This window comes from Streptomyces sp. NPDC088785 (assembly GCF_044750685.1).
Classification (GTDB): Bacteria; Actinomycetota; Actinomycetes; order Streptomycetales; family Streptomycetaceae; genus Streptomyces.
Genome location: NZ_JBIVKH010000016.1, coordinates 1 through 112,628, shown reverse-complemented (window position 1 = coordinate 112,628; position 112,628 = coordinate 1). Strand labels below are relative to the sequence as shown.

General features: G+C 73.0%; 100 protein-coding genes and 2 pseudogenes (1 of these 102 running past the window's edge). 39 read left to right on the top strand and 63 right to left on the bottom strand.

The window, feature by feature from the left end; translation table 11 throughout:
• On the bottom strand, positions 1-213 hold the 5' portion of the coding sequence (locus ACIP5K_RS31415; protein WP_401414994.1) for a hypothetical protein. Its footprint begins 207 nt before the window's first position; the window shows 213 of its 420 coding nt (coding positions 1-213); it begins with the start codon at positions 211-213; its stop codon lies beyond the left edge, outside the window.
• An 83-nt stretch (positions 214-296) separates the two neighbouring features.
• On the opposite strand from ACIP5K_RS31415, the gene ACIP5K_RS31410 reads away from it, so the two are divergent.
• Together ACIP5K_RS31410 and ACIP5K_RS31405 are read left to right on the top strand one after the other, a co-directional pair.
• Positions 297-1,073 carry an MBL fold metallo-hydrolase gene (locus tag ACIP5K_RS31410; RefSeq protein ID WP_401414993.1) on the top strand — a complete coding sequence of 259 codons (777 nt, stop codon included), beginning with the start codon at positions 297-299 and terminating at the stop codon, positions 1,071-1,073.
• Positions 1,070-1,702 carry a DedA family protein gene (locus ACIP5K_RS31405; RefSeq protein WP_401414991.1) on the top strand — a complete coding sequence of 211 codons (633 nt, stop codon included), beginning with the start codon at positions 1,070-1,072 and terminating at the stop codon, positions 1,700-1,702. Before ACIP5K_RS31410 ends, ACIP5K_RS31405 begins: the two co-directional genes overlap by 4 nt.
• Here ACIP5K_RS31405 and ACIP5K_RS31400 read toward each other — a convergent pair.
• The 3 genes from ACIP5K_RS31400 to ACIP5K_RS31390 form a co-directional block, all read right to left on the bottom strand.
• The gene (locus ACIP5K_RS31400; protein WP_401414990.1) at positions 1,682-2,737 is read right to left on the bottom strand and encodes an MBL fold metallo-hydrolase; all 1,056 of its coding nucleotides are present in this window, start codon (positions 2,735-2,737) and stop codon (positions 1,682-1,684) included. The genes ACIP5K_RS31405 and ACIP5K_RS31400 overlap by 21 nt on opposite strands.
• Positions 2,734-4,020, bottom strand: coding sequence for an aminotransferase class I/II-fold pyridoxal phosphate-dependent enzyme (locus ACIP5K_RS31395; protein WP_401414989.1), 1,287 nt, complete (start codon positions 4,018-4,020; stop codon positions 2,734-2,736). The genes ACIP5K_RS31400 and ACIP5K_RS31395 overlap by 4 nt, the downstream gene beginning before the upstream one ends.
• A gap of 197 nt (positions 4,021-4,217) precedes the next feature.
• Positions 4,218-5,036, bottom strand: coding sequence for an RNA polymerase sigma factor SigF (locus ACIP5K_RS31390; RefSeq protein ID WP_401414987.1), 819 nt, complete (start codon positions 5,034-5,036; stop codon positions 4,218-4,220).
• Positions 5,037-5,377: 341 nt separating this feature from the next.
• Between ACIP5K_RS31390 and ACIP5K_RS31385 the strand changes: the two genes are divergently transcribed.
• From ACIP5K_RS31385 to ACIP5K_RS31375, 3 genes are read left to right on the top strand one after another with little or no spacing between them, the layout of a single operon-like run.
• The gene (locus ACIP5K_RS31385; RefSeq protein ID WP_401414985.1) at positions 5,378-5,752 is read left to right on the top strand and encodes a hypothetical protein; all 375 of its coding nucleotides are present in this window, start codon (positions 5,378-5,380) and stop codon (positions 5,750-5,752) included.
• A complete protein-coding gene (locus tag ACIP5K_RS31380; RefSeq protein WP_401414984.1) occupies positions 5,749-6,093 on the top strand; it encodes a hypothetical protein in 345 nt (114 codons plus the stop codon). Before ACIP5K_RS31385 ends, ACIP5K_RS31380 begins: the two co-directional genes overlap by 4 nt.
• Positions 6,093-6,638 carry a type 1 glutamine amidotransferase domain-containing protein gene (locus tag ACIP5K_RS31375; protein ID WP_401414983.1) on the top strand — a complete coding sequence of 182 codons (546 nt, stop codon included), beginning with the start codon at positions 6,093-6,095 and terminating at the stop codon, positions 6,636-6,638. Before ACIP5K_RS31380 ends, ACIP5K_RS31375 begins: the two co-directional genes overlap by 1 nt.
• A 27-nt stretch (positions 6,639-6,665) precedes the next feature.
• Here ACIP5K_RS31375 and ACIP5K_RS31370 read toward each other — a convergent pair whose 3' ends face one another.
• Positions 6,666-7,646 (bottom strand): AraC family transcriptional regulator, encoded by a 981-nt coding sequence (locus ACIP5K_RS31370; RefSeq protein ID WP_401414981.1) that lies wholly within the window; start codon positions 7,644-7,646, stop codon positions 6,666-6,668.
• Positions 7,647-7,926: 280 nt separating this feature from the next.
• On the opposite strand from ACIP5K_RS31370, the gene ACIP5K_RS31365 reads away from it, so the two are divergent.
• Positions 7,927-8,895: a hypothetical protein gene (locus ACIP5K_RS31365; protein WP_401414980.1), complete on the top strand. Its 969-nt coding sequence runs from the start codon at positions 7,927-7,929 to the stop codon at positions 8,893-8,895.
• Between the two features lie 53 nt (positions 8,896-8,948).
• On the opposite strand, the gene ACIP5K_RS31360 is transcribed toward ACIP5K_RS31365, so the two are convergent.
• Positions 8,949-10,571: an ABC-F family ATP-binding cassette domain-containing protein gene (locus ACIP5K_RS31360; protein ID WP_401414978.1), complete on the bottom strand. Its 1,623-nt coding sequence runs from the start codon at positions 10,569-10,571 to the stop codon at positions 8,949-8,951.
• A 94-nt stretch (positions 10,572-10,665) separates the two neighbouring features.
• Between ACIP5K_RS31360 and ACIP5K_RS31355 the strand changes: the two genes are divergently transcribed.
• Entirely contained in the window at positions 10,666-12,177 is a 1,512-nt protein-coding gene (locus tag ACIP5K_RS31355) for a bifunctional phosphatase PAP2/diacylglycerol kinase family protein (RefSeq protein WP_401414976.1), read from the top strand.
• 109 nt (positions 12,178-12,286) lie between these two features.
• Entirely contained in the window at positions 12,287-13,108 is an 822-nt protein-coding gene (locus ACIP5K_RS31350; protein WP_401414974.1) for a class I SAM-dependent methyltransferase, read from the top strand.
• A gap of 70 nt (positions 13,109-13,178) precedes the next feature.
• Here the strand turns inward: ACIP5K_RS31350 and ACIP5K_RS31345 are convergent, their stop codons facing one another.
• From ACIP5K_RS31345 to ACIP5K_RS31320, 6 genes are all read right to left on the bottom strand, one after another.
• Positions 13,179-14,372: an SRPBCC family protein gene (locus ACIP5K_RS31345; RefSeq protein WP_401414973.1), complete on the bottom strand. Its 1,194-nt coding sequence runs from the start codon at positions 14,370-14,372 to the stop codon at positions 13,179-13,181.
• Positions 14,365-15,111 (bottom strand): DNA primase, encoded by a 747-nt coding sequence (locus ACIP5K_RS31340; RefSeq protein ID WP_401414972.1) that lies wholly within the window; start codon positions 15,109-15,111, stop codon positions 14,365-14,367. The genes ACIP5K_RS31345 and ACIP5K_RS31340 overlap by 8 nt, the downstream gene beginning before the upstream one ends.
• Before the next feature lie 134 nt (positions 15,112-15,245).
• Complete coding sequence (locus ACIP5K_RS31335; protein WP_401414971.1) at positions 15,246-15,998, bottom strand: GvpL/GvpF family gas vesicle protein; 753 nt, start codon at positions 15,996-15,998, stop codon at positions 15,246-15,248.
• On the bottom strand, positions 15,995-16,411 hold the full coding sequence (locus tag ACIP5K_RS31330; protein ID WP_401414969.1) for a gas vesicle structural protein GvpA: 417 nt from the start codon (positions 16,409-16,411) through the stop codon (positions 15,995-15,997). The genes ACIP5K_RS31335 and ACIP5K_RS31330 overlap by 4 nt, the downstream gene beginning before the upstream one ends.
• A gap of 318 nt (positions 16,412-16,729) precedes the next feature.
• Positions 16,730-18,604: a transketolase gene (locus ACIP5K_RS31325; RefSeq protein ID WP_401414968.1), complete on the bottom strand. Its 1,875-nt coding sequence runs from the start codon at positions 18,602-18,604 to the stop codon at positions 16,730-16,732.
• Positions 18,605-18,944: 340 nt separating this feature from the next.
• Complete coding sequence (locus ACIP5K_RS31320) at positions 18,945-19,265, bottom strand: phage holin family protein (RefSeq protein ID WP_401414967.1); 321 nt, start codon at positions 19,263-19,265, stop codon at positions 18,945-18,947.
• Between the two features lie 86 nt (positions 19,266-19,351).
• On the opposite strand from ACIP5K_RS31320, the gene ACIP5K_RS31315 reads away from it, so the two are divergent.
• The 3 genes from ACIP5K_RS31315 to ACIP5K_RS31305 all read left to right on the top strand — a co-directional run bounded on the left by ACIP5K_RS31315 (position 19,352) and on the right by ACIP5K_RS31305 (position 21,139).
• Complete coding sequence (locus ACIP5K_RS31315; protein ID WP_401414965.1) at positions 19,352-19,810, top strand: carboxymuconolactone decarboxylase family protein; 459 nt, start codon at positions 19,352-19,354, stop codon at positions 19,808-19,810.
• Positions 19,811-19,918: 108 nt separating this feature from the next.
• Positions 19,919-20,287: a VOC family protein gene (locus tag ACIP5K_RS31310; protein ID WP_401414963.1), complete on the top strand. Its 369-nt coding sequence runs from the start codon at positions 19,919-19,921 to the stop codon at positions 20,285-20,287.
• 201 nt (positions 20,288-20,488) lie between these two features.
• A complete protein-coding gene (locus ACIP5K_RS31305) occupies positions 20,489-21,139 on the top strand; it encodes a GntR family transcriptional regulator (protein ID WP_401415063.1) in 651 nt (216 codons plus the stop codon).
• Between the two features lie 10 nt (positions 21,140-21,149).
• On the opposite strand, the gene ACIP5K_RS31300 is transcribed toward ACIP5K_RS31305, so the two are convergent.
• Entirely contained in the window at positions 21,150-23,123 is a 1,974-nt protein-coding gene (locus tag ACIP5K_RS31300) for a DUF5107 domain-containing protein (RefSeq protein WP_401414962.1), read from the bottom strand.
• Between the two features lie 238 nt (positions 23,124-23,361).
• Between ACIP5K_RS31300 and ACIP5K_RS31295 the strand changes: the two genes are divergently transcribed.
• Positions 23,362-23,718: a DUF6204 family protein gene (locus ACIP5K_RS31295; protein WP_401414960.1), complete on the top strand. Its 357-nt coding sequence runs from the start codon at positions 23,362-23,364 to the stop codon at positions 23,716-23,718.
• Here the strand turns inward: ACIP5K_RS31295 and ACIP5K_RS31290 are convergent.
• The 10 genes from ACIP5K_RS31290 to ACIP5K_RS31245 all read right to left on the bottom strand — a co-directional run bounded on the left by ACIP5K_RS31290 (position 23,681) and on the right by ACIP5K_RS31245 (position 34,682).
• A complete protein-coding gene (locus ACIP5K_RS31290; protein WP_401414958.1) occupies positions 23,681-24,253 on the bottom strand; it encodes a GNAT family N-acetyltransferase in 573 nt (190 codons plus the stop codon). The two genes, ACIP5K_RS31295 and ACIP5K_RS31290, sit on opposite strands and share 38 nt — an antisense overlap.
• 20 nt (positions 24,254-24,273) lie before the next feature.
• Positions 24,274-24,618, bottom strand: a complete 345-nt coding sequence (locus tag ACIP5K_RS31285) for a hypothetical protein (protein WP_401414957.1) — start codon at positions 24,616-24,618, stop codon at positions 24,274-24,276.
• On the bottom strand, positions 24,615-24,857 hold the full coding sequence (locus tag ACIP5K_RS31280; RefSeq protein WP_401414956.1) for a LapA family protein: 243 nt from the start codon (positions 24,855-24,857) through the stop codon (positions 24,615-24,617). Before ACIP5K_RS31280 ends, ACIP5K_RS31285 begins: the two co-directional genes overlap by 4 nt.
• A gap of 398 nt (positions 24,858-25,255) precedes the next feature.
• Positions 25,256-26,137 (bottom strand): trypsin-like serine peptidase, encoded by an 882-nt coding sequence (locus ACIP5K_RS31275; protein WP_401414955.1) that lies wholly within the window; start codon positions 26,135-26,137, stop codon positions 25,256-25,258.
• An 83-nt stretch (positions 26,138-26,220) separates the two neighbouring features.
• Entirely contained in the window at positions 26,221-27,150 is a 930-nt protein-coding gene (locus ACIP5K_RS31270; RefSeq protein ID WP_401414953.1) for an LD-carboxypeptidase, read from the bottom strand.
• Entirely contained in the window at positions 27,147-29,180 is a 2,034-nt protein-coding gene (locus tag ACIP5K_RS31265) for a prolyl oligopeptidase family serine peptidase (RefSeq protein WP_401414952.1), read from the bottom strand. Before ACIP5K_RS31265 ends, ACIP5K_RS31270 begins: the two co-directional genes overlap by 4 nt.
• Before the next feature lie 85 nt (positions 29,181-29,265).
• Positions 29,266-30,612 carry a M20/M25/M40 family metallo-hydrolase gene (locus ACIP5K_RS31260; protein ID WP_401414951.1) on the bottom strand — a complete coding sequence of 449 codons (1,347 nt, stop codon included), beginning with the start codon at positions 30,610-30,612 and terminating at the stop codon, positions 29,266-29,268.
• Positions 30,605-31,438 carry a M55 family metallopeptidase gene (locus ACIP5K_RS31255; protein WP_401414950.1) on the bottom strand — a complete coding sequence of 278 codons (834 nt, stop codon included), beginning with the start codon at positions 31,436-31,438 and terminating at the stop codon, positions 30,605-30,607. The genes ACIP5K_RS31260 and ACIP5K_RS31255 overlap by 8 nt, the downstream gene beginning before the upstream one ends.
• Before the next feature lie 179 nt (positions 31,439-31,617).
• Positions 31,618-34,035: an MFS transporter gene (locus tag ACIP5K_RS31250; protein ID WP_401414948.1), complete on the bottom strand. Its 2,418-nt coding sequence runs from the start codon at positions 34,033-34,035 to the stop codon at positions 31,618-31,620.
• A gap of 203 nt (positions 34,036-34,238) precedes the next feature.
• Complete coding sequence (locus ACIP5K_RS31245) at positions 34,239-34,682, bottom strand: SRPBCC family protein (protein ID WP_401414946.1); 444 nt, start codon at positions 34,680-34,682, stop codon at positions 34,239-34,241.
• A 146-nt stretch (positions 34,683-34,828) separates the two neighbouring features.
• Here ACIP5K_RS31245 and ACIP5K_RS31240 point away from each other — a divergent pair, with 146 nt between their 5' ends.
• Positions 34,829-35,881, top strand: a complete 1,053-nt coding sequence (locus ACIP5K_RS31240; protein WP_401414944.1) for an Rv2578c family radical SAM protein — start codon at positions 34,829-34,831, stop codon at positions 35,879-35,881.
• A 144-nt stretch (positions 35,882-36,025) separates the two neighbouring features.
• Positions 36,026-37,621, top strand: a complete 1,596-nt coding sequence (locus ACIP5K_RS31235) for an alpha/beta hydrolase (RefSeq protein WP_401414942.1) — start codon at positions 36,026-36,028, stop codon at positions 37,619-37,621.
• Here the strand turns inward: ACIP5K_RS31235 and ACIP5K_RS31230 are convergent.
• Complete coding sequence (locus ACIP5K_RS31230) at positions 37,618-38,190, bottom strand: adenylosuccinate lyase (RefSeq protein WP_401414940.1); 573 nt, start codon at positions 38,188-38,190, stop codon at positions 37,618-37,620. The two genes, ACIP5K_RS31235 and ACIP5K_RS31230, sit on opposite strands and share 4 nt — an antisense overlap.
• Positions 38,191-38,549: 359 nt before the next feature.
• Here ACIP5K_RS31230 and ACIP5K_RS31225 point away from each other — a divergent pair, with 359 nt between their 5' ends.
• From ACIP5K_RS31225 to pssA, 9 genes are all read left to right on the top strand, one after another.
• Positions 38,550-40,349 carry a 3-hydroxyacyl-CoA dehydrogenase family protein gene (locus ACIP5K_RS31225; RefSeq protein ID WP_401414938.1) on the top strand — a complete coding sequence of 600 codons (1,800 nt, stop codon included), beginning with the start codon at positions 38,550-38,552 and terminating at the stop codon, positions 40,347-40,349.
• An 85-nt stretch (positions 40,350-40,434) separates the two neighbouring features.
• Positions 40,435-41,283, top strand: coding sequence for a TetR family transcriptional regulator (locus ACIP5K_RS31220; RefSeq protein WP_401414937.1), 849 nt, complete (start codon positions 40,435-40,437; stop codon positions 41,281-41,283).
• Between the two features lie 744 nt (positions 41,284-42,027).
• Positions 42,028-43,365 carry a crotonyl-CoA carboxylase/reductase gene (gene ccrA / locus ACIP5K_RS31215; protein ID WP_401414936.1) on the top strand — a complete coding sequence of 446 codons (1,338 nt, stop codon included), beginning with the start codon at positions 42,028-42,030 and terminating at the stop codon, positions 43,363-43,365.
• A gap of 22 nt (positions 43,366-43,387) precedes the next feature.
• The gene (locus tag ACIP5K_RS31210; RefSeq protein ID WP_401414934.1) at positions 43,388-45,436 is read left to right on the top strand and encodes a protein meaA; all 2,049 of its coding nucleotides are present in this window, start codon (positions 43,388-43,390) and stop codon (positions 45,434-45,436) included.
• Positions 45,433-46,398, top strand: a complete 966-nt coding sequence (locus tag ACIP5K_RS31205) for an HpcH/HpaI aldolase/citrate lyase family protein (RefSeq protein ID WP_401414932.1) — start codon at positions 45,433-45,435, stop codon at positions 46,396-46,398. The genes ACIP5K_RS31210 and ACIP5K_RS31205 overlap by 4 nt, the downstream gene beginning before the upstream one ends.
• Positions 46,399-46,405: 7 nt before the next feature.
• Positions 46,406-46,915, top strand: a complete 510-nt coding sequence (locus ACIP5K_RS31200) for a MaoC family dehydratase (RefSeq protein WP_401414930.1) — start codon at positions 46,406-46,408, stop codon at positions 46,913-46,915.
• A gap of 2 nt (positions 46,916-46,917) precedes the next feature.
• A complete protein-coding gene (locus tag ACIP5K_RS31195) occupies positions 46,918-48,123 on the top strand; it encodes an acyl-CoA dehydrogenase family protein (RefSeq protein WP_401414929.1) in 1,206 nt (401 codons plus the stop codon).
• A 195-nt stretch (positions 48,124-48,318) separates the two neighbouring features.
• Positions 48,319-48,975, top strand: coding sequence for a phosphatidylserine decarboxylase (locus ACIP5K_RS31190; protein ID WP_401414927.1), 657 nt, complete (start codon positions 48,319-48,321; stop codon positions 48,973-48,975).
• 55 nt (positions 48,976-49,030) lie between these two features.
• Positions 49,031-49,813 (top strand): CDP-diacylglycerol--serine O-phosphatidyltransferase, encoded by a 783-nt coding sequence (gene pssA, locus ACIP5K_RS31185; protein ID WP_351445425.1) that lies wholly within the window; start codon positions 49,031-49,033, stop codon positions 49,811-49,813.
• A 91-nt stretch (positions 49,814-49,904) separates the two neighbouring features.
• On the opposite strand, the gene ACIP5K_RS31180 is transcribed toward pssA, so the two are convergent.
• From ACIP5K_RS31180 to ACIP5K_RS31160, 5 genes are read right to left on the bottom strand one after another with little or no spacing between them, the layout of a single operon-like run.
• Positions 49,905-51,173, bottom strand: coding sequence for an ABC transporter substrate-binding protein (locus ACIP5K_RS31180; RefSeq protein WP_401414926.1), 1,269 nt, complete (start codon positions 51,171-51,173; stop codon positions 49,905-49,907).
• Complete coding sequence (locus ACIP5K_RS31175; RefSeq protein WP_401414924.1) at positions 51,170-52,276, bottom strand: branched-chain amino acid ABC transporter permease; 1,107 nt, start codon at positions 52,274-52,276, stop codon at positions 51,170-51,172. Before ACIP5K_RS31175 ends, ACIP5K_RS31180 begins: the two co-directional genes overlap by 4 nt.
• Entirely contained in the window at positions 52,269-53,159 is an 891-nt protein-coding gene (locus tag ACIP5K_RS31170; protein ID WP_401414922.1) for a branched-chain amino acid ABC transporter permease, read from the bottom strand. Before ACIP5K_RS31170 ends, ACIP5K_RS31175 begins: the two co-directional genes overlap by 8 nt.
• On the bottom strand, positions 53,156-53,947 hold the full coding sequence (locus ACIP5K_RS31165; protein ID WP_401414921.1) for an ABC transporter ATP-binding protein: 792 nt from the start codon (positions 53,945-53,947) through the stop codon (positions 53,156-53,158). Before ACIP5K_RS31165 ends, ACIP5K_RS31170 begins: the two co-directional genes overlap by 4 nt.
• On the bottom strand, positions 53,944-54,780 hold the full coding sequence (locus ACIP5K_RS31160; RefSeq protein ID WP_401414919.1) for an ABC transporter ATP-binding protein: 837 nt from the start codon (positions 54,778-54,780) through the stop codon (positions 53,944-53,946). The genes ACIP5K_RS31165 and ACIP5K_RS31160 overlap by 4 nt, the downstream gene beginning before the upstream one ends.
• A gap of 238 nt (positions 54,781-55,018) precedes the next feature.
• On the opposite strand from ACIP5K_RS31160, the gene ACIP5K_RS31155 reads away from it, so the two are divergent.
• Positions 55,019-56,227 (top strand): PucR family transcriptional regulator, encoded by a 1,209-nt coding sequence (locus ACIP5K_RS31155; RefSeq protein ID WP_401414917.1) that lies wholly within the window; start codon positions 55,019-55,021, stop codon positions 56,225-56,227.
• 95 nt (positions 56,228-56,322) lie between these two features.
• Here the strand turns inward: ACIP5K_RS31155 and ACIP5K_RS31150 are convergent, their stop codons facing one another.
• Positions 56,323-57,474 (bottom strand): glycerate kinase, encoded by a 1,152-nt coding sequence (locus ACIP5K_RS31150; RefSeq protein WP_401414915.1) that lies wholly within the window; start codon positions 57,472-57,474, stop codon positions 56,323-56,325.
• A 155-nt stretch (positions 57,475-57,629) separates the two neighbouring features.
• Between ACIP5K_RS31150 and ACIP5K_RS31145 the strand changes: the two genes are divergently transcribed.
• From ACIP5K_RS31145 to ACIP5K_RS31125, 5 genes are all read left to right on the top strand, one after another.
• Entirely contained in the window at positions 57,630-59,324 is a 1,695-nt protein-coding gene (locus tag ACIP5K_RS31145; protein ID WP_401414913.1) for a BCCT family transporter, read from the top strand.
• 141 nt (positions 59,325-59,465) lie between these two features.
• Positions 59,466-59,960, top strand: coding sequence for an NUDIX domain-containing protein (locus tag ACIP5K_RS31140; RefSeq protein ID WP_401414911.1), 495 nt, complete (start codon positions 59,466-59,468; stop codon positions 59,958-59,960).
• A 137-nt stretch (positions 59,961-60,097) separates the two neighbouring features.
• A complete protein-coding gene (locus ACIP5K_RS31135; RefSeq protein ID WP_401414910.1) occupies positions 60,098-61,066 on the top strand; it encodes a nucleoside hydrolase in 969 nt (322 codons plus the stop codon).
• Entirely contained in the window at positions 61,063-62,505 is a 1,443-nt protein-coding gene (locus ACIP5K_RS31130; protein WP_401414909.1) for an MFS transporter, read from the top strand. The genes ACIP5K_RS31135 and ACIP5K_RS31130 overlap by 4 nt, the downstream gene beginning before the upstream one ends.
• A 15-nt stretch (positions 62,506-62,520) precedes the next feature.
• Positions 62,521-63,264 carry an SIR2 family NAD-dependent protein deacylase gene (locus ACIP5K_RS31125; protein WP_401414907.1) on the top strand — a complete coding sequence of 248 codons (744 nt, stop codon included), beginning with the start codon at positions 62,521-62,523 and terminating at the stop codon, positions 63,262-63,264.
• Here the strand turns inward: ACIP5K_RS31125 and ACIP5K_RS31120 are convergent.
• The 8 genes from ACIP5K_RS31120 to ACIP5K_RS31085 form a co-directional block, all read right to left on the bottom strand.
• Positions 63,261-63,752 carry a methylated-DNA--[protein]-cysteine S-methyltransferase gene (locus ACIP5K_RS31120; protein ID WP_401414906.1) on the bottom strand — a complete coding sequence of 164 codons (492 nt, stop codon included), beginning with the start codon at positions 63,750-63,752 and terminating at the stop codon, positions 63,261-63,263. The genes ACIP5K_RS31125 and ACIP5K_RS31120 overlap by 4 nt on opposite strands.
• Before the next feature lie 12 nt (positions 63,753-63,764).
• Positions 63,765-65,231: an AlkA N-terminal domain-containing protein gene (locus ACIP5K_RS31115; RefSeq protein ID WP_401415061.1), complete on the bottom strand. Its 1,467-nt coding sequence runs from the start codon at positions 65,229-65,231 to the stop codon at positions 63,765-63,767.
• A 94-nt stretch (positions 65,232-65,325) separates the two neighbouring features.
• Positions 65,326-65,853, bottom strand: coding sequence for an O-acetyl-ADP-ribose deacetylase (locus ACIP5K_RS31110; protein ID WP_401414904.1), 528 nt, complete (start codon positions 65,851-65,853; stop codon positions 65,326-65,328).
• A complete protein-coding gene (locus ACIP5K_RS31105) occupies positions 65,850-67,259 on the bottom strand; it encodes a phytoene desaturase family protein (protein WP_401414902.1) in 1,410 nt (469 codons plus the stop codon). Before ACIP5K_RS31105 ends, ACIP5K_RS31110 begins: the two co-directional genes overlap by 4 nt.
• 110 nt (positions 67,260-67,369) lie before the next feature.
• A complete protein-coding gene (locus ACIP5K_RS31100) occupies positions 67,370-68,233 on the bottom strand; it encodes an inositol monophosphatase family protein (protein ID WP_401414901.1) in 864 nt (287 codons plus the stop codon).
• 104 nt (positions 68,234-68,337) lie between these two features.
• Positions 68,338-70,140: a gamma-glutamyltransferase family protein gene (locus ACIP5K_RS31095; protein WP_401414899.1), complete on the bottom strand. Its 1,803-nt coding sequence runs from the start codon at positions 70,138-70,140 to the stop codon at positions 68,338-68,340.
• A 123-nt stretch (positions 70,141-70,263) separates the two neighbouring features.
• Positions 70,264-70,671, bottom strand: a complete 408-nt coding sequence (locus tag ACIP5K_RS31090) for a cold-shock protein (RefSeq protein ID WP_401414898.1) — start codon at positions 70,669-70,671, stop codon at positions 70,264-70,266.
• A 75-nt stretch (positions 70,672-70,746) separates the two neighbouring features.
• Positions 70,747-71,409, bottom strand: a complete 663-nt coding sequence (locus tag ACIP5K_RS31085) for a DUF4232 domain-containing protein (protein WP_401414896.1) — start codon at positions 71,407-71,409, stop codon at positions 70,747-70,749.
• A 186-nt stretch (positions 71,410-71,595) separates the two neighbouring features.
• Between ACIP5K_RS31085 and ACIP5K_RS31080 the strand changes: the two genes are divergently transcribed.
• The 3 genes from ACIP5K_RS31080 to ACIP5K_RS31070 all read left to right on the top strand — a co-directional run bounded on the left by ACIP5K_RS31080 (position 71,596) and on the right by ACIP5K_RS31070 (position 77,511).
• Positions 71,596-72,252, top strand: a complete 657-nt coding sequence (locus ACIP5K_RS31080; RefSeq protein ID WP_401414895.1) for a hypothetical protein — start codon at positions 71,596-71,598, stop codon at positions 72,250-72,252.
• A 203-nt stretch (positions 72,253-72,455) separates the two neighbouring features.
• On the top strand, positions 72,456-76,592 hold the full coding sequence (locus tag ACIP5K_RS31075) for a molybdopterin-dependent oxidoreductase (RefSeq protein WP_401414893.1): 4,137 nt from the start codon (positions 72,456-72,458) through the stop codon (positions 76,590-76,592).
• Between the two features lie 100 nt (positions 76,593-76,692).
• Complete coding sequence (locus ACIP5K_RS31070; protein ID WP_401414892.1) at positions 76,693-77,511, top strand: SAM-dependent methyltransferase; 819 nt, start codon at positions 76,693-76,695, stop codon at positions 77,509-77,511.
• Between the two features lie 71 nt (positions 77,512-77,582).
• Here ACIP5K_RS31070 and ACIP5K_RS31065 read toward each other — a convergent pair whose 3' ends face one another.
• The 12 genes from ACIP5K_RS31065 to ggt all read right to left on the bottom strand — a co-directional run bounded on the left by ACIP5K_RS31065 (position 77,583) and on the right by ggt (position 92,752).
• Positions 77,583-79,094 carry an NCS1 family nucleobase:cation symporter-1 gene (locus ACIP5K_RS31065; protein WP_401414891.1) on the bottom strand — a complete coding sequence of 504 codons (1,512 nt, stop codon included), beginning with the start codon at positions 79,092-79,094 and terminating at the stop codon, positions 77,583-77,585.
• Positions 79,095-79,256: 162 nt separating this feature from the next.
• On the bottom strand, positions 79,257-80,279 hold the full coding sequence (locus ACIP5K_RS31060; RefSeq protein ID WP_401414889.1) for a TIGR03842 family LLM class F420-dependent oxidoreductase: 1,023 nt from the start codon (positions 80,277-80,279) through the stop codon (positions 79,257-79,259).
• Positions 80,280-80,322: 43 nt separating this feature from the next.
• Complete coding sequence (gene hydA / locus ACIP5K_RS31055; protein WP_401414888.1) at positions 80,323-81,729, bottom strand: dihydropyrimidinase; 1,407 nt, start codon at positions 81,727-81,729, stop codon at positions 80,323-80,325.
• A gap of 29 nt (positions 81,730-81,758) precedes the next feature.
• Complete coding sequence (locus tag ACIP5K_RS31050; RefSeq protein WP_401414886.1) at positions 81,759-82,601, bottom strand: nitrilase-related carbon-nitrogen hydrolase; 843 nt, start codon at positions 82,599-82,601, stop codon at positions 81,759-81,761.
• A gap of 111 nt (positions 82,602-82,712) precedes the next feature.
• Positions 82,713-84,278, bottom strand: a complete 1,566-nt coding sequence (locus tag ACIP5K_RS31045; protein WP_401414884.1) for a PucR family transcriptional regulator — start codon at positions 84,276-84,278, stop codon at positions 82,713-82,715.
• A 101-nt stretch (positions 84,279-84,379) separates the two neighbouring features.
• Complete coding sequence (locus tag ACIP5K_RS31040) at positions 84,380-85,672, bottom strand: aspartate aminotransferase family protein (protein ID WP_401414883.1); 1,293 nt, start codon at positions 85,670-85,672, stop codon at positions 84,380-84,382.
• 80 nt (positions 85,673-85,752) lie between these two features.
• Complete coding sequence (locus tag ACIP5K_RS31035) at positions 85,753-86,595, bottom strand: nitrilase-related carbon-nitrogen hydrolase (RefSeq protein ID WP_401414881.1); 843 nt, start codon at positions 86,593-86,595, stop codon at positions 85,753-85,755.
• 157 nt (positions 86,596-86,752) lie between these two features.
• Entirely contained in the window at positions 86,753-88,372 is a 1,620-nt protein-coding gene (locus ACIP5K_RS31030) for a hypothetical protein (protein WP_401414879.1), read from the bottom strand.
• 159 nt (positions 88,373-88,531) lie between these two features.
• Positions 88,532-88,783: a helix-turn-helix domain-containing protein gene (locus tag ACIP5K_RS31025; RefSeq protein ID WP_401414877.1), complete on the bottom strand. Its 252-nt coding sequence runs from the start codon at positions 88,781-88,783 to the stop codon at positions 88,532-88,534.
• Positions 88,784-89,056: 273 nt separating this feature from the next.
• A complete protein-coding gene (locus ACIP5K_RS31020; RefSeq protein WP_401414875.1) occupies positions 89,057-89,719 on the bottom strand; it encodes a response regulator in 663 nt (220 codons plus the stop codon).
• Positions 89,716-90,855: a sensor histidine kinase gene (locus ACIP5K_RS31015; RefSeq protein ID WP_401414874.1), complete on the bottom strand. Its 1,140-nt coding sequence runs from the start codon at positions 90,853-90,855 to the stop codon at positions 89,716-89,718. The genes ACIP5K_RS31020 and ACIP5K_RS31015 overlap by 4 nt, the downstream gene beginning before the upstream one ends.
• Before the next feature lie 88 nt (positions 90,856-90,943).
• Positions 90,944-92,752, bottom strand: coding sequence for a gamma-glutamyltransferase (ggt, locus tag ACIP5K_RS31010; protein WP_401414873.1), 1,809 nt, complete (start codon positions 92,750-92,752; stop codon positions 90,944-90,946).
• A gap of 102 nt (positions 92,753-92,854) precedes the next feature.
• Between ggt and ACIP5K_RS31005 the strand changes: the two genes are divergently transcribed.
• Positions 92,855-93,628, top strand: a complete 774-nt coding sequence (locus ACIP5K_RS31005; RefSeq protein WP_401414871.1) for a hypothetical protein — start codon at positions 92,855-92,857, stop codon at positions 93,626-93,628.
• Between the two features lie 224 nt (positions 93,629-93,852).
• Here the strand turns inward: ACIP5K_RS31005 and ACIP5K_RS31000 are convergent, their stop codons facing one another.
• The 5 genes from ACIP5K_RS31000 to ACIP5K_RS30980 form a co-directional block, all read right to left on the bottom strand.
• Positions 93,853-94,740 carry an amino acid ABC transporter permease gene (locus tag ACIP5K_RS31000; RefSeq protein WP_401414870.1) on the bottom strand — a complete coding sequence of 296 codons (888 nt, stop codon included), beginning with the start codon at positions 94,738-94,740 and terminating at the stop codon, positions 93,853-93,855.
• Positions 94,737-95,381: an amino acid ABC transporter permease gene (locus tag ACIP5K_RS30995; RefSeq protein WP_401414868.1), complete on the bottom strand. Its 645-nt coding sequence runs from the start codon at positions 95,379-95,381 to the stop codon at positions 94,737-94,739. The genes ACIP5K_RS31000 and ACIP5K_RS30995 overlap by 4 nt, the downstream gene beginning before the upstream one ends.
• Positions 95,382-95,392: 11 nt before the next feature.
• Complete coding sequence (locus ACIP5K_RS30990) at positions 95,393-96,304, bottom strand: glutamate ABC transporter substrate-binding protein (RefSeq protein ID WP_401414867.1); 912 nt, start codon at positions 96,302-96,304, stop codon at positions 95,393-95,395.
• 19 nt (positions 96,305-96,323) lie between these two features.
• Positions 96,324-97,067, bottom strand: a complete 744-nt coding sequence (locus ACIP5K_RS30985) for an amino acid ABC transporter ATP-binding protein (RefSeq protein ID WP_401415059.1) — start codon at positions 97,065-97,067, stop codon at positions 96,324-96,326.
• Positions 97,068-97,186: 119 nt separating this feature from the next.
• Positions 97,187-97,624 (bottom strand): DUF6278 family protein, encoded by a 438-nt coding sequence (locus ACIP5K_RS30980; RefSeq protein ID WP_401414866.1) that lies wholly within the window; start codon positions 97,622-97,624, stop codon positions 97,187-97,189.
• A gap of 132 nt (positions 97,625-97,756) precedes the next feature.
• On the opposite strand from ACIP5K_RS30980, the gene ACIP5K_RS30975 reads away from it, so the two are divergent.
• Complete coding sequence (locus ACIP5K_RS30975; protein WP_401414864.1) at positions 97,757-99,565, top strand: SGNH/GDSL hydrolase family protein; 1,809 nt, start codon at positions 97,757-97,759, stop codon at positions 99,563-99,565.
• Positions 99,566-99,712: 147 nt separating this feature from the next.
• Here the strand turns inward: ACIP5K_RS30975 and ACIP5K_RS30970 are convergent, their stop codons facing one another.
• Together ACIP5K_RS30970 and ACIP5K_RS30965 are read right to left on the bottom strand one after the other, a co-directional pair.
• Entirely contained in the window at positions 99,713-100,456 is a 744-nt protein-coding gene (locus ACIP5K_RS30970; protein WP_401414863.1) for a class I SAM-dependent DNA methyltransferase, read from the bottom strand.
• A gap of 88 nt (positions 100,457-100,544) precedes the next feature.
• Positions 100,545-101,324 (bottom strand): exodeoxyribonuclease III, encoded by a 780-nt coding sequence (locus ACIP5K_RS30965; RefSeq protein ID WP_401414862.1) that lies wholly within the window; start codon positions 101,322-101,324, stop codon positions 100,545-100,547.
• A 130-nt stretch (positions 101,325-101,454) separates the two neighbouring features.
• Between ACIP5K_RS30965 and ACIP5K_RS30960 the strand changes: the two genes are divergently transcribed.
• Positions 101,455-102,042, top strand: coding sequence for an isochorismatase family protein (locus ACIP5K_RS30960; protein ID WP_401414860.1), 588 nt, complete (start codon positions 101,455-101,457; stop codon positions 102,040-102,042).
• Between the two features lie 34 nt (positions 102,043-102,076).
• Here ACIP5K_RS30960 and ACIP5K_RS30955 read toward each other — a convergent pair whose 3' ends face one another.
• Complete coding sequence (locus ACIP5K_RS30955) at positions 102,077-102,712, bottom strand: MBL fold metallo-hydrolase (RefSeq protein WP_401414858.1); 636 nt, start codon at positions 102,710-102,712, stop codon at positions 102,077-102,079.
• A gap of 75 nt (positions 102,713-102,787) precedes the next feature.
• On the bottom strand, positions 102,788-104,080 hold the full coding sequence (pcaC, locus tag ACIP5K_RS30950) for a 4-carboxymuconolactone decarboxylase (protein WP_401414856.1): 1,293 nt from the start codon (positions 104,078-104,080) through the stop codon (positions 102,788-102,790).
• Between the two features lie 664 nt (positions 104,081-104,744).
• Here pcaC and ACIP5K_RS30945 point away from each other — a divergent pair.
• Together ACIP5K_RS30945 and ACIP5K_RS30940 are read left to right on the top strand one after the other, a co-directional pair.
• Complete coding sequence (locus ACIP5K_RS30945; RefSeq protein WP_401414854.1) at positions 104,745-104,957, top strand: helix-turn-helix domain-containing protein; 213 nt, start codon at positions 104,745-104,747, stop codon at positions 104,955-104,957.
• Positions 104,957-106,229 (top strand): annotated as a pseudogene (locus ACIP5K_RS30940) (tyrosine-type recombinase/integrase). The gene ACIP5K_RS30945 and the pseudogene ACIP5K_RS30940 overlap by 1 nt, the downstream one beginning before the upstream one ends.
• An 85-nt stretch (positions 106,230-106,314) precedes the next feature.
• On the opposite strand, the gene ACIP5K_RS30935 reads toward ACIP5K_RS30940, so the two are convergent.
• Entirely contained in the window at positions 106,315-106,899 is a 585-nt protein-coding gene (locus ACIP5K_RS30935; protein WP_401414853.1) for a suppressor of fused domain protein, read from the bottom strand.
• Between the two features lie 67 nt (positions 106,900-106,966).
• On the opposite strand from ACIP5K_RS30935, the gene ACIP5K_RS30930 reads away from it, so the two are divergent.
• Positions 106,967-107,194: a hypothetical protein gene (locus ACIP5K_RS30930; protein ID WP_401415067.1), complete on the top strand. Its 228-nt coding sequence runs from the start codon at positions 106,967-106,969 to the stop codon at positions 107,192-107,194.
• A gap of 63 nt (positions 107,195-107,257) precedes the next feature.
• On the opposite strand, the pseudogene ACIP5K_RS30925 reads toward ACIP5K_RS30930, so the two are convergent.
• The 3 genes and pseudogenes from ACIP5K_RS30925 to ACIP5K_RS30915 form a co-directional block, all read right to left on the bottom strand.
• Positions 107,258-108,624, bottom strand: a pseudogene (locus tag ACIP5K_RS30925) (RHS repeat-associated core domain-containing protein); the annotation flags it as partial.
• Positions 108,625-108,829: 205 nt separating this feature from the next.
• A complete protein-coding gene (locus tag ACIP5K_RS30920; protein WP_401415058.1) occupies positions 108,830-109,810 on the bottom strand; it encodes a polyprenyl synthetase family protein in 981 nt (326 codons plus the stop codon).
• A 267-nt stretch (positions 109,811-110,077) separates the two neighbouring features.
• Positions 110,078-111,343: an MFS transporter gene (locus ACIP5K_RS30915; protein WP_401414851.1), complete on the bottom strand. Its 1,266-nt coding sequence runs from the start codon at positions 111,341-111,343 to the stop codon at positions 110,078-110,080.
• 593 nt (positions 111,344-111,936) lie between these two features.
• Here ACIP5K_RS30915 and ACIP5K_RS30910 point away from each other — a divergent pair.
• Positions 111,937-112,628: condensation domain-containing protein (locus tag ACIP5K_RS30910; protein ID WP_401414850.1), on the top strand; the 692-nt coding region annotated here is incomplete at its 3' end.

Genomic DNA, 112,628 nt, shown 5'->3' with positions numbered 1-112,628 from the left:
GTCGACGTCGGCCCACAGTGCCTCGTGGTCGGCGCGCAGCGCGTGCACCAGGAGCTGGCGCGTGACGACGTGGCCGCGCTCGGCGGCCCAGCGGGAGCACATCGCGTACTGGCTGCGCGAGTCCACCAGGAAGGGGTCCGCGTCGAGCTGCTCCAGCGGGGTCAGTGCGGCGATGGCCGTGACCCGTGCCCCGGCCCCCTGTGCTGTGCCCATGGTGTCCCCCTCACCTCCCGCTTTCGCCGCCGACCCTACTCCTGCACGTAGGCTCGGGGCAGTCGCACGAAGGAGGCAGAGGGGTGCCGGTGGAGATCACCTGGTGGGGTCATGCCACCTGCACGGTCGAGGACAGGGGTACGCGGGTCCTTACCGATCCGCTCTTCACGCGCCGCCTCGCGCATCTGCGCCGGCGCCGCGGCGCTCCCCCGCCGCCCGGCGCGGCCGTCGCCGATCTGGTGCTCGTCTCGCATCTGCACGCCGATCACCTGCACCTTCCCTCGCTGGCCCGGCTCGCGCCGGGTACCCGCGTCGTCGTGCCGCGGGACGCGGTCCGCTCCGTGCCGGGGCTGCGGCGGCTGCGCACGCTGGACATCACCGAGGTGGCCGCGGGCGACCGGATCGAGGCGGGGAACGTCGTCGTACGGGCGGTGCCCGCCGACCACGACGGGCGGCGGCTGCCCGTCGGCCCGCAGCGCTCCCCCGCGCTCGGGTTCGTCGTGGACGGCGACGCCCGGACGTACTTCGCGGGCGACACCGGGCTCTTCGCGGGCATGGAGGACGCCGTGGGCGACGTGGACGTGGCGCTGCTGCCGGTCGGCGGCTGGGGCCCCTACCTGGGTGAGCACCACCTGGATCCGGCGCGGGCCGCCGAGGCGCTGGCCCGGATCGCGCCGCGCGCCGCGGTGCCGGTGCACTACGGCACGTTCTGGCCGATCGGGATGGACGCGGTGCGCCCGCACGAGTTCCACACGCCCGGCGACGAGTTCGTCCGCCAGGCCGCGCTGCGCGCCCCCGGTGTGGCGGTGCACCGGCTCGGGCACGGGGAGAGCGTGCGCCCGGAGGTGGCGGACCGGTGATCCTGGCCGTGACGACCATCGTCACACCGGAGTCGACGCAGCAGGCGGTGGGCTATCCCACGCTGTTCCTGCTGGTCGCCGTCGGCGCGCTGGTGCCGGTGGTGCCGACGGGCGCGCTGGTGAGCTCGGCGGCGGTGGTGGCCTTCCACCGGACGCTGCCGTTCGGGCTCCTGATGGTGTTCGGGGTGGCCGCGTTCGCCGCGTTCCTCGGGGACCTCGCCCTGTACTGGCTGGGGCGGCGCGGCATGCACTCGAAGAACGGGTCGAAGTGGCTGGAGGCCATCCGCTCGCGGGCGCCGGAGGAGCGGCTCGCGCAGGCGCAGGACAAGCTCGCCGACCACGGGGTGATGGTGCTCGTGCTGTCCCGGCTGGTGCCGGCCGGCCGGATCCCGGTGATGCTGGCCTGCCTGCTGGCGAAGATGCCGCTGCGCCAGTTCGCGCGCGGTGACGTCCCGGCGTGCCTGGCCTGGGCGGCGACGTATCAGGTGATCGGGATTCTCGGCGGTTCGCTGTTCGCCGAGCCGTGGCAGGGCGTGGCCGCGGCGATCGCGCTGACGGTGCTGGTCAGCGCGGCCCCGGTGGTGTGGCGGAAGGTGCGCAGGCCGTCCTCAGACGGCCAGCACGCGTGATCCGCCGACGGGGAGGTCCCACAGGGCGGCGCGCGGCAGCCCGGCCTTCTCCCAGGCGGCGCGCAGCCGGGTGAGCGGTTCCAGGACGGGCTCGGCCGACAGCAGGAACGTCGCCCAGTGCATGGGCGCCATGAAGCGGGCGCCGACGTCCCGCGCCGCCTGCACCGCGTCCTCGGGCGAGCAGTGCACGTCCTCCAGCCACCAGCGCGGGTCGTACGCGCCGATGGGCAGGAGGGCGAGGTCGATGCCGGGGTAGCGCCTGCCGATCTCGGCGAACCAGTGGCCGTAGCCGGTGTCGCCCGCGAAGTAGAGGCGCTGTCCTTCGCGGTCGGTGAGGACCCAGCCGCCCCACAGGGTGCGACAGGTGTCGGTGAGGGTCCGCTTGGACCAGTGGTGGGCCGGTACGAAGTCGAAGCGGACGCCCCGCAGCTCGGCGGCCTCCCACCAGTCCAGCTCGGTGACGCGGGTGAAGCGGCGGCGGGTGAACCAGCGGCCCAGGCCGGCGGGGACCAGCACGGGTGTGTCGCGCGGCAGCCGGCGCAGGGTGGGCCAGTCCAGGTGGTCGTAGTGGTTGTGGCTGATGACGACCGCGTCGACGGGCGGCAGTGCGGTCCAGGCGACGCCGACGGGGGTGATCCGGGCGGGGGTGCCGAGGATCCTGCGCGACCAGACCGGGTCGGTGAGGACGGTCAGGCCCCCGATGCGCACCACCCAGCTGGCGTGGCCGGCCCAGGTGACGGCGAGGGTGCGGAGGCCGGCGTCCGGCAGCGGGCCGGGGGCGAACGGCAGGTTCGGGATGTCGGCGCGGCCCTCGGCGGACGGCCGCACCTTGCCCTCGCGGGCGAACCGGGCGAAGGCCCGCAGGCCGGGCAGCGGCGCGGTGAGACGGTCCGCGAAGGACTTGGGCCAGCGGCGCGGCACGTCCGGCGCGCCCGCGCCGCCGATGGGCCGTGGCTCGACGGGGGGCCGGGCGGGCGCGGTCCTCCGGCGCCGCCCCGGGCTGTCGTCTGTCGTCGCTCCGGACGCCTGCGTCATCGCTCGGACTCCCATCCTTCGCCGGCCGCACCCGTGCCGTCCGGGCCCGCGCGGTCACCGAGGTCGCCCAGCTCGGCGAGCACCGACTCCACCATGGTCAACGCCCGTGCCACGTGCGGCAATTCCAGGGGGTCCGGTGAGGTGAGGGCCGCCCCGCGCTCGTCGGGGGTCGCGCCGAGCAGCGGCGCCGTGCCGAGCCGGCAGCGCAGCGCCCCCTGGTCGTCGCCGAAGCGGTGCCCGCCGGGCGCCGGCAGGCCGAGCCGGGCGCCGAGGTGGTCCTCCAGGTCCTGGGCGTCGGTGACTCCCAGCGCCGAGAGCCGGGGGCGCAGCGGCTCCAGGTCGACGTACAGGTGGCGGCCCGCGCGCGGCGGCCTGGACAGGCAGCCGGCCTTGAGCACGACGTGGTGCAGGGCGGTGGCCACCCGGCCGTGCAGGGCCGCCGCGGCGGCGCGGCGGGCGGTGACCGCGTCGCCGTCGTCCAGGGCGTACGCCGCCGCGGCCGCGACCGGGGCGGACAGCGTCGCGCCGGTCGCGGTGAGGACGTCGAGGACGCGGGCGGCGAGCCGGTCGCCCTCGGGGGTCGGCGGGAACCGGGCGCAGGCCGCGGGCAGGGACGGCGGGAGGTGGGCGCCGGTCAGATCGGTGAGGACGGTGACGTCGGCCGGGAACATCTCGGCGGGGCTGAACAGCGGGGTGTCCCGGCCCGGGTGCAGGGTGTCGCGCCAGGTCTCGTCGCTGACGACGTGCAGGCCCTCCCCCACCGCGGCCTCGACGGCCTCGTGGAGCACTTCGGGCGGCGGCACGGTCGCCGTCGGGTCGTCGGCGGGGGCGACGACGAGCAGCCGGGGGCGACCGCCCTCGGCCCTGACCCGGTGCACGGTCTCCAGCAGGGCGTACGGGTCGGGGACGCCGCCGCACTCGGCGGGCGTCGGCACGGAGAACACCTCGTGGCCCAGGAGCCGGGTCTGCGGGGACCACCAGGCCGCGCAGGGGCGGGGCACCAGGACGTCCCCGCCGAGTGCGGCGGTGAGGGCGAGCAGCAGCGGGGCGCCGCCGGGGGCCGCGGTGACCCGGGCGCGGCCGGGGGCCAGGCCCCGGCGCTCGCCGTGGCCCCGGACGGCCTCCAGCAGGGCGGGCGGGCCGCCGGGCGGTTCGGGGCGGGTGCGGCCCGCGGCGCCCGCGACGACCGCGGCCAGCTCGGGCAGCACGGGCAGCCCCGGCTCGGGCAGCGGCGGCCCGTACCGCACGGGCCCGCGTCCCTCGCCGGTGTCCGGGTGGCGCATGGTGCCTCCGTGCCGTGTCCGTCGCGGTGGGGTTGCTCGGACCCAGCCTCACATCCGCGACCGCCTTCGCGCGCGCCGGACGGACGCGAGCGGGGACCCCGGTCGCGGCACTTCGGGGCCTGCCTTCGCCCTCCCGTCCGCCTCAGGGCGACGACGGGAGGGTCGGGAGGGTCGGGAGGGTCGGGAGAGGGCAGGCCCTAGGCGGCGTCGGCGAGGACCTGGTCGCGCAGCCGGTCGCAGCAGCGGCTGATGAGCCGGGACACGTGCATCTGCGAGATGCCCAGCTGCTCGGCGATGCGGCTCTGCGTCATGTCGCCGAAGAACCGCATGTACAGGATCCGCTGCTCGCGCTCGGGCAGCTCGGCGAGGCGCGGTTTGACGGCCTCCCGGTCGACGACGGTGTCGAGGGCGGGGTCGGCGGCGCCGAGCACGTCGGCGAGCGAGTAGCCGTCGTCGCTGCCCGGCAGCTCGGCGTCGAGGGAGAGCGCGGTGAAGCTCTCCAGAGCCTCGAGGCCGGCCTTGGCCTCGTCCTCGGTCATGCCGGCGTGGGCGGCGATCTCGCTCAGCGTCGGCGCCCGGCCGGAGGCGGTCTGGGCGAGCTCGTGCTGGGCGAACCGCACCCGGTTGCGCAGGTCCTGGACGCGACGCGGCACGTGCAGGGTCCACATGTGGTCGCGGAAGTGGCGCTTGATCTCACCGGTGACCGTGGGGACGGCGTAGCTCTCGAAGGCGTTGCCGAGCTCGGGGTCGTACCGGTCGACGGCCTTGACCAGGCCGAGCGCGGCCACCTGCCGCAGGTCGTCGAGGGATTCGCCGCGGTTGCGGAAGCGGCCGGCGAGCCGGTCGGCCATCGGCAGCCAGGCCTCGACGACCGCGCGGCGCAGCTCCGTGCGCTCGGGTCCTTCGGGCAGGTCGCAGAGCCGGACGAAGGCCTCGGCGGTGTCGGGTGCGTCGTCGTGCGGGTGGCGTTGCCCCGGTGTGACCGGGCGCAGAGATGCGTCGGTGTGCGTACGCATGGTCGCAACTCCCTGGGTGATGCGTGGTGGTGCTCGGCAGTGGTCACCGTGGGAGTCGCGCCCCGGAGCGGAGTCGGACACACCCGGGGCGGAGGCCGGCGCTGCGCCGGCCCGTCGACCGGTACGCCGTGCGTACCGTCCGTCCCACGGACGTGCCTCCTGTCCGAAGCACTCTCTTCCGGCTGCCCCCGGCCTGTCCGGACAAACGCCGCCGCGCGCAAGGATCTTGCCGCGGCGCCGGGCACCGGTCCGGCGGGGCGGTCGCGGCGGCATGTGTCAGGGGTGGGCGCTCGGGTACGCGACCGGGCACCGCTCAGACAGTCCAGACACAGGAGGGACAGATGCAGCGAGGCAGTGACCGGCTCAGCGCGCACCGCGACGACGAGATGAAGCACGAGTTGCAGGGCCTGTTGCGGTCCGGGCACCCCACGCGGACCGCCGAGTGGCACGATCCGGAGCCGGTGGCCGACGACGATCCCGAAGTGGCGGGCGGCCCGGTGCTGCCCGGCCCGGGCCGGGCGGAGGCGCTCCGGCTGGAGCTCGGGCGGCTGTTGGGCCGTACCGCGTTCCCGTCGGGGCCGGAGCCGCTCGCGCGGACGCTGCGTGAGCGGTCCGCGGCGGACGGGCTCGTCGACCGGGTCGCGGCCCTGCCGCCGGACGCGACGTTCGCCACGGCGTCGGAGCTGGCCAGGGCCCTCATCGGCGACCGGGAGTGACCGGCCCCCGCACGGCCGGCGTCGTCCGGGACACCACGGCACCGCAGGTGGCGGCGGTGCGTCCGGACGCCTCGCCCGCCGGGGCCGCGCAGCTGATGCGCGCGCAGGACATCGGTGATGTCCTGGTGCCGGAGGACCGGGACGTCATGATGCGGGCCGTGGGCGGGGTGGGCCCCGGTGACCTCGCGGTCGCCCACGGCCCGGGGCCGGCGGAGGCCGGCGGCCCGGCCCCGGACGGCCCGTGCGGGGCCCGGCCCGAACCCGTGCGCCGCGTCCCTGCGGACCAGGGATCCGGCGCACCTCAGCACACGTACGTCAGGACAAGGGAGTTGAGCGACTGATGCGCATCGCGTTCCTGGTGGCGCCCGAGGGCGTCGAGCAGGTGGAACTGACCGACCCGTGGCAGGCCGTGCGGGACGCGGGCGGCGAGCCCGTGCTCGTGTCGACGCGCCACGGCGAGGTGCAGGCGTTCCACCACCTCGACAAGGCGGACACCTTCCCGGTCGAGAAGACGGTCGCGGACTTCGCGGCCACCGGCGCCGAGGGCTTCGACGCCCTGGTGCTGCCGGGCGGGGTGGCCAACCCCGACCAGCTGCGCACCGACCCGGACGCGGTGGCGTTCGTCCGGGACTTCTTCACGCGCGGCCTGCCGGTCGCGGCGATCTGTCACGCGGCGTGGACGCTGGTCGAGGCGGACGCGGTGCGCGGCCGCACCCTGACGTCGTGGCCGAGTCTGGCGACCGACATCCGCAACGCGGGCGGCACCTGGGTCGACGAACCGGTCAAGATCTGCACCGCCGGGCCGAACGTGCTGGTCACCAGCCGTCGCCCGGACGACCTCAAGGCGTTCGACGCGGCGCTCCTGGAGCAGGTCAGCGGCGTGTGACGCACGGCCCGCCGGAGCCCCCCGCCCTCAGCAGGGCCGGGGGCCGCGGACGGTGTCGCCGTCGGGGCCGCGCAGCGTGCTGGACGGCACCTGGCCGTACTTGGCCCGGTACTGCTCGGCGAACCGCCCGAGGTGGCCGAAGCCCCACCGGCGGGCGATGTCGCTGACGGACGCCGAGCGCGGGTCCGCGCCGAGCAGGTCGGCGTGGGCCCGCTCCAGCCGGACCGAGCGCAGGTACGCCATCGGCGGCATACCCACGTAGCGGGCGAACGCCTCCTGGAGCCAGCGCACGCCGACCCGTGCCTGACCGGCGAGTTCGGCGGTGGTGAAGGGGTGTTCGGGGCGCTCGTGCATCGCGTCCATGGCGCGCTTGACCGGGGTGGGGCGCAGCCCGCCGGGCGGCTGTTCCAGGGCGTCCCGCCAGGGGTGGCCGGCGCTCAGCAGCAGGCCGTTGACGACGGCGTCCCGCAACGGAGCCGCGACGAGCGGGTGCTGGAGCAGCTGGACGTCCTCGCGCAGCCCTTCGACGAGGGTGCCGACGAGCCGGGCCCAGGACCTGCCGCGGCCGTGGGTCAGGTCCAGTTCGGGTTCGAGGACGAGCGGCCCGCGCAGCGGGCGGCCGGTCAGCTCCTCCACCCGGGTCTCCAGCAGCTCCCGTTCGATCTTCAGGGCGACGATCCGGCCCTCGCCGGTCCAGTGGTCCACGGACGTGTCGCCGATTGGCTGGAACACGGCAGCCGCGCCGGGCGGCGTGATCTGCACGGGCCGGTCCGCCTGGTGCCAGGCCAGCGCGGCGCCGACCGGGATGTTGACGTGATAGCAGCCCAACTCGCCGCAGCGCACCCGGACGTCGGCCCCGCAGCTGAGGTCCCCGACGGTGATCCCGCCGAGTTCGAGCATCTCGAACTCGGCGCCGAACCGCTCGGGGCGCGCAAGTACGTCCAGCCGGTTGGTGTAGAAAGCGTCCTTGATCGCTTCCATGGCCCGGTCGACGTCTTCCGTCCGCAAGGACGTTCTCGCCACCCTGACTCCTCGTGATGCCCCGTCATGACGCTCTGTGCGCGCGGGCGTCCCGCGCGCCTGTCGGTCCGCCGGCCCAGCAGCGTACGGCTGCCGCCCGGCTCCGGCGACGACTCCCGTACCGGGCGCGGGTCCCCGCCGCCCCTCGCGTCGTCGCGTGCTCCGGGTGCCGCGCGGGACACACTCCTTTCACTCGTGTGTGTCACCTGGCGTCTGCCCGACGGCCCGCAGGGTACCCGCTGTCGAAGACGACCTCCGGGAGACAGACATGGACCTCGCGTTCCTCACTCCGCTGTGCGACCGGCCCGGGCCCTGGGCCTCGGTGTACGTCGACGCGGCCCGCCTGCGCGACTCCACCGCGGACGAGCGTACGCAGGAGTCGCTGGGGATGCAGCGGGCCCTGGTGGCGGCCGGTGCCGATCAGGCCACCTGCCACGCGGTGCGGATGGCCGTCGACGAGCTGCGGCACGCCGACGAGCCGGTCGGCCGGGCGTTCTTCGCCACCGGCGGTGAGGTCGTGCTCGACCCGGTGTTGAGCGCGCCTCCACCGGGTACGTCGGTGCGCTGGGCGGCGCTGCCGCACACCGCTCCCCTGCTGGACCTGGCCGGGGAGGAGCCGCTGTGCCTGGTGGCGCGGGTGGACCACGCGTGCGCGGACCTCACCCTGTGGCCGGACGGACCGCAGGGCGCGGAGCAGCACGTTCCGCTGGGTGCGGCGGACGGGCTGGATCTGGGCGCCGCCGAGATCGCGGAGGTGCTCGCGCGCTGTCAGGCCGAGACGCGGGCGGATCTGGTCCTGCTGGTCGGTGACGACGACACGGAGTGCGCCGCCGTGCGCGAGCGGCTGGCCCGGGCGCGCGCCGAGCACGTCGCCCTGCGGGCCGCGCACGAGGCGGATCTGTTCGCGGCCGCGCGCGGGCGCGGCGAGGAGGCCGCGGAGGGCGTGCCGGCGCTGCTGGACGCCGCGCGCGAGCACCGGATCGCGCAGTTGCTGATCCGGGCCGACGGCCCCGACGCGCACCGGTCGGTGTGGGTCGGCGCCGAACCCGACCAGGTCGGGGTGGGCCCGCACGAGCCCGCGGTGCTCGGGGCGCGGGAGGCGGTGCCCGCGCGGGCCGACGACGCGCTGATGCGCTGTGCGGCCGCCGCCGGGGCCGACGCGGTGTCGGTGGCCGGCGCGGACCCGGCCGCCGGACCCGCGGGCGGCCTCGGGGCGCTGCTGCGCTGGACCGGCTGAGCCGCGCCCCGGGGCCGCCCGCAGGTCCGGCGGCGACAGGTCGGGGACAGGCCCTAGCGGGCCCGCTCCACCCGGCGCTCGTCCCAGACGGGTTCCGTGGTCTCGCGGACCCTGCCGTCCGAGCCGAAGACCAGGAAGCGGTCGAAGGCGCGGGCGAACCAGCGGTCGTGGGTGACCGAGAGGACGGTGCCGTCGAAGGACTCCAGGCCCTCCTGGAGGGCTTCGGCCGACTCCAGGTCCAGGTTGTCCGTGGGCTCGTCCAGGAGCAGGGCGGTGGCGCCCTCCAGCTCCAGCAGCAGGATCTGGAAGCGGGCCTGCTGGCCGCCGGAGAGCCGCTCGAAGTTCTGCTCGGCCTGGGCCGTCAGCTCGTAGCGGCGCAGCAGCGACATGGCCGCCCCGCGGTCCTTGGCGTGATCGCGCCAGAGGATGTCGAGCAGCGGGCGGCGCTGGAGCTCGGGGTGGGCGTGGGTCTGGGCGAAGTGGCCCGGGACCACGCGCGCGCCCAGCTTCCAGGCGCCGGTGTGCGCCACCGAGTCGTCCCCGGCCAGCAGCCGCAGGAAGTGGGACTTGCCCGAGCCGTTCGAGCCGAGGACCGCGACGCGCTCGCCGTAGAAGACCTCCAGGTCGAAGGGCTGCATCAGGCCGGTCAGCTCCAGGCCCTGGCAGGTGACGGCGCGCACGCCGGTGCGGCCGCCCTTCAGGCGCATGGTGATGTCCTGGTCGCGCGGCGGCTCCGGCGGCGGGCCGGCCTCCTCGAACTTGCGCAGCCGGGTCTGCGCGGCGGCGTAGCGGGACGCCATCTCGTGGCTGACCGCGGCGGCCTGCCGCAGATTGACCACCAGCTTCTTCAGCTGGGCGTGCTTCTCGTCCCAGCGGCGGCGCAGCTCCTCGAAGCGGGCGAAGCGCTCGCGGCGGGCGTCGTGGTACGTGGCGAAGCCGCCGCCGTGCACCCAGGCGTCGGCCCCGCCGGGGCCCGGCTCGACGCTGACGATCTTCTCGGCGGAGCGGGCGAGCAGCTCGCGGTCGTGGGAGACGAAGAGGACCGTCTTGCGGGTCTCGCGGAGCTTCTCCTCCAGCCAGCGCTTGCCGGGGACGTCGAGGTAGTTGTCCGGCTCGTCGAGGAGCAGCACCTCGTCCTGGCCGCGCAGCAGCGCCTCCAGGACCAGCCGCTTCTGCTCGCCGCCGGAGAGCGTGCTCACGGCGCGGAACTGCGCCTTGTCGTAGGGGACGCCGAGCGCGGCCATGGTGCACATGTCCCAGAGCGTCTCGGCCTCGTAGCCCTGGACCTCGGCCCAGTCGGCCAGCGCCTGCGCGTAGCCCATCTGCGCGGCCTCGTCGTCGACCGTCATGATCGCGTGCTCGGCCGCGTCGACCGCCCTCGCCGCTTCGCGCAGGCGCGGCTGGGCGACGGAGACGAGCAGGTCGCGGACGGTCGTCTCGTCGCGGACGGAGCCGACGAACTGGCGCATCACGCCGAGGCCGCCGCCGACCGTGACCGACCCGCCGTGCGGCTGGAGCTCGCCGGAGATCAGGCGCAGCAGGGTGGTCTTGCCCGCGCCGTTCGGTCCGACCAGGGCGACGACCGCGCCCTCGCCCACCCGGAACGAGACGTCACCGAGCAGCGCCCGCCCGTCCGGCAAGTAGTACTCGAGGTGCGCGGCTTCCAGATGTCCCATGATTGCGCATTGTGGTCGCCCGTGCGGGTGACGGGCAAATGAATTGGCAGGCCGGGGCCGGGTGCGGGCCACGGCACGGGGTAACCGTCGTGTCATGTGTGCCGACTTCTTCGCCGACCTCACCAAGCCCCGGCCGGGCGTGACCCGCCCCGGCCCGTCCCTGCGGGGCCGGCTCGCCGCCCTCGACCGGCGCGTCTTCGAGTTCGCCGCCGACGCGAACTGGCCCGGCGCGGAGCGGGTCCTGCCCCGGCTCAGCCGGACCGCCAACCACGGCGTCATCTGGTTCGCGATCGGCGGCGCCCTGGCCGTGAGCGGGTCGCCGCGGGCCCGCCGGGCCGCCGTGCGCGGGATCGCCTCGCTGGCGGTGGCGTCGGCGACGATCAACACCCTCGGCAAGCGGTCGGTGCGCCGCGCCCGGCCCGCCCTCGACCCGGTGCCCCTGTCGAGGCGGCTGAAGCGGCAGCCGTTCACCACGTCGTTCCCCTCGGGGCACTCGGCGTCGGCGGCGGCCTTCGCGACCGGGGTGGCCCTGGAGTCGCGGGGCTGGGGCGCGGCCATCGCGCCGGTGGCGTTCTCGGTGGCCGCCTCCCGCGTCTACACCGGTGCCCACTTCCCGGGCGACGTCCTGGCGGGCGCCGCGCTCGGGGTGGGTGCCGCGTACGCCGTACGGGGTCTGGTGCCGACGCGCGACCAGATGCCGTCACCGGGGCGACCCCTGGTGGACGACGTGCCGGCGCTGCCGGGCGGCGAGGGCCTGGTGATGGTGGTGAACGTGAAGGCGGGCACGCCGGAGAAGGTGAAGGGGCTGCGGGACGCGCTGCCCGCGGCGGAGTTCATCGAGTTCGCGGGCGGGGACCTCACGCAGGTCCTCCAGAAGGCGGCGCCGCGCGCCCGCGCGCTCGGCATCTCGGGCGGCGACGGCTCGGTGAACACGGCGGCGCGGGTGGCGCTGGAGTACGGGCTGCCGCTGGCGGTGCTGCCCGGCGGCACCCTCAACCACTTCGCGTACGACCTGGGTGTGGAGGACGCGGGCGATCTGGTCCGGGCGGTGCAGGGCGGTGACGCGGTCGCCGTCGACGTGGGCCGCTTCCACTCGAAGGAGACGTCCGGGATCTTCCTCAACACCTTCAGCCTGGGCGCCTACCCGGAGCTGGTGCACGAGCGCGAGCGCTGGTCGGCGCGGGTCGGCGGGCGGCTCGCCGATGTGCTGGCGGCCGTGCACGTGCTGCGCCGCGACCACCCGCTGAACGTCCGCATCGGCGGCAGCGACCGCAAGCTGTGGCTGCTGTTCGCGGGCAACTGCACCTATCGCCGGATGGGGCTGACGGCGGGCCGCCGCGCGGATCTCGCCGACGGCCTGCTGGACGTGCGCACGGTCGGCGGCGGCCGGCTGCCCAGCTTCCGGCTGCTCGCGGCGGCGCTGTCGGGACCGCTGTCCCGCTCCCCGTTCCACACGGCGACCCGGATGACGCGGCTGCGCGTGGACGGGATCGCGCCGGGCACCCCGCTCGCCTACGACGGCGAGGTGAGCCCGTGCGGTCCGGTGCTGAGCATCGAGAAGGAGCACGAGGCGCTGCGCGTGTACCGCCCGCTGACCATACTGTGAGACGCCTATCTCATCATCCGGTTGCCGGGCGTACGGTGAACGCATCGCCCGGGGCCTTCGCCCCGGGCGCCGGCCACACCGTGTCGCCCCACCGTGAAGGGATCGGGTCATGCCGCAGGAGACCGCCGTGTACACCCACGGCCACCACGAGTCCGTGCTGCGCTCGCACACCTGGCGCACCGCCGCGAACTCGGCGGCCCACCTCCTGGACTCGGGCCTGCTCCGGCCGGACACCGCCCTCCTCGACATCGGCTGCGGTCCGGGCACCATCACCGCGGACCTCGCCGCACTGGTCCCCGAGGGGCGGGTGGTCGGCGCCGACCGGTCCGAGGACGTCCTGCGGCAGGCACGGGACACGGCGGCCGGACGGGGCCTGACGAACACCGAGTTCACCACCGCGGACGTGCACGCGCTGCCGTGGGACGACGACACCTTCGACGTGGTGCACGCGCACCAGGTGTTGCAGCACGTCGGCGACCCGGTGCAGGCGCTGCGCGAGATGCGGCGCGTCACGAAGCCGGGCGGGGTCGTCGCCGCCCGGGAGTCCGACTACGCGGTGTTCTCCTGGTCCCCGCAGCTGCCCGGCATGGACGACTGGCTGGACCTGTACCGCCGGGTCGCGCGGGCCAACGGCGGGGAGCCGGACGCCGGCCGCTACCTCAAGTCGTGGGCCCTGCGCGCCGGCTTCGCCCAGGCGGACCTCACGTGCTCGGCGGGCGCCTGGTGCTACGCGACACCCGACGAGATCGCCTGGTGGAGCGGCCTGTGGGCGGACCGGACCGTCGCCCCCGCCTACGCCGACCGGGCCACGGAGGGCGGGCACGCGAGCCCCGAGCAGCTGGCGGCCGTCTCCGCCGCGTGGCGGGAGTGGGGCACGCACCCGGACGCCTGGTTCGCGGTGCCGCACGGGGAGATCCTGGCCCGCAAGTAGACCGCACGCGCCCGGGCGCCTGTTCCCCGAGCACATGGCTCGGGCAACAGGCGCCCGGGGCGGCTCCGCGTCAGCGGCGGGCTCCCGCCCGCTCCCTGCCGCGCGGCTTCTCGTCCTCCTCGGCGCGCTCGTCGCCCTCGGGCTCCTCGTAGCCCTCCTCGGCGTCCTCGTACTCGGCGTCGTCCTCGTACTCCTCGGCCTCGGCCCGCGGCTCGTCCTCCTCCGCGTCGGCGTCCTCGGCGTCCTCGGCGTCCTCGTACTCGGCGTCCGCCTCCTCGTCGTAGGCCTCGGGGTCGGCGTCCTCCTCGGACTCCTCCGGCTCCTCGCCGTCCTCCGCCTCCTCGTCGTACTCGTCGGCGGGCTTGCCCTCCTCCTGCTCCTGTTCCTCCTGCTCGCGCGCCTTCTCCTGTTCCTCCTGCTCCTCCTGCTCGACGGCGTCGTCGTGGGTGGTGACCACCTCGCCGTCGCGGATCTCACCGCGCCAGCCGTCGCTCGCCTCGCCGCGGATCGTCACGAACCGCGAGAAGTGCTTGAGGTCCAGGCGGGCCCGGCGGCCCTGGGCGCGCCAGATGTTGCCGGTCTTCTCGAACAGACCCTTGGGGTAGTACTCGATGACCAGCAGCACGCGGGTCAGCCGGTCGGCGAGCCTGTGGAAGGTGATGACACCCTTCGTGGTGCCCTTCGCGCCCTCCGACGTCCACTGGATGCGCTCGTCGGGCACCTGCTCGGTGGTGTGCGCCTTCCAGCTGCGCGACGACCAGAAGACCTTCATCTGCCAGTCGGAGGTGACGTCGTCGGCGCGGTTGGCGTTCTTGACGCCGCGGGCGAAGGTGGAGAACTCCTGGTACTGCGTCCACTGGTCGTACGCGGTGCGCAGATCGACGCCGACATCGATGAACTCCATGATGACGGTCGGCTTCTGGCCCGCGCCGCCCTTCTTCTTGCCCCCCTTGCCGAAGAGGCCCTTGACCCCGCCGACGACCTTGTCCTTCAGGTGGCCCGCGCCGACCTCGACGGCCGTGCGCATCGGGCTCTTGCCCTCGGCGAGCTTGCGGCCGCCGTCGAGCGCGAGCTTGGCGAAGCCGGGGCTCGACCCGTCGGCGATGTCGTTCAGCTTCGACGTCGTCTGGCCGAGCTTGCGGCCCGCGCCCACCAGCGCCCGCTGGACCTGGGCCGCCAGGAAGTCCTGGACCTCCGATTTGAGATGGTCGGCCGCCTCGCTCTTCGCGAGACCGCCCAACGCCTTGGTGGGGGATTCAGCCACGGTCCCGCCCGCCCTTCGCGGTGCGGGCCGAACTGCCCGCGGTCGTCTTGGCGGTCTTCTTCGCCGCCGTCTTCTTGGCGGCCGTCGTCCTGCCGGCCGTCGTCTTCTTCGCGGTGGTCTTCTTCGCCGCCGCCTTCTTCGCCGGGACCCGCTTCGCCGTCGACGCGCCCGTCCGGCCGCGCTCGGCGGCCTGGGTGCGGCTCGCGCGCCGCGGACGCTCCTCGGTCTCCTCGTCGCGCTCGTCGTCGTCCCGGGAGTCGGCGTCGGCGTCGGCCTCCACGGTGTCCCGCGCGTCGTCCTGGGCGTCCTGGTCCGCGTCCTCGGAGTCCTCGGGCTTCTCGTCCCGGCGGCGCACCGTCTTGCCCGGCACCACGCGCGTGACCCGCTTACCGGCGTCGCGCACGTCGTCCGTGTCCGGAGCGATGCCCGAGAGCTGGTCACGCACTCCCTGCGTACGGTCGTGCAGACGGCCCGCGAGCCCCTCGATCTGCCGCTCCACGAGCGCCCCCGTCGCCGCCTTGCCGACGCCGCGGAAGTCCTGCCGGAGCTGGTCCCCTATCTCCTTGAACTGCGGATTGTTCTCCAGTTGCTTGCTCACCAGCTGCCCGAGGGCGCGCGGGCTGAGTTTCAGCCGCTTGCCCGCGACCATCGTGCCGACGGCGAACGCCAGCTTCATCTTCTTGGTCCGTCCGAGGACGTAACCGGCCCCTACCGCGAGGCCGAGCGCTGCTCGGTTCACGCTTCACTTCCCTTCAAGCCGGTCGAGGAAATGGTCCTCGATCAGGTCGAACGTCTCCTGGTCAATGCCGCCGCGCGCGCACGGGCGCGGACGGCGGCCGCACCGCGCCGACCGGTCCGGTCAGCCCCACGGCCTCACTGCGTACCGTCCGCCGGAGCGGACGGGCCCGGCTCCACGAAGCTGTACGGGGGCAGCGGGCCGTTGACGGTGAGCTGGATGTGGGAGCGGTCGCCGCGGATCTCCTCGACGGCGGCGAGGAAGCGCCCGGCCGACTCCCGGTCCACGAGGAACGAGAGGTTGGCCAGCCAGCCGGTGCTCTCCGGTCCCGTCGACACCGCGTCGGCGGCCTCTTCGAGCAACTGCCGCAGTTCGGCGGCGTCCTGGGCCTCGCGCGCCTGCACGGCGCCGACCACCGTCTCGCCGAGTCGCAGCCGCTCCTCGTAGGTGCCGCCGCCCGCCTTCCGGTTGGCGTCGGTCAGCGCGCGGACGTCGGGGTTCTCGGCCAGCACGCGGTGCAGGACGGCCTCTTCGTCGTGCTGCGCCTTGACGTTGTACTCGACCTTGCCGTCCAGCGCGCGCAGCCGCTCCCGGTAGTGGTCGACCCGCTCGGCGAGCGCGTCGGCCACGGCCTTCTCGTCGGGGGCCAGGCTGCCGAACCGCATGGGGAGCACCGAGCCGCCGGCGCCCGCCTCGGCGAGCACGTTCTGGTGGGCGAGCAGATCGCGCCGCTTGGGCCGCAGGTCGTCGGGGGCCTCGCTGACGATCGCGGCGAGCGGGCCCTCCTTCACGATGCGCACCGGGCGGGCGGGCTTGCCGATGCCGTCCATGCCGTCGGGCAGCGAGGGGTGCTCGGCGGCCGCGATGCCGTAGACGTACGTACTGCTCACTGCTCCTCCTTGCGGCGGCTCGGAGCGCGGCGGGTGCGGCGGGGCTCGGTCTCCTTCTCCTCCCGGGCCTGGCTGAAGGCGTCCGAGACGGTCTGCGCGGCGCCGGAGAGGGCGCCCTTGGACTTGCCGCGCGCGCCGGACTCGGCGGTGTCGCCCATGAGGTCCGTGAGGCCGGACGGCTTCTTGCTGCCGGTCTCCAGGTCGAGCCGGTTGCAGGCCTCGGCGAACCGCAGGTAGGTGTCGACGCTGGCGACGACGACCCGGACGTCGATCTTCAGGATCTCGATGCCGACCAGCGAGACGCGGACGAACGCGTCGATGACGAGCCCGCGGTCCAGGACGAGTTCGAGGACGTCGTACAGGCCGCTGGTGCCGCCACCGCCGCCTGCCTGTTGTGTGGGGACAACGGTCATGGGACCGGGCCTCCTTCTCTCGTCGTTCGGGGAACACGTACGGGTGGTGCGCGTACGGATGGTGCGCGTACGGGTGGTGCCGGATGATGCGCGTCGCGCGGCGGGGCGCTCGGGCGGGCGGCGGCCGGCCCTGGGCGGTCAGTGCGCCCCGTCGACGCGGGCCGCCTCCGGGACACTTCCGTGCGACGTTCGCGTCTTCTTCGTATGCGTCATGAAAACCTCACACTCCGAGTCACCTCCCGAGCCGTGGCCAAACATTCAACTCAGGGACGGCACACGGCCCTTGCGGCGTGGTAGTGGTTCCCCGGCCGGCTCCCCTCAGGGCGCCACCTGCCGCTCCACCAGCAGCGTCACCGCCGCGGAGAGCGAACCGGCGTCGATCCCGGCGGCCTTCAACTGCTCCTGAGGAGAGGCGGATCCGGGCATCACGCGGACGCCGAGGCGCACGAGGCGCGGGACCGGGCGCCCGTCCGAGAAGGCTTCGGCGACGGCGTCCCCGAGTCCGCCCTCCTCGTGGTGGTCCTCGACGGTGACCAGGCAGCCGGTGACCCGCGCGGCCTCCCGCAGCACCTCCCGGTCGATCGGCTTCACCGAGTACGCGTCGATCACCCGCACGGAGATCCCGGCCGCCGCCAGGTCGTCGGCCGCGGCCAGCGCCTCGTGCACGGTGCCCCCGGCGGCGACGAGCGTGATCCGGTCGTGCTCGCCGGAGCGCAGCACCTTGGCGCCGCCGACCGGGAACTCCTCGTCCGGCGGGTAGATGACGGGGGCGGCGCCGCGCGAGGTCCGCAGGTAGCGCACGCCGCCCAGCTCGGCCATGCGCGCGACGAGTTGGGCGGTCTGGTTGGCGTCGCACGGGGCCAGCACCGTCGACCCGTGCACGGCGCGGAACATCGCCAGGTCCTCCAGGCCCATCTGGGAGGGGCCGTCCTGCCCGACGGCGACGCCCGCGTGCGAGCCGACGAGGTTGATCCCGGCGCCGCTGACCGCCGCCATCCGCACGAAGTCGTGGGCCCGGGTGAGGAACGCGCCGAAGGTGACCGCGTACGGCACCCAGCCGCGCGCCGCGAGTCCGACGCTCGCGCCGACGAGCTGCTGTTCGGCGATGTAGCACTCGAAGTACCGCTCGGGGTGTTCCTTGGCGAAGTACTCGGTGCGGGTCGAGTCGCCGACCTCGCCGTCGAGCGCGACGACGTCGCCGCGGGCGGAGCCGAGCGCGGCGAGCGCGTCCCCGAAGGCGTCCCGGGTGGCGACCTCGTCGCCGACCTCGTAGCGCGGCAGCCGCAGCGGGCCGCTGCGCACGGAGTGCAGCGCCCGTGCGGTGGGCGGTGCCTGCACGCTGACGCGTGTGCCCCGGTCCCCGCCCAGCTCGTCGACGGCCGCGGCGGCGTCCTCCAGCGGCTTGCCGTGCAGGCCCTCCCGGTCCTCGGCGGCGCGCACCCCCTTGCCCTTGACGGTGCGGGCGAGGATCGCGGTGGGCCGGCCGGTGGTGGCCGCGGCCTCGGTGTAGGCGCGGTCGATCCGGGCGCTGTCGTGCCCGTCGATCTCGATGGTGTGCCAGCCGAACGCCCGGAACCGGCGCGCGTACACCTCCAGGTCGTGGCCGTAGCGGGTGGGGCCGCGCTGGCCGAGCCGGTTGACGTCGACGATCAGGGTCAGGTTGTCGAGCTGTTCGTAGCCGGCCTGGTCGGCGGCCTCCCACACCGATCCCTCGGCGAGTTCGCTGTCGCCGCACAGCACGAACACGCGGTAGTCGACGCGGTCGAGCCGCTTGCCGGACAGGGCGATGCCGACGCCGACGGGCAGGCCCTGCCCGAGCGAGCCGGTGGCGGTCTCCACCCAGGGCAGCCGCTGCGGCGTCGGATGCCCTTCGAGGCGACTGCCGAGGCTGCGGAAGGTGAGCAGTTCGGCGTCGTCGATGACCCCGGCCGCCTTGTAGGCCGCGTACAGCAGCGGGGAGGCGTGGCCCTTGGAGAGGATGAAGCGGTCGTTGCCCGGGTGCGCGGGGCGTTCGAAGTCGTAGTGGAAGTGGCCGGCCAGCAGGACGGCCATCAGGTCGGCGGCGGACATCGACGACGTGGGGTGCCCGGAGCCGGCGGCGTCGGCCGCGCGGATCGAGTCGACCCGCAACTGCCGTGCCAGGTCCTGCATCTCGGTGGCGGTGCGGGCGGGTACGGACGGGGACGTGGTCACGTGGTTCCTCCAGGGGGCGGGTGGGCGGCCGGGGCGGCGGGGCCGGCCGGCGAGGGGGGTGCGGGTGCGTCTCGGGCCCGTGGGCCGGTTGCCGGGGACGCGGTGCGGCCGGGCCCGCACCAGGACCGGCGGAGCCCGGCCCGACGGCGCGGCGGGGCAGGTCCAGCGGGGCGCGCGGGGTGGTGGCGCCGGTCTCCCCGGGCGGGCGGCGGACGACCCGGTGCCCGGCGGGCACGGCGGCCACGGGCCTGCCGCGTCCCCGGCCCGGCGGGCGCCGGACGCGGTCCACGGAGCGGCGCGCGCCGGGCCCGCCCGGTCCGGCGCCGGGAGGCGGGCGGGGCTACGCTCCGGGCGGCGGCCCGGGCGGCATGGGCGGGATCTCGGGCCCCTTGGGCCGGGCGGCCTGCCGCAGCGCGAACGCGGCGACGGCCAGCAGTGCGGCGACGATCAGCGCGGCGGCCCAGTTCGGCAGGGCGAGTCCCAGGGCGAGCCCGAGCGCCACGGCGGCCGCCGCGCCCGCGTACAGGGCGAGCGTCGCCGACCCGGCGTACAGGGCGGCGGTGCGGCGGCGCCGCTCCACGACGTGCCGCATCTCGTCGCGGACGGCGTCGCGTACAGCTCCCGACACTTCCTCGGTGAGTCGCTGATCCAAGCGTTCCATGGCGCGCGGGTACCCTGCCCGCGCACCTCGTAACGGCTACCGAGCCGCCCCACCCCGGGCGACGGCTGAGCTACGGAAGAGGCCTCATGAACACCGGACCCGACAGCACCGCACCCGACTCCACCGCACCCGACCCCACCGGCGCCGAGACCCGCCAGGACCGCTTCGACCGCGGCCTCGCGGTCCTGAACGGGGTCAACGCCGACGCCGCCCGGCGCGTCCTGGACTCCCTCGCCGACGTCAGTCCCGAACTCGCCCACCAGATCGTCGCCTGGGGCTTCGGCGAGATCTACGGGCGTCCCGCACTGGGGCCCCGCGACCGCCAACTGCTCACCCTGGGCATCCTCACGGCCCTCGGCGGCTGCGAACCGCAGCTGGAGGTGCACCTCGGCACCGCCCTCAACGTCGGGCTGACCCCGCAGGAGATCACCGAGGCGCTGCTGCACGCGGCGGGCTACGCGGGCTTCCCCCGGGCCCTCAACGCCACGCTCGTCGCCAAGAAGGTCTTCGCCGAGCGCGGCCTGCTGCCGGTGGAGCAGGAGTAGCCCGCCAAGCCCGGCGCAGGTCACCGGAGTTGGTGGCGTGGACGCGGCAATCATGAAATCGTGGCAGGCCCGAAGTGAGCCGGTCAGAGAGGTGGCACGGGCCAAGCCATGGAGATCCTGGGCACCACGCTGCGCGTCTGCGTGGCCGATCCGGCGATGCTGGATCCGACGATCACGTTCTACGAGCGCCTGACGGGCAGCAGAGCGATGCGTTTCGAGCGGGGCGGCGTCTCGGTGGCCGCGGTCGGCTGCTTCCTGCTGATGAGCGGCCCCGCGACAGAGCTGGACGTGCTGCGCAAGGTGGCCGCCACGATCGCGGTCCCGGACGTCGACGAGGCGTACGCGCTGCTCACCGCGTCCGGCGCGAAGGTCCTCGCGGGCCCGGTGCCGAGCCCCGGCGGCCGCAACCTCATCGCGCTGCACCCGGACGGCTCCGTCTTCGAGTACGTCGACCGGCAGGCGCCCGCCGCCGGGTGAGCCGCGCCCGTCCCACGTATCCTCGGCCGGAGCACGACGGGTGCGGACGCGGGGACGGTGGAACGGGTGCGGGCGACGGCGAGCGGTGACAGTACACCGACGGGTCAGGCGGGTCAGGACGGTCCGGCGGATCGGGCGGTCCGGCCGGACCAGGCAGGTGCGGCGGGTCAGGCAGGTCAGGCGGGTCAGGGGCGCACGTCGCTGAGCGCCCGGGCGCGCGAGGCGCTGCGGCAGCGCATCGTCGACCGCCGCTATCCGATGGGCGCGCGCCTCGTCGAGCGCGAGGTCGCCCAGGAACTGGAGATGTCCCGCGTCCCCGTGCGCGAGGCGCTGCGCGCGCTCGTCGCGGAGGGTCTGCTCGAACTGCTGCCGCACAGCGGTGTCCGGGTCCGCAGCCTGGAGCGGGACGACGTACGGCATCTGTACGAGGTGTGGGAACCCCTCGCCGTCCAGGCGTCGCGGCTCGCGGCCCGCGCGGTGGCGGACGCCGCGCCCGCCCGGCCGCCGGGCCTCGACACGCTCCTGGACTGCCTGGAGCGGGCCGAGCGGGCGGCGCCCGACGCGGAGGGCACCCACGAGGTGGCCGCGCACACCGCGTTCCACGAGGAGGTCGTGGCCCTCGCCGGGAACCCGCTGCTGTCCCGCACGATGGAGCAGCTGAGCTGGCAGTTGCAGCTCGTGTTCGGCCTGCGCGCGGAACCGGCGCACATGCGCGCCCAGCACACGGACATGTATCTGCGCATCGCCGCGGGCGACGCGGAGTCGGCCGCCGCGAGCACCCTGCTGCACGTCCGCGACAGCCGTACCGTGGCGTTCAAGTCGCTCTTCGGGGAGGAGAGCGGCCCGCGCTAGGCGGGCCGTGTCAGGCCGGCGGGCGCATCCGGAAGTCGTGGCGGGCCGGCAGCGGCTCGCCGGGCGCGACCCGCGCCCACAGCTCGCCGACCGCCTCCGCGCCCTCGCGCAGGTCCGCCACCTCGAACCCGGCGTCGAAGACGGCCCGCGCCGCCGTCAGGTCCCCCTCGGCCGCGTGCAGCCGGGCCGCCAGCAGACGGAACCGGCCCTGCGCCCGCGTCCCCTCGTGCAGCCGGTCCCACACCGAGCGGGCGGCCTCCACCCGGCCCACCGCCAGCAGCGCCACGATCGCCTCGCGGCCCAGGGACGCCGTCGCCGCGACCCACGTCTCCCCCTCGTGCCGGCGCTCCGCGCACAGGTCGTCGAAGGCGGCCGCGTACCGGTCGGCGGCCCGCTCGGCGTGCCCGCCCTCCTCGTCGGCGACGGCCAGGCAGCGCAGCAACGGCCATTCGGACGGCGCCAGTTCGAGGGCCCGCTCCCAGCTGCGCACGGCCTGTGCCCGGTCCCCCGCGTGCCACTGCGCGACGCCGAGGTGGTACTCGGTCAGCGGGCGGGCCGGCGCCGTCTCCAGCATGTCGCGCCAGGCGGGGGCCACGAGCGTCGGTCCCGGCGGGCCGACCCGGCGCTGCTCGGGGAAGTCCCCGCTCTCCAGCAGCTCCCGCCAGGGCGCCTGCGGCTCGCCCAGCGTGGCCTCGTCGAACGGCGTGCCCGGCAGCTTCCATCCGGTGCGCAGCAGTTCGAGCGCGCCCCAGCCGGAGCCGACGGCGAGCCGCTCGCCCGGCTCGGTGTCGGCGCAGCCGGTCCGCCACGCCTCGTGGGCCGCGTCGACGTCGGCGCGCGGCAGCGCCTCCGCGAGGCGCCGCTCGACCTCGCCGGTGGCGGCGTCCCAGTCCGCGCCGGGGCCGACCGTCGCCGCGTGCGAGGTGCTGAGCGGCCCGTACGCCTCCAGCCAGCTGAACTCGCCGTCCGGTTCCAGTCGTACGTGCTCCAGCTGGGTGCGGGCGAGCCCGGCCTGGATCTCGGCGTAGCCGCCGGTGCCGGGCTCGGTCAGCCACTCCTGCCAGCGCCGCCCGCCCGGTCCGTCGCCCCAGACGAACAGCTTCCGGCCGCGCGGCAGGTCGGTCGAGGTCTGCACCAGTCCGTGGCCGGTGTCGTCGAGGGCGGCGATCCAGCGGCGCTGCCCGTCCGGCACCTCGTAGAAGTAGTCGGCGGGGTAGGTGCTGTTCAGCGGGCGGGTGCGGTCCACGCCGTCGTGCTCGGGGACGGGCACGGTGCTCAGCGTGCGCTCGTACCCGAAGTGCCAGGCCTCGCGCGCGGGCACGACGACCCGGCGTTCCTGGGGGACGGCGATGTTCGACCACCAGTAGACGGGTGCGGGCCGCTCGTGCGGGTTGCGCACCCGCACGCCCACGTACAGGAAGTCGGAGTCGGCGGGCAGCCACAGGTCCACCTGGAACGGCAGGTCGCGCAGCCGCTCCCACTCCCACAGGCGGAGCATCTCGCCGCCGTCGGGCGCGGTGACGCGCGCGGCGTGCAGGGGCGCGCAGGACAGGGCGGTGTGGCCGGTCGCGCCGATGTTCCACTCGATGCCGCCGGAGAACCAGGCGCCGTTCAGCGCGAAGTTGGCGGGCTGGAACACCGGGTTGCGGTAGAGGAGTTCGCGTTCGCTCGGCTTGTGGAAGAGGGAGGCGACGCGGCCGCCGAGGCCGGGCAGGACGGTGACCCGCAGCCGCTCGTTCTCGATCACGACGGCGTCGAGGTCGAGCGGGGCCCGCTCCCGCCCGTACCCGTCGCGTATCCGCTCGGGCAGCACGCTGCGCAGCGGCCGGTAGCCGACCTGCCGCGCCATGTCGAGCGGCAGGCCCGCCCGGGTGCGCTCGTCGATCTCGTGCGCCTCGTCGAGGGGGCGCAGCGGTGGCAGCGGGTTCGCGGGCCCCACCGGCGCGCCCGGCAGCGTCAGCACCTCACGGCGGATCTCGGTCATGGGGGGAGCCTCCCGTCGCCAGGGGGCGCCGCCCGCCCCGATGACCATGGAACAGGGTCGGGGGCGAGCTGGCCAGGGGCTGCCCCGGTCAGGATTGCGCAAAGGCCGCCCGCGCCGATATTCCGGGCGCCCCCGCCCCTGATCGTCGTACGCTGGCCGCTTCCGGACCCCCGGGCGGACAGCCGGGCGGCGTCCGGGCCCCGTCCCGGCATCCGCAGCACGAGGAGCACGACCCGACATGGCCGAGAACCACACCTACCGCGTGATCGTCCGCGCCACCTTCGAGGGCCTCACCGACGCGGCCCGGCAGCGGCTGCTCGCCGAGGTGGCCGAGCACGAGGGCATCGCGGGGATGCGCTTCGGGCCCGAGGGTTCACTCGCCTACGACCGCGCGCTCAAGGCGTTCTCCCTGCGCTACGTCATCACGTCCGACCCGGACGACGGCGACGAGATGGCGGGGGCGCTCGCGGAGGAGAAGGCCGAGGCGTATCTGCGCGAGCGCGGCTACGGGCACGGCGAGCTGCGGTCGACGGTCACCGACATGGACACCATGAAGATCAACCGGAAGTCGCGCCGGAGCCGGGCCGGTTCCTGACCATCTCGGCGGTGATCGCCCACCGCTGGTGGTCGCGCCAGGCGCCGTCGATGAAGAGGAAGTCCGGCGAGAACCCTTCGAGCCGGAACCCGGCGCGGCGGGCCAGCGCGAGCGAGGCCGTGTTCGCGGGCTGGGCGTTGATCTCCAGGCGGTGCAGGCCGAGCGGGCCGAAGGCGTGTCGCACCACGAGGCCGAGGCCCTCGGACATCAGTCCGCGCCCGGCGGCGTGCGCGAAGGCGCCGTAACCGAGGGCGCCGCAGCGGAAGCCGCCCTGCACCACGTTGTTGATGTTGATGAACCCGGCGAGGGCGCCGCCGTCGCGCTCGCACACCAGGAACCCGTGCTTGGCCGGGTCGTCGATGAGCCCGCCCGCGTAGCGCGCGTAGGCGTCGGCACTGTCGGGCGGGAAGAGCCAGGGCCGGTGCAGGTCCCGGCTCTCGCGCGAGCGCGCGACGAACTCGTCGGCGTCGGCGAGGGTGAAGGGGCGGATGCCCACCCGCGGGCCCGCGGCGGCGAAGGAACGGTCTGCGGTCATCGGGCCAGCCTACGAAGCGGCTAGCCGGTGGCCGACCGGGGGCACTTCTCGCCGTTCTTGACGACGCCGACGCGCACGCCCGCGTCGCCGACGGGCCGGCCCGCCGCCGGGTACTGGCTGCACACCTTCCAGCTCATCGGCCACAGCACGTGCCGCCGGTGGCCGCTGACGTCCGTCACGTCGACCCGGGTGCGGTAGTCGAGCGTCGAGAAGACGTGCATCAGTCCGCGCCCGCGCAGCTCCGGCATCCGTGCGCCGTCCGCCGCGCCGGCGACGCCCGCCGACACGGTGAGGGCGAGGGCCGCGCCGGCGGTCACGGTCGCCGCCCGGCGCCGCGCGGCCCGGGCCGCCGTCCGCGCCGTCACCTGCGCCGCCGCGCCACGAAGTAGCCGCCGCAGATCCCGCCGATGACCGCGGTGATCAGCATGACCAGGTACAGCGGCATGGACACCTCGGGGATGATCAGGCGGATCTTCACCTGCCGGGTGTTCTCGAAGATGAAGACGAGCAGGAGGACGAAGAGGACCAGAATCCCGATCCTCGCCGGTGTGAACGCGCCGGACCCTCTGCTGCTCGCGCTGCTCGCGCTGTCCTTCGGGCTCATCGGTGGACCCTTCCGTCGTCTCCCGGAGGCCGTCGCCGCCTCCCCGCCCAGCATGTGCGGGCAGGCGGGGTTCCCGCACCGGCCGAGGGCCCGTACGGGTGACGGGCCCCCGTGCGCGGGGGCGTGGGGGGGGCGGTGGCGGGGGGCTACGGCACAACTGGGAGGTCCACCGTCCCGGTGTCCTCGGGGGCGCTGGTGACGGTGACCGGCTTGACGCCGCGTCGTCGCCCGCGGCGACGTCGGCCGGTGCGGCTCCTGTCGCTGCTGGCCCTGGACGAGGGCCTGGCCGGGGCGGACGACCGCGCCCGGCTGCCCGCCCTGCGCGCGACCCCACGCGGTCCGGGCGGCCGGACGGGCGGCCCGCCGGCCCCCGTCGCCGGCCGTGGCGGCCGGGGGGGTCACCCGTGCTCGGCGTCGCGGTAGAGGGTCCGGGCGAACGGGCCGAGCGCCGTTCCGTAGCTCGCGTCCGCGTCGCTGGCGACGTTCACGGCCACGACCCGGCCACCGGACAGGTAGGGCCCGCCGCTCGACCCCACGCCCATCAGGCACGGAATCCGCACCAGCGCCCCTCCCGCCGTCCGGGTGGGGGCACCCGAGCAGTGCAGGACCCGGTCCGTGTAGGGGTAGCCGAAGAAGTGGGCGGGCGCGGCCGGTCGCGCGTCGAAGGCGATGGGCTGGGCGCCGGTCGCCCCGGCGATGTCCCGGCCGTCGGGACCGGGGTTCATCGTCAGCATCGCCACGTCCAGCCCGTCGGTCCGCCAGTCCGCGGCCATGCGGACCCGCCGCACGGTGAAACCGCCGTACGGCGCCGCCCCCTTCCGGTAGCCGGGAACGAAGTAGAGGTTGCGGTCCCATGTCGCGGCCCGGGCCGGCACCCCGTCGGCGGCGGTCCTGACGCAGTGCCCCGCGGTGACGACGGTGCGGGTGCCGACGACGGTCGCCGTGCAGGCGCCTGACGTGCCGTCGGCGCTGGTGGCGTACAGGCGTCCGACCGTCCGGGAGATCGTGCCGCCGCCGGTCCACGGCGGCTGGACCGGATCGTGCGTGGCATCCGCGCGGGCCACCTCCGCCGTGCCGCCGCCCGTCCAGTGGGCCTCGACCGCACGTCGGTCCCGCTTCGTGGCGGCGGCCTCGTGCACCGCCGTCACCGGGGCGGCGTCCCGGGCGACCGCGCCCTGCGGCCCGTCGGGTCCGGCCTGTGCGGCCGCGCCGCAGCCCACGGCCCCCCAGACGACCGCCACGGCCACCGCTGCCGCCGCGCGTCGACGCCCCTGCCCCATGATGTGTTCAGCCCCTCGTCCGCGAACGGACGGAGCCTACGGCGGTGAACCGGAGCGCCGCACGGCACCGGCGGCCGGGCAGGTCAGCGGAGCGCCGGCTCGTCCAGGGTGAGCAGGCCCGCGGCGGCGTCCAGGGCGCCCGCCACCCCGAAGGGAACGGTCAGGGCGTCGTCCCCGTGGCCGAAGCCGAAGGCGTCCAGGACGGGGACGCCGAGGCCGCCCAGCCGGTCGGCGAGGAGGGCGCCGAGGTCCGGGTCGTCGCACTCGGCCCAGGACCCGAGCAGCACCCCGGACACCCCGTCGAACCACCCCGCGCGGAGCAACTGGGTCAGATACCGGTCGAGCCGGTACGTCTCCTCCCCCACGTCCTCCAGGCACACCAACCCGCCCCGGGCCGACCGCCGGGCGTACGGCGCCCCCAGATCGGCGGCGAGCAGCGACAGGCACCCGCCGAGCGTGACCCCGCGAGCCGTCCCGGGCACCAGCACCCGGCCCCCGCCCGGCGCCGCGATCACCTGGACCGTCTCCGGCTCGAACAGCGTCGCCCGCAGATGTCCCTGGGCCCGCGCGCTCTTGAGGAAGTCGGCGGCCGCGACCATCGGCCCGTGCAGCGTGCCGATGCCGAGCCGCACCGCGAACGCCTCGTGCAGCGCGGTGATGTCGCTGTATCCGACGAACGGCTTGGGCCGCGCGGCCCGCATCGCCGCCCAGTCGAGCAGATCGACCATGCGCTGGGCCCCGTACCCGCCGCGGGCGCAGAGCACGGCGTCCACCTCGGGGTCGCACCAGGCGCGCTGGAGGTCGGCGGCGCGGTCGGCGTCGGAGCCCGCGAGGTAGGTGAACCGGTCGTGCGTGGCGAGGACATGGGGGGCGACGACCGGCTCCAGGTCCCAGCCGCGCAGGATGTCCAGGCCGGCCTGGAGCCGGTCCTCGGGAACCGGCCCGCTCGGTGCGACGACGGCGACGCGGGCGCCGGGGACCAGCCGGTCGGGGCGGACCAGGGACGGCGTCACTTGGTCAGCTCCAGGGCGGGGACGCCCGTGGGATGCAGGCCGAACACCTGCGCGTACAGGGAGAGTTCGGCCTCCAGGGCGCGGACCATGGTGTCGGCGCGCCGGAATCCGTGGCCCTCGCCCTCGAAGGTGAGGTAGGCGTGCGGGACGTGCCGCCCCTCGCGCTCCATCCGGGCCAGGAACCGCTCGCACTGGACCGGCGGGCAGATCACGTCGTCGAGGCCCTGGAGGAGCAGGAAGGGGGCGGTCAGCCGGTCGGCGTGCTCGGCCGGGGAACGCTCGGCGTAGCGGGCGGGGACCTCGGCGAGCGGGCCGATCAGCGTCTCCAGGTACTGGGACTCGAAGTCGTGGGTCTCGCCCTCGGCCCACCCGGTGAGGTCCAGGATCGGATAGATGATGGTGCCGCACGCGTAGACGTCGGTGCTGGTGAGGGAGGCGGCACTGGTCCAGCCGCCCGCGCTGCCGCCGCGGATGGCGAGCCTGGCGCGGTCGGCGGTGCCCTCGTCGGCGAGGGCGAGGGCGACGGCCGCGCAGTCCTCGACGTCGACGACGCCCCACTGCTCGCGCAGCCGGTTGCGGTACGCGCGGCCGTATCCGGTCGAGCCGCCGTAGTTGACCTCGGCGACGCCGATGCCGCGCGAGGTGAAGTAGGCGATCTCCAGGTCGAGGACGAGAGGGGCGTGGCTGGTGGGGCCGCCGTGCGCCCAGACGACGTACGGCGGGAGCTCGTCGTCGGGGGCGGCGTGGGTGGGGCTGTGCGGCGGGTAGATGTGGGCGTGGACGTCGCGTCCGTCGGGGCCCTCGAAGGTGCGGATCTGCGGCTCGGGGTAGTAGGCCGGGTCGACGGGGTCGGTGTGCGCCGCGCCGATCACGCGGGTGCGTCCGGTGCTGGTGTCCAGCTCGACGACCTCGTGGCCGGTGCGCGGGCTGGCGGCGACGCCGACGACCCGGGTGCCGTGCACGGCGAGCGACGACGACCACGCGGTCCAGGGCCCGGCGACGTCGACGACCTCGCCGGTCGCCGCGTCGAGGATGCCGAGCGAGGTGGCGCCGACCCCGTGCACGACGGCGATCAGTCCGGCGGCGAGCGGCTTGAACCAGCTCAGGCCGATCTTCCACAGCGGCCCGCCGAACTCCTCCTCGCGGGGGCACAGGCCGCGGGTGGTGGAGAGCAGCGCGGGCCGCGCGGGCGTGCCGGTGCCGGGGGCGGGCCCCACGGCGATCTCCATGCGGTACAGGTTCCACCAGCCGCCGCGGTCGCTGGAGAACAGCAGCGCGTCGTCCGCGGCCCACTCCACCTGGCAGACGGACTCCGCGGTGCCGCCCGCGACGCTCCGCGCGGGGCCGAACGTGCCGTCGTCGGCGACGTCCGCGAGCAGCAGGTCCGTGCCGTCCCACGGCATGCGCGGGTGGTCCCACGCGATCCACGCGGCGCGCCGGCCGTCGGGCGAGAGCCGGGCGCCGGTGACGAACCGGTGGGCGGCGTCGGAGAGTTCGCGCACCGCGCCGCGGTCCTCGGCGGCCGAGCCGTCGAGCGGGACGGCGGCGATCACCCGCCGGACGTCGCTCGGCCCCTGTCCGGTGAACTCCTCAAGGACGCACCACGCCTCGCCCCGGTCGAGGTGGAGCTGCGGATCGGCCCAGCGCAGTCCGCCGCCGACGCCGCCGAGCGGGGTCAGCGGGCGCGGGGCCCGCTCCGGCACGGCGGGCTCGTACGCGTAGAGCCGCTGGTCGGCGAAGTCCACGAAGACCAGCAGGGGGCCCTCGGGGCGGTCGGCGCCGGCCCAGGGGCGTCCGCCGTACTCGATGACGCGGCTGCGCACGTTCCACGGCGCGGGCAGTACGGACTCCTCCGCGCCGTCCGGCCTGCGCCGCACCAGTGCTCTGCGGCCGCCCTCGGCCGGCCGCGGCTCCGTCCACCACGCCTCGTCGCCGACGAACCCGACGTACTCGGGCATGCCGTCGTGCGCGGCGGCCAGCGCCGCGTCCAGCGGCGACGGCCAGGAGCCGTACGCCTGGGTCTGCACCATGTCGTCCCCGCCCCCCATTGGTCCTGAGGCCCCCATGTTCTTCGCGTCCGCCATCTTTTCCTAGTCCGTCTTCTGTTCTTCGGGTTCAGACCGTGCGCAGGAACCGGTCGAGGACGCGCACGCCGAAGTGCAGGGCCTCCACCGGGACCCGCTCGTCGACGCCGTGGAAGAGCGCCTGGTAGTCGAAGCCCTCGGGGAGCTTGAGCGGGGCGAATCCGTAGCCGGTGATGCCGAGCCGGGAGAACTGCTTGGCGTCGGTGCCGCCCGACATGCAGTACGGCACGACGTGCCCCTCGGGGGCGAACTCCTCGACCGCCGCCCGCATCGCGGCGAAGGTCGGCGAGTCGACCGGCGACTGGAGGGCCACTTCCCGGTGGTGGTACGCCCAGTCGACGTCCGGGCCGGTGAGGGCGTCGAGGGTGGCCCTGAACTCGTCCTCGGTGCCCGGCAGATAGCGGCCGTCGATGTGCGCGGTGGCCTCGCCGGGGATCACGTTGATCTTGTATCCGGCGGACAGCATCGTCGGGTTGCTGCTGTTGCGCACGGTCGGGGCGACGAGGTCGGCGGCCGGGCCGAGCGCGGTGAGCAGCGCGTCCACGTCGAAGCCGGGGGTGTCGAAGTCCGGGGCGGGCAGGCCGTACACGGCGGCCATCCCGGCGAGGGCGGCCCGCACGGTCGGGGTGAGCCGCAGCGGCCACTCGTGGTCGCCGATGCGGGCGACGGCCGAGGCGAGGCGCGAGACCGCGTTGGCCCGGTTCACCTTGGAGCCGTGGCCCGCCTTGCCGCGGGCGGTCAGCTCGATCCAGCCGGTGCCGCGCTCCCCCGCCGCGATCGGGTAGAGCTGGGTGCCCCGGCCGTCGTGGAAGGTGAAGGCGCCGGACTCGCTGATGCCCTCGGTGCAGCCCTCGAAGAGGTCGGCGTGCCGGGCCGCGAGGAAGTCGGAGCCGTCCTCGGCGCTGGCCTCCTCGTCGGCGGTGAAGGCGATGACGATGTCGCGGCGCGGCCGGAATCCGACGCGGGCCCAGGCGCGGACGGTCGCGAGGATCATCGCGTCCATGTTCTTCATGTCGACCGCGCCGCGGCCCCACACCACGCCGTCGCGGATCTCGCCGGAGAAGGGGTGCACGCTCCAGTCGGCGGCCTCGGCCGGTACGACGTCGAGGTGACCGTGGACGAGGAGGGCGTCGGCGGAGGGGTCGGTGCCCTCGATCCTGGCGACGACGTTGCCCCGGCCGGGGGTGCGTTCCAGGATCGTCGGCCGCAGGCCCGCCTCGGCGAGCAGGCCGGCCGCGTACTCGGCGGCGGGGCGCTCCTTGCAGTCGCCGCCGCCCCGGTTGGTGGTGTCGATGCGGATCAGCTCGGAGGTGAAGGTGACGACCTCGTCGAGGGCGCGCTGGTCCACTCCGGCGGTCATCAGGGTCTGCTCAGCCATACTGCTCCTCCACCGCGGCCGAGGCGATCGTGGTGACCGCTTTGAAGGTGCGAATGCCCTCGTACATGGTGGGGTGGGTGTAGGCGATCCTGCGCTCTCCGACGCGTCGCACACCGGGCACGACGGTCGACGCCATGGCGAGGTGCTCGGCGTCGAACTCGACCTCGATGGTGAACGGGCCGCCCCGCACCGGCTCGTGGCGCACCGCGAGGCCGGCCGCGTCCTTGGCGGCGGCCCGGATGTCGGCCGCCGTGCGCGCCGGGGTGCGGCAGACCGCCGCGTACCGGGAGACGTGGTCCTTGACGGCGACCTTGCGGGCCTCCGGTGCGTAGCCGAGCGCGTCGTCGCAGGCGTGGTCGTCGCCGGTGACGAGGACGACGGGGACGCCGTACTCGGCCACGACGTGCGCGTTCAGCAGGCCCTCGCTCGCTCGCGCGTCGTTGACCCACACGCCCGTGATCTGGTTCGCCAGGTAGGTGTGGGCGAGGACGCCCTCCATGCCCGCGCCCGCGTGGTAGCCGACGAAGGCGATGCCGTCGACGTCGCCGTGCTGGACGCCCTCCACCATGGAGAGCGACTTGTGACGGCCGGTCAGCATCTCCGCGCGCTCGTCGAGCCGCTCCAGCAGGAGATTGCGCATCGTCCAGTGCGCTTCGTTGATGAGCACCTCGTCGGCGCCGCCGTCGAAGAAGCCGAGCACCGCCGCGTTCACGTCCGAGGTGAACATCGCGCGGCAGCGCTCCCACTGCGGTGTGCCCGGCAGGACGTCCGCCGGCCAGGTCACACCTGTCGCGCCCTCCATGTCGGCGCTGATGAGGATCTTCATGCCCTGCACCGTACGCGGATCATGGCGCGCCCCACCAGGGCTGTGGATAACTCCCAGTGGACTAGTCCAATGTCCCACCCGTTGGGCGGAGTTCTGCCCGGTCAGAGGCGCCGCGCCGACTGCCGCGACGCCCCCGGGGGCCGGTCCGGCTGCTCCGGGGCCGCCGGGCCGCCGGTTCCCTAGTCCTCGTGCCCGAGCTGGAGATCGCGTTCGGTGCGGCCGCCGCCCGCGACCTGGAGGACCGTCGCCACCGGCGGGTAGCCGGCCGCGATGACCGTGTATTCCCCCGACGACAGGTCGACGAAGCGGAAGGTGCCGTCGGGGCCCGTGGTCAGGGTGTCGACGACGTTGCCCGCGGCGTCGAGCAGGGTGACCCGCGCGTCCTCCACCACGCGCCCGCCGCTCGCGCGGACCGTGCCGCGCAGCACCGCGCCACCGGCCAGCTCGACGTCCTGGCGGGTCTCGCGCGAGGCCATGACGGTGACCGGGAGCGCCGCGGGCCGGTAGGCGGGGGCGCTCGCGGCGAGCGTGTACTCACCGGCGACGAGCTCGGTGATGACGTAGCCGCCCTCGCGTCCGCTGCGGGTGGTGGAGACGACCTCGCCGTGCACGTTCGTCAGCGTGACCGTGGCGTCGCGCACGGGCGAGCCGTCGGCGGTGACGACGGAGCCCGCGAGACGCCCGGCGCCGCCGAGGACGACGTCCAGCTCGACGGGGCGCTCGCCGACGGTCACCGTGACGGCCTGCGGCTGGTGGCCGCCGGCCGCCGCGATCAGGACGTAGCTGCCCGCGCCGGGGGTCGACAGGGCGTAGCGGCCGTCCTCACCGCTGGCGCCGCGGCCGATCTGGGTGCCGCCGACGTCGATGAGGGTGAGGGCGGCGCGGGGTACGACCGTGCCGTCGGGGTGCTGCACCGTGCCGCACACCGGGACACCGGCGGCGTACGCCGTGGCTCGCTCCTGCACGGGGACGACGGGCTGCGGGGACGGGGAGGGAGCGGCACTGGACAACAGCGGGGTCTCCTTGAGGAAGAAGGCGAGGACCAGCCCCAGGACCAGGACCGGCACCAGGTAGAGGAAGATCCGGGGCATCGCGTCGGCGTACGCCTCGATGTACGGGGTGCGCAGCGCGGGCGGCATGGTGTGCACGAGCTGCGGAGTGATCGACTCGGCGTCGGGCAGCCGGCCGCCGCGCGGCAGCCGGTCGGCGAGGGCGTCCCCGAGCCGGTTGGCGAAGAGCGTGCCGAAGATCGCGGCGCCGACGCTGCCGCCGATCTGCCGGAAGTAGTTGTTGGCGCTGGTGGCCGTGCCGAGGTCGGAGGGGCGCACCGAGTTCTGCACGGCGAGCACGAGGACCGGCATGATCAGGCCGATGCCGGCGCCGAGCACCGCCATGTAGACGCTGTACTCCAGGCGCGGGGTGTCGACCTGAAGCCGGGAGAGCAGGAACATGCCGAGGGTCGACAGGGCGCCGCCGAGGACCGGGTAGATCTTGTAGCGGCCGGTGTGGCTGATGAGCTGGCCCGAGATGATCGAGGCGCCGACGACGCCGCCCATCATGGGGAGCATCAGCAGGCCGGACTCGGTGGCGCTGGCGCCGTCGACCATCTGGAGGAAGGTCGGCAGGTAGCTGGCCGCGCCGAAGAGGGCGACGCCGACGACCATGCCGACCAGGCCGCTGAGGTTGAAGACCGAGTCGCGGAACAGCCGCAGCGGGATCAGGGGTTCGGCCGCGTACTTCTCGGCGACGACGAACAGCGCGCAGGACACGACGGCCCCGGCGCCCAGCCCGATGATGACCTTGTCGCCCCACGCGTACTCCGTGCCGCCCCAACTGGTCAGCAGCACCAGACAGGTGGAGGCCGCGGCGAGCAGCAGGGCGCCGAGGACGTCGAGGCGGGCCCGCTTCGTGGGCTTGGGGAGCTTGAGGACCACGGCGGTCACCGCGAGGGTGACGAGGCCGAAGGGGACGTTGATGTAGAAGCACCAGCGCCAGGAGAGGTGGTCGGTGAAGTAGCCGCCGAGCAGCGGGCCCGCGACGGAGGCGAGGCCGAACGCGGCGCCGATCAGGCCCATGTAGCGGCCGCGTTCGCGGGGCGGGACGATGTCGCCCATGATCGCCTGGACGCCGATCATGAGGCCGCCCGCGCCGACGCCCTGGACCGCGCGGTACGCGATGAGCTGGTCCATGTTCTGCGCGCGGCCCGCGAGCGCGGAGCCGATGACGAACACGGCGATGGCGAACTGGAAGACGCCCTTGCGGCCGAAGAGGTCGCCGAGCTTGCCGTAGATCGGCAGGCCGATGGTCGACGTCAGCAGATAGGCGGTGATCGCCCAGGACATCTTGTCGAGGCCGTGCAGTTCGCCGACGATCTTCGGCAGCGCGGTGGCGACGATCATCTGGTCGAGCGCGGCGAGCAGCAGGGCCAGCATCAGCCCCACGAAGACCATGCGCACCCGGCTCGGGCTGAGCCCGTGGGCGGGCGACGGCGGCGCGGCCTCGACCGGTCCGGGTGGCGTCGGGAGGTCCGTCACGGGCGGCTCGGGGGCGGCACGCCGCTCCTCGACCGCCTCGGTCACCAGCGTCGTCGTGCCCACCTACAGCTCCCCTCGTCACTTATGCGCGCCCATTTCTCGCATTGCGCGAGAACGGGGAGCAAGCGCGACGAATCGCTGTTCAGGCGGGCCCGACGGACGTATGCGCCGGTCGGAGCCCTGCGGCGGCCGACCGGCGCCGGACGAGAACCACTCGAATCGGTGAGCACCGCACAGACATGCGTGTGCCCGCCGCGAGGGGTGCGCTACTTCTCGACCTCGGTGGCCAGGTTGGCGAGCAGCGCGTCGTAGATGCGGCCGAGGCCCTTGGGGGCGAAGGTCTTCTCGAAGAAGCCGCCGATGCCGCCCGCGCCGTTCCAGACCGTCGAGACGACGACCCGGGTCCTGCCCTCGCCTGCGGGGGTGACGCGCCAGGTGGTCACCATCGACGAGTTGCGGTCCGTCTCGACGAGCTCGCCCTCGGTGGGCTCGCTCACGTCGAGCAGGCAGTCGCGGACGCGCTTGCTGGTGGCCTGGAGCTTCCAGTGCACGACGGTGCCCTCGCCGTCGCCGCCCTTCTGGACGTCGTACTCGCTGAAGTGCTCCGGCAGCAGCTTCTGGCGGGTGCCGTTGTAGTCGGCGAGGGCGTCGAACACGTCGTCCGGCTTCGCGGTGACGACGCGTTCCGTGGTGGCCTCGACCTGCGCCATGACTCATCCTCCAGCACTTGGTTCTTCCGGGTCCTGCACGAGTGGGGCCAAGCCAACCACCCCGCGCACCGGCCGCCAAAATCGGGGTTCGCACGATCAAGGGAACATGTGTTCTATTCTGTGGTCAGTGCTATCGAGGAGGCGTCATGCGCTGGGACAACCTCACCGGACCCGGGGACGGACCCGCAGGTCACGGGCGGGCCGGGGACGCCGCGCTCTTCGGCGCGGACGCGGTCGTGAGCCGCACCGTGGACACCCCGGAATTCCGCGGGGTCACCTTCCACGAGATCCGGGCCCGGTCCATCGTGAACCGGGTGCCCGGCGCGTCCCGGATGCCGTTCGAGTGGACCGTCAATCCCTACCGGGGCTGCACCCACGCCTGCGTCTACTGCTTCGCGCGGAACACGCACAGCTATCTGGACCTGGACACCGGTCTCGGGTTCGACAGCCAGATCGTGGTGAAGGTGAACGCGCCGGAGCTGCTGCGCCACCACCTCGCCTCGCGCCGCTGGCACGGCGACCACATCGCGATGGGCACGAACGTCGACTGCTACCAGCGGGCCGAGGGCCGCTACCGGCTGATGCCCGGGATCCTGGAGGCGCTGCGGGACCACGCGAATCCGTTCAGCATCCTGACCAAGGGCACGCTGATCCTGCGCGACCTGCCGCTGCTGCGGCAGGCCGCCGAGGTGACCGATGTCGGGATCTCGGTCTCGGTCGGCTTCGTGGACCAGGAGTTGTGGCGCACCGTCGAGCCGGGCACGCCCGCGCCCGAGCGCCGTCTCGATGTCGTGCGCGCCCTCTCCGACGCCGGGATCGGGTGCGGGGTGCTGATGGCACCGGTGGTCCCGTTCCTCGGCGACCACCCCGACCAGCTGCGGGCGACGGTGCGGGCGATCGCGCGGGCGGGCGCGACCTCCGTCACCCCGCTCGTGCTGCACCTGCGGCCGGGGGCGCGGGAGTGGTTCACGGGCTGGCTGGCGCGGCACCATCCCCACCTCGTACGGCGGTACGAGCGGCTGTACGCGGAGGGCGCCTACGCCCCGAAGTGGTACCAGCGGCGGGTGACCCGGCAGGTGCACGAGCTGGCCGAGGAGTTCGGCATCGGGCCCTCGCGCGCCGCGGCGCGGCGGCGCGTTCCCGAGCGGGAGGCGCCCGCGCGGACCGAGCCGGGCCCCACCCAGCTCTCCCTCCTCTGACGCCGGGTCACCCGCCGCGGGGCGTACGGGATCCGGAGGCAATCGGGTCAAGTTACGCAGAACCGATTCTTCCGGGCGCGCTTTCCGGGAACAAGCCCGGTGCCGTGGTCGCACGGCACCGCCCCCTGCGCCCCGGAAGGCCCCATGAAGAAACGCGCCGTCGCCCTGTGCGGGATCACCGTCCTGACCGCCGCCGCGGTCGTCACCCCCGCCGCCGTCGCGGACCCCGCCGCCGCGCCGCCGCGCGCGACGCCGCACGGCACCCCGCACCTCACCTGGAAGAAGTGCGGCACCGACGACCGGCCGACGCTCCAGTGCGCGTCGCTCGCAGTGCCGCTCGACCACGGCAACACCGAGGGACGGTGGATCAGTCTCGCCCTGTCCCGGGTCCCGCACACCGCGAAGACCTCGCAGGGCCCGCTCCTGGTGAACCCGGGCGGCCCCGGCGGCAGCGGGCTCTCGCTCGCCGGGTTCGTGGCGTCGAGCCTGCCGGCGAAGGTCGCCGCGCAGTACGACGTGATCGGGTTCGACCCGCGCGGTGTCGGCAGGAGCGAGCCGGCGCTCGACTGCGCGCCCGGCCACTTCGATCCGGTACGGCCCCCGAGCGTGCCCGGCACGCCGGCGATCGAGCAGCGGCAGAAGAAGCGCGCGGACGCCTTCGCCCGCGCCTGCGAGACCAAGTACCACGACGTGCTGCCGTACCTGGACACGGTGAGCGCCGCCAAGGACATGGACCTGATCCGGGCCGCCCTCGGCGCGCAGAGGATCAACTACTTCGGCTACTCGTACGGCACCTACCTGGGCGCGGTGTACGCGAAGTACTTCCCGCAGCGGGTGCGGCGGCTGGTGCTGGACTCGATCGTCGACCCCGAGGGCGCCTGGTACCGGGACAACCTCGACCAGGACCTCGCCTTCCACACCCGGCACCAGGCCTTCATGGCGTGGGTGGCCAAGTACGACGCGACGTACAAGCTGGGCAAGGACCCGGCGAAGATCGAGGCCAAGTGGTACGCGATGCGGGACGCCGTCGCCAAGAAGCCGGCCGGCGGCAGGGTCGGCGCGGGCGAGCTGGAGGACACGTTCCTGCCCGGCGGCTACTACAACGGCTACTGGCCGCAGCTCGCCGAGGCGTTCTCCGCGTACGTGAACAGGAAGGACACGGAGACGCTGGTCGCCGCGTACGAGACCTTCGGCGAGGTGGACGCCGCCGGTGACAACGGCTACAGCGTCTACACGGCCGTGCAGTGCCGGGACGCCCGGTGGCCGCGCGACTGGCACCGCTGGAACTGGGACAACACGGCGACCCACCAGAAGGCCCCGTTCTCCACCTGGAACAACGCCTGGTACAACGCGCCGTGCGCGACCTGGCCGGTGCCGCCGCTGGAGCGGGCCGACATCACCAACGACGCGCTGCCGCCCGCGCTGCTGTTCCAGGCGACGGACGACGCGGCGACCCCGTACGAGGGCGGCGTGAAGGTCCACGAACTGCTGCGCGGCTCCAGCCTGGTGGTGGAGCAGGGCGGCGGCAACCACGGGATCACGCTCAGCGGCAGCGCCTGCCTGGACGGCCACCTGTCGGCGTACCTGGCGACGGGGAAGGTGCCGCGCGGGCGCGGCGCCGCCGACGCGGTGTGCCGTCGGCAGCCGGACCCGAAGCCGCCGGCGACCCGGGAGGCCGCGGCGCCGGCGGCCGTGAACGGCGCGTCCCTGCACCGGCTGCTCGGCTTCCGGGCGCCCTAGGGGCGCGGCAACCGGGCCAGGGCGGCCTCCGCCGCCATCGCCAGGCGGGGGTGCGTGGCCGCCTCCCTGAGGACGTCGCGGGCCCGGGGGTCCGCCAGGCTGCCGAGCCCCTCCACGCACGCCAACGCCACCTTGCGGTACGGGTCGTGGGGCGCGAGGCGGCGGCGCAGCGTGGTGATGAGGGCCGGGGCGGACTCGGGGGCCCGCAGCTGGGTCAGCAGGCGGACCGGGTACAGGGCGTAGGCCACCCGCAGTTCGTTCGTGGCGAGGGCCGCCGCGGCGCGGGCCGTGCGCGGGTCCCCGAGGACGGCGAGGGCGTGCGCGGCGCTCGCGCACCGCTCCGGATCGCGGTGGTTGAGCAGCAGGACGAGGGACTCGAAGGCGCGGCGGTCACCCGCCGTGCCGAGCCGATGGGCGGCGAACTCGCGCGCCCACAGCGGCTGTTCCGGCGCCGTGAGGACCGCGGCCAGCGCGTCCGGGTCGTCCGTGGCGGCGAGCTGCTCGAAGGCGGGGGTGCCACCGGATTCCTTCCGGATGCGCTCTGTCACCGTTCGCGACTCTTCGTCCATGCTTCGAGGCTACGTCCCCCCGGGCCTGCGGCGACATAGATCACACAGACTCGTCAACGACGGGGACTGGCGCGCTCGTTACCCGCCGGTTAATCTCAAGTGAGCGGGGCACACCTCCCGCAGCACGCCTCTCGGCGGCCTGGTGACGCAGCCGCCGCGAGTGTTCGTCGGTTCGGTACGACACGGCTTGGGACAGAGCCGGTCGGTTCCACCTCCGCCCCGCGCGCCCGCTCTTCGCGCGCGGCTCTCCACCCACGGTCCGGGCACCCTCGGCGCCCGCCCGTCTCCCGTGCACCGCACGCCCGTCGGCGTCGCCGTGCGCGCCCCTCGTCGTCACCCTCACTTCCTGGAGTCCCCGGATGGACGCTCCTCTGTCCCGCACCGCACCTCTCGCGACGGTCGCCGTCGTCGGCCTCGGCACCATGGGCACCGGCATCGCCGAGGTCCTGGCCCGCGCCGGCCGCGAGGTCATCGGCATCGACATCAGCGAGGCCGCCACCGCGCAGGCCGTCGCCGCCCTGGAGGCCTCCACGGCGCGTGCGGTGCGCCGGGAGCACCTCACCGAGCGGGAGCGGGCCGACCTGCTGGCGCGGTTCCGCACCTTCACCGACCTCCAGGCCGCCGCCGACGCCGACCTCGTGATCGAGGTCGCCCCGGAGTCGTACGAGATCAAGCAGCAGATCTTCCGTGCGCTCGACGGCGTCGTGCGCCCCGACACCATCCTCGCGACCGGGACCAACGCGCTGTCCGTGACCCGGCTCGCCGCCGACTCCGCCCGCCCCGAGCGCGTCCTCGGCCTGCACTTCTTCAATCCGGCGCCCGCGATGAAGCTCGTCGAGGTCGTCTCCTCCGTGCTCACCGCGCCGGCCGCGGTGGCCGCCGTCACCGACCTGGCCCTGGAGCTGGGCAAGGAGCCGGTGGCCGTCGGCGACCGGCCGGGCTTCGTCGCCGACGGGCTGCTGTTCGGCTACCTGAACCAGGCCGCGGCGATGTACGAGGCCAAGTACGCCTCCCGCGAGGACATCGACGCGGCGATGCGGCTCGGCTGCGGTCTGCCGATGGGGCCGCTCGCCCTGCTCGACCTGATCGGGGTCGACACCGCCCGCACCGTCCTCGACGCCATGTACGCCGAGTCCCGGGACCGGCTGCACGCCCCCGCGCCGATCCTCAAGCAGCTCAGCGAGGCCGGCCTGACCGGGCGCAAGACCGGCCGCGGCTTCTACACGTACGAGGAGCCGGGCAGCTCCGTGGTGGTGCGGGACGCGCTGACGCCGCTCACCGACGCCCTCGCCGCCCCCTTCCGTACCGTCGCGTCCGTCGGCGTCGCGGGGTCGGGGACCATGGCCTCGGGGATCGCCGAGGTGTTCGCGAAGGCCGGGTACGCGGTCGTCCTCGCCGCCCGCAGCGGGGAGAAGGCGCAGGCGGCCAAGGCCCGGATCGGGAAGTCGCTGGCGCGCTCGGTCGCCAAGGGGCGGATGACGGCCGAGGCCGCGGACGGCGCCCTCGCGCTGATCACCCCGGCCGGGTCCTACGACGCCTTCGCCGACGTCGACCTCGCGCTGGAGGCCGTCGCGGAGGACCTGGAGATCAAGCAGCAGCTGTTCGCCACGTTCGACAAGGTGTGCAAGCCGGGCGCGATCCTGGCGACCACGACCTCCTCGCTGCCGGTCGTCGCCTGCGCCCGCGCCACCTCGCGGCCGCAGGACGTGATCGGGATGCACTTCTTCAACCCGGCGCCCGCGATGAAGCTCGTCGAGGTCGTGCGGACCGTGCTGACGGCCGAGGACGTGCACGCCACCGTCCGCGACCTGACACGGAAGGTGCGCAAGCACCCCGTGGACTGCGGGGACCGCGCCGGGTTCATCGTGAACGCTCTGCTGTTCCCGTACCTGAACAACGCGGTCAAGATGGTCCAGGAGCACTACGCCTCGCTGGACGACATCGACGCCGCGATGAAGCTCGGCGGCGGCTATCCGATGGGCCCGTTCGAACTTCTCGACGTGGTGGGCCTCGACGTCTCGCTCGCGATCGAGAAGGTGCTGCACCGCGAGTTCCGCGACCCGGGCCTCGCGCCCGCGCCGCTCCTGGAGCACCTGGTGGCCGCGGGCTGCCTCGGCCGCAAGACCGGCCGTGGCTTCCGCGAATATGCCCGGCGCTGAGCCGGAGGCGGAGTCGGGAGCCGGTTGGGGCGGGCTGCTCGGAGCCTCGGGCGGCCCGTCAACCGGGGAGCGACTTGGTACGTACATGCAGTACGTTCGGGGCATGACGCCCGCTGCCAAGGCCGACCGGTCCTCCCGTACATCCGCCACGAGCGCCGTCCCCGGCGGCTCGGAGGCTCCGGAGAGCGCGGCCAGCAGCCGGGCCGCGGCGCAGCGGCTCAAGATGCGGCGGGAGCTGGCGACGGCGGCGATGGAGCTCTTCGCCACCAAGGGGTACGAGGCGACGACGGTCGACGAGATCGCGGCGGCGGCCGGGGTCGCGCGCCGCACCTTCTTCCGGCACTTCCGCTCCAAGGAAGAGGCGATCTTCCCGGACCACGACGACACGCTGGTGCGGGCCGAGGCCGTGCTCACCGCGGCGCCGCCGCACGAGCACCCGCTGGACACGGTGTGCCGGGGCATCAAGGAAGTCATGAAGATGTACGCGTCGTCGCCGACGGTGGCCGTCGAGCGGTACCGGCTGACCCGCGAGGTGCCGACGCTGCGCGAGGCCGAGATCGCCTCCGTCGCCCGCTACGAGCGGCTCTTCACCCGCTATCTCCTCGGGCACTTCGACGAGGAGGCGCACCACGACGGCAACGACGACCCGCTGCTCGCCGAGGTCGCCGCGTCCGCCGTCGTGACCGCCCACAACCACGTGCTGCGGCGCTGGCTGCGGGCCGGCGGCCAGGGTGACGTGGAGACCCAGCTCGACCACGCCTTCGCCATCGTGCGGCGCACGTTCGGCACCGGCATCGGCGCGGGCCGCACCCCGGCCGCGGCGCCGGCGGCCGAGGTGTCGCACGCCGGCGAGGTGCTGGTGACGGTGGCGCGCACCGACGCGCCGCTCTCCGAGGTCATGCGCACCATCGAGGAAGCCCTGCGCAACCGCTAGCCGCGCCGGGCCCCGGCTCCCCCGCGCCCCGCCACCCGTAGGCCGGTGCGGCCCCTCACCGGGCCCACGTCGACGGCCCGCCGTCGGCCACCTCCCGCGCCCATCCCCGCGCCCCCCGTCCCCCGTCCCCGCCCCCCCCAAGATGCGCACGCCGTGCGGCATCTCTTCACAGGGGCCCCCGAAGACGCAGGGCCGCACGCCCAGGAGCGGCCGCGCGGAGCGCGTGCCTCAGGGGCGCGGGGAACCGCGCGACCAGGCCCCACCGGGCCGCGCGCACCAGCGAGACCGACGAAGCGACCAGCGTGGCACGCAGTGCCACAGCAGCAACCCTCCTCCACCCCGAAACACACTCACCCCGCGCGCACTGATCGATCATCGATCCCCTGAACGCACCGGAACCCCGCTCTGACCTCGAATGATCGATCATTGCTCGCCTGAAGCGTAAAGATTTCATCTGAGCGAAACCAATGGCACGCAGTGCCTTGCCACCTGTCACGGTGTGCCATACGTTGAAGGTGTCCGGGCGGCCGGCGGACGGAGAACTTCCGGAAGCCGACTGTCCCCGCGAGCCACGGCCCGCGCGCCCGGACGCCTGCGTCACAGGCACCCTTCCGCGCCACACCAAGCGCTGCCGGAGCACCACCCCGCCGAACCGACGGCACACCCCTCATCAGCACCACCGCAGCCCAGCACAGCCACACCCCGACCAGCGTTCCCTCAACGCTCTTCGCCGGAGGCAACACCGTGAAGGACATCCTGGACGCGATTCAGTCGCAGACCGCCACGTCTGCCGACTTCGCCGCTCTGCCGATCCCCGACTCGTACCGCGCCATCACGGTGCACAAGGACGAGACGGAGATGTTCGAAGGACTCACCACGCGCGAGAAGGACCCGCGCAAGTCGATCCACCTGGACGAGGTCCCGGTGCCCGAACTCGGTCCGGGCGAGGCGCTCGTGGCCGTGATGGCCTCCTCCGTGAACTACAACTCGGTGTGGACCTCGATCTTCGAGCCGCTCTCCACCTTCGGGTTCCTGGAGCGCTACGGCCGCACGAACGACCTGGCCAAGCGGCACGACCTGCCGTACCACATCATCGGTTCCGACCTCGCGGGCGTCGTCCTGCGCACCGGCCCGGGCGTCAACGCCTGGCAGCCCGGCGACGAGGTCGTCGCGCACTGCCTGAGCGTCGAGCTGGAGTCCTCCGACGGCCACAACGACACGATGCTCGACCCCGAGCAGCGCATCTGGGGCTTCGAGACGAACTTCGGCGGCCTCGCCGAGATCGCGCTCGTCAAGTCCAACCAGCTGATGCCGAAGCCGGACCACCTCAGCTGGGAGGAGGCCGCCGCGCCCGGCCTGGTGAACTCGACCGCGTACCGCCAGCTGGTCTCCCGCAACGGCGCCGGCATGAAGCAGGGCGACAACGTCCTGATCTGGGGAGCCTCCGGCGGGCTCGGCTCGTACGCCACGCAGTTCGCGCTGGCCGGCGGCGCCAACCCGATCTGTGTCGTCTCCAGCGACCAGAAGGCCGACATCTGCCGCTCGATGGGCGCCGAGGCGATCATCGACCGCAACGCCGAGGGCTACAAGTTCTGGAAGGACGAGCAGACCCAGGACCCCAAGGAGTGGAAGCGGTTCGGCAAGCGCATCCGCGACCTGACCGGCGGCGAGGACATCGACATCGTCTTCGAGCACCCCGGCCGCGAGACCTTCGGCGCCTCGGTCTTCGTCACGCGCAAGGGCGGCACCATCACCACCTGCGCCTCCACCTCGGGCTACATGCACGAGTACGACAACCGCTACCTGTGGATGTCGCTGAAGCGGATCATCGGCTCGCACTTCGCCAACTACCGCGAGGCGTGGGAGGCCAACCGCCTGATCTCCAAGGGGAAGATCCACCCGACCCTGTCGAAGGTGTACTCGCTGGAGGACACCGGCCAGGCCGCGTACGACGTGCACCGCAACCTCCACCAGGGCAAGGTCGGCGTCCTCGCGCTCGCCCCCGAGGAGGGCCTGGGCGTGCGCGACCACGCCAAGCGCGCCCAGCACATCGACGCCATCAACCGCTTCCGCAACATCTGAACCGACGGAGGTTCACCGGCTCATGACTGAGCGTCAGAAGGACCGGCCGTGGCTGATGCGCACCTACGCCGGTCACTCCACGGCCGAGGCGTCCAACGAGCTGTACCGCCGCAACCTGGCCAAGGGCCAGACCGGTCTGTCGGTCGCGTTCGACCTGCCGACCCAGACCGGGTACGACCCCGACCACGTCCTCGCCCGCGGCGAGGTCGGCCGGGTCGGTGTCCCGGTGTCCCACCTCGGTGACATGCGGCGCCTGTTCCAGGACATCCCCCTGGAGCAGATGAACACCTCGATGACCATCAACGCCACCGCCATGTGGCTTCTGGCGCTCTACCAGGTCGTCGCGGAGGAGCAGGGGGTGGACATCGCCACCCTCCAGGGCACGACGCAGAACGACATCGTCAAGGAGTACCTGTCGCGGGGGACGCACGTCTTCCCGCCGGGTCCCTCCCTGCGCCTGACGACCGACATGATCGCCTACACGGTGTCGAACATCCCCAAGTGGAACCCGATCAACATCTGCTCGTACCACCTCCAGGAAGCGGGGGCCACCCCGGTCCAGGAGATCGCCTACGCGATGTCCACCGCCGTCGCCGTGCTCGACGCCGTACGCGACTCGGGACAGGTCCCCGCCGAGAAGTTCGGTGACGTCGTGGCCCGCATCTCCTTCTTCGTGAACGCGGGGGTCCGCTTCATCGAGGAGATGTGCAAGATGCGGGCGTTCGGGCGGATCTGGGACCGGATCACGCGCGAGCGGTACGGCATCGAGAACGCGAAGCAGCGCCGCTTCCGCTACGGCGTGCAGGTCAACTCGCTGGGGCTGACCGAGGCGCAGCCGGAGAACAACGTCCAGCGGATCGTGCTGGAGATGCTGGCGGTGACGCTGTCGAAGGACGCGCGGGCCCGCGCCGTCCAGCTCCCGGCCTGGAACGAGGCGCTGGGCCTGCCCCGGCCCTGGGACCAGCAGTGGTCGCTGCGCATCCAGCAGGTCCTCGCCCACGAGAGCGACCTGCTGGAGTACGAGGACATTTTCGCGGGCTCGCACGTCATCGAGAAGAAGGTCGACGAGCTGGTCGCCGAGTCCTTCGCCGAGATCGACCGGATCCAGGAGATGGGCGGCGCGATGGCCGCCGTCGAGTCCGGGTACCTGAAGTCCCGGCTGGTCTCCTCGCACGCCGAGCGGCGGGCGCGGATCGAGGCCGGCGAGGAGAAGATCATCGGTGTGAACTGCTACGAGGGCACCGAGCCGAACCCGCTCACCGCCGACCTGGACACCGCGATCATGACGGTGGACCACGGGGTCGAGGCGGGCGTGATCGCGGCCATCGAGGAGTGGCGCACCACGCGCCAGGAGTCGACGGACCGCCAGGGCATGGGCGACCCGTTCCACTACCCGACCACGCAGCAGGCCCTGGAACGGCTCAAGGAGGCCGCCGAGGGCTCGGAGAACCTCATGGAGGCCACGCTGGAGTGCGCCCGCGCCGGGGTCACGACCGGCGAGTGGGCGGGAGCGCTGCGGGAGGTGTTCGGCGAGTTCCGGGCGCCCACGGGCGTCTCCTCGGCGCCGGTCGCGGTGACCGCGGAGGAGGGCACCCCTCTCGCCCTCGTCCGCGAGAAGGTCAGCCGCACCGGGGACGAGCTCGGCGGCAAGCTGCGCCTGCTGGTCGGCAAGCCGGGCCTCGACGGTCACTCCAACGGCGCCGAGCAGATCGCCGTCCGGGCCCGCGACGCCGGGTTCGAGGTGGTCTACCAGGGGATCCGCCTCACCCCCGACCAGATCGTGTCCGCCGCGCTCGCCGAGGACGTGCACTGCGTCGGCCTGTCGATCCTCTCCGGGTCGCACGCCGAGCTGGTGCCCGACGTCCTCGACCGGCTCCGCGAGGCGGGCGCCACCGACATCCCGGTGATCGTCGGCGGCATCATCCCGAACGCCGACGCCGAGGACCTGAAGCGGGCGGGTGTCGCCGCCGTCTTCACCCCCAAGGACTTCGGCATCACGGAGATCATCGGCCGTATCGTCGACGAGATCCGGAAAGCGAACCACCTCGACCCTCTGGAGGTCCCCGCATGACCAGCCCCGTCAACCGTCTCCGGCCGCGCCGCTCCTGCCTCGCGGTGCCGGGAAGCAACCCCCGCTTCCTGGAGAAGGCCCAGGGTCTGCCGGCCGACCAGGTCTTCCTCGACCTGGAGGACGCCTGTGCGCCGCTCGCCAAGCCGGAGGCGCGGCACACCATCGTCAAGTTCCTCAACGAGGGCGACTGGACGGGCAAGACGCGCGTGGTGCGGGTCAACGACTGGACCACCGAGTGGACGTACCGCGACGTCGTGACCGTCGTCGAGGGCGCGGGCCAGAACCTCGACTGCATCATGCTGCCGAAGGTCCAGACGGCCGACCAGGTGGTCGCGCTCGACCTGCTGCTGACCCAGATCGAGAAGACGATGGGCTTCGAGGTCGGCAAGATCGGCATCGAGGCGCAGATCGAGAACGCCCGGGGCCTGAACAACGTCAACGCGATCGCGGAGGCCTCCCCGCGCGTCGAGACGATCATCTTCGGCCCGGCCGACTTCATGGCGTCCATCAACATGAAGTCGCTGGTCGTCGGCGAGCAGCCGCCCGGCTACGGCGCCGACGCCTACCACTACATCCTGATGAAGATCCTGATGGCGGCCCGCGCCAACGACCTCCAGGCGATCGACGGCCCCTACCTCCAGATCCGCAACGTGGAGGGCTACCGCGAGGTCGCCCGGCGCGCCGCGGCCCTCGGCTTCGACGGCAAGTGGGTGCTGCACCCGGGCCAGGTCGAGGCGTCGAACGAGATCTTCTCGCCCTCCCAGGAGGACTTCGACCACGCCGAGCTGATCCTGGACGCGTACGACTACTACACGTCCGAGGCCGGCGGCAAGAAGGGCTCGGCGATGCTGGGCGACGAGATGATCGACGAGGCCAGCCGGAAGATGGCGCTGGTCATCTCCGGGAAGGGACGGGCGGCCGGCATGCGCCGCACGTCGAAGTTCGAAGCCCCGGAGGCGTGACGACACCATGCAATTCGGCCGCACCTACGAAGAGTTCACCGTCGGGGACGTCTACAAGCACTGGCCGGGGAAGACGGTCACCGAGTACGACGACCACCTGTTCTGCCTGCTCACGATGAACCACCACCCGCTCCACCTGGACAGCAACTACGCCGAGAGCACGACGGACTTCGGCAAGAACGTCGTCGTCGGGAACTACATCTACTCCCTGCTGCTCGGGATGTCGGTCCCGGACGTGTCGGGCAAGGCGATCGCCAACCTGGAGATCGAGTCGCTCAGGCACGTGGCGCCGACCTTCCACGGCGACACCCTCTACGGCGAGACCACGGTCCTCGACAAGACGCCGTCCCGGTCCAAGAGCGACCGCGGCATCGTCCACGTGGAGACCAAGGGCTACAAGCAGGACGGCACGCTCGTGTGTGTGTTCCGCCGCAAGGTGATGGTGCCCACCGAGACGTACATCAAGGAGCGCGGCGGCGAGCAGCCCGGCCGCCCGGAACTTCGGGAGAGCAAGTAACCATGAGCCGACTCGCCCAGACCCACGGCCTGAACGACGTGCAGCGGGAGATCCTCTCCACCGTCCGGGACTTCGTGGACAAGGAGATCATCCCGGTCGCGACCGAGCTGGAGCACCGCGACGAGTACCCGCAGGAGATCGTCGACGGGCTCAAGGAGCTGGGCCTGTTCGGTCTCATGATCCCGGAGGAGTACGGGGGTCTGGGTGAGTCGCTTCTCACGTACGCGCTGTGCGTGGAGGAGATAGCGCGTGGCTGGATGTCGGTCTCCGGCATCATCAACACCCACTTCATCGTCGCCTACATGCTGAAGCAGCACGGCACGCAGGAGCAGAAGGAGCACTTCCTGCCGCGGATGGCGCTCGGGGAGGTGCGTGGCGCGTTCTCGATGTCCGAGCCGGGCCTCGGTTCCGATGTGTCGGCGATCACGTCGAAGGCGGTCAAGGACGGCGACGAATACGTCCTGAACGGCCAGAAGATGTGGCTGACGAACGGCGGCACGTCAACGCTCGTGGCGGTTCTCACGCGAAGTGACGAAGGTCATCCCGAGGGGACGGCCCCGCACAAGTCGATGACGACCTTCCTGATCGAGAAGGAGCCCGGGTTCGGCGAGGTCAAGCCGGGCCTGACCATCCCCGGGAAGATCGACAAGATGGGGTACAAGGGGGTCGACACCACCGAACTCATCATGGCCGACCTACGTATTCCAGCCAATCGCGTGCTGGGCGGCACCACCGGCCGAGGGTTTTACCAAATGATGGACGGTGTCGAAGTCGGGCGGGTGAATGTGGCAGCGCGTGGCTGCGGCGTCGCTCAGCGTGCATTTGAGCTGGGTGTCGCTTACGCCCAGCAACGGCACACTTTCGGCAAGCCCATCGCCGAGCACCAGGCGATCCAGTTCAAGCTGGCCGAGATGGCCACCAAGGTGGAAGCCGCCCATGCGATGATGGTGAATGCAGCACGCAAAAAGGACTCCGAGGAACGAAACGACCTCGAAGCGGGAATGGCCAAGTACCTGGCCTCCGAATACTGCAAAGAAGTCGTGGAGGACGCGTTCCGCATTCATGGCGGTTACGGGTTCTCGAAGGAGTACGAGATCGAGCGCCTGTACCGTGAAGCCCCGATGCTGTTGATCGGCGAAGGTACCGCCGAGATCCAGAAAATGATCATCGGACGCCGGCTGCTCGAGGAGTACCGCTTCCAGGGTTGAGCCCATCCGAAGTGTCCGTGTTCGGGGTGTTTTCTTCGCGAAGAAGATCACACCCCGTAGGCACTCTTCGGCCGGTCCTCACCGCCTGATGTCGCTTCCTGGCTTGCCCAGTTGTGGCTCGCAACCGATACCATCCCGGGAAAAGCCGCCGTCCCCCCGTAACCCGCGCGGCCTCATCCGCTACGAAGGTCATCCATGCCCCACAGCCAAACCTCTGCACCTCGCGACGGCTTCCTCGGTGGTCGCCTTGCGCGCGGAGCATCGCCGTGGCTCCTTCCGACCGTCGCCACGGCCGCACTGAGCCTGGCGCGCTCGCGCCGTTCCAAGAACGCGGCAGCACTCGCCGTCCCGACCACCGCTCTGGCGGCCGGCATGCTGTGGTTCTTCCGGGACCCCGAGCGTGAGATCGCCCCCGGCCGGGTCATCTCCCCGGCCGACGGTGTGGTGCAGAGCATCATGCCGTGGAAGGACGGGCGTACCCGTGTCGCGATCTTCATGAGCCCGCTGAACGTGCACGTGAACCGCGCTCCCCTCGCGGGCACGGTGACGTCGGTCGAGCACATCCCCGGTGGCTTCGTTCCCGCTTTCAACAAGGAGAGCGAGAACAACGAGCGGGTGGTGTGGCACTTCGACACCGAGCTCGGTGACATCGAGATGATCCAGATCGCCGGTGCCGTCGCGCGACGTATCGTTCCCTACATCCCTCAGGGCACGAAGGTCGAGCAGGGCGAGCGCATCGGGCTGATCCGCTTCGGGTCGCGCGTCGACATCTACCTTCCCGAAGGGGTCGAGGTCGACGTCGAGGTCGGCCAGAAGACGACAGCGGGGGTGACTCGCATTGACCGTGACTGATTCCGAGGCCCACACCTGGGCGGGTGACGCGGACGACGTCGACGACGCGGAGGAGATGCCTCTCTCTCTGCGCCTGTCGATAGCGGACACCCTGACGCTCGGCAACGCCACGTGCGGCTTCATGGCCGTCTACTTCACGACGACCGGCATCCTGATCCCGCACATCCAGGGCAGCAACGACTCCGGCATGGCGCGGCACTCCGCCGCGACCGCCGTGATCCTGATGCTGGCCGCCGCGATCTTCGACCTGTTCGACGGTCTGGTGGCCCGCAAGCTGCGTTCGTCGCCGATGGGCGCGGAGCTGGACAACCTCTCCGACCTCATCAGCTTCGGCCTGGCGCCCGCCTACTTCGTGCTCGTCTACGGCATGGTCGCCGACGACGCGCACCAGAGAGTGGCGGCGGTGGGGGCCATCGTGGTCCTCCTGGCGGTGGTCCTGCGCCTCGCGCGCTTCTCGTGCGTGACGGTGAAGGACGGCACCTTCCAGGGCATGCCGTCGCCGTTCGGCGCGCTGACGGTCGTCTCGATCGTCCTGTTGGAGCTGCCCTTCGTGGCGACGCTCCTCGCGATCATCGGCACGGCGTGGCTGATGGTGAGCCGGGTCGAGTACCCGAAGCCGCGCGGCCGCCTCGCCGTCGCGATGCTGTCGTGGATCGTGCTGAGCATGGCGCTCCTCGCGGCCTGGGCGTTCGACGCCCCCGGCGGCCAGCTGCTGCTCCAGACCGGCTGCGCGCTGCAACTGGTGCTCGGCGCGGTCATCCCGCTGTTCGCCACGGCCCGCCGGGTGAACAACTTCCGCGACAACCGCCGCGAGGCACGGGCCACGCAGCTCCCGTAGTCCCGGCGGTCCCGGCAGTCCCGTACGACGTGAGAGGGCCCTGAACCGATCGGTTCGGGGCCCTCTCGCGTGCGGGGTGCCGGGCGCGGGATCAGCCGGCCGACGGGCTGTAGTCCTTGGCCTCCGCGGCCTCGCCCGCCTCACGGACGACCTTGGTGCCGCCGACGGCCGTCTTGTCGGGCTGGAGGATGACCGACTGGCGCGAGGACGGGGCGTCGGGGTCGGTGAAGTCCTGCGCGGTGCCGAAGCCGTTGTCGAAGGAGTTCAGGGTCAGCAGCGCCTTGTCGACGCCCTCCCGGGTCAGGTCCTTGTCGGCGCAGGCCTTCTTCAGGGCGTCGCCGAACACGGAGGCGGCGGTCCAGCCGGCGACGACGCCGTTGTCCAGGGAGTCCTTCGGGTACGCCTTGCGGTAGTCGGCGACGAGCTTCTTCGCCTGCGGGGTGTCGGCGCCGATGGGCAGCGACGGGGACGCGATCCAGTAGTTCTTGGCCAGGGCCGGTCCGGCCTGGGTGGCGAGCAGCTGGGGTGCGAAGGCGGAGTTGTTGCCGATGATGGGCGCGGCCAGCTTGGCCGCCGCCGCGACGCCGACGAGGGAGGCCGCCTGGCGGGGTCCCGCGCTGATCACGATGCCCTTGACCCCGGCCTTCTTCAACGCCGCGACCTGGGCGGTCATGTCGTTGTCGGTGGGCTTGATCTTCTGCTCGACGACGGTGAGCCCGGCCTTCCCCGCGATGAACCTGGACCCCTTGAGGGCGTTCTCGCCGTAGTCGCCCTCGAAGTAGACGTGCCCGAGCTTGTCGCCCTTCTTGAGGCCCTTCTCCTTGATCAGGAAGTCGACGGCGTTGATCGTCTCGTAGTCGTACGTCGATCCGATGACCCGGACGTAGGGGTCGCCCAGCAGGTTCGCCGACCAGGCCTGCGGCAGCACGAGGGCCTTGTCCTGGCCGATGCGCTTCTCGACGGCGGCGACGAACGGCGAGCCGATGAACTGGGTGAAGCCGAGCACGTTCGGCTCCAGCTCGGTGTACCCGGCGACGGCCTTCTGCGGGTCGTAGCCGTGGTCGCGGACGGTCAGCTTGAGCTGGTAGCCGCAGATGCCGCCGGAGGCGTTGGTCTGCTTCACGTACAGCTGCTGGGCCTGGGTGACGCTCTTGCCGAGCGTGGCGTAGACGCCGGTCATGTCGGTGAGGACGCCCAGGTTGATCGTCTTCCCGGAGATGCCCTGGCCGGTCTTCACCCCGCCCGCGCTCTGCCGGCCGCCGTCGTCGTCATCGTTGTTCGCCTTGGAGCTACAGGCCGCCGTGAGGGCGAGCAGCGCCGCCACGGCCGTCGCCGTGAGCGTGCGGGTACGGGTGTTCATGCGTCCTCCTGAGGGTGTTTCCGGGCACGCCGGACGGCGATCCGGACCAGGCCGCCGGGCAGAAAGAGGACCACTGCCACGACGGCGGCGCCGTAGAGGTAGCGGGATGCCTCACCGGGGGCGATGCCGCCGGTGCCGGGAGCCGAGACGAGGGGCAGGGTGTCGCTGTAGCGGGTGAGGATCTGGGGCAGCAGCGAGACGAACGCGGCGCCGACGACGGCGCCGGCCACCGAGCCGAGACCGCCGATGACGATCATGGCGAGGTACTCCAGGGAGAGCGTGATGCCGAAGTAGTCGGGGACCGTGCGCTGGAAGACCAGGGCGAGCAGCACCCCGGCGAGGCCCGCGTACATGGAGGACAGCACGAAGACCGCTCCCCGGTAGCGGGCGACGGGCACGCCGAGGACGCCGGCGGCGATCCGGTGGTCGCGCAGGGCGTTCATGGCGCGGCCGGGGCGGCCGCGCAGCACGCCGCGGGCGAAGAGCGCGCCGCCGAGCAGGAGCGCGAGACCGAGGTACCAGAGCTTCTCCGCGGAGCCGAAGGGCACTCCGGCGACGGTGAGCGCGCTGTCGTCGAAGGCGAGGCCGAAGAGGTTCATGACGGGCACGTCCCGGCCGTTGGCGCCGCCGGTGAGGTCCTGGGCGTTGAACAGCACATGCTGTCCGATGAAGATCAGCGCGAGGGTGGCGATGCCGAGATACGCGCCCTGGAGGCGGCCCGCGATCGGGCTGAACATGCCGCCGGCGATCCCCGCGAGGAGCACGGCGAGCACCGCGGCGAGCCAGGCCGGCAGCCCGAGCCCGTCGAGGCCCTGGCCGGTGTCCCCGGCGAACACGCAGTAGCCGTAGGCGCCGACGGCGAGGAAGAAGGCGTGGCCCATGGAGAGCTGGCCGGTGGCGCCGGTGAGCAGGTTGAGGCCGATGGCGCCGATCGCGGCGGCCATGGCGAACAGGCCCGCCTGGAGCCAGAAGCGGTCCACGTAGAACGGCAGGGCGAGCAGGACGAGGGCGAGGGCGCCGGTGGCGGCGGCGCGGCGGCGCGCGCGGACCGGGCGGGACGGGGCGGCGGGGGCGGCCCGTCCCGGGGCGAGCGTGTCAGACACGGGCGAGCTCCTTGGTGCCGAAGAGTCCGGAGGGCCGCAGCAGGAGGATCACCGTCATCACGAGGTACGGGGCGAGGTCGCCGAGTCCCCGTCCCATGAAGGCGAGTTCGCTCTGGTAGCCGGTGGCGAGGGACTCGGTGACGCCGACGATCAGGCCGCCGACGAGGGCGCCGGTGGTGGAGTCCAGGCCGCCGAGGATGGCGGCGGGGAAGGCCTTCAGGGCGGCGAGCGAGGTGGCCCGCTCCAGGCCGGGGGTGGGGAAGACGGTCAGGAACAGCGCGGCGACGGCGGCGAGGGCGCCCGCGACGGCCCAGGCGCCGAGCGACACCCTGCCCAGCCGTACGCCCATCAGCGCGGCCGTCTCGCTCTTCTCGGCGGCGGCCCGCATCGCGACGCCCCAGGAGGTGAAGCGGAAGACGAGCAGGAAGGCGGTGATGAGGAGGGCGGCGGCCACGAACGCGGCGATCCGGGTGTGCGCGACGGAGATGCCGCCGACGGTGAGCACGGCGTCGCCCCACGGGTCGCCGAGGGGGAGCACGTCGGTGCCCAGCCGCCGGGTGAGTTCGGTGGTGAGCAGGATGTCGACGCCGATGGTGACGATGGCGAGGACGCTGTGGTCGTGGCCCCGGTAGCGGCGCATGACGAAGAACTCGACGGCCGCGCCGACCACCGCCGCGGCGGCGATGCCGACGCCGAGCGCGGGCCAGAAGCCGATGTCGTCGTGGAGCGAGGCGGTGACGTAGCCGCCGGCCAGCAGCAGCGAGGCGTGGGCGAAGTTGACGACCTCGGTGGCGCGGAAGATCACGACGAAGCCGAGGGCGATGAGGGCGTAGACGGAGCCCATCGAGACGCCGTTGAGGAGGAGTTCGAGGAAGGAGCTCATGCGGCGCTCTCCGGTTCTCCGGGCGCGCCCAGGTAGGCCTGGATCACCGCCGGGTCGTTCTGGACGGTGGCCGGCGCTCCCCCGGCGATCCGCTTCCCGAAGTCGAGGACGGTGACCTCGTCGGCGAGCCGCATGACCACTCCCATGTCGTGTTCCACCAGGACGATCGAGATGCCGAGGCTGTCGCGGACGCCCGCGATCACGGCGGCGGTGCGGCGCCGTTCGTCGGCCGTCATCCCGGCGACGGGCTCGTCGAGGAGCAGCACCTTCGGTTCCATGCACAGGGCGCGGGCCAGCTCGGCGAGCTTCTGCGCGCCGTACGGCAGCACCCCGGTGTACGTGTCGAGCTGGTCGGCGATGCCGACGAACTCGGCGATCTCGCGCACCCGTGCGCAGTGCACGCGCTCCTCCCGGACGGCGGCGGGCAGCCGGAGCCCGGCCGCGACGAATCCGGCCCGGGTCAGCCGGTGGCGTCCGAGCAGCAGGCTGTCGGCGACCGTGGTGCGCGGCGGCAGGGCGAGGTTCTGGAAGGTGCGGGCGACGCCGAGCGCGGCGATCCGGTGCGGGGGCAGCCCGGTGAGTTCGGTGTCGCCCAGGTGGACGGTGCCGGAGGTGGCCCGGTACACCCCGGAGAGCACGTTGAAGGTGGTGGACTTGCCCGCGCCGTTGGGCCCGATGACGGCGTGCACGGTGCCGGGTTCGACGGTGAGCCCGATCCCGTCGAGGGCGGTGAGCCCGGCGAACCGCACGGTCAGGTCGCGGACGCGCAGCGGCGGTACGTCGCTCATCGCCGGGCCCCCTCGGTGGCGCTCCAGGCCCGCAGCGCGGGCGCGTCCCGCGCCGCGCCGGAGGCATCGGCGACGGCGTCCTCGTCGACCACCCCGAGATACCGCCGCCGCACCTCGTCCGACCCGGCCAGTTCGCCGGCGGGCCCGTGCAGCGCGACCTCGCCGACGTCGAGCACGTACGCGTAGGAGGCCAGCCGCAGCGCCAGCGCGGCGTTCTGTTCGACGAGCAGGACCGAGACTCCCTGGGAGTTGATCTCCCGGACGGTGTCGGCGATGCGGGCCGCCATCAGCGGGGCGAGGCCGAGGGACGGCTCGTCGAGGAGGAGCAGGGCCGGTTCGGCCATGAGGGCGCGGCCGACGGCCAGCATCTGCTGTTCGCCGCCGGAGAGCAGTCCGGCCCGCTGCTGGGCCCGGTCGGCGAGGACCGGGAACAGCTCGTGCACGCGGCGCAGGGCCGCCGCCTTCGCGGCCCGCGAGCCGGTCGAGCCGAGGGCGCCCGCGCGCAGGTTGTCGGCGACCGTCATCCGGGCGAACACCTGCCGTCCCTCGGGTACTTGGCAGATGCCGGCGGCGACGACCCGGTCGGGGCCGAGCCCGCTGGTCCGCCGTCCGCCGAACCGCACCTCGCCCGAGGTCACGGCGCCGCCGTGGAAGTCGAGGGTGCGGGAGATCGCCCGCAGCAGCGTGGACTTGCCCGCTCCGTTGCCGCCGAGGACGGCGACGACGGCGCCCCTCGGCACGCTCAACGTCACGTCGCGCAGGGCGCGTACGGGCCCGTAGCCGACGGATACGCCGTCGACCTCGAGTCCGGCCGCTTCGTGTGCATCGGTCACTGTGTGTGTCCCTCCCTGGACCGGTACGGGACCGGTGGCGCTCACCACAGCACCGCGCGGGCGGCCCGTCCACGGGCTGCCGGGGAATCGCTGCGCAGGCCCAGCGCCCGCCCGTCCCCGTTGTGCGCGCGCACAAGACCCCGTGTCAGGGGCCTGCCGGACGGGCGCCGGGGGTGGCATCCTCCGCAGCAGCGAACGAGTCCTTTGCCGTCGCTTTACGGGCTGTTGGGGAGGGGCGATGGGTGGACGCAAGCACCGCACCGGCCAGGACTGGAAGCTGCTCAGGGAGGCGTGCGCGACGCTCCTCGACCGGGTTCCGGAGCTGGTCGACGAGCATCTGCGGCAACTGTTCGCGTACTCGGACGTGTACGCGCGGGTGGTGCCGTACGACACCCAGTGGCGGGAGGCCGAGGAGGCCATCCGGATCGGCGTCGAGACGATCACGGCGCCGCGGGACGTGCCGCGGCGGGATCTGGCGTACGCGGAGGACGCGGGCCGGCGCCGCGCGGGCCAGGGCCTGCCGCTCGACCTGCTGGTGCACGCCTACCGCAACGCGGGATATCTGGTGTGGGACGCGCTGATGGAGAGCGCGGGCGGCGAGCCCGAGCGGCTGAAGGCGCTGATGCGGTCGGCGACGATGGTGTGGGCGGCGGTGGACGCGCAGGCCGCGGCGGCCTCGGAGGCGTACCGGGCGACGGAGCTGGAGCTGCGCCGCCGCACCGACGAGCAGATGCAGGCGCTGCTCGACGCGCTCCTGGAGGGCCGCCCGGCGCCGGGGCTCGCCGCGCGGGCCGCGGCCGGGCTCGATCTGCCCGAGCACGGCCCGTACGCGGTGGTGGTGCTGCGCGTGGAGCGCCGGGACAGCCGGGAGACGTTCCACCGCCGGGTACAGGATCCCGACTTCCGGTTCGTGTGGCGCATGCGGGCCGACTGCGAGGTGGGGGTGGTGGCGCTCGGCGCGGGCCGCACCCTGGACGACGTGGCGGTGCTGCTCGACGGGCGGTGCCCGGGGCCCGGCGGGCTGAGCCCGGTGGTGCGGGGCCTCGGCGAGCTGGGGCACGCCCGGCGGCTCGCCGAACTGGCCCTGCGCACCTGCCCTCCGGACACCACGGGGGTCGTGCGGCTCGACCAGCGGATGCCGACGGCGCTGGTGGTGAGCCAGCCGGACCTGGCGCAGCGGCTCGTCTCCGGCGTCTTCGGCGAGCTGCTGGCCCTGGAACCGGCCGACCGCGCGGTGCTGTTGGAGACGCTGGACGCGTGGCTGGCCTGCGAGGGGTCAGCCGGGCGGGCGGCGGGCCGCCTGTACTGCCATCGCAACACGGTCTTCAACCGGCTGCGCCGCCTGGAGCAGTTGACGGCCCGCTCGCTGTCGCGGCCGCGGGACCTGATGGAGATGACCCTGGCGCTCGACGCGTACCGGTTGTCGTCGGGGACGGGGCCGGGCTAGGGCCTGTCCGGCGGATCCGGTCCTGGAGCCCCTCCCGACGCCGCGGGGCGCGGGAGCCGTGCGGCCGGTCGGCTTCCCGCGCGTCCGCGCCCGGCTCAGCGCAGGAAGTCGCCCGCGATGCGCTCCGCCACGGTCTCCAGGATCGGGCCGGCCTCGGCGATGCAGCGGGCGACGTCGGGCTCGACGTCGGTCAGGGGGTAGGCGCGCCGGATCCCGGCGCGCCCGAGCGCCTCCGCGGGCAGGGCGAGCCGCCCGCAGACGGCGACGACCTCGATCCCGGCGGCGCGCGCGGCGGCGGCCACCCCGGCGGGGGCCTTGCCGTGCAGGGTCTGCTCGTCGAGCGAGCCCTCGCCGGTGATCACCAGCGTGGCCTTCGCCAGCGCGGGCGCGAACCCGAGCACGTCGAGCATGACCTCGATGCCGGGCCGGAACCGCGCGCCGAGGCCGACCAGGGCCCCGTAGCCGATGCCGCCCGCGGCCCCGGCCCCCCGCGCCTCGGCGTGCTCCAGGGCGAGGGACCCCACGGACTGGGAGAGCACCTTCGCGTAGTGGCCGAGCGCCGCGTCCAGCTCGGCGACGTCCTGCGGGGAGGCCCCCTTCTGCGGCCCGTACACGGCGGGTGCGCCCTTGGGCCCGGTCAGCGGGTTGTCGACGTCGCTGGCGAGGACGACGTCCACGTCGGCGAGGCGCGGGTCGAGACCGGACAGGTCGGCCGAGGCGAGCGCGGCGAGGGCGCCGCCGCCGGGTCCTACCGGGGCGCCCGCACCGTCGAGGAACCGTGCGCCCAGCGCGGCGAGCATCCCCGCGCCGCCGTCGGTCGTGGCGCTGCCGCCGACGCCGAGGACGATCGTGCGCGCGCCCGCGTCGAGCGCGGCGGCGATGACCTCGCCGGTGCCGTACGTCGTGGCCGTCAGCGGCGCGAACTCGCCCTCGGGCAGCAGCTGGAGCCCGGAGGCCTCCGCCATCTCCACCACGGCCGTGCCGTCGCGCAGCGCCCATGCCGCGGTGACCGGCTCGCCGAGCGGCCCGGTGACCCGCGCCTCGCGGCGCTCGAACCCGGCCGCGACCGCCGCCGCGACGGTGCCGTCGCCGCCGTCCGCGACCGGCACGGACTCGACGGTCACCTCGGGCGCCACCCGGCGCAGACCGGCCGTCACCCGCTGTGCGACCTGCACGGCGGTGAGCGACCCCTTGAACTTGTCCGCCGCGATCAACACGTGCCGCGCGGCCTGTGCAGCGTCCGCCACCTTGCTCCCCTTGCTGTTCGGGCCTTGCTCGCGTCAAGGCAGTCGCGCCGCTGCGACCATAACCGCAGGAGGGGGCCGCTGCCCATGGTCGTCCGGTCGCCGGGACGGCGCGCCCGCCGCTTATCACGGTCTATTTCGGGCCATAGTGGGGCGCCATGAGCACGGAAACGATCGATCAAGCGGCCTCCGAGCCGTCCCCGCCGGGCGACGACGACCGGCCGGATCAGGCCCTCGTCGGGATCGGCGTCGTCGCGGTCCTGGCCGTGGTCGCCTGGGCCGCGCTCGGCAAGGACTCCTTCGACCGCGTCTCGGGCACCGCCCTGACCTGGGTCCTGGACAACTTCGCCTGGCTGTTCGTGATCGCGGCCGATCTCTTCCTCGTGCTGTGCCTGGTGCTGGCCGTGAGCCGGTTCGGCCGGATCCGGCTCGGCCGCGACGACGACGAGCCGGAGTTCACCACGCTCGCCTGGATCGCGATGATGTTCAGCGCGGGCATGGGCATCGGCCTGATGTTCTACGGCGTCGGGGAACCGCTCACCCACTACCTGAACCCGCCCCCGTCGGCGGGCGTCCAGCCGCGCACGGGCGGTGCGGCGCTGGTGGCGATGGAGTACTCGTTCTTCCACTGGACGCTGACCCCGTGGGCGATCTACGGCATCGCGGGCCTCGCGCTCGCCTACGCGGGCTTCCGCAAGGGCCGCGGCAACCGGCTGAGCGCGGTGTTCGTGCCGCTCATGGGCGAGCGCAGGGCGGCGGGGTGGCCGGGCCGGGTCATCGACCTGCTGGCGGTGTTCGCCACGGTCTTCGGCACGGCGACCAGCCTGGGCGTGGGCACCTTGCAGGTGGCCACGGGGCTGCGGCTGACGACGGGCGTCACCGCCTCCACCACGCTCCAGCTGATCATCGTCGTGGCGCTGAGCGCCGCGTTCGTCGTCTCGGCCTTCAGCGGGCTGAACAAGGGCGTGAAGTGGCTCAGCACGGTGAACCTCGTGCTCGCGGCCTGCCTGATGCTGTTCGTGTTCGTGCTCGGGCCCACGGTCTACGTCCTCGACGTGATCCCGGCGAGCGTCGGCGGCTATCTGGACGAGCTGCTGCCGATGGCGTCGCGCACGGGCGCGTTCACCGACCGGTCGTGGCTGGGCGCGTGGACGATCTTCTACTGGGCGTGGTGGCTGTCCTGGGCACCGTTCGTGGGCACGTTCATCGCCCGGATCTCGCGCGGCCGGCGCATCCGCGAGTTCCTGATCGGGGTGCTGCTCGTGCCGAGCGGCGCGACCGTGGTCTGGTTCTGCGTGATGGGCGGCACCGCCATCCGGCTCGACGCCACCGGCAGGGTCGACATGTCGGCAAAGGTCTCCGAGGGTGCGGAGTCGTCGCTGTTCGCCCTGCTGGACGCGCTGCCGCTGGGCACGATCACGTCGTGGGTGGCGATGGTCCTCATCATGCTGTACTTCGTCACGAGCGCCGACTCGGCGTCCCTGGTGATGGGTTCGCTGACCAGCCGGGGCGCACTGCACCCGCGGACCTGGCTGGTGGTGACCTGGGGGGTGCTGATGGCGGCGGTCGCGGCGGTGCTGCTGGTCGCGGGCGGCCTGGAGTCGCTACAGAGCGCGACGATCCTGGTCGCCCTCCCCTTCGTCGTGGTGATGCTCGCGCTGTGCTGGGCGCTGCTGAAGGAGCTGCGCGAGGACCCGGGCGCGGGCCCGGCGCGCGGGCACGCGCTGCACGGCCTGCGGGACGCGGTGCGCACGATGGTCGGCGACGCGCTCGTCGAGCGGTCCCCGGAGTCCGGCCGCCACCCGCGGCTGCACCGCCGGGCGGCCAGGTCGCGCGACCAGAAGGACGACTGAGAGCCGGTGCGGGGCAGCGGGGGGGCCGGCGGGGTGACCGAGCCGGGGGCCCGGAGCGGCGGGCCCCGGGGTGCCGAGCACGGGCCGCGGGCCGTGGCGTCGCGCGCCGGAGGGCGGCCGGGCAGGCCCTAAAGTGGGCCGATGACACTCCTCGACTACGCCACGTACATCGCCGGACTCCCCCGGGTCCTGGCCGGCGCCGCCGTGCTGTTCCGCGACAGCGAGGACCGGATCCTCCTGGTCGAACCCAACTACCGCGACGGCTGGGCGCTGCCCGGCGGCACCGTGGAGTCGGACACCGGGGAGAGCCCGCGGCAGGGGGCGCGCCGCGAGACGCTGGAGGAGATCGGGCTGGACGTGCCGCCCGGGCGGCTGCTCGCCGTGGACTGGGTGCCCGGCACCGGGCGTCCGCCCCTGGTGGCGTACCTGTACGACGGCGGCGTGCTGTCCGCCGAGCGGATCGCGGCGATCCGGCTCCAGGAGGAGGAACTGCTGTCCTGGCGGTTCGTGGCCCGCGCCGAGCTGGAGGCGTACCTGCCGGGCTCGCTCGGCCGCCGGGTGCGCTCCGCCCTGGAGGTGCTCGACCGGGGCGCCGGGACCGTGGAGCTGGAGTGCGGCGAGCCCGTCACGGGCTGACGGCACCGGCCGATTCACCCCTTGCGTCCCCGTACCGGATATCCTGCACCCGGCATCTACGCGCGTTGACACCTCGGGTGGCGCGGTGTGAGGTGGGGGGAACAGTTATCCCATCCGGAGCAAAGGGGCTCAAGACGGTGGCCAGGAAGATCATCCTCGACTGCGACCCGGGGCACGACGACGCGGTCGCGATGCTGCTCGCGCACGGCAATCCCGACATCGACCTGGTGGCGGTGACCACGGTCGTCGGCAACCAGACCCTGGAGAAGGTGACCCGCAACGCGCTGTCGGTCGCGGCGATCGCCGGCATCACCGGCGTGCCGTTCGCCGCCGGGTGCCCCCGGCCGCTGGTCCGCGCGATCGAGACGGCGCCGGAGATCCACGGCGAGAGCGGCCTCGACGGGCCCGACCTGCCCGCGCCCGCCTTCGCGCTGGACCGGCGGCACGCCGTCGACCTGATCATCGACACGGTGATGGCCCACGAGCCGGGCGAGATCACCCTCGTCCCCACGGCCGGCCTGACGAACATCGCGCTGGCCGCCCGCAAGGAACCGCGCATCGTCGAGCGGGTCCGCGAGGTCGTGCTGATGGGCGGCGGCTTCCACGAGGGGAACTGGAGCGCGGTCGCCGAGTTCAACATCGTGATCGACCCCGAGGCCGCGCACATCGTCTTCAACGAGAAGTGGCCGCTGACCATGGTCGGCCTCGACCTCACCCACCAGGCGCTGGCGACCCCGGCCGTCGAGGAGCGGATCCGGGCGGTCGGCACGAAGCCCGCCGCGTTCGTCCTCGAACTGCTCGACTTCTTCCGCGAGGCCTACCGCGAGAACCAGGGCTTCGCGCACCCGCCGGTGCACGACCCGTGCGCGGTCGCGTACGTCATCGACCCGGGTGTCATGACCGTGCGCAGGGCGCCCGTCGACATCGAGCTGCGCGGCGCGCTCACCCTCGGCATGACCGTCACCGACCTGCGCTCCCCCGCGCCCGCCGACTGCCACACCCAGGTCGCCGTCGACCTCGACCACGAGCGGTTCTGGGACCTGGTCGTGGACGCCCTCGTCCGCATCGGGGAGCCCGCCGGGCCGGACGGAACGGCCACCGCATGAACGCCGCCGCCACCCCCCACACCCCGGACGGCGGCTCCCGCGCGGGACGCCCGGTCCGGATCGGCGCGCTCATGGTCGCCCTGCTCGCGGCCAGCTTCGCCTTCCAGCTGAACGCCTCGATGCTCAGCCCGGCGCTGGCGACGATGGCGGACGAGCTGGACACCAGCGCGTCGGCGATCGGCGTCACCCAGACGGCCTTCTTCACCGCCGCCGCGCTGTTCTCGCTGTTCCTGCCGCGCCTGGGCGACCTGATCGGCCGCCGCAGGGTGCTCACCGCGATGATGGTCCTGATGGCCGTCGGCTGCGTCGTCTCGGCGCTCGCCGGGTCCGTCGGCATGCTCGCCGTCGGCCGCGTCGTCCAGGGCGCCTCGGGTCCGACCATCCCGCTCGCGCTGATCATGCTGCGCGTCGAGGTCACCGACCCGAAGAAGTACGGCACCCTCATGGGCATCGTCACCGCCGTCAACGGCGGCATCGCGGGCGTCGACTCCTTCGCGGGCGGCTCGCTGGCCCAGCACGCCGGATACGCGTCGATCTTCTGGGTCATGACCGGCTTCGCGCTCGTCGCGGCGCTGCTCGTGCGCCTCTTCGCCCCCGAGTCGCGGGCCGAGCTGCGCCCGCCGATGGACTGGCCGGGCGTCGCCCTCCTCGTCGTCTCGGTCGGCGCGCTGCTGATCGCGTTCAACGAGGCGGGCAAGCTCGGCGACGCCGACTGGACGCTCGCCGTCGGCCTGCTGGTCCTCGCCGCGCTCGCCTTCTGGGCGTTCTGGCGGATGGAGACCCGCGCGAAGCACCCCCTGGTCACCACCCGCCTCCTCAAGCGGCGGGCCACCTGGTCGCTCCTGCTGTCGACGACGCTCACCATGACCGGCGTCTTCGCGATCATGAACGGGCTGCTGCCGGGCTTCGCGCAGGACACCTCCGTCGGCCTCGGCCTCGGCGCCGAGGGCGCCACCTGGTGGACGCTCACGCCGTACGCGCTGGCCGGTCTCGCCATGGGCCCGGTCTCCGGACGCCTCGCGGCGACGTACGGCTACGGCCGCATCCTGCGCGCCGGCCTCGTCGCCACGGCCGTCGCCACCGTCCTCGCCCTGCTGACGCTCCGGACGGACTCCCCGGGGCTGCTGCTGACCGTGTCGATCCTGCTGGGCGTCACCTACGCGGGCACGGTCAACATCATGCTCAACGGCTTCGGCATCGTGCTCTCGCCGAAGGAGAACCCGGGCTTCCTGCCGGGCCTGAACGCGGGCTGCTTCAACCTGGGCGCGGGCCTCAGCTTCGTCGTCCTGTACGCGGCCATGGACGCGGTCGCCCCGTCGGGCGGGACGTCGGTCGGCGGGTACGGCGCGGGCGTGATCGCGGGCCTGGTCCTCATCGTGGCGGCCCTGCTCGTCTCGACGCTCATCCCGAAACCGGTCGACGCGGAGACCACCGCCTGATCTACCCTCGGCGGCATGATCACGTCCGCACCGCTCGTCGCGGTCCTGACCGGCGCCGGCATCAGCACCGATTCCGGAATCCCCGACTACCGGGGGCCCCACGGGGTGTGGCGCGAGGATCCCGACGCCGAGAAGCTCGTCACGTACGAGTACTACATGAACGACCCGGAGATCCGGCGCCGCGCCTGGCAGGTGCGGCGCCGCGGCGGCCTCCTCGGCGCCGAGCCGAACGGCGCGCACCGCGCAATCGCCGACCTCAGCCGCTCCGGCGTGCCCGTGCGGGTGCTCACTCAGAACGTCGACGGGCTGCACCAGCGCGCCGGGCTGCCCGCGCGCAAGGTGCTGGAACTGCACGGTTCGGCGCTGGAGACCGTGTGCACGGGGTGCGGGGACCGCGGCCCGATGGACGCGGCGCTGGCCCGCGTCGAGGCCGGCGAGGCCGATCCGCGGTGTCTGCCGTGCGGGGGCGTCCTGAAGCCGGCGACCGTCATGTTCGGCCAGCACCTCGACCCGGTGGTGCTCGCCGACGCGGTCGCGGTCACCAAGGCGTGCCAGGTGTTCTTCGCGGTCGGCTCGACGCTCCAGGTGCATCCGGCGGCGGGCCTGGCGGGTCTCGCGGCCGGGGCCGGTGCCCGCCTGGTCGTGGTGAACGCCGAGCCGACCCCGTACGACGACGTCGCCGACGAGGTCGTACGGGAGCCGATCGGGACGGCGCTGCCGCGGCTGCTGTCCCAGGTGCGCGAGGCCGCCGAGGGCTAGAACAGCGCGGCGCCCCGCTCGAAGTCCAGCAGCCGGCGCTTGCGCTCGATCCCGCCGCCGTAGCCCGTCAGGTCGCCGTTCGAACCGACGACGCGGTGGCAGGGCACGATGACGCCGACGGGGTTCTTGCCGTTGGCGAGGCCGACCGCGCGGGACGCCTGGGGTTTGCCGAGCGCCTCGGCGAGTGCGCCGTAGGTACGGGTCTCGCCGTACGGGATCTGCCGGAGCAGCGCCCAGACGGACTGCTGGAACGGGGTGCCGATCAGGGTGAGCGGCACGTCGAAGGTGGTCAGCTCGCCCTGGAAGTAGCCGCTCAGCTGGTCGATGGCGGCGCCGAAGGGCCGCTCGTCCCGGACCCCGAAGGTCTCCTCGGCGGGGCGGTGGCGCTGGTCGGTCATGTAGAGGCCGCACAGGATGCCGTCGGCGGCGACGAGGGTGAGCGGCCCGTAGGGGCTGTCGATGACGGTGTGCTGTTTCCGGGTGGACATGGCGTGCATCCCTTACGCGGGCAGGAAGTTGATCGGGTGGTCGTCGGTGGCCCAGAGGTACTGGGCGGCGTACGCCCGCCAGGGGCGCCAGGCGGCGGCCCGGGCGACGAGCGCCGCCGGGGTGTGCGGCAGGCCCAGCTGCCGTGCGGCGCGCCGGATGACGAGGTCGGTGGGCAGGAAGGCGTCCGGATCGCCGCAGGCGCGCATGGCGATGACCTCGACGGTCCAGGGGCCGAAGCCGGGCAGCGCGGCGAGCCGGGCGCGCGCCTCGTCCCAGTCGGACTCGGGGCCGAGCGTCAGCTCCCCGTGGGCGAGCCGCTGTACGAGCGTGAGCAGCGTGGTGCGGCGGCTGCGGGGCAGCGCGAGTGACTCCGGGTCGAGCGAGGCGAGGGCGGCGGGGTCCGGGAAGAGGTGGGTGAGTCCGCCCTCCGGGTCCTCGACGGGTTCGCCGTGGGCGAGGACGAGGCGGGCGGCGTGGGTGCGGGCGGCGGCCGTGGAGACCTGCTGCCCGAGGACGGCGCGGACCGCGAACTCGGCCTCGTCGACGGTGCGCGGCACGCGGCGGCCCGGCGCCTCGGCGACGAGCGGGGCGAGCAGCGGATCGGTGCGCAGCCGCGCGTCCACGGCGACCGGGTCGGCGTCGAGGTCGAGCAGGCGGCGGCAGCGGCTGATCGCGACGGTCAGGTCCCGCTGGTCGGTGAGGACGAGTCGGCAGCCGATGTGGTCGGGGCCCGGGGTGAGGGCGACGACGCCGTGCCCGTGCGGCAGCCGGAGGGTGCGCCGGTAGGCGCCGTCGCGCCACTCCTCGACGCCCGGCACGGCGGTCGCGGCGAGGTGGCCGAACAGGTTGTCGGGGTTGAGGGGCTTGCGGAACGGCAGGCGCAGGGTGAGTGCGCCGGGGGCGCCGGTCCGGCCCTGCGGGGCGCGGGTGCGCAGGTCGCTCGGGGTGAGGCCGTAGACCTCGCGGACGGTGTCGTTGAAGGCCCGGATGGAGGAGAAGCCCGCGGCGAACGCGATCTCGGCCATGGGCAGGCCGCTCGTCTCGACGAGCAGTCGCGCGGTCTGGGCGCGCTGCGCGCGGGCGAGGGCGAGGGGGCCGGCGCCCAGCTCGGCGAGGAGCTGGCGCTCGATCTGCCGCTCGCTGTACCCGAGCAGCCGGGCGAGGCCGGGGACGCCGTCGCGGTCGACGACGCCGTCGCCGATGAGCCGCATCGCGCGGGCGGTGAGGTCGGCGCGCCGGTTCCACTCCGGGGAGCCCGGGCTGGTGTCGGGCCTGCACCGCTTGCACGCGCGGAATCCGGCCTGCTGGCAGGCGGCCGCGCTCGCGTAGAACTCCATGTTGCGGGGCTTGGGCGGCACGACCGGGCAGCCGGGGCGGCAGTAGATGCGGGTGGTCCTGACGGCGGTGAAGAACACCCCGTCGAACCGGGTGTCCTTGGCCTGTACGGCCTGCACGCACCGCTCGAAGTCGGTGTGCATGGCGACAGTCTTCTCGGTGGACATGTATCCAGCATCGCCCATGGTGGAGGCCCTGGCTGGCGGAAATCCGACAGGGACGTCCGGTCGGCCGGCGTCAGTCGAGGTACGTCGCGAACGCGGCCCGGGCCCGCTCGTCGAACACCACGAACCGCACTTCCCGCACGCTTCCGGGCGGCGCGGCGCGCACGGTCCGCACCGCGATCCGCGCGCCGTCCTCCAGCGGCCAGCGGTAGATGCCCGTGGAGATCGCCGGGAACGCCACGCTGCGGGCCTGGAGCTGGTCGGCGATCTTCAGCGACTCGCGGTAGCAGGAGGCGAGCAGGTCGGAGCGGTCCTCGGTCGCCGACCAGCGCGGGCCGACGGTGTGGATGACGTGGCGGGCCGGGAGCCGACCGGCGGTGGTGGCGACGGCCCGGCCCACGGCCAGGCCCGCGCCGTAGTGGGAGGCGCGGAGCCTGCGGCACTCGGCGAGGATCTCGGGTCCGCCGCGGCGGTGGATGGCGCCGTCGACTCCGCCGCCGCCGAGGAGTGAGGAGTTCGCCGCGTTCACCACGGCGTCCACGTCCTGCTCCGTGATGTCGCCCTGGACGAGGACGAGGCGGGGTGTCCCGGGGGTGCTCATGCCGCACGCAGCCGGCGCCAGACGGCCTTCGCCGCGTTGTGCCCCGACATGCCGTGCACCCCGGGGCCCGGCGGGGACGCGGAGGAGCAGATGAAGACGGCGGGGTGCGGGGTGGTGTACGGGGAGAGCGACAGCTTGGGCCGCAGCAGCAGCTGGAGTCCGCTGGCGGCGCCGCTGGCGATGTCACCGCCCACGTAGTTCGCGTTGCGGGCGGCCAGCTCCGGGGGGCCGGCCGTGGCGCGGGCGAGCACCAGGTCCCTGAATCCCGGTGCGAACCGCTCCAGTTGGCGCTCGACGGCGTCGGTCTGGTCGCCCTCCCAGCCGTTGGGCACGTGCCCGTACGCCCAGAAGGTGTGCTTGCCCTGCGGGGCGCGTGTGGGGTCGGCGACGGTCGGCTGGACGGTGATGAGGAACGGCGCCTCGGGGGCCCGGCCCTCGCGCGACGCGGCGTGCAGGGCCGTGGCGATGTCGCGCCGGTAGGGGCCGACCTGGACGGTTCCGGCGGCGCGGGCCTCCTCGGCGGTCCACGGCACCGGGCCGTCGAGCGCGTAGTCGACCTTGAAGACGCTGGAGCCGTAGCGGAAGCGGTCGTAGTAGCGGCCCAGGCCGGCGATCCTGGCGAGGGCGGTGGGCGAGGTGTCGAAGACGTAGGCGCGGGCGGGCGGCAGGTCGTCGAGCCGCTTCACCTCGTAGTCGGTGTGGACGACGCCGCCGAGGTCCTTCAGATAGGCGGCGAGCGCGTCGGAGATCGCCTGGGAGCCGCCCTTGGCGAGGGGCCAGCCGCGGGCGTGGGCGGCGAGCGCGAAGACGAGGCCGATCGCGGAGGTCGCGAAGCCGCCGAGCGGGGCGATGACGTGGGCGACCAGGCCCGCGAAGAGGGCGGCGGCCCGGTCGTCGCGGAACCGGCGGGTCAGCCACGTCGACGGCTGGAGGCCGACGAGGCCGAAGCGGGCGAGGGTGACCGGGTCGCGCGGCAGCGCGCTGAGCGGCAGCGACATGAAGTCCCGCACCAGGGTGTCCCAGCGCGGCAGCAGTGGCTCGACGAGGCGGCGGTACGTGCCCGCGTCGCGCGGCCCGAAGGAGGCGGCGGTCTCGGCGACGGAGCGGGACAGCACCGCCGCCGTCCCGTCGGGGAAGGGGTGCGCCATGGGCAGGGCGGGCTGCACCCATTCCAGGCCGTACCGCTCCAGCGGCATCGCCCGGAACGCCGGGGAGTTGATGCCCAGGGGGTGGGAGGCGGAGCACGGGTCGTGGCGGAAGCCGGGCAGCGTCAGCTCCTCCGTGCGCGCGCCGCCGCCCACGGTGTCCTTGGCCTCGAAGAGGGCCACGGAGAATCCGCGCCTGGCCAGTTCGACGGCAGCGGTCAGCCCGTTGGGCCCCGCACCCACCACGACGGCATCGAGCATCGACGGCACCTTCGGACTCCTTCGTCAGCCGATGGCCACTGCCCGCACAGGATATGCCGGGACTCCGGCGGAGCCGGGGCGCGGGTGGTGCACGGCGTTTGCCGCGCTGGTCAGGCTCCGCCCGCCAGCAGTCCCCCGACCCGCCGGGCGGTGGCCGCGTCGCGGGCCGCGGTGAACGGCAGCGCGTTGCCCCCGGTGATCCGGAACGGCTCGCCGTCCCGGGTGAGGTGGACGCCGCCCGCCTCCTCGACGAGGAGCAGTCCGGCCGCGTGGTCCCAGGCCAGCTCCCAGCTGAAGGCGAGCGCGTCGAGGGTGCCGCGGGCGACGGCCAGGTACTCCAGGCCGGCCGAGCCGCAGGGGCGCGGGGCGACGCCGTCCGTGCGCAGGCCGAGCAGGGCCCGCTTCTGCTCGTCGGTGGTGTAGTCGGGGTGCGAGGTGGCGACCCGGAGGTCCTGGCCGCTCTCGGGCGAACCGGCGTGCAGCGTCCGGCCGTTGAGCCGTGCGCCGCGGCCGCGGACGGCCACCGCGAACTCGTCGAGCGCGGGCGCCCAGGTCCAGGAGGCGAGCACGACGCCGTCGAGCGCGAGGGCGACGAGGGTGCAGAAGCCGGGGTCGCCGTGCACGAACTGGCGGGTGCCGTCGACCGGGTCGACGATCCAGACGGGGGCCGCGCCGCGTATCGCCCCGTAGCTCGCCGGGTCGGCGGCGACGGCCTCCTCCCCGACGACGACGGAGCCGGGGAGCAGGGCCGGCAGCTCCCGGGTGAGGTACTCCTCGGCCCGCTTGTCGGCGACGGTCACGAGGTCGTGCGGGGCGCTCTTCTGCTCGATCTCGTGCGAGGCGAGCTGCCGGAAGCGCGGGGTGATCTCGGCGGCGGCCGCCGCGCGGACGGTCCGCTCCACGGCGGTCAGGAGCTGGTCGGTGACCTTGCTGGTCAGAAAGTCGTCGATGCTTTCTGTCGTTGTATCGATCATGCCTCCATGAGAACACGCCCCACTGACACCGCGTACCGAGGAGGTGAACAGGGGGTGGAACCGGCGTGAAATCGGCGGTTCCCCCCGCGTGGGCCGGGCGCGGGTCAGCGGCCGACGGCGTATCCCTGCATGCCGCGCGGGTTCGCCGCCGCGGACAGGACGCCGGTGCGGGGGTCGCGGGCGACGGCGCACAGGCGGCCCTCGGACCAGGCGTCGCCGACGGTCACGTCGTGGCCGCGGCGGCGCAGCTCGGCGATGACGTCGTCGCCCAGGCGGGACTCGACGGTCACCGATCCGGGGTGCATCCCGCGCGGGAAGAAGGAGCCGGGGAAGGAGTCGGTGTGCCAGTTCGGGGCGTCGATGGCGCCCTGGAGGTCGAGCCCGCCGCGGACCGTGCCGCGCAGCGCCACGGCCAGGAAGAAGTGGACCTGCCACTGGTCCTGCTGATCGCCGCCGGGCGTGCCGAACGCCAGGACGGGCACGCCGTCCCTCAGCGCGAGGGACGGGGTGAGCGTGGTGCGGGGGCGGCGGCCGGGGGTGAGCGAGTTGGGCAGTCCCTCGTCGAGCCAGGCCATCTGGAGGCGGGTACCGAGCGGGAAGCCGAGTTCGGGCACGACCGGGTTGGACTGGAGCCAGCCGCCGGAGGGGGTGGCCGCGACCATGTTGCCCCAGCGGTCGACGATGTCGAGGTGGCAGGTGTCGCCGCGGGTGGCGCCGTCCTTCGCGACGGTGGGCTCTCCGGCGCCCGCGACGTCCTTCGCGTCGAAGCCCGGTTCGCCGGCGGCGACCGCGCGGGCGTGCGCGCTCAGCTCGGGTCGGGCGCCGAGGGGGCTGCCGGGGCGCAGGTCGTGGGAGGCCCGCTCGGGGTCGACGAGGGTGCGGCGGGCCGCGTTGTAGTCGTGCGAGAGGAGTGCGTCCACGGGGACCGGTTCGGCGTCGCCGTACCAGGCCTCGCGGTCGGCCATGGCGAGCTTGCAGCCCTCTATGAGGAGGTGGACGTAGTCGGCGCTGCCGTGGGCGGGCAGCTCCGGCGGGAGCAGGGCGAGCTGCTGGAGGAAGGCGGGGCCCTGGCTCCAGCCCCCGGCCTTGCACAGGGTCCAGCCGTTCCAGTCGTAGGTGGCCGGGGCCTCGTAGGACGCCTCCCAGGACGCGAGGTCGGCGAGGGTGAGCGTGCCGGTGTGGCGCTCGCCGCTGGTGTCCAGGGTGGGCCGGCGCGCCTGGCGGACCAGGGCCTCGGCGATGAATCCCGCGCGCCAGACGCGGCGGGCCGCCTCGATCTGCGCGACGCGGTCGGTGCCGCCCGCGGCCTCGGCCTCGGCGGTCAGGCGGGTCCAGGTCGCGGCGAGCCGGGGGTTGCGCAGCAGTTCTCCGGGGCGGGGCGGCTCGCCGTCGGCGAGGTAGATCTCGGCGGACGACGGCCACTCGGCCGCGAACAGCTCGCGCACCGTCTCGACGGTCATACCGATCCGCTCGACGGGGGCGTGGCCGTCGCGCGCGTAGCCGATGGCGTACTTGAGGACGTCGGCGAGGGTCTTGGTCCCGTGGTCCCTCAGGAGCAGCATCCAGGCGTCGAAGGCGCCGGGCACGGCGGCGGCGAGCGGTCCGGTGCCGGGGACCAGGTCGAGGCCGAGCCCTTTGTAGTGGGCGACGGTGGCGCCCGCGGGGGCGACGCCCTGGCCGCACAGCACGCGGACCTCGCCGTCGGCCGGGGCGAGGATCATCGGCACCTCGCCGGCCGGGCCGTTGAGGTGGGGTTCGACGACGTGCAGCACGAAGCCCGCGGCGACGGCCGCGTCGAAGGCGTTGCCACCGTCCTCCAGGACCGCCATCGCGGACTGGGAGGCGAGGTAGTGGGTGGAGGACACCATGCCGAAGGTGCCCTGGAGGGTCGGCCGGGTGGTGAACATATGGATCTGACCTCGCTTCTCACGCGCGTCGAAGGCCGGATCCGCGCTCAGGACCCGGCCTGGGGAGTGGGGACCGGGGGCTCCTCGGAAGGGCGGGGTCGAGGTGGCGTGCGCCGTACGGGATCAGCCGTCCACCCAGCCGTGCTTGCGTCCGCTCTGCACCAGTTCGCGGCGGATCGCCAGGATCTGCTCACCCGTCAGGGACGGCGCGGCGCGCAGCAGCAGCTCGGTGACCTCGGTGGTGAACTCGTCGACGCGCAGCACGTCGCAGAGCACGTCGTCGCCGTCGGCCGCGACGTGCCGGCCGCCCGCCACCGGCGCGGACACGCCTTCCGCGAGCTGCACCGAGGACGCCTTCGGGCCGCGGTCGCCCTCGTCGATGTCGAACTCGACCTTCAGCCCGGTGCGCAGGTACGCCTCGGGGATGAGGAGGTCGTTCACGTGCAGGAAGACGTCCTCGCCGCCGTCGTCCGGCGCGATGAACCCATAACCGCGCGCTCCGTCGAAGCGCACCACACGTCCAGCGACCACGTCGACCCCCAACCACCACGGCGGACCAGGCGTCCGCGTCCTCGCGTCCTACGTCCGGATCCTAGCGGGCGGGCGTCAGCCCTCGCGCCAGGCCGTGGTCCCGAGTCGTCCGGTGCTGCCGAGGTCGAGCGGCGGGTCGGGGGTGACGGTCCGGGTCGCGCCGGTGCCGGTGTCGACGGTCACCCGGCCGACGGTGACGGGCGGGTGGGTGGTGTCGGTGTAGGTGTTGCGCCAGGCGAGGACGCTGACCGCGCTCTCGCCGCGGCGCAGGGTGAGGCGGCGGGGGCCGGCGTCCGCGAGCCCGCTGGTGATCTGCCCGGTGCCGTGCAGGACGCGGACCTCCTCGACGGGGGTGCCGTCGGCCTCGGCCAGCCGCAGCCGCGGATATCCGGAGAGGGTGACCGGGCCGGTGCCGCAGTTGGTGAGGGTGAGGCGGACGACCCGCAGCCCCATGGCGGCCTCGCCCGAGCCGATCGCGGCGTGCACGCCGGAACCGGTGCAGGAGCCGGCCTCGGGGGCGGTCGCGGGCGGCGCCGTCCCCGCCTTCCCGTACGGCGGCGGGCCGCTGTCGAGCGGGTCGGCGTGCACCCGCCCGGTGCCGGTGGCGCCGCCGGACGGCCGGGCGGGCGAGGCGGGCCCGCCGGCACCGGACACCTGGGTGGCACAGCCCGCCGCGAGCAGTGCGGTCGCGAGGCATCCGACGGCGCGCGCGAGCGCGGCCCTCCCCCTGATCGTCATGCGCCGATCCTAGGGCGTGGCCCCGTTCCTCCCCTTGCCGCCGTCCGCGCCCCGTCGGGTCCGGCCGTGCGCCGGGGCGATGTCCGAGGGTGATGCCGGGGTGACGGAAGTGGCGGTACCGGCCGCACAGCAACCCGTGTGAGACTGGCCTCCCCCACCCCATCCCTGATGCAAGGGACGTACACCGTGCGTTCTCTCCCGCTCCCGGTCGCGCTGGCCGTCCGGCTGCTGCCCGTCGGCGTCCTCGCCTGCGTCGGCTGGGCCTGGTCCACCGGTCCGGACTCCGGGCCCGCCGCCAAGGACGCGCACGACGCGGCGCCGCGGTCGCCCGCCCCGTCGAGTCCCGGCACGGGCGCGGCGGCGAAGTCGTACGCGAAGCCGCCCGCGCCGTGCGGCACCGTCCCGGCCAAGACGGTCTCCTCGCTGGTGCCGGGGGCGAAGACGGCGGGCAAGGAGCTGTCGGCGACGGACGAGTCGGTGCGGCGCGGCTGTTCCTGGAGCGCGCTGAAGGGCTACGACTACCGCTGGCTCGACGTCTCCTTCGAGCTGAAGGGCTCCGACGCGCTGGCGGAGCAGGCGTTCAAGGACGGCGACGGCGACGCGAAGTCCAGCGCGCTCGCCGGTCTCGGGGACGAGGCCCGGGTCACGAGCTCGCTCACCACGAAGGACAAGCAGGACACCCGCGAGTCGGTGGTGACGGTCCGCAAGGGAAACATCCTGGTGATCGTCACCTACAACGGCAGTGACTTCGAGTCCAAGGGCGCCCCGGCGAACGACACGGTGATCAAGGGCGCCCGGAAGGCGGCCGCGGACGCGGTGGCGGGCGTCGGCTCCGCGGGCTGACGGGTCGGCCGGCTGACGGGTCGGCCGACCGGGGGTCACGGTGGGCGCCGGGCGTCTCTCACGCCGCTCCGCCCCCGGCTGTGCGTGCCGCGTAACCCCCGTCGACGGGCCCAGGAGACAGCCGCGTAACGGATCCTTCGTACGGTCGGACCCGGACGGCCGGGCGGACCGGCGGACGGCGATCACGAAGGGGCGGGGTGCCTGTGGCCGCGACGGACTCGCGGGAGAGCGGTACGGACCGGGTGCGGACGGTGTGTTCGTACTGCGGGGTGGGCTGCGGCCTCGTCCTCGACGTCGCCACGGGCGCGGACGGCCGCCGTACGGTCCTGCGGGCGTCCGGCGACAAGGAGCATCCGGCGAACCGCGGGCGGCTGTGCACGAAGGGCGCCACGACCGCCGATCTGCTCGCCGCGCCGGGCCGCCTCACCACCGCGCTGATGCGCCCCGCGCGGGACGCGGCGCGCGAGCCCGCCGCCGTGGACGCGGCGGTGCGCGAGACGGCGCGGCGGCTGCGGGACATCGTCGACCGGCACGGGCCGGACGCGCTCGCCTTCTACGTGTCGGGCCAACTCAGCCTTGAGGCGCAGTACTTGGTGAACAAGCTCGCGAAGGGCTTCGTGCGCACCAACCAGATCGAGTCCAACTCCCGGCTGTGCATGGCCAGCGCGGCCACCGGCTACAAGCTGTCGCTGGGCGCGGACGGGCCGCCCGGCTCGTACGAGGACCTGGACCACGCGGACGTCTTCCTCGTGATCGGTTCCAACATGGCGGACTGCCATCCGGTGCTGTTCCTGCGGATGATGGACCGGGTGAAGGCGGGCGCGAAGCTGATCGTCGTCGATCCGCGGCGCACCGCCACCGCCGCGAAGGCCGACCTGTTCCTCCAGGTCCGGCCCGGCACGGACCTGGCCCTGCTCAACGGCCTGCTGCACCTCCTGCACGAGAACGGCCACACGGACCAGGAGTTCATCGCCCGGCACACCGAGGGCTGGGCGGACCTCGTGCCGTTCCTCGCCGACCACCACCCGGCGGCCGTCGCCGAGGCGACCGGGCTCGCCGAGGCCGACATCAGGGCCGCCGCCCGGTGGATCGGCGGGGCCGGCGAGTGGACGAGCTACTGGACGATGGGCCTCAACCAGTCCACGCAGGGCACCTGGAACACCAACGCGCTGATCAATCTCCACCTGGCGACGGGCGCGATCTGCCGCCCGGGCAGCGGCCCGTTCTCGCTGACGGGTCAGCCCAACGCGATGGGCGGCCGCGAAATGGGCTACATGGGGCCGGGGTTGCCCGGTCAGCGGTCCGTGCTCGTCGACGCCGACCGGGAGTTCGTCGAGGACCTGTGGCAGATCGACCGGGGCACGCTGCGGGCCGACGGGGTGGGCCGCGGCACCGTGGAGATGTTCCGCAAGATGGCCGACGGGGACATCAGGGCCTGCTGGATCATCTGCACCAACCCGGTGGCGTCCGTCGCCAACCGCCGGACGGTCGTCGAGGGCCTGGAGGCCGCCGAGTTCGTCGTCACCCAGGACGCCTTCGCGCGGACGGAGACGAACGCGTACGCCGACGTGGTGCTGCCCGGCGCCCTGTGGACGGAGACCGAGGGGGTCCTCGTCAACAGCGAGCGGACCCTCACGCTGGCCCGGCCCGCCGTCGACCCGCCGGGCGGGGCGCGGGCCGACTGGGAGCTGATCGCCGCCGTCGCCCGGGAGATGGGGTACGCGGACGGTTTCTCGTACGCGAGCGCCGAGGAGGTCTTCGACGAGATCAGGCGGGCGTGGAATCCGGCGACCGGCTGGGACCTGCGCGGGGTGAGCTACGAGCGGCTGCGGACGACGCCCGTCCAGTGGCCCGCCGCCCGCGCACAGGGGCCCGCGCGCCATCCGATCCGCTACGTCGACGGGGCGGGCGTGCCGACGTTCCCGACGGCGAGCGGACGCGCCGTCTTCCACGCCCGGCCGCACCTGCCCCCGGCCGAGATGCCGGACGACAGCTACCCGTTCACGCTGAACACCGGCCGGCTCCCGCACCAATGGCACACGCTCACCAAGACGGCCAAGGTCGCCCGCCTCAACAAGCTGGACCCGGGGCCGTTCGTCGAACTGCACCCGGCGGACGCCCGGTCCCTGGGCGTGCGGGACGGGGACGCCGTGGAGGTCGCCTCGCGGCGCGGGCGGGCGGTGCTGCCCGCGGTCGTCACCGACCGGGTGCGGCCGGGGTGCTGCTTCGCGCCCTTCCACTGGAACGACCTGTTCGGCGAGCACCTGAGCGTCAACGCCGTCACGAACGACGCCGTCGATCCGCTGTCGTTCCAGCCGGGGTTCAAGGCGTGCGCGGTGTCCCTCACGAAGGTGGCGGCGGCCCTCCCCGCTTCCGCCGAGAGGCTGTCGGACCCAACGGGTCTGAAGAATCTGGAGGGGCTGAAGAGTCTGGTGGGCCCGGAGGCCGTTCCGGCGCCTCCCGCGCTGTCCGCCCCGGAGCGGCGGTACCTGGCGGGCTTCCTCGCGGGGATACCGTCCGGGGCGCCGGGGGTTCCGGTGCTGCCGTCGTCGGCGCCCTTCAGCGCCGAGCACGCGCTGTGGGTGAACGGGTTCCTCGCCGGGACGTACTCGCGCGCCCCGGCGCCCGCCCCGGCCGCCGCCCTCTCCCCCGCCTCCCCCTCCGCGGGCTCCCCGCCGGTCGTCGTGCTGTGGGCGTCGCAGACCGGGAACGCGGAGGAGTTCGCGGACGTCACCGTGCGGCGGCTCACCGACGCCGGGCACGCCGCCTCCCTCGTCGCCATGGACCGGGCCGACCCGGCGGCGCTGCCCGCGGACGCCGACCTGCTGCTGATCACCAGCACGTTCGGCGACGGGGAGGCACCGGACAACGGCGCCGGGCTCTGGGCGGCGCTGTCCTCGCCCGACGCCCCGCGCCTGACGGGCCGGCGCTACGCGGTGCTGGCCCTCGGCGACTCCTCCTACGCCGACTTCTGCGGCCACGGACGGCGGCTCGACCACCGCCTGCGCGACCTCGGGGCGACGCCGCTGGCACCCCGCACGGACTGCGAGCCCGACTACGCGCGCGCCGCCCACGCCTGGCTCGACCGCGTCCTCGCGGCCCTCGCCGAGGCGCCGGGTCGACCCGCCGAGCCGGTACCGGCCGCACCGGAGCCCGCCGCGGAGCCCGCCGCCCCGGCCCGCGCCCCGAAGCTCCCCGCGCCCCGCCCGGGCGGAACGGCCGCCGCCCGGGTCACCGCGCGCCTGACGGGCAACCGGCTGCTGAGCGGCCCCGGTGCGGGAAAGGAGGTGCGCCGGTTCACCTTCGACACCCGCGACGCCGCGACCCCGTTCACGTACGAGGTGGGGGACGCGCTCGGCGTCCGGCCGCTCAACTCCCCCGCCCTGGTGGCACAGTGGCTGACGGTCACCGCGCTGGCCGACCACACCGGGGTCCACGTGCGGGACATCGGGCCGGTCCCCCTCGGCGAGGCGCTGCTGCGCCACCTGGACATCACCCGGATCACCCCGGCGCTCCTCCGCTTCGTCGCCGAACGGGCCCGCCACCCGCGGGAGTTGAGACGGCTGCTGCGCCCGGACAACCGGGACGGGCTCGCCCGGTGGTGCTGGGGGCGGCAGGCCGTCGACGTCGTCGCCGAGCACGCGGTGAAGGCCGACGCCCAGGAGTGGGCCGACGTCCTCGGACTCCTGGGACCGCGCCTGTACTCCATCTCGTCGAGCCCGCTCACCGACCCGGGTCTCGTCTCGCTGACCGTCTCCGTCGTGCGCTACGAGAACGCGGCGGGGCAGCCGCGGCAGGGTGTCTGCTCCCCGTTCCTGGCCGACGCCGCGCCCGGCACCGCGGTACCGGTGCACGTCCGGGCGGCCCCGGCCTTCCGGCCGCCCGCCGACCCGGCGACCCCGATGGTGATGGTCGGCCCGGGCACCGGCGTGGCCCCCTTCCTCGGCTTCCTCGACCAGCGCCGGCTGCTCGGCCACCGGGCGCCCAACTGGCTCTTCTTCGGCGAGCAGCACCGCGCCACCGACTTCTACTACGAGCGGGAGCTGGCCGCGCACCTCGGCGACGGCACCCTGACCCGCCTGGACACCGCGTTCTCCCGCGACCAGCGCGCCAAGGTGTACGTGCAGGACCGGATGCGCGAGCACGGGGCGCAGCTGTGGTCGTGGCTGGAGGACGGCGCCCGCCTCTACGTCTGCGGCGACGCCGCGCGCATGGCGAGGGACGTGGACCGGGCGCTGCGCGACATCGCGCGGACGCACGGCGGGCTCGACGAGGCGGGCGCCGCGGCGTACGTCAAGCAGCTCGCCGCGGAGAAGCGGTACGCGCGGGACGTCTACTGACCGCCCCTCGACCCGCCAACTGACCGTCCCCTGCGCCTTGTTGGTGGTCTCCGCACTAGGGTGTGCGCCAGCCGACGGTCGGCGACGAGAGGGGCGGGGCATGACGAGCGGCGACGCGCACCAGGACGGGATCGGCGAGCGGATCGACACCAGCAGGCCGCACACGGCCCGGATCTGGAACTACTGGCTGGGCGGGAAGGACCACTATCCCGTCGACGAGGAGGCGGGGCGGCAGATCCGCGCGCTGCACCCCGGCATCGTCGACTACGCCCAGGCCGACCGCGCCTTCCTGGGCCGCGCGGTCCACCACCTGACCGCGGACGTCGGGATCCGCCAGTTCCTCGACATCGGCACCGGACTGCCGACCGCGGACAACACCCACGAGGTCGCCCAGCGGATCGCGCCGGAGTCCCGGATCGTCTACGTGGACAACGACCCGCTGGTGCTGCGGCACGCGCAGGCGCTGCTCACCAGCTCGCCCGAGGGCAGCACCGACTACATCGACGCCGACCTGCGCGACGTGGACGAGATCCTCGCCGTCGCCGCCAAGACACTGGACCTCACCCGGCCGGTGGCGCTGATCCTGCTCGGCGTCGTCATCTTCGTCGGCGACGACGAGGACCCGTACGGCCTGGTGCGCCGGCTGGTCGACGCCCTGCCCGCGGGCAGTCATCTGGTGCTCTCGCACACCATCACCCGGCCGGACATGCCCGACGTCGACGAGGCCGTGGCGTTCTGGAACGCGAACGGCACGCCGAAGCTGAACCAGCGCACCCCGGAGCAGGTCACCCGCTTCTTCGACGGCCTCCGCCTGCTGGAGCCGGGCGTCGTCTCCTGCTCCCGGTGGCGCCCGTCGGCCGGCACGGGCGGCGAGCCCGCCGAGGTGGCGATGTTCGCCGGTGTGGGCCGCAAGGAGTAGCGGCCCCGGGGGCGACCAGCCCGGTTCCAGGGCTGGTCCACACCTCGGGCTCGATGCCTCGGCTCCACGCCTCAGACGCGTCGGCGCCCCGCCGCCATCAGCGCGGTGTACACCAGCAGGGAGGCCCCGAGGCCCACGGCCCACCCGTAGTCGGCCAGGGGCTTGAGGAACGGGACGATGCCGTCGACCGGGAACGGGCCCGCCTTGTCGCCCTTCGCGTCGAGCGTCGAGTACGACCCGCCGACGGCCAGCACCCCGCCCACCGCGAACGCGGCGACGGCCCGCCAGTTCCAGCCGCCCGTGTACCAGTACCGGCCGCCCTCCACGTACAGGTCGCTCAGGTGCAGCACGGTCCTGCGCACGATCCAGTAGTCCGCGATGAGGATGCCCGCGACCGTGCCGAGCAGGCCGCCCACGACGCCGAGCCAGGTGAAGATGTACAGCTCGGGTGTCGAGGTCAGCTTCCACGGCATCACCAGGACGCCCACGACGCCGGTGATGAGGGCGCCCGTACGGAAGTTGATGACCTTCGGCGCGAGGTTCGCGAGGTCGTAGGCGGGCGAGACGACGTTCGCGGCGATGTTGACCGAGATCGTCGCCACGAACACCGTGACGAGCGCGAACAGCAGCCCGAAGACGTTGTCGGTCCTGCCGGCCAGCGCGACCGGGTCCCAGATGGCGACGCCGTAGACCTTCTCGGATCCGGCCGTCACCAGCACCGACATCAGCGCGAAGACCGTCATGGTGGTGGGCAGTCCCAGGGTCTGGCCGATGACCTGCGCCTTCTGCCCCTTGCCGAAGCGGGTGAAGTCGGGGATGTTCAGCGACAGCGTCGACCAGAAGCCGATCATGCCCATCAGGCCGGGGAAGAAGACCTTCCAGAAGTCGGGGCCCCAGCCGACCTTCGACGGCTCGTGCAGCAGCGGGCCGAAGCCGCCCGCCTTGTTCGCGATCCAGAGGAGCAGCACCAGCGCGCCGACGAGGACGAAGGGCGCCGCCCAGTTCTCGAAGCGGCGCAGGGTGTCCATCCCGCGGTAGATGATGGCCAGTTCGAGGACCCAGAAGACGGCGAAGCACAGCCACAGCGTCCACGGGTAGCCGCCGACGCGGCCCGCGTCCGCCCAGCCGCCGAACAGCTTCCCCAGCAGGACGAAGATGCCCTGGCCGCCGATCCAGGTCTGGATGCCGAACCAGCAGCAGGCGACCGCCGCCCGCACCATGGCCGGCAGGTTCGCGCCCCGCACCCCGAACGACGCCCTGGCGAGGACCGGGAACGGGATGCCGTACTTGGGCCCCGCGTGCCCGGTCAGCAGCATCGGCACCAGCACGATGACGTTGGCGAGGGCGATGGTGAGCACCGCCTGCTTCCAGTCCATGCCGAGCGCCACCAGGCCGGAGGCCAGCGTCCAGGACGGGATGCAGTGGGCCATGCCGATCCACAGGGCCACGAAGTTGTACGTCGTCCAGCGGCGCTCGGCGAGCGGTACCGGGCGCAGGTCGTCGTTGGCGTAGCGGCTGTCGGCCGGATAGGTGTCGGCGGTCAGTTCCACCGCGGGCCGTGGCGGTGGGGCTATGTCGGTCATGAGGCAGTCCGTTCTAGGGAGGGGAACGAGGGGTCGCGGCCGTGCGGAAGCCGTGAACTGCCGTGCCGTGGGGGGAGTTCGCGAAGGGGGGAGCCGTCGCGTGCGGGGATGGCGGGGGTAACGGGGGTGATGTGGGCGACGGGGGTAAGGGGATTTGGGCGGTCATGCGGTCAGTGCGGGGATGACGTCCTGCCCGTAGGCGTCGACGGTCTGCTCCTTCGCGTCGTGCATCGCGTACAGCGCGAACTGGTCCACGCCCAGGTCGCGCAGGGCGCGCAGCTTCTCGATGTGCGCGGACGGCGGGCCGACGAGGCAGAACCGGTCGACGATCTCGTCCGGCACGAACGCGGTGTCGGGGTTGCCGGAGCGGCCGTGGTGCGCGTAGTCGTACCCCTCGCGGGCCTTGATGTAGTCCGTCAGCTCGTCCGGGACCAGGCCGGAGTGCGCGCCGTACTTGGCCACCAGGTCGGCGACGTGGTTGCCGACCATGCCGCCGAACCAGCGGCACTGTTCGCGGGCGTGGGCGAGGGCCGCGGGCGAGTCGTCGGCGGTGACGTAGGCGGGCGCCGCCACGCAGATCCTGACGTCCGACGGGTCGCGGCCGGCGGCGGCCGCCGCGTCCCGGACCGCGCCGACCATCCGCTCGGTGAGGAACGGGTCGGCGAGTTGCAGGATGAAGCCGTCGGCCTCCTCGCCCGTCATCTTCAGCGCCTTGGGACCGTAGGCGGCCATCCACACGGGCAGTTCGGCGCCGGGGCGCACCCACGGGAGGCGCACGACGGCGCCGCCGCCGAGGTCGGCCTCGTCACCGCGGCCGAGCGCGCGGATCGCCTTCATCGCGCCGCTGATCCGGGCGAGCGTGTTCGGGGTGCGGCCGGCGACGCGCATCGCGGAGTCGCCGCGGCCGATGCCGCACACCGTGCGGTTGCCGTACATGTCGTTGAGGGTCGCGAAGGTGGAGGCGGTGACCTCCCAGGTCCTGGTGCCCGGGTTGGTGACCATCGGGCCGACGATCAGCCGCCGCGTCTCGGCGAGGATCCGGCTGTAGATGACGAACGGCTCCTGCCAGAGCACGCACGAGTCGAACGTCCACCCGTACGTGAACCCGGCGTCCTCCGCCCGCTTCATCAGTGCCACGACCCCGGAGGCCGGCGGGTCGGTCTGTAGAACCAGTCCGAAGTCCATGATGTGTTCCCTCGCTCAGCTCAGACCGCTCGGTGCGGGTGGGTCAGTTCAGGTACTGGCAGGTGGAGCGCGGGGTGTACGCGCCGTGTCCGGCGCGGCCCGTGAACTCCCGGTCGGTGATGACAAGTTCGCCGCGCGAGAGGACCGTGTCCACGCGGCCGGTCAGGCGCTTGCCCTCGTACGCGGAGTAGTCGACGTTCATGTGGTGCGTCCCGGCGCCGACGGTCTGCTCGGCGTGCGGGTCGTAGAGGACGATGTCGGCGTCGGCGCCCGGCGCGATGGTGCCCTTCTTCGGGTACAGGCCGAACATCCGGGCCGGGGTCGCGCAGGCGATCTCGATCCAGCGGCGGCGGCTGAGGTGGCCGTCGACGACCGCCTGGTGCAGCAGGTCCATCCGGTTCTCGACGCCGGGCATGCCGTTCGGGATCTTCGAGAAGTCGCCGCGGCCCAGCTCCTTCTGGCCGGTGAAGCAGAACGGGCAGTGGTCGGTGGAGACCACCTGGAGGTCGTTGGTGCGCAGGCCGCGCCAGAGCGCCGCCTGGTGTTCCTTGGGGCGCAGCGGGGTGCTGCACACGTACTTGGCGCCCTCGAAGCCGGGCTCGGCGAGGTTGTCGGTGGACAGGAACAGGTACTGCGGGCAGGTCTCGCCGAAGACGTTCAGGCCCTCGTCGCGGGCGCGGGCCAGTTCGGCGAGCGCTTCCCGCGCCGAGACGTGGACGACGTACAGCGGCGCCCCGGCGACCTGCGCGAGCCGGATCGCGCGGTGGGTCGCCTCGGCCTCCAGGAGGGCCTTCCTGACCTCTCCGTGGTAGCGGGGGTCGGTCTCGCCGCGGGCGAGGGCCTGTTCGACGAGGACGTCGATGGCGATGCCGTTCTCGGCGTGCATCATGATCAGCCCGCCGTTCTCGCCCGCGCGCTGCATGGCGCGCAGGATCTGGCCGTCGTCGCTGTAGAAGACGCCCGGGTAGGCCATGAACTGCTTGAAGGAGGTGACGCCCTCCCCCACCAGCAGGTCCATCTCCTTCAGGGTGTCCTCGTTCACGTCGGAGACGATCATGTGGAAGCCGTAGTCCACGGCGCACTGCCCGTCGGCCTTGGCGTGCCAGCTGTCGAGGCCCTCGCGCAGGCTGCGGCCCCTGGACTGGATGGCGAAGTCGACGATGGTGGTGGTACCGCCCCAGGCGGCGGCGCGCGTGCCCGTCTCGAAGGTGTCGGCGGCGAACGTGCCGCCGAACGGCATCTCCATGTGGGTGTGCGCGTCGACGCCGCCCGGGATGACGTACTTGTGGCGCGCGTCGAGGGTGCGCGCGTCCGTCCAGGACGCGGCGGTGTCGCTGCCGGTGGCCGCGAGGGCCACGACGCGGCCGTCCTCGACGAGGACGTCGGCATGCATCTCGTCGGCCGCGGTGACGACGAGACCGCCGCGGATGACGGTACGGGCGGCGCTCATGTGCTCCTCCTGGGGCGTGCGTGCGGGTGTTACGGGCGGGTCAGGGGCTCATACGCCTGCGGGGCGCGGTCCCGGTAGAACTGCCAGCGGTCGCGGACCTCGCGGAGCTTGGCGAGGTCGAGGTCGCGGACGACGAGTTCGGGTGCCTTGTCGTCGGCGACCTCGCCGACGAACTGGCCCTCGGGGTCGACGAAGTAGGAGGTGCCGTAGAAGTCGTTGTCGCCGTACTCCTCGACGCCGACGCGGTTGATGGCGCCGACGAAGTACTCGTTGGCGACGGCCGCCGCCGGCTGCTCCAGCTGCCACAGGTAGCGGGACAGGCCGCGGGAGGTGGCCGACGGGTTGAAGACGATCTGGGCGCCTTCGAGGCCGAGCGCGCGCCAGCCCTCGGGGAAGTGCCGGTCGTAGCAGATGTAGACGCCGATCCTGCCGACGGCGGTGTCGAAGACGGGCCAGCCGCTGTTGCCGGGGCGGAAGTAGAACTTCTCCCAGAATCCCTTCACCTGCGGGATGTGCGTCTTGCGGTACTTGCCGAGGTAGCTGCCGTCGGCGTCGATGACGGCGGCGGTGTTGTAGAGGACGCCCGGCTGCTCCTCCTCGTACATGGGCAGCACGAGGACGATGTGGTGCTCGCGGGCCAGCTCCTGGAAGCGGCGGACGACGGGTCCGTCGGGGACGGCCTCGGCGTAGGCGTAGAACTCGGGGTCCTGCACCTGGCAGAAGTACGGTCCGTAGAACAGTTCCTGGAAGCACAGGACCTGGGCGCCCTGCGCGGCGGCGTCACGAACGGCCTGCTCGTGCACCTGGATCATGGATTCCTTGTCGCCAGTCCATGCGGTCTGGAAGATCGCGGCGCGGATCACGGGGCTCATCAGGGCCTCCAGCGTGGCGGGGTGCTCGGTGTGCCCCCGACGATAGGAAGCCGGGGCGGCACCGCCGAGGTGCACCGTGTCACGTCCGCCGCCGCGCGTCGTTGCACCGTGTCACGCCCGCTGTGCGTCGTGGGCGAGCAGCGCGATGTGCACGGACGCGGCCTGTTCGAAGTCGTCGAGGTCGATGCCGAGCAGCGTCCCGATGGCTTCGAGCCGGCGGTAGAGGGCGGGCCTGCTCATGTGGTGGAGCTGGGCGGTGCGGGACTTGTTGCGGCCGGTGGCGAGGTAGGTGCGCAGCACCGGCAGCAGGGTGTCGGTGTCGTCCGAGTACAGCAGGGCGTCCAGCTCCCGCTCGGCGAACGACTGGACGCGGGGGTCGTCGCGCAGCAGCCGCATCAGCCCCCGCAGCCGTACGTCGCGGAGCCGGACGACGGCGGGCGGGCCGGCCGACGGCGGCGCCCCGGCGGCCGCGGCGGCGACGTGCAGGGCCTCCTGGAGGGCGGCGGGCACCTCGTCCCAGGCGGTGCGGGCGGGCCCGGCGGCGATCACGGCGGGCGCACCGGTCTCGGTGTGCAGCCGGGCCGCGAAGTGCGCGGTCAGCGGTTCCGCGGCCTGGTCGCGGGCGAGGCTGAGGAGTACGGCGGTGGCGCCGTCGGCGACCTCGGCGACCAGCGCGGACAGGCCCAGCAGGCGGACGACGCGGTCGAGTTGGGCCGGTGTGCGGTCGCGGACGACGAGGGGGACGAAGGTGCGGAGGTTCACGGGGAGGCCGGCCGCGCGGGCGCGGGGCAGGAAGTGGCGGGCCGGGGCGGTGCCCGAGACGAGGTCGGCCAGCAGGCAGCGCGCCGACTGCTCCTCCCAGGTCGCGCTCCCCGCCCCGGAGAGCAGGCGGTGCAGGACGAGGGCCTCGGCGGCGCGGTCGGCGAGGAGGCGGCCGCTGGCGCCGTCACCGCGGTACCCGCACAGGACGACCGAGCCCCAGCGTTCGCCGCGTCCGCCGAGGTCGGCGCGGAGCCAGCCCTCGCCGTCGATCTCGCCGGGCCGCCGGGCGATCCGCTCCCAGTCGCGCAGCACGTCGTCGACGGCGGGCCGTTCCCCGGCGGTGGCCAGCACGCGGTGGGCGAGGTTGGTGACGAGCACCGGGCAGGCGCTGTGCGCGGCGACCTCGTCGAGGAGGGCCTGGAGCGGCGCGCCGGCGGTGATCAGGGCGGTGAGGGCGGTGCGGATGCCCTCGGAGAGGCTGACGGCCGCGAACTTCCGCCGCACGAGCCGGGACTGGACCTCCTCGGTGAGTTCGGCGAAGGGGAACGGGCGGTGCAGGACGACCATGGGCAGTCCGTAGCGCTCGGCGGCCCTGCGCATGTCCTCCGGCGGCGAGGGGAAGGCCCGGCCGAGCCCGAGGACGAGCGCCGAGGCCTCCGCGCGGTGCAGGGACCTGATGTAGTCGGTCTGCGTGCGGGCGTCGCCGGTGAGCAGGACGCCGGTGGTGAGGATCATCTCCCCGCCGGTGAGCATGACGCCGACGTCGGCGGCCTCCGCGACGTGCACCCAGCGGACGGCGCGGTCGAGGTGGTGCTCCGCCGCGACCACCTCGGGCTCGCCGGCCGCGATGCGTTCCAGGGCGAGTATCTGGCGTACGGACAGGGCGTGTTCGGTGCCGGGTGCGGTGGTCGGCATGGGGCCTCCCTTGTGCGGGTGCGCGCCGTCGGGGTGTCGCTCGCTCGTCTGGCGGGTGCGGGTGCGTCGTGGCTGCTCGCGCGGGGCCCGCTCCCCGGCCGCTAGGAGACGGTCCGCAGTGCCCGCTCCAGGATCGAGGCGCCCTCCTCGGCCTCCGCGACCGTCAGCGACATCGGGGGGGCGATGCGCAGGACGCTGGTGTCGTGGCCGCCTCCCTTGCCGACCAGGAGGCCTGCCGCGCGGCAGGCCTCCAGGACCGCCGTCGCCGCCTCGGGGTACGCCTCGTCGGTGCCGGGCCTGGCCAGCTCGACGCCGATCATCAGGCCCCGGCCGCGCACGTCCCGTACGGCGGGGAGCTGCGCGGCGATGGCGCGCAGCCGCTCGATGAGGAGGCCGCCGACGCGGCGGGCGTTGCCCTGGAGGTCGTGCTCCAGGAGGTACGAGAGGTTGGCGAGGCCGGCCGCCATGGTGACCGGGGACCCGCCGAAGGTGGAGATGGAGTGGGCGTCGAGGCAGTTCATGACGTCGGCGCGGGCGACGACACCGCCGATCGACATGCCGTTGCCGATGCCCTTGGCGAAGGTGAGCAGGTCGGGCGGGCCCGCCTGGTCGTGCGCCTGCCAGCCCCAGAAGTGGTCGCCGGTGCGGCCCCAGCCGGTCTGCACCTCGTCGGAGATCCACAGGATGCCGCGCTCGCGCAGCACCTCGCGGAAGCGGGCGTACAGGCCGTCGGGCGGCGAGGTGAACCCGCCGACGCCCTGGACCGGCTCGGCGATCAGCGCCGCCACGTCCCCGCGGGTCTGGCCGAGCATGTCGCGCAGGTCTGCGACGCAGGCGTCGGTGAACTCGGCGTCGGACAGCGCCGCGTACGGCCCGCGGCTCCGGACGCCCCCGTGGACGTACAGGGTCTGGAGCGGGGACAGGCTCGTCGGCGACCAGCCCGCGTTGCCCGTGATGCCGACGGTCGAGAAGGAGCGGCCGTGGTAGCTGTTGCGCATCGCGAGGATCTGGGGGGAGCGGCGGTACGCGGTGGCGAGCATCAGCGCCGTGTCGTTGGCCTCCGTGCCCGACGTGGTGAAGAAGACGCGGGCGTCCGGGATGCCGGACAACTGGGCGACGCGCTCGGCGAGTTCGACCATCGGCCGGTTCAGGTAGAGCGTCGAGGAGTGGATGATCCGCGAGGCCTGCTCGGCGACCGCCTTCGTCACCTCGGGCAGCGCGTGGGCGGTCATCGTGGTGAGGATGCCCCCGAAGAAGTCGAGGTACTTGCGGCCCTCGGTGTCCCAGACGTGGCGGCCCTCGCCGTGCGTCAGCTCGATCGGGTCGGCGTAGTACAGGGCCAGCCAGTCCGGCAGGACGGCGCGGTGGCGGGCGTGCAGGGAGGTGGTGTTCACGGGGGCGGCGTCCCTTCGTCGGTCACGGCCCGGGCGGGTGCTCGGGTGCTGGGGTGCTGGAGTGCAGGGGGGGGCTGGGGTCAGGGCCGGACGAGGCCCTCGTAGGCGTCGGGGCGGCGGTCGCGGTAGAACGCCCACTGCTGGCGTACCTCGTCGATGAGGCCGAGGTCCAGGTCCCGGACGAGGAGTTCCTCGGTCTTGTCGCTCGCGGCGTCACCGACGAGCTGTCCGCGCGGGTCGACGAAGTAGGAGGTGCCGTAGAAGTCGTTGTCGCCGTACTCCTCGACGCCGACGCGGTTGATGGCGGCGACGAAGTACGCGTTGGCGACGGCCGCGGCCGGCTGCTCCAGCCGCCACAGGTGGGCGGACAGGCCGCGGGAGGTGGCGGAGGGGTTGTACACCAGCTGGGCGCCGTTGAGGCCCAACTGGCGCCAGCCCTCGGGGAAGTGGCGGTCGTAGCAGATGTAGACGCCGATCCTGCCGACAGCGGTGTCGAAGACGGGCCAGCCCAGGTTCCCCGGCTTGAAGTAGTACTTCTCCCAGAAGCCCTTGACCTGCGGGATGTGGTGCTTGCGGTACTTGCCGAGGTAGCTGCCGTCGGCGTCGATCACGGCGGCGGTGTTGAAGTAGAGGCCCGGCTGCTCGACCTCGAAGACGGGCACCACGACGACCATGCCGGTCTCGCGGGCGAGTTCCCGCATCCGGGTCACGGTCGGGCCGTCCGGGACGGGCTCGGCCCAGCGGTGGTGCTCCGCCTCCTGGACCTGGCAGAAGTAGGGGGCGTTGAAGACTTCCTGGAAGCCGATGATCCGCGCGCCCTGACGGGCCGCCTCGCGGGCGTGCTCCTCATGCTTGGCGATCATGGATTCGGTGTCGCCCGTCCAGCCGGCCTGGACGAGTGCGGCGCGTACGACAGGGGCCATGAGCCGCTCCTTTGCCTGAGCCTCTACGCCCGTAGACCGGGTCGTAGAGGGACGAACGTAAGCCCACCCGGGAGGCTTGCCAAGACCATCGTCGCCAACCCGCTGGATCGATCTCGTTTCTCAGCCGGGCGGGTCAGCGCCGGCGGTACCCTCCGGCTCAGGCGGCGTGCCCGGCGAGGCGCAGCGCGTGCAGCACGTCGCGGTGGCGCTCGCCGGTGACGGCGCGGGCCGCGTCGAGCAGCAGCGGGACGAGGCGGCCGGGGTCGCACAGCGCGCTGCGCGCGGCCTCCTCCGGGGTGCGGGTGCGGACGTACGTGTCGAGCAGGACCCGGGCCTCGCGGTGCCGGCCGTCGGCGTCGAGCCCGGCGACGGCCGCCCCGATCGCCTCGGGCGGGCGGCCGACGCCCTGGCGCAGTACCTGGTGCCCGTCGGCGCCGAGCCCGGCCGCGACGAGGGCGTCCGCGATGTCGACGAGCCGGGCCGGCGGCAGTGACGCGGCCTCCCACAGCAGGGTGGCCCAGTCGGCGCCGAGCCCGGCCCGGTGCAGTTCGGCGGCGAACCACGGGAGCCGGTCGGCGGGCCAGTTCACCGCTTCCACGAGGAGGATGTGCGCCTCGCCGCTGCGCCCGGCGGCGCGCAGTCCGACCAGGGTGGCGACGGTCGCGGTGACGTCCTCGCGGGCGGCGGCGTCGAGGGGGCGCGGGGCCGGTGCCGTGGCCGCGGTGTCGTCGCGGGCCCCGGCGAAACGGGCGCCGGTGGCCGTCACGGCGGGTGCGGCGGGCACCGGGGGCGGCGCGTTCCGGCCGGGGCCGTCCTGCTCCACGGCGAGACCGGCGAAACGGGCGCTGCCGCGGGGCCGGCGCTTCTTCGCCCGGACGGCCCCGGCCTTGGTCCCGGCTCCGGCTTCGGTTCCGGTTCCGGCTCCGGTGCCGGCTCCGGTTCCGGCTTCGTTTCCGACTTCGGCTTCGACTCCGGCTCCGGCTCCGAAGGGACCGGCCTCCGTCGCGGCGGGCGCGGGCGCGGAGCCGGTGGACATGGTCGCGGGGCCGGTGGACATGACTGCCGAGTCGGTGGACATGGCTGCCGGGTCGGTGGGCATGGTTGCCGGGTCGGCGAGCCCGCTAGCGGTCGCGGCGAACCCGGTGACGGGCGCGGCGGGCCCGGGCCGGGTGACGGTCGCGGCGAACCCGGTGACGGGCGCGGCGGGCCCGGGCCGGGTGACGGTCGCGGCAGGCCCGGTCAGGCCGGTCAGGTCAGAAGCTGAGGCCCCGCCGTGGAGGCGGGTCGCGTCCCGGAGCGGGGCCGTGTCCCGCCCGGCCGAGCTCACGGCCCGGGTCTCCAACTCGGCTAGCCTGGAGCGGAGTTCGGCGATGCGCGCGGTGGCGCGGCCGTGGTCGTCGCGGGCCCAGGCCAGGTCCCTGCGGGCCGCCTCGGCCTGGTCGTGCGTGGTGGCCGTGTCGAGGCGCCGGCCCAGAGCACGGCGCCGCTCGGTGGCGTGGTGCTGCTCGCGCAGCATGGCGTCGAGGTGGGCGAGGAGCGCCGCACGGCCGCCGGGGGCCGCGTCGCGGGCGCGTGCCGCCGCGCGGTGCAGGGCGCGGGCGGTGGGGGCCTCCTGATCGGCGCGGTCCCGGCCGTGCCGGACGGCGACGTCCTGGAGCAGCGCCTCGACCACGTCCCAGGGCGGCACCTCGACCCCGCCGAGGCAGGCCCGCAGCCCCTCGGGGTCCCGCTGCCAGAAGACGGCGAACCAGCCCCCGCCCTGGTCGATCCCGGCCACGAGCGCGCGCAGATATGCTGCGAACTCCCCGCACGGTGAAGCCGGTTGCCGTGCGTCCGTCGTTTCCGTCACGTGCGCCCCGCCGATCGTCGCGCCCCCTGGAGCCTGTCGCTCCGGCAGGAAACACCCGGCGTGTTACGGGGCCGCTACGCGGGTTTTTCAGACGAGGACCAGCGCGCAGCGCACGATCAGTTCGTCCATGGACAGGCCCAGCTCGCGGGCGACGGCGGCGACGGTGAAGAAGGCCGGGGTCGGCGCGCGCCCGGTCTCGATCTTGCGCAGCGTCTCGACGGAGACGCCCGCGCCCGCGGCGACCTCCGTCATGCTGCGCCCGCGCCGCGCCTCGCGCAGCAGTCGGCCGAGTCGCTCGCCGCGCTCGCGCTCTTCAGGGGTCAAGGGGGTTCGGACCATGGGCCCAGTCTACCCGAGACCGGATTCCTATACCGGATTAAAATACCGGTATAGTTATTGGAAGTCGACGCGGGGGCGCGCGAGGTGCCGGACCGGGCGGGCGCGGGATCGCCGTTCCTGAACTACCGGCCCTCGTTCGAGGCCACCCCGCACGAACGACGGCTCGCGCGCCGCCCACGCCGAGCGCACCGTGGCGATCACCGATTCGGAGCCGCCCATCCTGACCGTGCTCCAGGCGGGCCCCCGGGACCCGGCACCCGCGCGCGGGCGCCCTCACCCGTACGGCGAGACCAGCCCCAGCTCGTAGGCGATGATGACCAGGTGTACGCGGTCACGCGCGTCCAGCTTGGTGAACAGGCGGGCCACGTGCGACTTGGCCGTGGCGATGCTGATGACGAGCTCGTCGGCGATCTCCTGGTTCGAGCGGCCGAGCCCGACCAGCGTGAGGACCTCGCGCTCGCGCTCGGTGATCCCCTGGACGGAGCGCGGCGTGCGGGCGGCGACCGGCCCCGGCCGCCCCACGAAGTCCGCGATGAGCCGCCGGGTCACCCCGGGCGCGAGGAGCGCGTCCCCGGCGGCCACCACCCGCACCGCCGCGAGGATGTCCTCCAGCTGCATGTCCTTGAGGGCGAAGCCGCCCGCGCCGGCGCGCAGCGCCCCGTACACGTGGTCGTCCTCGTCGAAGGTGGTCAGGACGAGCACCCGGCTGCCGCTGTCGCCCGCGGTGATCCGCCGGGTCGCCTCGATGCCGTCCATGCCCGGCATCCGCAGGTCCATGACGACCACGTCGGGCCGCAGCGCCGCCGCCAGCTCGACGGCCCGCGCGCCGTCACCGGCCTCGCCGGCCACCTCCAGGTCCTCGGTCTCGCCGATCAGGACGCGCAGCCCGGACCTGACCAGCGGCTGGTCGTCGACGAGCAGGACGCGTACGGTCATCGCTCCGCCCCCGGCAGCGGTATCCGCGCCGCCACCCGGAATCCGCCGTGCGGCCCCGGCCCCGCGCTGAACTCGCCGTGCAGCAGGCTCACCCGCTCCCGCATCCCCGTGATCCCCATGCCGGGGACGGTGGCCGAGCCCCCCGTGCCCGCGTCGGTGATCTCCAGGACCAGTGCGCCGTCGTCGCGGCGGACGGCGACCCGGCAGGTGTCGACGCCCGCGTGCCGGACGACGTTCGTGAGGGACTCCTGGACGATGCGGTAGGCGGCGAGTTCGATGTCCGCCGGCAGCGCCCCCTCGGGCCCGGTGCGCACCAGGTCGACGGCGATCCCCGCGTCCCGCGCCGTGTGGGCGGCGAGCGCGCCGAGGTCGCCGAGTCCGGCGGCCGGGGCGAGCGGTGCCGGGCCGACGGGATCGGTGCCGCGCAGGGCGACGAGGGTGCGGCGCAGGCCCGCGAGGGTCTCCCGGCTGGTCTCCTCGATCGCCGAGAGGGCCTCGCGTGCCGCGTCGGGGCGGGTCCCGACGACCCGGACCGCGACGCCCGACTGGATGGCGATGACGCCGATGCTGTGCGAGACCATGTCGTGCAACTCCCGTGCGATGCGCAGCCGTTCCTCGGTGACCGCCTCGGCGACGGCCCGGGTGCGCAGCGCCTCGGCGTGGGCGCGGCGCTCCCCCGCGAGCAGGCCGGCCACGCAGGCGACGAGCAGCGCGAGCACGGCGACGACCGCGGCCCCGATCAGGTTCTCGGGCGTCACGAAGAAGAGGACGGCGGCCGTCTGGACGACGGCACAGAGGACGGCCCCGGTGATCCACCGGCCGCGGCCACGGGTCGCCACCAGCCGCCCGAGCACGGCGTCTGCGGCCACGAACGCCAGGAGCGTCGTCTCCCGTCCGCTGTCCCCCGACTGCTGCGCTGCGGCGGCGACCGGCGGGGCGAGCAGCACGACGACGAGCCCGAACAGCGGCGCGCGCCGCACCACGCCCAGCAGCAGCACGGCCGAGAGGGCCACCCCGAGCGCGCGGACCGCGGGCGCGGTCTGCGCGGAGCCGAACAGGGCGAGGCCCACGGCGAACGGATACAGGACGAGCCCGCTCCAGGCGGCGCCGCCCCGGGACGTGGAGGTTGCGTTCACACAGGTGAGCGTACGGAGCCGGATGCGTCCGGGCATCGGCCCGCGGGATGCATCCCGCGGGCCGATGCCCGCCGTGTCGCGCGGTCCGTCACTTCGCGGGGGTGACCACCTGCGCGGAGCCCCCGCCGCGCCGTACCCGCTCGGCGGCGGCGAGCCACTTGCCGTCCGGCAGCCGTTGCACGCCGGTGGTGGCCCCGATCTCCGGGTTCACCTTGAACGCGTGCCCGATGGCTTCGAGTTCGGCGCGCAGTCGGCTGTCGTAGAGGGCGGGTTCGAGTTCGGTCTGGGCCGCGTTGCGCTGGCTGGCGCGGGGCGCCGCGATGGCGTCGACGAGCGGCAGCCCGCGGTCGAGGAACCCGGTGAGTGTCTGGAGCACGGTGGTGATGATGCTGGCGCCGCCCGGTGAGCCGAGGGCGACGACCGGCCGGTCGTGCCGGTCGAGCACGATGGTCGGGGAGATCGACGAGCGCGGCCGCTTGCCGGGTCCCGGCAGGTTCGGGTCGTGCACGCCGGAGGCGGCCGGGGCGAAGGAGAAGTCGGTCAGCTCGTTGTTGAGCAGGAAGCCTCGGCCCGGCACGGTGATGCCGCTGCCGCCGGTCTGCTCGATGGTGAGGGTGTAGGAGACGACGTTGCCCCACTTGTCGGCGACGGTGAGGTGCGTGGTGTTCTCGCCCTCGTACGTCGTCGGCGCCGCCCGGTCCGCGGCCCTGCCGCACCGGCCCGGGTGGCGGGGGTCGCCGGGCGGCACCGGGCTGGTGAGCACGGCGTCGTCCTTGATGAGGCAGGCCCGGGAGTCGGCGAACCGCTGCGACGTCAGCTGCCGGGTGGGGACGTTCTCGAAGGCCGGGTCGCCGACCCAGCGGCCCCGGTCGGCGAACGCGATCCGGCTGGCCTCGATGAAGTGGTGCAGGTACTGGACCGCGGACGCCTTCGAGAGGTTGGTCCGCTCCAGGATGTTGAGCGCCTCGCCGACGGTGGTGCCGCCGGACGACGACGGGGCGACCGAGTAGACGCCGAGCCCGCGGTACGACGTCTTCGACGGGGCCCGGAACGCGGCGCGGTAGGCCTTGAGGTCCTTCCGGGACAGCTTGCCGGGGCGGGCGACGTAGTCGGAGCCCGGGGCGACCGGGGGCTTGTGGACCGTCGCGACGATGTCGTCGCCGATGCCGCCGCGGTAGATGGCGCCCATGCCCTCGCGCGCCAGCTGCCGGTAGGTGCGGGCCAGGTCGGGGTTCTTGAACGTGGAGCCGACGACGGGGAGTCGCCCGCCGGGCAGGAACAGCCGGGCGGTGTCGGGGAAGTCGCGGAAGCGGGTCTCGTTGCCCGCGGTCTGGGTGCGGAAGGTGGTGTCGACGGTGAATCCGTCGCGTGCCAGTCTCTCGGCGGGCCGCAGCACGGTGCCGAGCCCGCGGCTGCCCCAGGCGTCGAGCGCCGACTGCCAGGTGGCCGGGGTGCCGGGCGTGCCCACGCTGAGGCCGCTGGTCACGGCGTCGTCGAAGGCGAGTGGTGCGCCGTTCTCCAGGAACAGGCCGGCGTCGGCGGTCAGCGGCGCGGTCTCCCGGCCGTCGAGCGTGTGGACGGTGCGGGACCGGGCGTCGTAGTAGGCGAAGTAGCCGCCACCGCCCACTCCCGACGAGTAGGGCTCCGTGACGCCGAGGGCCGCGGCGGTCGCGACGGCGGCGTCCACCGCGTTGCCCCCGTCCCGCAGGACCTCGATGCCCGCGGCCGAGGCGTCGGCGTCGACGCTCGCCACGGCGCCGCCGTAGCCGACGGCCACGGGCTGCTTCTGCGGCGTGGTCGGCACCGCCCCGGAGGAGGGGGGTGCCGCCGCGCCGACGGCCACCATGCTCGCCGCCACCGCGCACAACGACAGATTCCGCGCAATCGAGCGTCTCATCGGTACCTCCGGTCAACAGCGGTTCGCGCAGCGTAACTTGACTTCCCCCACCCGTCAGGACCCCCTCGAACACCGGTGCGTGGTTGGCTAGAGTGCGCCCCCATGACTGACGACGCGCGCACCATCGTCCTCGGCCTGATCGCGGCGGGCATCTGCGTCGCGCTGGGCTGGGTCGCCCGCACCCAGCTGTGGCGGCGCAGGCTCCGCCGCAAGCAGGTCTTCCTCGGGCTGCCCGACAACTCCGAGTCCCTGATGGTGGTGAACCGGGACGCGGGCGGGCCGGAGCTGGCGGTGAAGCGGCACGACGTCTTCGCCCTCCTCGAACTCTCCGCCCTCATCAAGGACTGCGGTGCGCATGCCCAGATCGTCGCCCACGACACCGCGCAGCAGGGCTTCGGCGAGCGCACGGAGTTCTGTGTCGGCGGGCCGGCCTCCCACCGGCGGATGGCGGCCCACATGGTGAGCCTGCTGCCCGGGATCCGGGTGAACACCGATCCGGAGCCGGGCCCGGACCGCGGCGCCTTCCAGATCGGCTCCGAGCGCCACCGCCTGGAGCCCGGCCGGGCCGAGCACGTGATCCTGGCGCGGCTCACCGCCGGGGAGGCGGGCGAGGGCGGCCGGGCCAGACCGGTCTTCCTCTTCTGCGGGCAGCTGCCCATCGCCCATCAGGCGGCGACGCGCTATCTGGCCCGGCATCACGAGCGGCTGGCGCGCAAGTACGGCGGCGGCTCGTTCGTGCTGCTGCTGAAGGTCGTCAACTCGGGGGCGTACGGACCGGACGTCGTGGAGCTGGTGGCGGATGTCACGAGGACGGCGCAGACCCCGCTGCCCGCCCCGGCGGCGGCGCCGCGCAGCACCCACCGCGCGGGCAAGTAGCGGCCGGGGAGGTCTTGAGTCCGGGGGGATGGGATATCAACCGGGGGGATACCAAGGGGAGCGGTGCCCCCGTCGCGTACGAATGCGACGGGGGCCCGCTCGGCCTCGGCAAGCAGGCCCGTTCCCGTCCGGCACGCAGCTGACCTTCTCCCCGCGGGAGCGGGAAGTGATCTCCGGCTGCGACCGGGCGGAAACCGCCGATGCTCTGGCTACCGCACGTCCCCCTACCGCCTGAACGGTGTGGGGGGTCCCCCCGGCAGCAGCGTCCCTGGTTCGGCCGGCGCGACATCGGCGGCCTCGGTCTTGGGATTGCGCCGCTGCCGCCTGGCCACCCACTGGGCGAACCATGACAACAGCATGCACATCCCGATGTAGATCGGCGAGATCACCATCACCACAGGGATGAAGGGCAAATCGTAGTCGAGGTTCGACGCGATCAGCTTCCCGGCGTGGAGGAACTCCTCATAGGTGATCAGATAGCCGAGCGAGGTGTCCTTCAGGGCCACCACCAACTGGCTGATGATGGCGGGCAGCATCGCCCGCACGGCCTGCGGCACGAGCACGTACGCCATGACCTGTGTCTTGCGCATGCCGAGCGCGTACGCGGCCTCGCGCTGGCCGCGCTCCACGGAGTTGATGCCCGAGCGGAAGACCTCGGCGAGGACGGAGCCGTTGTAGAGGGTGAGGCCCGCGACCAGGGCGGGCAGCGGCTCGACCTTCAGGGCCACGTAGATGAAGAAGATCATCACGAGGACCGGCATGGCGCGGAAGAACTCCACGCACAGGGTGGCCGCCCAGCGCACCGGCCGGTGGTCGGAGAGCCGGCCCACGGCGAGCACGGTGCCCAGGGCGAGCGCGAGCACGGCGGAGAGGGCGAACGCCTTCAGGGTGTTGCCGAGTCCGCGCAGCAGCAGTTCCTGAATGCCCTTGTACGCGAACGGCGACCACTTGGTGCTGGTGAACTGGTCGGTGTCGAAGAGCAGGTACAGCAGCCAGGCCACGAGCCCGAGCACGATCAGGGTGGAGACGAGCCCGTACAGCCTGTGGCGGCGCTCGGTCCTCGGTCCGGGGATGTCGTAGAGGGCGGTGGCGGAGTGGTCGAGTGCTTTCATCGGGCGACTCCCCAGCGCTTTTCCAGGACGTTGAAGAGCGCGCTGATGGCGAGCGTGATGATGAGGTAGCCGAGCGCGATCCAGACGAACGTCCAGACGATGTTGTAGCCGAGTTCGCTGAGCGTCTTGTACGTGCCGAGCAGTTCGACGACGCTGAAGGCGCCGGCGATGGCCGAGTTCTTGGCGAGCGCGATCAGCGTGGAGCCGACCGGCGGGATCACCGACCGGAAGGCCTGCGGCAGGATCACGGTGGTCAGCGTCTGGCCGAAGGTCATGCCGAGGCTGCGGGCCGCCTCGCCCTGGCCGCGGGGCACGGTGTTGATGCCGGAGCGCAGCGCCTCGCAGATGAACGCGGAGGTGTAGCAGCCCAGCGCGAGCACGGCGAACAGCTGGAACGGCAGCACCAGGCCGAAGCGCGGCAGGCCGAGCAGCACCGCGAAGAACAGCAGGGTCAGCGGGGTGTTGCGCAGGACGGTGACCCAGGCGGTGCCGAAGGCGCGGAAGGAGCCGACGGGCGCGACGCGGAACGACGCCATGAGGAAGCCGAGCACCAGGGCGAGGACCGAGGCGTAGACGGTCAGTTCGACCGTGCCGAGGAAACCCTTCCAGTACGTCGAGAAGTTGTCGGTCAGGACGTTCACGGGACGCCTCCTCAGTTCGCCGGGTAGCGGTCGATGGGCGGGGGCTTCGGCGCGGCCTCGCCGGACAGGCCGAGGGTGGCCTCGAACGCCTTCTTCCAGTCGCCGTTGCGCTCCCGGGCGGCCAGGGCGTCGTCCATGGCGAACCGGAGCGCGGTGTCGCTCCTGGGCAGGCCGATGCCGTAGGGCTCCTCGGAGAACGGCTTGCCGGCGATCTTCATCTCGTCGGGCGCCTTCGCGGCGAAGCCGAGCAGGATCGCGTCGTCGGTGGTGACCGCGTCGACCTGATAGGTCAGCAGGTTGTCCACGCAGATGGAGTACGTGTCGTAGGCGACGAGGTCGGCCTTCGGGTAGTCGGCCTGGATGCGCTGGTAGGGGGTCGAACCGGCCGCCGAGCAGACCCGCTTGCCCGCGAGGTCGTCCGGTCCGTGGATGTCGTCCTCGTCGGCGCGCACGAGCAGGGACTGGCCGGCCATGTAGTAGGGCCCGGCGAAGCCGACGAGCTTCTTGCGGTTGTCGTTGATGGTGTAGGTGCCGACGTAGTAGTCGATCTGCCCGTTCTGGAGGGCGGTCTCGCGGTTGGCGGAGGCGATCGTCTTGAAGCGGATCCGCCCCGGTTCGAGGCCGAGGGACGCCGACATCATCTTGGCGATCTCGACGTCGAAGCCCGAATAGACGCCGTTGGCGGGGTTCTTCTCACCGAGGTAGGGCTGGTCCTCCTTGGCGCCGACCACGAAGTAGCCGCGGCTCTTCGCCCGCTTCCACGTCTTCGAGTCGGGCAGGGAGAACCCCTGGGCGACCTGGTACTGCGGGAGTTCATCGGCGGACGGGCCCTTGGTGGGCGGGCTGCCGTCCTTGCCGCAGGCGGTGGCGGCCGAGGCCGTCACCAGGAGCGCGGCGAGCAGCCGCAGCGACTTGGCGATCATGTGGTGCTGCACTCCCCCGTCAGTGCTTGAGGATCTTGGAGAGGAAGTCGCGGGCGCGTTCGCTCTCCGGGTGGGTGAAGAACTCCTCGGGGGCGCGGTCCTCGACGATCCTCCCGTCGGCCATGAAGACGACGCGGTCGGCGGCGGTGCGCGCGAAGCCCATCTCGTGGGTGACCACGACCATCGTCATGCCGTCGCGGGCGAGCTGCTGCATGACCTCCAGGACCTCGTTGATCATCTCGGGGTCGAGGGCCGAGGTCGGCTCGTCGAAGAGCAGGGCCTTGGGGTCCATGGCGAGGGCGCGGGCGATGGCCACGCGCTGCTGCTGGCCGCCGGAGAGCTGGGCGGGGAACTTGTCGGCGTGGGCGGCGAGCCCGACCCGTTCGAGGAGTTCGCGGGAGCGCGCGTCGGCCTGGTCCTTCTTCCGCTTGCGGACCTTGACCTGGGCCAGCGAGACGTTCTGGAGCACCGTGCGGTGCGCGAAGAGGTTGAACGACTGGAAGACCATGCCCACTTCGGCCCTGAGCTGCGCGAGGGCCCTGCCCTCCGCGGGCAGTGGTGCGCCGTCGAGTCTGATGGTTCCCGACTCGATGGTCTCCAGACGGTTGATCGTGCGGCAGAGCGTCGACTTGCCCGACCCCGAAGGGCCGATGACCACGACCACCTCTCCCTTGCCGACGGTGAGCTCGATGTCCTGGAGGACATGCAGCTCCCCGTAGTACTTGTTCACGTCACGCAGCTCGATCAACGGATCGACGGCCATGGCCAGTCCCTGCCCACTCATCGCTGTGTCGGTCCGCGCAAACTACCCACGCAGATATGGGACTTAATGGACGACACGCTCGGCAGGGGATTAACCGTATTTGCTGCTCAGCGGCACGGTCAGGACTCGGCGGTCTCCGCGTAGAACTGGGACAGCTCCGGCGCGCCGCTCTCGGCCCAGGCGTGGCCCGCCTCGACGACGTCGATGTCCCGGCCGGAGGCGAGGCGCACCACCGGCTGCCCGTCGGGCCAGATCGCCCAGGCGGCGCCGGGCACGTGGTGGACCATGACCGTGCCCAGGTACAGGCCCGCGTCGTTGCCGAGCCAGTGCAGCGCGTCCGCGTCCTCCCGCCAGCGCGGCACGAGCTGGTCCAGCGCCGCCAACGAGGCGATGGAGTCGTCGAGTTCGACCCCGGCGTCGTCGGCCTGGGTGCGCAACAGCTCGCACTCCGCGAGCAGTTCGGCGACGCCCTCGGCGTCCTCGGCGCCCGGCCCGAACACGGCGAGGGCGGCATCCCCGTGCCTCTTGCGCCACTGGTCCACGAAAGGGATCTTCATACCGTCCAGCGTCGCATCCGGCACCGTCGGCGCACCACAGGCGCGCGGGCCAAGCGGACCGGCCGTTCGCGTCGAGTTCACGCCCCCGTCGGCCCCACCTCATTGACGCGTCCCTGACGCCTCCTTACCTTCATGGCGCACCCGTCACGGCACGCACACCTACGGAGGGAGCCGGCCGTGCGCCGACGCATCTGGGGAACAGCCGTCCTGCTGGCCGTCTGCGCGGGGACGGCCCCCGTCACCGCGGCGCGGGCCGCGGGGCACGGGCCGCTCCCGCTGGAGCGGCTCTTCGACGGCCGGGGGGTGAGCGACGACGCCACGCCCGGCGCGGCGGACCTCGACGGCGCGGGCGGCTCGCTGTCCGCGCAGGATCTCACCGCGGCGGGCTGGACTCCCGGGCGCACGCTGGGAGTTGACGGCGCCCGGCTGACCTGGCCGCGCACGGCGGGCAAGGGTTTCGACCACGTCACCGCCGACGGGCAGCGGGTGCGGGTCGGCGGGCGCGGCGACGCGCTGGCGTTCCTGGTCACCGGGACCGGCGGCGACGCCACCGGTGCGGGTGTGGTGCGGTACGCGGACGGGTCGACGTCCGCGTACACGCTGACCGCGCCGGACTGGCGCACGGGCTCCCTGGCGGCGAAGTCGGTCGCGCTGCCCCACCGGAACACCCCGGACGGTCAACTGGCCGAAAAGACACGGCTGTTCGTGGTGAGCGTCCCGCTGCGGTCCGGGCGGGCGGTCGCCTCGGTGGAGCTCCCGAGGACCCGCGGGGCCGCGCTCCACGTGTTCGCGCTGTCCGTGCGCGAGCGGCCGCGGGGGTGGACGGGCACCTGGTCGGCGTCGGCCGCCGGACACCCCGTGGTGGGCCCGTGGCTCGACCGCACGGTGCGGCTCGTGGTGCACACCAGCGCGGGCGGGCCGCGGGTGCGGATCCGCCTGGAGAACACCTTCGCCTCGACGCCCGTACGGATCGGGAGCGCGTCGGTGGCGGTGCAGGAGGCGGGTGCGCGGGCCCGGAGCGCGCCGGTCGCGCTGCGCTTCCGGGGCGCCGACGGCGTCCGGCTCCCGGCCGGCACCCAGGCGTTCAGCGACCCCGTCGGCTTCGACGTGCCGCCCGCGGCGAACCTTCTGGTGAGCTTCCACCTGCCGGAGCCGGTGGTGAGCGCGCCCGTGCACAGCCAGGCGCTGCGCACCGGCTACGTCAGCGGCCCCGGCGACCACGCGGCGGAGGCGTCCGGCGCCGCGTTCCCGTCCACGATCACGTACTGGCCGCTGCTCACCGGGGTCGACGTGGGCGGCGGTCCGGGGTCCGTGGTGCTGCTCGGGGACTCCATCACCGACGGCGTGCGGTCGACGCCGGACACCGACCGCCGGTGGCCCGACGTGCTGGCGGGGCGGCTGCTCGGGCAGTCGCGGGTGCCGCGGTACGGGGTGCTGAACCAGGGCATCTCCGCGAACAAGATCCTCACCGACCGGTATCCGGGGGACGGGATCTCCACGGACACCGGCGGGGTGAGCGCCCTGCACCGCCTCGACCGGGACGTGCTGGCGCAGACGTCGGCCCGTACGATCGTGGTCTTTCTGGGGATCAACGACCTGCGCTGGGGCGCCTCGGCGGAGCAGGTCGAGAGCGGGCTGCGGGAGATCGCGCGGCGGGCCCACGCGCGCGGGCTGAAGGTGATCGGGGCGACGCTCACGCCCTGCGAGGGCGAGGCGCTGTGCCCGGCCGCCGTCGAGGCCGGGCGGGTCGCGGTGAACACGTATCTGCGCGGGCCCGACGCGCCGTTCGACGGGCTGGCCGACTTCGACGCGGTGGTGCGGGACCCGGACCGCCCCGCCCGGATGCTGCCCGCCTACGACAGCGGGGACCATCTGCATCCGGGCGACGCGGGCCTGAAGGCCCTGGCCGACTCGGTCGACCTGCGCACGCTGGTGCCGTAGCGGCCCTGGTGCCGTAGCGGCCCTAGGGTCTGCGGACCTGGGGTCTGCGGACCTGGGGTCATCGGCCCTGGGGCTGTCCGGCGGATCAGGTCGCAGCCGGGTGGCCCGCGCGCTTCCGCGCCCGCGACAGGATCCGCCGGACGGGCCCTAGGAGGCGGCGGCGGGCCCCGGCTTCTGGGCGACGAGGGTGCCCTGGCGTCCCTGGGTCGCGCGCTCCATGGCGTCGGGCTCGCGGACCAGGCGGGCCTGTACGACGAGCCCGGCCGCCGCGAGCTTCTCCTCGACCTCCTCGGGCGAGCGCCAGTAGACGTCCAGCGAGAGGTCGTGGCCGTAGGCGTGGTCGAGGTGGCGGACCAGGTCGCCGATTTTGTAGCCGATGAGGAGGTGGCCGCCGGGGGCGAGGACGCGGTGGAACTCGGCGAAGACCGTCGGCAGGACGCCGGGCGGGGTGTGCACGGTCGAGTACCAGGACACGATGCCGCTCAGCGAGTCGTCGGCCAGGGCGAGACCGGTCATCGAGCCCTCCTCGAACCGCAGGTCCGGGTGGGCGCGGCGGGCCTCGGCGATCATCTTCGGCGAGAGGTCGACGCCGAAGGCGGTCAGTCCGAGGTCCCGCAGATGGGCCGTCGCGTGTCCGGGCCCGCAGCCGAGGTCGGCCACCGGCCCGGTCCCGCCGCGGGCCCGGACGAGATCGGCGAAGGCGCGGAACATCGCGACCCCGTACGGATCGCGGTCGAAAAGCGGCGGGATGATCTCGGCGTAGGCGCCCGCGGCGGTGTCGTACGCGCGCCGGGTCGCCTGCAAGTAGCCCGTCTGGTCGGTCCGGCCGGTCTGGTCGGTCTGGTCGGTCTGGTCGGTCTGGTCCGTCTGGTCGGTCTGGTCGGTCGTCATGGTCGGCGACGGTAGCGCCGGCCACTGACAACGCCCCGGCCGCCGAGGTCGCGTCGGGGGTCGGGGCGTCGGCGTCGGGTCGGTCGGGTCAGACGTCGAGGTCCACCACGACCGGGGCGTGGTCGGACGCGCCCTTGCCCTTGCGCTCCTCGCGGTCCACGTACGCGTCCGAGACCGCCTTCGCGAAGGGCTCGTTCCCGTAGACCAGGTCGATGCGCATGCCGCGGTTCTTCGGGAAGCCGAGGGCGCGGTAGTCCCAGTACGTGAAGGGGCGGTCGTACTTGAGGGGGCGCGGCACGACGTCGCTCAGGCCCGTCTCGCGCAGGGCGGCGAGGGCGGCGCGCTCGGGCGCGGTGACGTGGGTGAGGCCGTCGAACGCGCTGAGGTCCCAGACGTCCTCGTCCGTCGGTGCCACGTTGTAGTCGCCCAGGACGGCGAAGGGCCGCTCGCCCGCCGCGTCGCCCGCGACGGCCGCCTTCAGCGCCTCGAACCACTGGAGCTTGTACGCGTAGTGGGGGTGGTCGACCTCTCGTCCGTTCGGCACGTACACCGACCAGACGCGGACCGGGCCGCAGGTCGCGGAGACGGCGCGGGGCTCCGCCGCGCCGTCGTAGTCCGGGCCGCCGGGCAGGCCCTTCACCACGTCGTCGAGACCGACGCGGGAGAGCAGCGCCACCCCGTTCCACCGGCCGGTCGCGTGCACCGCCGACTCGTAGCCCAGCTCGCGCAGCGCGTCCGCGGGGAACTGCTCCTGCGAGCACTTGGTCTCCTGGACGCACAGCACGTCCGTGCCGCTGCTCTCCAGCCAGGCCAGCAGGCGCGGGAGGCGCGCGGTGATCGAGTTCACGTTCCACGTAGCGATGCGCATGGCGTCCAACCTACCGGGCGGGTACGACAACGGGCCCGCGCGCCCGATCGACGGGGAGATCGTCGGACGCACCGGGGATATAGACAGGTAATCTTGCAAGTTTTCCTGTTAGACAGTTAGCCTGCCGAACATGAGTGACAGCACCCCCACCCCCCTCTCCCTCGACGAGCGCCCCGCCCTCGTCCTCATCGACCTCCAGCAGGGCATCCTCGGCCTGCCGACCGTGCACCCCGCCGGTGACGTCCTGAAGAACGCCGTCCGGCTGGCCGACGCCTTCCGGGCCAAGGACCTGCCGGTCGTGCGGGTGCGGGTCGGCTGGTCGCAGGACGGCGGCGACCTTCCGGTCGGCCGGGCCGCGACGCCGGGCCTGACGCAGGCCCCGCCGGCCGCGTTCTCCGAGTTCCCCGACGACCTCGGGCCGCTCGGCGACGACATCGTCGTCACCAAGCGGCACTGGGGCGCCTTCACCGGCACCGAGCTGGATCTCCAGCTGCGCCGCCGCGGGGTCACGCAGATCGTGCTGTGCGGCATCTCCACGTCGATCGGCGTGGAGTCGACCGCCCGCTCCGCGTTCGAGCTGAGCTACCACATGGTGGTCGTGGACGACGCGACGACCGACACGGACGCCGCGTCCCACGCCCACAGCTTCGAGAAGATCTTCCCGCGCATCGCCGAGCTGGGCTCGACCGACGACGTGCTGGCACTGCTCGGCGCGTAGGCGGCGCGAGCGGTACCCCGTCCGCGGGGACGGATCACACCTGCGCCGAGGCGCCCGGCGTCAGGCGCAGGTGCTCCGTGCCGCCGAGCGCGCCGATCTGGCGGTCGTAGATCGGGCGCGCGAGGTCGGTCAGCAGCGCGTCGTGGACGTCGTACGCGCGCGTGGGCTTGACCTCGCGGACGTACTCGATGACCTCGGCGATCTTGTTCCAGGGCGCCATGACCGGCAGCATCAGCGTCTCGACCGACTGGTCGGGGACGGTGAGGGCGTCGCCGGGGTGGAAGACCGCGCCGTCGTCGATGAGGAAGCCGACGTTCGTGATGCGCGGGATGTCCGGGTGGATGACGGCGTGCAGCTCCCCGTGGACCTGCACGTCGAATCCGGCGGCCGCGAACGTGTCGCCGTGGCCGACCGTGCGGACCCGGCCCGGGAACGCCGTCGAAAGCTTCTCCGCGACCGACCGCAGGGTCCAGATCCGGGCCTCGGGATTCGCGTCCAGGGCCGCGCGCAGCCGCCCCTCGTCGAAGTGGTCCGGGTGCTCGTGCGTGACCAGGATCGCCTCGGCGCCGACCGCCGCGTCCTCCTCCGTGAAGCCGCCGGGGTCGATGACGAGGGTGCGGCCCTCCTTCTCCAGGCGGACACAGGCGTGGGTCTTCTTGGTGAGCTTCATGCGTCCCATCCTGCGCCCCGCGCACCGGGGGCGGGCAACCGGAGTCCGGCGCCCCCGTCCGCCGCCCCCGGCCGCTCACTCCTGCGGGGTGGTCTCTTCCCTGATCACCTGCTGGGCCACCTTGAACGCGGCGTTCGCGGCCGGTACGCCGCAGTAGACCGCCGTCTGGAGCAGGATCTCCTTGATCTCGGCGGCGGTCAGCCCGTTGCGCAGGGCGGCGCGCGTGTGGAAGACCAGCTCGTCGAAGTGGCCGCCCGCGACCAGGGCCGTGAGGGTCACCGACGAGCGTGTCCGGCGGTCGAGGCCGGGGCGGTTCCAGATCTCGCCCCACGCGTAGCGCGTGATGAATTCCTGGAAGTCGCCGGAGAACTCGTCGGAGGCGGCCAACGCCTGGTCCACGTGCGCGTCGCCGAGGACCTCGCGGCGCACCTTGAGACCCATCTCGTGCGGGTCGGCGCGGACCGCGGCCTCGGGCTGCCGGATCGCCGCCGTGATCTCGGCGACCGGGGTGACCGGCGGGGGCGTCGGCGCGAGGACCGGCTTGGCCGGGGCGGCCTGGAGGGCGTGCTGGCCGGTGTCGGGGCCGGGCTGCCACGCGGAGGTGAAGTGCCGGACGAGGAGGTCGGTGACCGCGGAGGGCTGCTCGACCGGCGCCAGGTGGGAGGCGCCGGGCACGACGGCGAGCCGGGCGTCCGGTATGCCGGCGACCAGCGTGCGGGCCTCGGCGGGGCCGGTGACCTGGTCGTCCGAGCCGACCAGCACCAGCGTGGGCACGCCGACGGCACCCAGTTCCGTCCGGATGTCGAAGGCGGCCAGCGCCTCGCAGGAGGCGATGTAGCAGCCCGGGTCCGTGGTGCGCACCATCTGCACGGCCCAGTCGGTGATGGCGGGCTGCGCGGCGGCGAACCCGGCCGTGAACCAGCGCTCCGGCGACGTGCGGGCGATGGGGTCGAGGCCGTTGCTGCGCACGATGACGCCGCGCTGGCGGAACTCGTCGGCGGTGCCGAAGCGGGGCGAGGCGGCGATCAGCCCCAGCGACGCGACGCGCTCGGGGTGGCGCAGCGCCAGCTCCGCGCCGATCGCGCCGCCCAGCGAGCAGCCCGCGTAGCCGAACCGCTGCACGCCCACCTGGTCGAGGGTGGTCAGCACCCGCTCGGCCAGCTCGGCGACGGAACCGGCCGGGCGCGCGGGGGCCCCGCCGTGACCGGGCAGGTCGAACCGGAACACGCGCCAGTGCTTGACCAGCTCGGGGATCTGCCGGTCCCACATGTGCCATGTGGTACCCAGTGAGGGACCCAAGATCAGGACGGGAGCGTTTTCTGGCCCGTCAAAGCGGTATTGCAGGGTGTTCTTTGGCGTCTCACTCACCTGCCTGACCCTCTCATCTGTCCCTGGATGTCACTGCGCCGGGGTGAACCCACCGAGGCTTGCCCAGCCTCGACGCTGCCGGATCTGTCAACGAGACGTCCAGCGTGCGCTCCCCGGCACGCGCTCGTGGCCGTGCCGAGGGTGGGCCCTCCAGGCACACGCTCTCCATCGGTCCCCCGGTCCGACTCTCGTCCTTACGCCCGACCTACAAGAGCGGGTCGCAACCGCAAGTGTGGATGAACGAACGAGGCTCGGCGTGACCATCCCGGAAACCTTCCGGACTTACACCCAACAGCTTCTCAACCTCCACACGGTGACCAGGTCTGCCTGTGGTCGCACGACCCTCGGAGCAACTTCCGGGACACAGCCCGCAGGCCATCAGAGCGCCCGCATCTCCGTCGCCCACGACGCGGTCGGGGAACGCGAACTCGGCTGGGGCCAGCAGCTCGCCGTACGCGAGATCGCTGCCTTCGGCACCGACGCCGAATGCAGCGATCCCGCGCCCACGCCAGCCTGCCTGAGCACGACCCCCGGACACCACGCTCGTCGTCGGGCACTGGAACTACCTCGGCTCGGGCTACAGCCCCGGCGCGGCCCACCTCACCGCCGGTGTCCGGCACCCCAAGGAACTGGAACGGCAGTTCACGGCCGAAGGGGGCTGCTGATGGCCTCGCCCCCGCCCGCCGTCCTCCACGCGGACGCGGCACCGACGCTGGATCTGCTCACGGTGCCCCAGGTCATGGCCCGCCTCCAGCTCAGCCGATCCGCCGTTGACGACCTGCTCCGCACCGGACAGCTCGCCTCGATCACCCTCGGCCGCGCCCGCCGCGTCCCCGCCGACTTCATCCACACCCGCCTCGAACAGGACGCCGCCTGATGACCACGCCCCGCGACACCCCGCCTCCCGCCGCGACCGCGGCAACGGCGACGGAACCGTGTACCAGCGCAAGGACAGCCGCTAAGAGGCCGCCGGATACGTCCTTGCCCCCGGCAACACCCGCAAGGAGGCCCTGACCAAGCTCACCGATAAGATCGCCGCCAGCAACCGCGGCGTCCCCGCACCCTCCGCGCAGGTCAGCCCGGCCGCATACCTGGCTGGCTGGAGAACGTCGCCGTCCACCAGCTCCGCGAGAACACGCACACCCGCCACACCGCCGTCACCCGGCTCTACCTCATCCCCGGCCTCGGCAAGAAGAAACTCGCCGAGCTCCCCGCCGAGGACGTCCGCACCTGGCTCAACCAGCTCCGCACCACCTGCCAGTGCTGCGCCCGGAGCATCGACGCCCGCCGCGACCAGCCCCATGGCTGCGCCGCCGGAGCGTGCTGCTCCAAACGGCTCTCCCCGCTGACGCTGGCGTACATCCACTCTGTTCTCAAGTCGGCTTTGGAGCACGCCGTCCGCGAGGAGGAGATCACGCGCAATGTCGCCCGCAACGTCCGCACGGGTACGCCGCGCCCCCGTCGGTTCGAACCGCTCACGGCAGATGAAGCCCGCCAGTTCCTCGCTGCCGCCTCCAATGACCGCCTGTTCGCGCTGTACGAACTAGCCCTCCGCACCGGACTCCGCAAGGGCGAACTCCTCGGCCTCCAGTGGGAAGACCTCGACCTCCAGACCGGCACTGCCAGCATCCGCCGCACCCTCCAGCGCACCCAGACCGGCGGCCTGACAGCCCTGCCCACCAAGACCCGAGCCTCCGAACGCCGCATCGCCCTCCCCGGCGAGTGCATCCACTCACTCAAGGAACACCGTGAGGTGCAGGAAGGAGAACGAGAGGTGGCAGCGGAGGGCTGGCGGGACAACGGCCTCGTCTTCAGCACGCCGGCAGGAGGGCCGATCGGTCCGGCGAACCTCAATCGCAGCTTCCGCTCCCTCCGCGATCAGGCAGGGCTCCGCCGGATTCACTTCCACGACCTACGGCACTCCACCGCCACCCTGCTCCTGGAGCAAGGCGTCGAACTCGTCGTGATCAAAGAACTCCTCGGCCACGCCCACATCGGCGTCACCGCCACCGTCTACGCCTACGTCAGACTCCGCCTCCAGCGCGACGCCATCGACCTCCTCGGCCGCACCCTTCGGCGCTCCGACGAGACCACCGGCCCACCTGACGACCCTGACGAACCTCAACCCTGCGCAACACCCATCCGCTGACATTGCCGTCAACTACTGCCGTCAAACACCTCAGAGACCCCACTGGAAGTTTCAGCGGGGCCTCTGGGGCATTATCCGGGATGATTTACGCTACGGGTGTTCTCGCAGGGTCGAAGCGATCCCATCCCAGGTTCCAGAATGCGTCAAATCCACGCGAGTAAACGAAATCCCGTTCCGAGGAGTAGATGGGATAGGCTCCGACGATTTCGACTAGATCACACCCCCTCGTGTCAACGTCACCGAGGCTTAGATCTAGCAATTCCGAGCCGCAATCAACTGCAGGACCGGCCAAGACGATGCTATTCATTGCGGAACTTCCCACATAGGGCTCCATATACCCAAGCACTTGACCTGAATTGAAAGGACAGATGCCTCGCAATGCGGCAACCACCCTTGCGGGAACCCGAGACCACTCGACATCGTCAGAGTGGACAGTAATGGACAGTTCGCGCCCCCTTGTCCCCCAATCGGGGTGACTGGAGAGGGAAAGGCCGTAGGTGAATCCTGTCACATATCCAGGTCCCGGCACTCCGATGTATGAGACGGACCGGACCGGCCCGTCCCCTGCCACCCGCGGTTCAACGTCGCTGATGATAGGTGTTGCACCGGTAAGTGAGTCGAGTAGCTCGCAGTAGCGATCGAACCGGTCAAGCGTGTCATGCTCAGTCATAACGCCCCTTGATGCAAGGATCCCTTGAGAAGTGCCCCGAGGCGGCGTCCCACCACTGTGACTTACTGTGATCGATGAACGAGTTGAATTCTTCGATCCTACCGGCTGGGATTCTCCACTCAATAAGTCCGATCACGCCATTCTTGTTTGGCAGGCAGAATTCAAGCTTCCCGAAAGCTTCTCGGAATCCAGGCTTCATTACAAACCGATGGAATCCCATGTCGTGACCATTTCCGGCGTACTGTGCGGCACCTTCCGGCTTGTTGGAAAGGTACGCCGTAGGGTGGGGGCCTGAATGGTTATCTGCATTCAGGCCGCCCGCCTCACTTGCCCTCTTCCCTTCCGCCGGAGAGCGGTAGACAACTGTCTCTCCACAGTTGTGCACGAGGACCGGAATGGGGCCTGCAAGCACATAGTACGTGTGCTCCCCCGCAACGGTCAGATTGTGTACCGTCGCACGCTGGGTCGTCCACCGCTAGACGGCGTCGATTGGATCCGCGTGCCTGCGCTGGTGCGCAGGAAATCGCCGGGCTTCAGCTCGGTGGCGTCGAGCCAGACGTTCAGGTCTGGGACCCAGAACGGGTGGCCGTCCGTGGCGGTGACCGAGGCGGTCTTGTCGCCCTTCTTTCCGTCGAGGTCGATGGAAATCTTGACGAGGTGCTTGAGTCCTTCGCCCTTGATTTCGGCGGTGACCGTTTCCGGTCTGGTTTCGCCGGTCTCGGGATCTGTGGCGAGTACCTTGTCGCCGATGTCGACGTCCTCGATGGCTTTCGCGGAACCGTCCGCCATCACGACTTTGGTCTCCGGGACAAAACTGTTCGAGGGCCCTATGAGACAAGCAGCCCCTTCAGCTTCCTTTCGTCCCTTGCGCCAGTCCTTGAAGGCCCCCCACAGCTTTCCGACGGGACCGCCACCGATGAGCGACGTGACGATGTTGCCCGCTGTGGCTCCGCAGGCGTCCAGGGAGCCAGTGGTGAAGCAGTCGAGGGCGTCGGTGATGCCCAGTTCATCGGCGATGATCTTGCCGAGTTCCTTGGCGACCGCGATGGCCCGCTGCTTGGCCGCTTCCGCCCTGGCCTGGGCCTGGCGGGCCTTGTAGCTGGCCGTCGATTCCTTCGGGGCCTGGACGCCGTAGTACGTGTAGTAGGTCTTGGTGGCCTTGACGTCCCAGCCGCCGTTGCTCTTCAGGCTGCAGGTGATGCCGACGTTGATGCAGTCGTCGGGCTTGAGGCCGTCGGGGTCGGAGAAGGAGACCGGGGTGTTGTTGCTGTAGGCGTATCCGTTGATCTGTTGGGGGTCGGTGTAGTCGATGATCGGGTCGGCCGAGATGAAGCGGCCCGTCGACGCGTCGTACTCACGGGCACCGAGGTTGACCAGACCGGACGTCTCATCGCTCGTACCCCCGACGAAACCCTTGTCGTCGACCCACTTCGAGGAGTCGGACGACTTCGCGTCGCGGCCGTTGCCGAAGGGGTCCAGGCGTCTGCGCTGGGTCTCGCCCGTGGTGGAGTTGATGGCCAGCTGGGACGTTCCGTGGTGATCGCCCGCCATGAACGTGACGCCCTTGGAGTCGCGAAGGGCCACTGTCTGTTCGCCCAGCGTGTAATAGCGCGTGGCGGTGACGGCCTTGGTCGCGGTGTCGAGGCGCAGTTCCATGTCGGGCAGGTAGAACGTCGTCTGCTTCGGCGACTTCTTCAGCAGCCGGCTGCCGCCCGCGTCATAGGTCCCGTTCAGCCCTCAACACCCGGGCCACGCACCGGAGATCAGACACAGCCCCACTTGCCCAGCCATACGGACTCGCCCTGCCAGAGGCCATTCGGGCGTCCTCGTGCCGGCGATCGCCGGGGCCTGGTCCGGATCGGCGAGAGCGGGGCGGAGGGCGCAACAGGGTGCACGGGGGGTGCCAGGGGGTGCGGGGAGTGCGGCGGGTTCAGCGGGTCTTGTCCACGACGAAATCGCACAGCGCCTCGAACACCGCGCGTGCCGGGATGTCGGGCAGCGCCCGGATCTCGCGTCGGGCGACCTCGGCCCACTCCCGCACCTCGGCGCGGGCCATGTCGATGGCCGGATGCTCCTGGAGGAGCGCCAGGGCTTCCGCGTGCTGGGCCGGGTCCGTCAGCTGGCCGGCGCGCAGCAGTTCCACGAGCCGGGCGTCCGAGGGGTGCGACGAGCGCAGTGCGTAGATCATCGGCAGGGTGGGGACGCCCTCGCGGAGGTCGGCGCCCGGGGCCTTGCCGGACTCCGCCGACTCGCTGGTCACGTCGAGCACGTCGTCCGACAGCTGGAAGGCCATCCCCCAGGCCTCGCACGCCCTGCCGATGCGGGCGGTGACCTCGGCGGAGGCGCCGGACAGCAGGCTGCCCAGCTCGCCGGAGGCGGAGAACAGCGACGCGGTCTTGTTGCCGAGCACGCCGAGGTGATGGCCCAGGCCGTCGTCCTCGCTCTGCGGCGGTCCGGCCGTCTCGGCCGACTGGCCGTCGACGAGGCGGGTGAACGCCCTGGCGTGGAGCTGGATCGCCTCGTCGCCCAGACCCGCTATCAGCAGGGACGCGCGGGAGAAGAGGAAGTCTCCGGTGAGGACGGCGATCGGCGTGCCCCACAGCAGGTGTGCGCTGGGCACGCCGCGTCGGATGGTCGCCTCGTCCATGACGTCGTCGTGGTAGAGGGTGCCGATGTGCGTCAGCTCCACGGCGACCGCCGCCGACACCAGACGCGCGTCGCGCTCGGTGCCGAACTGGGCTCCCAGGAGCACCAGGAACGGTCGCAGGCGCTTCCCGCCGGCGCTGATCAGGTGGCGTGCCGCCGCGGCGAGCACCTCGTTGTCCGTCGCCACGGACTCGATGAGCCGTGTCTCCACTTCCGCCATCCCGGCGGCGAGTTCACCGGACAGTGCCGCATCGGCGACGTCCATGGGCAGGACAGCGTTCACAGCGCACTCCTCTTCTGGGCGGAACCAGTGTCCCGGGCCAAGGATCTTGGACGGGTTTGCAGTGTACGCATTCTGAAGGAACGCGACCGGGCGGTGACGATGTGTGAAGTGCCGCGATCAGGCAGCCTGTTCGATGGCCGGAAGCCCTAGGAGGTGGCGCGGACGGCCGCGAAGGCGCTCGGCCCGTGGTGGGGGCGGCATCGCAGTCCGTTCCGCCGACGCCACCCGCGCCGTCCACCGTTCCACGGTTCAGTTGTCGCCCGCCGCTGACGGCACGGTCACCGCGTCGGCGGTGCCGGAAGACGCGGGCAACCGCCGTCGCATGTGCCGGACTTCGGGCACGAGGAGGACAGCGCAGGTGAGGAGCACGATGAGGACGCCACTGAACGCCAGGACGACCGGGGCCCCGAAGGAGCCGGCGAGCCCGCCGGCCACGGCGATTCCCACCGGGGCGAGCGCGTAATTTCCCAGCGCGTCATAAGAGGAGATACGGGAAAGCTCGTCGGACGGTATTTCCTGTTGGAGGGTGACGACCCAGCTCACCTCGAACACTTCCAGGAATGCCCCGGCCAGGAACGACGCCGCGACGTCAAGAGAGGTCGACAGCGGAACGGCGAGCGCGAAGAACAACAGGGAGAGGGCCGGGAGCGACAGGATTCCGGCGAGGAGGATTCGCGCGGGCCGGAACCTGAGCATGACGAAGCCGCCCACGACCGCGCCGAAACCGTAGGCGGCCACGATGAATCCCCAACTGCGCGCGCCCTCGAGATCGGAATGCGCGACCAGTGGCCCCAGCACGCTGATCAGAGCCGAACTCACGGTGGTGATGACCGCGGCCTGCGCCACGACCATCCACAGCCAGCGCCGTGAGGTGAAAGCGCGCCAGCCGGCACGCAGATCGGTCAGCATGCTGGAGACCCGCACCCGCGGCAGGTCGGGGAATTGCATCCGGTATCTCAGCGCTCCGGCGATGGCAAAGCTCGCGGCGTCGAGAACGAGACCCCAGCCCGGCCCCCAGAGCACGATGAGAACGCCGCCGAGCGCGGCCCCGCCGATGGACGCCGTGTTCCTGGCCATGCGGTCCAGGGCTACCGCCGGCGGCCGTTGATCGGCCGGCACCGTCTGCGGGAGCAGCCCCTGGGACGCCGGGTAGCTGATCGCCACGCCGATGCCGCTCACCGCGGCCAGCACTGCCAGCTGCCACACCCGCGCGTGCCCGCCGAGGATCAGCGCGGCGGCCGCACCTGCGGCGACGGCCTGGAGGGCGTTCGCCGCCACCAGGACCCTGTGCCGTGGCAGCCGGTCCGCGAGCACCCCGCCGATCAACAGGAACGCGACGATGGGGACGAGCTTGGCGGTCGCCACGAATCCCACGTCGCCCGCCGAGCCGCCCACCCCGAGTACCGCGAAGGGTATGGCGACGTTCGCAATCGACGAGCCGGCAACAGAAATGACGTTACAGCTCACGAGCAAGCGGAAATTGCGACTCTTCAGAGGACCTCGTGAGGCGCGCATATCAGGGGACCCGCACTTGCTGTGTCTCCTCGATGCAGAAATCGTCCGCCTCATGGGGCGAACTGCTCGGGTGGCCAGAATTGTTCAACCGTGCGTTTTGGATATCCTGTCTGAAGATGATCACATTGAACCTCCGGCCCTGACGACTGTCAAGGTGTTGCCGATTGACGTGAGGGCGAATGCCCGGGAGCGGCACGGGGCATCGCCGAAGCGCGGTCCGTTTTGGTCCACTACGCCAGGTATCCCGCCTCTACTGACGTCTGGAGACCCGTGGCGTTCGGCCACGGCCGGTCACATCATGGCCGACATATACGCCATGCGCCCCGGGTCCTACCCGGTCGCCCCCGCCGAGAGACCGCTCAACATCCCTCTTCACACGTCGTGTTGTTCTGCGACGACCTCCGACTTCCTTTGCCGAAAGGTGACTTGCGCTCCCTTCGGGCACATCTCGGGCCGCCCGGAATTCTGTTGACAGCACTCACGTCACCGTTAAGATCCACTGGCTGAGATGCAGTAGGCACAGACAACGCCGAGGGGGCCGCACGTTGGACTCGGGAATCCGCAGGGGGGCGTTGTCCTACGGGCAGCGGAGATTGTGGCTCGCAGAGCGGGCGGCACCCGGAAGCCTCGCGTACACCACGCCCCTGGTGCTGCGGCTGCGCGGCCCGGTGCGTCCCGACGTCGTGCAGGCGGCTCTGAGCGCCATCGTCGCGCGGCACGAGGTGCTGCGGACGGTGTTCGCGGCGGAGCGCGGGGTCCCGGTCCAGGTGATCGGCCCGGCGTACGAGGTCGCCCTGCCCGTGGTGGACCGCCGCGACGCCGGCCCGGCCGACGTGGACGCCGCGATCCGGGAGGAGCTCGGCACGCCGTTCCACCTGGACCGGGGCCCGTTGTTCCGCGCGCGGCTGATCGTGACCGGCGCCCAGGAGAGCGTCCTGGTGCTCAACATGCACCACATCGTGACCGACGGCTGGTCGGCCATCGTCCTCCAGGACGAACTGGCGGCGCTCTACCCCGCGCTGTGCGCGGGCGAACCCTCGCCGCTTCCCGAACTGCCCCTCCAGTACGCGGACCACGCGGTGCGGCAGGAGGCGCTGCTGACGGCGGACCGCCGGAAGGCGCTGGAGACGTACTGGCGCGACAAGCTCGACGGCGCCCCCGCCTACCTGCCACTGCCCTACGACCGCCAGCCGCCCGCCGAACCCCGCTGGGAGGGCGACACCCACAGCTTCACCCTCGACGCCCGACTCACCACCGACCTGCGCGCCCTGGCCCGCGACGAAGG

Bases quoted from the DNA above. Each gene is read 5' to 3' on its own strand.
- ACIP5K_RS31180 (WP_401414926.1), bottom strand. From the start codon at position 51,173: ATGAACACCCGTACCCGCACGCTCACGGCGACGGCCGTGGCGGCGCTG.
- ACIP5K_RS30975 (WP_401414864.1), top strand. From the start codon at position 97,757: ATGGCGCACCCGTCACGGCACGCACACCTACGGAGGGAGCCGGCCGTG.
- ACIP5K_RS30960 (WP_401414860.1), top strand. From the start codon at position 101,455: ATGAGTGACAGCACCCCCACCCCCCTCTCCCTCGACGAGCGCCCCGCC.
- ACIP5K_RS30955 (WP_401414858.1), bottom strand. From the start codon at position 102,712: ATGAAGCTCACCAAGAAGACCCACGCCTGTGTCCGCCTGGAGAAGGAG.
- hydA (WP_401414888.1), bottom strand. From the start codon at position 81,729: ATGAGCGCCGCCCGTACCGTCATCCGCGGCGGTCTCGTCGTCACCGCG.
- ACIP5K_RS31110 (WP_401414904.1), bottom strand. From the start codon at position 65,853: ATGAGCACCCCCGGGACACCCCGCCTCGTCCTCGTCCAGGGCGACATC.
- ACIP5K_RS31070 (WP_401414892.1), top strand. From the start codon at position 76,693: ATGACGAGCGGCGACGCGCACCAGGACGGGATCGGCGAGCGGATCGAC.
- ACIP5K_RS31045 (WP_401414884.1), bottom strand. From the start codon at position 84,278: ATGCCGACCACCGCACCCGGCACCGAACACGCCCTGTCCGTACGCCAG.
- ACIP5K_RS30985 (WP_401415059.1), bottom strand. From the start codon at position 97,067: ATGGCCGTCGATCCGTTGATCGAGCTGCGTGACGTGAACAAGTACTAC.
- ACIP5K_RS31060 (WP_401414889.1), bottom strand. From the start codon at position 80,279: ATGGACTTCGGACTGGTTCTACAGACCGACCCGCCGGCCTCCGGGGTC.
- ACIP5K_RS30920 (WP_401415058.1), bottom strand. From the start codon at position 109,810: ATGGACGTCGCCGATGCGGCACTGTCCGGTGAACTCGCCGCCGGGATG.
- ACIP5K_RS31065 (WP_401414891.1), bottom strand. From the start codon at position 79,094: ATGACCGACATAGCCCCACCGCCACGGCCCGCGGTGGAACTGACCGCC.
- ACIP5K_RS31385 (WP_401414985.1), top strand. From the start codon at position 5,378: ATGCAGCGAGGCAGTGACCGGCTCAGCGCGCACCGCGACGACGAGATG.
- ACIP5K_RS31230 (WP_401414940.1), bottom strand. From the start codon at position 38,190: ATGGACGAAGAGTCGCGAACGGTGACAGAGCGCATCCGGAAGGAATCC.
- ACIP5K_RS31025 (WP_401414877.1), bottom strand. From the start codon at position 88,783: ATGGTCCGAACCCCCTTGACCCCTGAAGAGCGCGAGCGCGGCGAGCGA.
- ACIP5K_RS31350 (WP_401414974.1), top strand. From the start codon at position 12,287: ATGCCGCAGGAGACCGCCGTGTACACCCACGGCCACCACGAGTCCGTG.
- ACIP5K_RS31275 (WP_401414955.1), bottom strand. From the start codon at position 26,137: ATGGGGCAGGGGCGTCGACGCGCGGCGGCAGCGGTGGCCGTGGCGGTC.
- ACIP5K_RS31395 (WP_401414989.1), bottom strand. From the start codon at position 4,020: ATGCGCCACCCGGACACCGGCGAGGGACGCGGGCCCGTGCGGTACGGG.
- ACIP5K_RS31170 (WP_401414922.1), bottom strand. From the start codon at position 53,159: ATGAGCTCCTTCCTCGAACTCCTCCTCAACGGCGTCTCGATGGGCTCC.
- ACIP5K_RS31220 (WP_401414937.1), top strand. From the start codon at position 40,435: ATGCAGTACGTTCGGGGCATGACGCCCGCTGCCAAGGCCGACCGGTCC.
- ACIP5K_RS31315 (WP_401414965.1), top strand. From the start codon at position 19,352: ATGAACACCGGACCCGACAGCACCGCACCCGACTCCACCGCACCCGAC.
- ACIP5K_RS30990 (WP_401414867.1), bottom strand. From the start codon at position 96,304: ATGATCGCCAAGTCGCTGCGGCTGCTCGCCGCGCTCCTGGTGACGGCC.
- ACIP5K_RS31035 (WP_401414881.1), bottom strand. From the start codon at position 86,595: ATGGCCCCTGTCGTACGCGCCGCACTCGTCCAGGCCGGCTGGACGGGC.
- ACIP5K_RS31000 (WP_401414870.1), bottom strand. From the start codon at position 94,740: ATGAAAGCACTCGACCACTCCGCCACCGCCCTCTACGACATCCCCGGA.
- ACIP5K_RS31265 (WP_401414952.1), bottom strand. From the start codon at position 29,180: ATGGTGCAGACCCAGGCGTACGGCTCCTGGCCGTCGCCGCTGGACGCG.
- ACIP5K_RS31290 (WP_401414958.1), bottom strand. From the start codon at position 24,253: ATGACCGCAGACCGTTCCTTCGCCGCCGCGGGCCCGCGGGTGGGCATC.
- ACIP5K_RS31190 (WP_401414927.1), top strand. From the start codon at position 48,319: ATGCCCCACAGCCAAACCTCTGCACCTCGCGACGGCTTCCTCGGTGGT.
- ACIP5K_RS31245 (WP_401414946.1), bottom strand. From the start codon at position 34,682: ATGGCGCAGGTCGAGGCCACCACGGAACGCGTCGTCACCGCGAAGCCG.
- ACIP5K_RS31365 (WP_401414980.1), top strand. From the start codon at position 7,927: ATGGACCTCGCGTTCCTCACTCCGCTGTGCGACCGGCCCGGGCCCTGG.
- ACIP5K_RS31085 (WP_401414896.1), bottom strand. From the start codon at position 71,409: ATGACGATCAGGGGGAGGGCCGCGCTCGCGCGCGCCGTCGGATGCCTC.
- ACIP5K_RS31255 (WP_401414950.1), bottom strand. From the start codon at position 31,438: ATGAAGATCCTCATCAGCGCCGACATGGAGGGCGCGACAGGTGTGACC.
- ACIP5K_RS31200 (WP_401414930.1), top strand. From the start codon at position 46,406: ATGCAATTCGGCCGCACCTACGAAGAGTTCACCGTCGGGGACGTCTAC.
- ACIP5K_RS31145 (WP_401414913.1), top strand. From the start codon at position 57,630: ATGAGCACGGAAACGATCGATCAAGCGGCCTCCGAGCCGTCCCCGCCG.
- ACIP5K_RS31260 (WP_401414951.1), bottom strand. From the start codon at position 30,612: ATGGCTGAGCAGACCCTGATGACCGCCGGAGTGGACCAGCGCGCCCTC.
- ACIP5K_RS31155 (WP_401414917.1), top strand. From the start codon at position 55,019: ATGGGTGGACGCAAGCACCGCACCGGCCAGGACTGGAAGCTGCTCAGG.
- ACIP5K_RS31280 (WP_401414956.1), bottom strand. From the start codon at position 24,857: ATGAGCCCGAAGGACAGCGCGAGCAGCGCGAGCAGCAGAGGGTCCGGC.
- ACIP5K_RS31225 (WP_401414938.1), top strand. From the start codon at position 38,550: ATGGACGCTCCTCTGTCCCGCACCGCACCTCTCGCGACGGTCGCCGTC.
- ACIP5K_RS31240 (WP_401414944.1), top strand. From the start codon at position 34,829: ATGCGCTGGGACAACCTCACCGGACCCGGGGACGGACCCGCAGGTCAC.
- ACIP5K_RS31120 (WP_401414906.1), bottom strand. From the start codon at position 63,752: ATGTCCACCCGGAAACAGCACACCGTCATCGACAGCCCCTACGGGCCG.
- ACIP5K_RS31095 (WP_401414899.1), bottom strand. From the start codon at position 70,140: ATGTTCACCACCCGGCCGACCCTCCAGGGCACCTTCGGCATGGTGTCC.
- ACIP5K_RS30945 (WP_401414854.1), top strand. From the start codon at position 104,745: ATGGCCTCGCCCCCGCCCGCCGTCCTCCACGCGGACGCGGCACCGACG.
- ACIP5K_RS31165 (WP_401414921.1), bottom strand. From the start codon at position 53,947: ATGAGCGACGTACCGCCGCTGCGCGTCCGCGACCTGACCGTGCGGTTC.
- ACIP5K_RS31295 (WP_401414960.1), top strand. From the start codon at position 23,362: ATGGCCGAGAACCACACCTACCGCGTGATCGTCCGCGCCACCTTCGAG.
- ACIP5K_RS31355 (WP_401414976.1), top strand. From the start codon at position 10,666: ATGTGTGCCGACTTCTTCGCCGACCTCACCAAGCCCCGGCCGGGCGTG.
- ACIP5K_RS31115 (WP_401415061.1), bottom strand. From the start codon at position 65,231: ATGCACACCGACTTCGAGCGGTGCGTGCAGGCCGTACAGGCCAAGGAC.
- ACIP5K_RS31235 (WP_401414942.1), top strand. From the start codon at position 36,026: ATGAAGAAACGCGCCGTCGCCCTGTGCGGGATCACCGTCCTGACCGCC.
- ACIP5K_RS30965 (WP_401414862.1), bottom strand. From the start codon at position 101,324: ATGCGCATCGCTACGTGGAACGTGAACTCGATCACCGCGCGCCTCCCG.
- ACIP5K_RS31205 (WP_401414932.1), top strand. From the start codon at position 45,433: ATGACCAGCCCCGTCAACCGTCTCCGGCCGCGCCGCTCCTGCCTCGCG.
- ACIP5K_RS30915 (WP_401414851.1), bottom strand. From the start codon at position 111,343: ATGCGCGCCTCACGAGGTCCTCTGAAGAGTCGCAATTTCCGCTTGCTC.
- ACIP5K_RS30980 (WP_401414866.1), bottom strand. From the start codon at position 97,624: ATGAAGATCCCTTTCGTGGACCAGTGGCGCAAGAGGCACGGGGATGCC.
- ACIP5K_RS30935 (WP_401414853.1), bottom strand. From the start codon at position 106,899: ATGACTGAGCATGACACGCTTGACCGGTTCGATCGCTACTGCGAGCTA.
- ACIP5K_RS31300 (WP_401414962.1), bottom strand. From the start codon at position 23,123: ATGACCGAGATCCGCCGTGAGGTGCTGACGCTGCCGGGCGCGCCGGTG.
- ACIP5K_RS31130 (WP_401414909.1), top strand. From the start codon at position 61,063: ATGAACGCCGCCGCCACCCCCCACACCCCGGACGGCGGCTCCCGCGCG.
- ACIP5K_RS31390 (WP_401414987.1), bottom strand. From the start codon at position 5,036: ATGCGTACGCACACCGACGCATCTCTGCGCCCGGTCACACCGGGGCAA.
- pssA (WP_351445425.1), top strand. From the start codon at position 49,031: ATGCCTCTCTCTCTGCGCCTGTCGATAGCGGACACCCTGACGCTCGGC.
- ACIP5K_RS31310 (WP_401414963.1), top strand. From the start codon at position 19,919: ATGGAGATCCTGGGCACCACGCTGCGCGTCTGCGTGGCCGATCCGGCG.
- ACIP5K_RS31005 (WP_401414871.1), top strand. From the start codon at position 92,855: ATGACTGACGACGCGCGCACCATCGTCCTCGGCCTGATCGCGGCGGGC.
- ACIP5K_RS31050 (WP_401414886.1), bottom strand. From the start codon at position 82,601: ATGAGCCCCGTGATCCGCGCCGCGATCTTCCAGACCGCATGGACTGGC.
- ACIP5K_RS30970 (WP_401414863.1), bottom strand. From the start codon at position 100,456: ATGACGACCGACCAGACCGACCAGACGGACCAGACCGACCAGACCGAC.
- ACIP5K_RS31400 (WP_401414990.1), bottom strand. From the start codon at position 2,737: ATGACGCAGGCGTCCGGAGCGACGACAGACGACAGCCCGGGGCGGCGC.
- ACIP5K_RS31020 (WP_401414875.1), bottom strand. From the start codon at position 89,719: ATGACCGTACGCGTCCTGCTCGTCGACGACCAGCCGCTGGTCAGGTCC.
- ACIP5K_RS31100 (WP_401414901.1), bottom strand. From the start codon at position 68,233: ATGATCGATACAACGACAGAAAGCATCGACGACTTTCTGACCAGCAAG.
- ggt (WP_401414873.1), bottom strand. From the start codon at position 92,752: ATGAGACGCTCGATTGCGCGGAATCTGTCGTTGTGCGCGGTGGCGGCG.
- ACIP5K_RS31125 (WP_401414907.1), top strand. From the start codon at position 62,521: ATGATCACGTCCGCACCGCTCGTCGCGGTCCTGACCGGCGCCGGCATC.
- ACIP5K_RS31210 (WP_401414934.1), top strand. From the start codon at position 43,388: ATGACTGAGCGTCAGAAGGACCGGCCGTGGCTGATGCGCACCTACGCC.
- ACIP5K_RS31105 (WP_401414902.1), bottom strand. From the start codon at position 67,259: ATGCTCGATGCCGTCGTGGTGGGTGCGGGGCCCAACGGGCTGACCGCT.
- ACIP5K_RS31140 (WP_401414911.1), top strand. From the start codon at position 59,466: ATGACACTCCTCGACTACGCCACGTACATCGCCGGACTCCCCCGGGTC.
- ACIP5K_RS31195 (WP_401414929.1), top strand. From the start codon at position 46,918: ATGAGCCGACTCGCCCAGACCCACGGCCTGAACGACGTGCAGCGGGAG.
- ACIP5K_RS31330 (WP_401414969.1), bottom strand. From the start codon at position 16,411: ATGACCGTTGTCCCCACACAACAGGCAGGCGGCGGTGGCGGCACCAGC.
- ACIP5K_RS31360 (WP_401414978.1), bottom strand. From the start codon at position 10,571: ATGGGACATCTGGAAGCCGCGCACCTCGAGTACTACTTGCCGGACGGG.
- ACIP5K_RS31375 (WP_401414983.1), top strand. From the start codon at position 6,093: ATGCGCATCGCGTTCCTGGTGGCGCCCGAGGGCGTCGAGCAGGTGGAA.
- ACIP5K_RS31320 (WP_401414967.1), bottom strand. From the start codon at position 19,265: ATGGAACGCTTGGATCAGCGACTCACCGAGGAAGTGTCGGGAGCTGTA.